Origin of the sequence: Geothrix sp., assembly GCF_030219325.1 — a bacterium.
GTDB lineage: Bacteria > Acidobacteriota > Holophagae > Holophagales > Holophagaceae > Geothrix.
The window spans coordinates 1,238,184-1,350,693 of record NZ_CP126625.1; the positions used below are offsets into that span (position 1 = coordinate 1,238,184).

99 protein-coding genes, 2 tRNA genes and 3 rRNA genes (2 of these 104 only partly in view) are annotated in these 112,510 nt (G+C 67.0%); 67 read left to right on the forward strand and 37 right to left on the reverse strand.

What is annotated here, in order from left to right:
* The 4 genes from QOZ81_RS05535 to QOZ81_RS05550 all read right to left on the reverse strand — a co-directional run.
* Positions 1-571: the start of a DUF4139 domain-containing protein gene (locus QOZ81_RS05535; RefSeq protein ID WP_291200371.1), read on the reverse strand. The gene continues 863 nt to the left of window position 1, outside the view; 571 of the gene's 1,434 nt are visible here — the first part of the coding sequence; its start codon is at positions 569-571; the stop codon falls past the left edge of the window.
* A gap of 218 nt (positions 572-789) precedes the next feature.
* The gene (locus QOZ81_RS05540; RefSeq protein WP_291200369.1) at positions 790-1,215 is read right to left on the reverse strand and encodes a hypothetical protein; all 426 of its coding nucleotides are present in this window, start codon (positions 1,213-1,215) and stop codon (positions 790-792) included.
* An 85-nt stretch (positions 1,216-1,300) separates the two neighbouring features.
* Positions 1,301-1,966 (reverse strand): YggS family pyridoxal phosphate-dependent enzyme, encoded by a 666-nt coding sequence (locus QOZ81_RS05545; RefSeq protein ID WP_291200366.1) that lies wholly within the window; start codon positions 1,964-1,966, stop codon positions 1,301-1,303.
* The gene (locus tag QOZ81_RS05550) at positions 1,963-2,661 is read right to left on the reverse strand and encodes a zinc ribbon domain-containing protein (protein ID WP_291200363.1); all 699 of its coding nucleotides are present in this window, start codon (positions 2,659-2,661) and stop codon (positions 1,963-1,965) included. The genes QOZ81_RS05545 and QOZ81_RS05550 overlap by 4 nt, the downstream gene beginning before the upstream one ends.
* Positions 2,662-2,873: 212 nt before the next feature.
* On the opposite strand from QOZ81_RS05550, the gene QOZ81_RS05555 reads away from it, so the two are divergent.
* From QOZ81_RS05555 to QOZ81_RS05580, 6 genes are all read left to right on the forward strand, one after another.
* Positions 2,874-3,161, forward strand: coding sequence for a co-chaperone GroES (locus QOZ81_RS05555; protein ID WP_291200360.1), 288 nt, complete (start codon positions 2,874-2,876; stop codon positions 3,159-3,161).
* 27 nt (positions 3,162-3,188) lie between these two features.
* On the forward strand, positions 3,189-4,817 hold the full coding sequence (gene groL / locus QOZ81_RS05560) for a chaperonin GroEL (protein WP_291200357.1): 1,629 nt from the start codon (positions 3,189-3,191) through the stop codon (positions 4,815-4,817).
* Positions 4,818-5,276: 459 nt separating this feature from the next.
* A complete protein-coding gene (locus tag QOZ81_RS05565) occupies positions 5,277-6,029 on the forward strand; it encodes a 4Fe-4S dicluster domain-containing protein (RefSeq protein WP_291200354.1) in 753 nt (250 codons plus the stop codon).
* Positions 6,026-7,192 carry an NrfD/PsrC family molybdoenzyme membrane anchor subunit gene (gene nrfD / locus QOZ81_RS05570; RefSeq protein WP_291200351.1) on the forward strand — a complete coding sequence of 389 codons (1,167 nt, stop codon included), beginning with the start codon at positions 6,026-6,028 and terminating at the stop codon, positions 7,190-7,192. Before QOZ81_RS05565 ends, nrfD begins: the two co-directional genes overlap by 4 nt.
* A 3-nt stretch (positions 7,193-7,195) precedes the next feature.
* Positions 7,196-8,722: a sensor histidine kinase gene (locus QOZ81_RS05575; RefSeq protein WP_291200348.1), complete on the forward strand. Its 1,527-nt coding sequence runs from the start codon at positions 7,196-7,198 to the stop codon at positions 8,720-8,722.
* 9 nt (positions 8,723-8,731) lie between these two features.
* Positions 8,732-9,853 carry a response regulator gene (locus tag QOZ81_RS05580; protein WP_291200345.1) on the forward strand — a complete coding sequence of 374 codons (1,122 nt, stop codon included), beginning with the start codon at positions 8,732-8,734 and terminating at the stop codon, positions 9,851-9,853.
* Positions 9,854-9,863: 10 nt separating this feature from the next.
* Here the strand turns inward: QOZ81_RS05580 and lipA are convergent, their stop codons facing one another.
* Positions 9,864-10,769 carry a lipoyl synthase gene (lipA, locus tag QOZ81_RS05585; protein WP_291200342.1) on the reverse strand — a complete coding sequence of 302 codons (906 nt, stop codon included), beginning with the start codon at positions 10,767-10,769 and terminating at the stop codon, positions 9,864-9,866.
* Between the two features lie 120 nt (positions 10,770-10,889).
* Between lipA and QOZ81_RS05590 the strand changes: the two genes are divergently transcribed.
* From QOZ81_RS05590 to QOZ81_RS05600, 3 genes are read left to right on the forward strand one after another with little or no spacing between them, the layout of a single operon-like run.
* Positions 10,890-11,705, forward strand: coding sequence for a segregation and condensation protein A (locus tag QOZ81_RS05590; protein ID WP_291200340.1), 816 nt, complete (start codon positions 10,890-10,892; stop codon positions 11,703-11,705).
* On the forward strand, positions 11,702-12,157 hold the full coding sequence (locus QOZ81_RS05595) for a hypothetical protein (RefSeq protein ID WP_291200337.1): 456 nt from the start codon (positions 11,702-11,704) through the stop codon (positions 12,155-12,157). The genes QOZ81_RS05590 and QOZ81_RS05595 overlap by 4 nt, the downstream gene beginning before the upstream one ends.
* Positions 12,158-12,199: 42 nt before the next feature.
* A complete protein-coding gene (locus tag QOZ81_RS05600; protein ID WP_291200334.1) occupies positions 12,200-12,853 on the forward strand; it encodes a tetratricopeptide repeat protein in 654 nt (217 codons plus the stop codon).
* Here QOZ81_RS05600 and uvrC read toward each other — a convergent pair whose 3' ends face one another.
* Both uvrC and QOZ81_RS05610 read right to left on the reverse strand, forming a co-directional pair.
* Positions 12,854-14,695 carry an excinuclease ABC subunit UvrC gene (gene uvrC, locus QOZ81_RS05605; protein WP_291200331.1) on the reverse strand — a complete coding sequence of 614 codons (1,842 nt, stop codon included), beginning with the start codon at positions 14,693-14,695 and terminating at the stop codon, positions 12,854-12,856. It lies immediately after the preceding gene.
* Positions 14,696-14,800: 105 nt separating this feature from the next.
* Positions 14,801-15,448, reverse strand: a complete 648-nt coding sequence (locus QOZ81_RS05610) for a DUF5808 domain-containing protein (RefSeq protein WP_291200329.1) — start codon at positions 15,446-15,448, stop codon at positions 14,801-14,803.
* A 37-nt stretch (positions 15,449-15,485) separates the two neighbouring features.
* On the opposite strand from QOZ81_RS05610, the gene QOZ81_RS05615 reads away from it, so the two are divergent.
* Complete coding sequence (locus QOZ81_RS05615; RefSeq protein ID WP_291200326.1) at positions 15,486-16,109, forward strand: MBL fold metallo-hydrolase; 624 nt, start codon at positions 15,486-15,488, stop codon at positions 16,107-16,109.
* A 1-nt stretch (position 16,110) separates the two neighbouring features.
* On the opposite strand, the gene QOZ81_RS05620 is transcribed toward QOZ81_RS05615, so the two are convergent.
* Positions 16,111-16,710, reverse strand: a complete 600-nt coding sequence (locus tag QOZ81_RS05620) for a hypothetical protein (protein ID WP_291200323.1) — start codon at positions 16,708-16,710, stop codon at positions 16,111-16,113.
* Between the two features lie 98 nt (positions 16,711-16,808).
* Here QOZ81_RS05620 and QOZ81_RS05625 point away from each other — a divergent pair, with 98 nt between their 5' ends.
* Positions 16,809-17,579, forward strand: coding sequence for a slipin family protein (locus QOZ81_RS05625; RefSeq protein WP_291200320.1), 771 nt, complete (start codon positions 16,809-16,811; stop codon positions 17,577-17,579).
* Here the strand turns inward: QOZ81_RS05625 and QOZ81_RS05630 are convergent.
* Positions 17,566-19,533, reverse strand: a complete 1,968-nt coding sequence (locus QOZ81_RS05630; RefSeq protein WP_291200316.1) for a transglutaminase family protein — start codon at positions 19,531-19,533, stop codon at positions 17,566-17,568. The genes QOZ81_RS05625 and QOZ81_RS05630 overlap by 14 nt on opposite strands.
* The gene (locus QOZ81_RS05635) at positions 19,524-20,645 is read right to left on the reverse strand and encodes an anhydro-N-acetylmuramic acid kinase (RefSeq protein ID WP_291200313.1); all 1,122 of its coding nucleotides are present in this window, start codon (positions 20,643-20,645) and stop codon (positions 19,524-19,526) included. Before QOZ81_RS05635 ends, QOZ81_RS05630 begins: the two co-directional genes overlap by 10 nt.
* Positions 20,646-20,805: 160 nt before the next feature.
* On the opposite strand from QOZ81_RS05635, the gene QOZ81_RS05640 reads away from it, so the two are divergent.
* Positions 20,806-21,399: a hypothetical protein gene (locus QOZ81_RS05640; protein WP_291200310.1), complete on the forward strand. Its 594-nt coding sequence runs from the start codon at positions 20,806-20,808 to the stop codon at positions 21,397-21,399.
* Between the two features lie 195 nt (positions 21,400-21,594).
* On the forward strand, positions 21,595-24,345 hold the full coding sequence (locus QOZ81_RS05645; protein WP_291200307.1) for a TonB-dependent receptor: 2,751 nt from the start codon (positions 21,595-21,597) through the stop codon (positions 24,343-24,345).
* 57 nt (positions 24,346-24,402) lie between these two features.
* On the opposite strand, the gene gatC is transcribed toward QOZ81_RS05645, so the two are convergent.
* Positions 24,403-24,687, reverse strand: coding sequence for an Asp-tRNA(Asn)/Glu-tRNA(Gln) amidotransferase subunit GatC (gene gatC, locus QOZ81_RS05650; RefSeq protein ID WP_291200304.1), 285 nt, complete (start codon positions 24,685-24,687; stop codon positions 24,403-24,405).
* Position 24,688: 1 nt separating this feature from the next.
* Positions 24,689-25,711, reverse strand: coding sequence for a tRNA (adenosine(37)-N6)-threonylcarbamoyltransferase complex transferase subunit TsaD (tsaD, locus tag QOZ81_RS05655; protein ID WP_291200301.1), 1,023 nt, complete (start codon positions 25,709-25,711; stop codon positions 24,689-24,691).
* A 26-nt stretch (positions 25,712-25,737) separates the two neighbouring features.
* Here tsaD and priA point away from each other — a divergent pair, with 26 nt between their 5' ends.
* The 8 genes from priA to QOZ81_RS05695 all read left to right on the forward strand — a co-directional run bounded on the left by priA (position 25,738) and on the right by QOZ81_RS05695 (position 38,027).
* Complete coding sequence (priA, locus tag QOZ81_RS05660) at positions 25,738-28,008, forward strand: replication restart helicase PriA (RefSeq protein WP_291200298.1); 2,271 nt, start codon at positions 25,738-25,740, stop codon at positions 28,006-28,008.
* 145 nt (positions 28,009-28,153) lie between these two features.
* Entirely contained in the window at positions 28,154-28,822 is a 669-nt protein-coding gene (locus QOZ81_RS05665) for a prepilin-type N-terminal cleavage/methylation domain-containing protein (protein ID WP_291200295.1), read from the forward strand.
* 9 nt (positions 28,823-28,831) lie between these two features.
* Positions 28,832-29,353 (forward strand): type IV pilus modification PilV family protein, encoded by a 522-nt coding sequence (locus tag QOZ81_RS05670; RefSeq protein ID WP_300715359.1) that lies wholly within the window; start codon positions 28,832-28,834, stop codon positions 29,351-29,353.
* Positions 29,354-29,363: 10 nt separating this feature from the next.
* Positions 29,364-30,527, forward strand: a complete 1,164-nt coding sequence (locus tag QOZ81_RS05675) for a PilW family protein (RefSeq protein WP_291200289.1) — start codon at positions 29,364-29,366, stop codon at positions 30,525-30,527.
* Between the two features lie 57 nt (positions 30,528-30,584).
* Positions 30,585-31,157 (forward strand): hypothetical protein, encoded by a 573-nt coding sequence (locus tag QOZ81_RS05680; protein WP_291200286.1) that lies wholly within the window; start codon positions 30,585-30,587, stop codon positions 31,155-31,157.
* A gap of 53 nt (positions 31,158-31,210) precedes the next feature.
* Positions 31,211-35,422, forward strand: a complete 4,212-nt coding sequence (locus QOZ81_RS05685; protein ID WP_291200283.1) for a PilC/PilY family type IV pilus protein — start codon at positions 31,211-31,213, stop codon at positions 35,420-35,422.
* Between the two features lie 65 nt (positions 35,423-35,487).
* Positions 35,488-36,321, forward strand: coding sequence for a 16S rRNA (adenine(1518)-N(6)/adenine(1519)-N(6))-dimethyltransferase RsmA (rsmA, locus tag QOZ81_RS05690; RefSeq protein WP_291200280.1), 834 nt, complete (start codon positions 35,488-35,490; stop codon positions 36,319-36,321).
* Positions 36,312-38,027, forward strand: a complete 1,716-nt coding sequence (locus QOZ81_RS05695) for a ribonuclease J (protein ID WP_291200277.1) — start codon at positions 36,312-36,314, stop codon at positions 38,025-38,027. The genes rsmA and QOZ81_RS05695 overlap by 10 nt, the downstream gene beginning before the upstream one ends.
* Here the strand turns inward: QOZ81_RS05695 and QOZ81_RS05700 are convergent.
* The 4 genes from QOZ81_RS05700 to QOZ81_RS05715 form a co-directional block, all read right to left on the reverse strand.
* A complete protein-coding gene (locus QOZ81_RS05700) occupies positions 38,024-39,010 on the reverse strand; it encodes a hypothetical protein (protein ID WP_291200273.1) in 987 nt (328 codons plus the stop codon). The genes QOZ81_RS05695 and QOZ81_RS05700 overlap by 4 nt on opposite strands.
* 89 nt (positions 39,011-39,099) lie before the next feature.
* Complete coding sequence (locus QOZ81_RS05705) at positions 39,100-39,612, reverse strand: hypothetical protein (RefSeq protein ID WP_291200270.1); 513 nt, start codon at positions 39,610-39,612, stop codon at positions 39,100-39,102.
* A gap of 24 nt (positions 39,613-39,636) precedes the next feature.
* Positions 39,637-40,146 carry a hypothetical protein gene (locus QOZ81_RS05710; RefSeq protein WP_291200267.1) on the reverse strand — a complete coding sequence of 170 codons (510 nt, stop codon included), beginning with the start codon at positions 40,144-40,146 and terminating at the stop codon, positions 39,637-39,639.
* Positions 40,147-40,163: 17 nt separating this feature from the next.
* Positions 40,164-40,868 (reverse strand): RNA polymerase sigma factor, encoded by a 705-nt coding sequence (locus QOZ81_RS05715; protein WP_291200264.1) that lies wholly within the window; start codon positions 40,866-40,868, stop codon positions 40,164-40,166.
* A 125-nt stretch (positions 40,869-40,993) separates the two neighbouring features.
* On the opposite strand from QOZ81_RS05715, the gene hpt reads away from it, so the two are divergent.
* The 3 genes from hpt to holA are packed head-to-tail and all read left to right on the forward strand — an operon-like array spanning position 40,994 to position 43,094.
* Positions 40,994-41,515: a hypoxanthine phosphoribosyltransferase gene (gene hpt, locus QOZ81_RS05720; RefSeq protein ID WP_291200261.1), complete on the forward strand. Its 522-nt coding sequence runs from the start codon at positions 40,994-40,996 to the stop codon at positions 41,513-41,515.
* On the forward strand, positions 41,512-42,072 hold the full coding sequence (gene lptE, locus QOZ81_RS05725; RefSeq protein WP_291200258.1) for an LPS assembly lipoprotein LptE: 561 nt from the start codon (positions 41,512-41,514) through the stop codon (positions 42,070-42,072). Before hpt ends, lptE begins: the two co-directional genes overlap by 4 nt.
* The gene (holA, locus tag QOZ81_RS05730) at positions 42,072-43,094 is read left to right on the forward strand and encodes a DNA polymerase III subunit delta (protein ID WP_291200255.1); all 1,023 of its coding nucleotides are present in this window, start codon (positions 42,072-42,074) and stop codon (positions 43,092-43,094) included. The genes lptE and holA overlap by 1 nt, the downstream gene beginning before the upstream one ends.
* 13 nt (positions 43,095-43,107) lie before the next feature.
* On the opposite strand, the gene QOZ81_RS05735 is transcribed toward holA, so the two are convergent.
* Complete coding sequence (locus QOZ81_RS05735; RefSeq protein WP_291200252.1) at positions 43,108-43,527, reverse strand: hypothetical protein; 420 nt, start codon at positions 43,525-43,527, stop codon at positions 43,108-43,110.
* Between the two features lie 205 nt (positions 43,528-43,732).
* Here QOZ81_RS05735 and QOZ81_RS05740 point away from each other — a divergent pair, with 205 nt between their 5' ends.
* The 11 genes from QOZ81_RS05740 to QOZ81_RS05790 are packed head-to-tail and all read left to right on the forward strand — an operon-like array spanning position 43,733 to position 51,808.
* Positions 43,733-44,716 carry a fumarate hydratase gene (locus QOZ81_RS05740; RefSeq protein ID WP_291200250.1) on the forward strand — a complete coding sequence of 328 codons (984 nt, stop codon included), beginning with the start codon at positions 43,733-43,735 and terminating at the stop codon, positions 44,714-44,716.
* Between the two features lie 7 nt (positions 44,717-44,723).
* A complete protein-coding gene (locus QOZ81_RS05745; RefSeq protein ID WP_291200247.1) occupies positions 44,724-45,302 on the forward strand; it encodes a FumA C-terminus/TtdB family hydratase beta subunit in 579 nt (192 codons plus the stop codon).
* 44 nt (positions 45,303-45,346) lie between these two features.
* Positions 45,347-46,177 carry a peptide chain release factor N(5)-glutamine methyltransferase gene (prmC, locus tag QOZ81_RS05750; protein ID WP_291200244.1) on the forward strand — a complete coding sequence of 277 codons (831 nt, stop codon included), beginning with the start codon at positions 45,347-45,349 and terminating at the stop codon, positions 46,175-46,177.
* A gap of 44 nt (positions 46,178-46,221) precedes the next feature.
* Positions 46,222-46,893 carry a flagellar basal body L-ring protein FlgH gene (locus QOZ81_RS05755; RefSeq protein ID WP_291200241.1) on the forward strand — a complete coding sequence of 224 codons (672 nt, stop codon included), beginning with the start codon at positions 46,222-46,224 and terminating at the stop codon, positions 46,891-46,893.
* A gap of 9 nt (positions 46,894-46,902) precedes the next feature.
* Positions 46,903-48,012 (forward strand): flagellar basal body P-ring protein FlgI, encoded by a 1,110-nt coding sequence (locus QOZ81_RS05760; RefSeq protein ID WP_291200238.1) that lies wholly within the window; start codon positions 46,903-46,905, stop codon positions 48,010-48,012.
* Positions 48,009-48,344 (forward strand): rod-binding protein, encoded by a 336-nt coding sequence (locus tag QOZ81_RS05765; RefSeq protein WP_291200235.1) that lies wholly within the window; start codon positions 48,009-48,011, stop codon positions 48,342-48,344. The genes QOZ81_RS05760 and QOZ81_RS05765 overlap by 4 nt, the downstream gene beginning before the upstream one ends.
* Before the next feature lie 42 nt (positions 48,345-48,386).
* Positions 48,387-48,689, forward strand: coding sequence for a flagellar biosynthesis anti-sigma factor FlgM (gene flgM, locus QOZ81_RS05770; RefSeq protein WP_291200232.1), 303 nt, complete (start codon positions 48,387-48,389; stop codon positions 48,687-48,689).
* A 24-nt stretch (positions 48,690-48,713) separates the two neighbouring features.
* Complete coding sequence (locus tag QOZ81_RS05775; protein ID WP_291200229.1) at positions 48,714-49,028, forward strand: hypothetical protein; 315 nt, start codon at positions 48,714-48,716, stop codon at positions 49,026-49,028.
* Positions 49,029-49,060: 32 nt separating this feature from the next.
* Positions 49,061-49,357 carry a hypothetical protein gene (locus QOZ81_RS05780; RefSeq protein ID WP_291200226.1) on the forward strand — a complete coding sequence of 99 codons (297 nt, stop codon included), beginning with the start codon at positions 49,061-49,063 and terminating at the stop codon, positions 49,355-49,357.
* Between the two features lie 2 nt (positions 49,358-49,359).
* Positions 49,360-50,880: a flagellar hook-associated protein FlgK gene (gene flgK, locus QOZ81_RS05785; RefSeq protein ID WP_291200223.1), complete on the forward strand. Its 1,521-nt coding sequence runs from the start codon at positions 49,360-49,362 to the stop codon at positions 50,878-50,880.
* Between the two features lie 19 nt (positions 50,881-50,899).
* The gene (locus tag QOZ81_RS05790; RefSeq protein ID WP_291200220.1) at positions 50,900-51,808 is read left to right on the forward strand and encodes a flagellin N-terminal helical domain-containing protein; all 909 of its coding nucleotides are present in this window, start codon (positions 50,900-50,902) and stop codon (positions 51,806-51,808) included.
* Here the strand turns inward: QOZ81_RS05790 and trmFO are convergent.
* Positions 51,796-53,142, reverse strand: a complete 1,347-nt coding sequence (gene trmFO, locus QOZ81_RS05795; RefSeq protein WP_291200217.1) for a methylenetetrahydrofolate--tRNA-(uracil(54)-C(5))-methyltransferase (FADH(2)-oxidizing) TrmFO — start codon at positions 53,140-53,142, stop codon at positions 51,796-51,798. The genes QOZ81_RS05790 and trmFO overlap by 13 nt on opposite strands.
* Positions 53,143-53,529: 387 nt before the next feature.
* Here trmFO and QOZ81_RS05800 point away from each other — a divergent pair.
* The 10 genes from QOZ81_RS05800 to QOZ81_RS05845 all read left to right on the forward strand — a co-directional run bounded on the left by QOZ81_RS05800 (position 53,530) and on the right by QOZ81_RS05845 (position 65,353).
* A 16S ribosomal RNA gene (locus QOZ81_RS05800) occupies positions 53,530-55,069 on the forward strand.
* 117 nt (positions 55,070-55,186) lie between these two features.
* Positions 55,187-55,262 (forward strand) — tRNA-Ala (locus tag QOZ81_RS05805).
* A gap of 23 nt (positions 55,263-55,285) precedes the next feature.
* Positions 55,286-55,363, forward strand: a tRNA-Ile gene (locus tag QOZ81_RS05810).
* A 216-nt stretch (positions 55,364-55,579) separates the two neighbouring features.
* Positions 55,580-58,516, forward strand: a 23S ribosomal RNA gene (locus QOZ81_RS05815).
* Positions 58,517-58,595: 79 nt separating this feature from the next.
* Positions 58,596-58,711, forward strand: a 5S ribosomal RNA gene (rrf, locus tag QOZ81_RS05820).
* The 16S, 23S and 5S rRNA genes sit together here with 2 tRNA genes alongside, the layout of an rRNA operon.
* 115 nt (positions 58,712-58,826) lie before the next feature.
* Positions 58,827-61,544, forward strand: coding sequence for a pyruvate, phosphate dikinase (gene ppdK / locus QOZ81_RS05825; RefSeq protein WP_291200214.1), 2,718 nt, complete (start codon positions 58,827-58,829; stop codon positions 61,542-61,544).
* Positions 61,545-61,605: 61 nt separating this feature from the next.
* The gene (gene ettA / locus QOZ81_RS05830; RefSeq protein ID WP_291200211.1) at positions 61,606-63,291 is read left to right on the forward strand and encodes an energy-dependent translational throttle protein EttA; all 1,686 of its coding nucleotides are present in this window, start codon (positions 61,606-61,608) and stop codon (positions 63,289-63,291) included.
* Positions 63,288-63,905 (forward strand): hypothetical protein, encoded by a 618-nt coding sequence (locus QOZ81_RS05835; RefSeq protein ID WP_291200208.1) that lies wholly within the window; start codon positions 63,288-63,290, stop codon positions 63,903-63,905. Before ettA ends, QOZ81_RS05835 begins: the two co-directional genes overlap by 4 nt.
* Positions 63,905-64,762, forward strand: a complete 858-nt coding sequence (locus QOZ81_RS05840; RefSeq protein WP_291200206.1) for a DNA cytosine methyltransferase — start codon at positions 63,905-63,907, stop codon at positions 64,760-64,762. The genes QOZ81_RS05835 and QOZ81_RS05840 overlap by 1 nt, the downstream gene beginning before the upstream one ends.
* Before the next feature lie 9 nt (positions 64,763-64,771).
* A complete protein-coding gene (locus QOZ81_RS05845; RefSeq protein WP_291200204.1) occupies positions 64,772-65,353 on the forward strand; it encodes a phosphorylase family protein in 582 nt (193 codons plus the stop codon).
* On the opposite strand, the gene QOZ81_RS05850 is transcribed toward QOZ81_RS05845, so the two are convergent.
* Positions 65,328-67,568, reverse strand: coding sequence for a ComEC/Rec2 family competence protein (locus tag QOZ81_RS05850; protein ID WP_291200201.1), 2,241 nt, complete (start codon positions 67,566-67,568; stop codon positions 65,328-65,330). The two genes, QOZ81_RS05845 and QOZ81_RS05850, sit on opposite strands and share 26 nt — an antisense overlap.
* 149 nt (positions 67,569-67,717) lie before the next feature.
* Here QOZ81_RS05850 and QOZ81_RS05855 point away from each other — a divergent pair, with 149 nt between their 5' ends.
* The 3 genes from QOZ81_RS05855 (at position 67,718) to QOZ81_RS05865 (ending at position 71,686) form a co-directional block, all read left to right on the forward strand.
* A complete protein-coding gene (locus tag QOZ81_RS05855) occupies positions 67,718-69,130 on the forward strand; it encodes a sigma-54-dependent transcriptional regulator (protein WP_291200198.1) in 1,413 nt (470 codons plus the stop codon).
* Entirely contained in the window at positions 69,127-69,798 is a 672-nt protein-coding gene (locus QOZ81_RS05860; RefSeq protein WP_291200195.1) for a hypothetical protein, read from the forward strand. Before QOZ81_RS05855 ends, QOZ81_RS05860 begins: the two co-directional genes overlap by 4 nt.
* A gap of 88 nt (positions 69,799-69,886) precedes the next feature.
* Positions 69,887-71,686 (forward strand): energy transducer TonB, encoded by a 1,800-nt coding sequence (locus QOZ81_RS05865; protein WP_291200193.1) that lies wholly within the window; start codon positions 69,887-69,889, stop codon positions 71,684-71,686.
* Positions 71,687-71,732: 46 nt separating this feature from the next.
* On the opposite strand, the gene rnhA is transcribed toward QOZ81_RS05865, so the two are convergent.
* Positions 71,733-72,173 (reverse strand): ribonuclease HI, encoded by a 441-nt coding sequence (gene rnhA, locus QOZ81_RS05870; protein WP_291200190.1) that lies wholly within the window; start codon positions 72,171-72,173, stop codon positions 71,733-71,735.
* On the reverse strand, positions 72,170-73,510 hold the full coding sequence (gene lat, locus QOZ81_RS05875; RefSeq protein WP_291200187.1) for an L-lysine 6-transaminase: 1,341 nt from the start codon (positions 73,508-73,510) through the stop codon (positions 72,170-72,172). The genes rnhA and lat overlap by 4 nt, the downstream gene beginning before the upstream one ends.
* 54 nt (positions 73,511-73,564) lie before the next feature.
* Here lat and QOZ81_RS05880 point away from each other — a divergent pair, with 54 nt between their 5' ends.
* On the forward strand, positions 73,565-73,999 hold the full coding sequence (locus QOZ81_RS05880) for a molybdenum cofactor biosynthesis protein MoaE (RefSeq protein WP_291200184.1): 435 nt from the start codon (positions 73,565-73,567) through the stop codon (positions 73,997-73,999).
* Between the two features lie 214 nt (positions 74,000-74,213).
* Here QOZ81_RS05880 and QOZ81_RS05885 read toward each other — a convergent pair whose 3' ends face one another.
* From QOZ81_RS05885 to QOZ81_RS05895, 3 genes are all read right to left on the reverse strand, one after another.
* Positions 74,214-74,795: a hypothetical protein gene (locus QOZ81_RS05885; protein WP_291200182.1), complete on the reverse strand. Its 582-nt coding sequence runs from the start codon at positions 74,793-74,795 to the stop codon at positions 74,214-74,216.
* Positions 74,796-74,863: 68 nt separating this feature from the next.
* A complete protein-coding gene (locus tag QOZ81_RS05890; RefSeq protein WP_291200179.1) occupies positions 74,864-75,589 on the reverse strand; it encodes an anti-sigma factor family protein in 726 nt (241 codons plus the stop codon).
* Between the two features lie 2 nt (positions 75,590-75,591).
* The gene (locus QOZ81_RS05895) at positions 75,592-76,146 is read right to left on the reverse strand and encodes an RNA polymerase sigma factor (RefSeq protein WP_291200176.1); all 555 of its coding nucleotides are present in this window, start codon (positions 76,144-76,146) and stop codon (positions 75,592-75,594) included.
* Positions 76,147-76,258: 112 nt separating this feature from the next.
* Between QOZ81_RS05895 and QOZ81_RS05900 the strand changes: the two genes are divergently transcribed.
* From QOZ81_RS05900 to QOZ81_RS05920, 5 genes are all read left to right on the forward strand, one after another.
* Positions 76,259-76,447: a hypothetical protein gene (locus tag QOZ81_RS05900; RefSeq protein ID WP_291200173.1), complete on the forward strand. Its 189-nt coding sequence runs from the start codon at positions 76,259-76,261 to the stop codon at positions 76,445-76,447.
* A 75-nt stretch (positions 76,448-76,522) separates the two neighbouring features.
* A complete protein-coding gene (locus QOZ81_RS05905; RefSeq protein ID WP_291200170.1) occupies positions 76,523-77,704 on the forward strand; it encodes a Y-family DNA polymerase in 1,182 nt (393 codons plus the stop codon).
* Entirely contained in the window at positions 77,701-77,943 is a 243-nt protein-coding gene (locus QOZ81_RS05910; protein WP_291200168.1) for a DUF4160 domain-containing protein, read from the forward strand. Before QOZ81_RS05905 ends, QOZ81_RS05910 begins: the two co-directional genes overlap by 4 nt.
* On the forward strand, positions 77,921-78,376 hold the full coding sequence (locus QOZ81_RS05915; protein WP_291200166.1) for a DUF2442 domain-containing protein: 456 nt from the start codon (positions 77,921-77,923) through the stop codon (positions 78,374-78,376). The genes QOZ81_RS05910 and QOZ81_RS05915 overlap by 23 nt, the downstream gene beginning before the upstream one ends.
* A gap of 151 nt (positions 78,377-78,527) precedes the next feature.
* On the forward strand, positions 78,528-81,464 hold the full coding sequence (locus tag QOZ81_RS05920; RefSeq protein ID WP_291200163.1) for a helix-hairpin-helix domain-containing protein: 2,937 nt from the start codon (positions 78,528-78,530) through the stop codon (positions 81,462-81,464).
* 2 nt (positions 81,465-81,466) lie between these two features.
* Here QOZ81_RS05920 and QOZ81_RS05925 read toward each other — a convergent pair whose 3' ends face one another.
* Genes QOZ81_RS05925 through QOZ81_RS05935 form a run of 3 tightly spaced genes read right to left on the reverse strand, consistent with a single transcriptional unit; the run spans position 81,467 to position 83,462 of the window.
* Positions 81,467-81,994, reverse strand: a complete 528-nt coding sequence (locus QOZ81_RS05925) for a M48 metallopeptidase family protein (protein WP_291200160.1) — start codon at positions 81,992-81,994, stop codon at positions 81,467-81,469.
* On the reverse strand, positions 81,991-82,839 hold the full coding sequence (locus tag QOZ81_RS05930; RefSeq protein ID WP_291200157.1) for a CvfB family protein: 849 nt from the start codon (positions 82,837-82,839) through the stop codon (positions 81,991-81,993). The genes QOZ81_RS05925 and QOZ81_RS05930 overlap by 4 nt, the downstream gene beginning before the upstream one ends.
* A gap of 23 nt (positions 82,840-82,862) precedes the next feature.
* Entirely contained in the window at positions 82,863-83,462 is a 600-nt protein-coding gene (locus tag QOZ81_RS05935) for a HutD/Ves family protein (protein ID WP_291200155.1), read from the reverse strand.
* Between the two features lie 60 nt (positions 83,463-83,522).
* Here QOZ81_RS05935 and QOZ81_RS05940 point away from each other — a divergent pair, with 60 nt between their 5' ends.
* The gene (locus QOZ81_RS05940) at positions 83,523-86,084 is read left to right on the forward strand and encodes a DEAD/DEAH box helicase (RefSeq protein WP_291200152.1); all 2,562 of its coding nucleotides are present in this window, start codon (positions 83,523-83,525) and stop codon (positions 86,082-86,084) included.
* Positions 86,085-86,189: 105 nt separating this feature from the next.
* Positions 86,190-87,218, forward strand: a complete 1,029-nt coding sequence (locus QOZ81_RS05945; RefSeq protein WP_291200149.1) for a DUF2911 domain-containing protein — start codon at positions 86,190-86,192, stop codon at positions 87,216-87,218.
* 3 nt (positions 87,219-87,221) lie between these two features.
* On the opposite strand, the gene QOZ81_RS05950 is transcribed toward QOZ81_RS05945, so the two are convergent.
* The 7 genes from QOZ81_RS05950 to QOZ81_RS05980 all read right to left on the reverse strand — a co-directional run bounded on the left by QOZ81_RS05950 (position 87,222) and on the right by QOZ81_RS05980 (position 97,321).
* Entirely contained in the window at positions 87,222-87,731 is a 510-nt protein-coding gene (locus QOZ81_RS05950) for a hypothetical protein (protein WP_291200146.1), read from the reverse strand.
* Positions 87,732-87,808: 77 nt separating this feature from the next.
* Positions 87,809-90,286, reverse strand: a complete 2,478-nt coding sequence (locus QOZ81_RS05955) for a M4 family metallopeptidase (RefSeq protein WP_291200143.1) — start codon at positions 90,284-90,286, stop codon at positions 87,809-87,811.
* A 27-nt stretch (positions 90,287-90,313) separates the two neighbouring features.
* Positions 90,314-90,976 carry a hypothetical protein gene (locus QOZ81_RS05960; protein ID WP_291200140.1) on the reverse strand — a complete coding sequence of 221 codons (663 nt, stop codon included), beginning with the start codon at positions 90,974-90,976 and terminating at the stop codon, positions 90,314-90,316.
* A gap of 8 nt (positions 90,977-90,984) precedes the next feature.
* Positions 90,985-93,351, reverse strand: a complete 2,367-nt coding sequence (locus tag QOZ81_RS05965; protein WP_291200137.1) for a M4 family metallopeptidase — start codon at positions 93,349-93,351, stop codon at positions 90,985-90,987.
* Between the two features lie 34 nt (positions 93,352-93,385).
* Complete coding sequence (locus QOZ81_RS05970; RefSeq protein ID WP_291200134.1) at positions 93,386-94,057, reverse strand: hypothetical protein; 672 nt, start codon at positions 94,055-94,057, stop codon at positions 93,386-93,388.
* Positions 94,058-94,139: 82 nt separating this feature from the next.
* Positions 94,140-94,496, reverse strand: a complete 357-nt coding sequence (locus QOZ81_RS05975; RefSeq protein ID WP_291200131.1) for an antibiotic biosynthesis monooxygenase family protein — start codon at positions 94,494-94,496, stop codon at positions 94,140-94,142.
* 245 nt (positions 94,497-94,741) lie between these two features.
* Positions 94,742-97,321, reverse strand: coding sequence for a sigma 54-interacting transcriptional regulator (locus tag QOZ81_RS05980; RefSeq protein WP_291200128.1), 2,580 nt, complete (start codon positions 97,319-97,321; stop codon positions 94,742-94,744).
* A 199-nt stretch (positions 97,322-97,520) separates the two neighbouring features.
* On the opposite strand from QOZ81_RS05980, the gene QOZ81_RS05985 reads away from it, so the two are divergent.
* From QOZ81_RS05985 to QOZ81_RS06015, 7 genes are all read left to right on the forward strand, one after another.
* Positions 97,521-98,207, forward strand: coding sequence for a C40 family peptidase (locus tag QOZ81_RS05985; RefSeq protein ID WP_291200125.1), 687 nt, complete (start codon positions 97,521-97,523; stop codon positions 98,205-98,207).
* A gap of 100 nt (positions 98,208-98,307) precedes the next feature.
* Entirely contained in the window at positions 98,308-99,234 is a 927-nt protein-coding gene (locus QOZ81_RS05990) for a diiron oxygenase (protein ID WP_291200123.1), read from the forward strand.
* Positions 99,235-99,416: 182 nt separating this feature from the next.
* Positions 99,417-99,620 (forward strand): cold-shock protein, encoded by a 204-nt coding sequence (locus tag QOZ81_RS05995; RefSeq protein WP_285576980.1) that lies wholly within the window; start codon positions 99,417-99,419, stop codon positions 99,618-99,620.
* Between the two features lie 107 nt (positions 99,621-99,727).
* Positions 99,728-100,471 carry a flagellar hook-basal body protein gene (locus QOZ81_RS06000; protein WP_291200116.1) on the forward strand — a complete coding sequence of 248 codons (744 nt, stop codon included), beginning with the start codon at positions 99,728-99,730 and terminating at the stop codon, positions 100,469-100,471.
* 43 nt (positions 100,472-100,514) lie between these two features.
* Positions 100,515-101,303: a flagellar basal-body rod protein FlgG gene (gene flgG / locus QOZ81_RS06005; RefSeq protein WP_291200113.1), complete on the forward strand. Its 789-nt coding sequence runs from the start codon at positions 100,515-100,517 to the stop codon at positions 101,301-101,303.
* Positions 101,304-101,307: 4 nt separating this feature from the next.
* A complete protein-coding gene (gene flgA, locus QOZ81_RS06010) occupies positions 101,308-101,985 on the forward strand; it encodes a flagellar basal body P-ring formation chaperone FlgA (RefSeq protein WP_291200111.1) in 678 nt (225 codons plus the stop codon).
* A gap of 77 nt (positions 101,986-102,062) precedes the next feature.
* Positions 102,063-102,410, forward strand: coding sequence for a DUF1292 domain-containing protein (locus QOZ81_RS06015; protein WP_291200108.1), 348 nt, complete (start codon positions 102,063-102,065; stop codon positions 102,408-102,410).
* Between the two features lie 62 nt (positions 102,411-102,472).
* Here the strand turns inward: QOZ81_RS06015 and QOZ81_RS06020 are convergent, their stop codons facing one another.
* Complete coding sequence (locus tag QOZ81_RS06020; protein WP_291200105.1) at positions 102,473-103,264, reverse strand: VOC family protein; 792 nt, start codon at positions 103,262-103,264, stop codon at positions 102,473-102,475.
* A 49-nt stretch (positions 103,265-103,313) separates the two neighbouring features.
* Positions 103,314-104,972: a hypothetical protein gene (locus QOZ81_RS06025; RefSeq protein WP_300715360.1), complete on the reverse strand. Its 1,659-nt coding sequence runs from the start codon at positions 104,970-104,972 to the stop codon at positions 103,314-103,316.
* A 102-nt stretch (positions 104,973-105,074) separates the two neighbouring features.
* On the opposite strand from QOZ81_RS06025, the gene QOZ81_RS06030 reads away from it, so the two are divergent.
* The 3 genes from QOZ81_RS06030 to mazG all read left to right on the forward strand — a co-directional run bounded on the left by QOZ81_RS06030 (position 105,075) and on the right by mazG (position 109,989).
* Positions 105,075-107,021 carry an aconitase family protein gene (locus QOZ81_RS06030; protein ID WP_291200098.1) on the forward strand — a complete coding sequence of 649 codons (1,947 nt, stop codon included), beginning with the start codon at positions 105,075-105,077 and terminating at the stop codon, positions 107,019-107,021.
* Positions 107,022-107,193: 172 nt separating this feature from the next.
* A complete protein-coding gene (locus QOZ81_RS06035) occupies positions 107,194-109,131 on the forward strand; it encodes a glutamate ligase domain-containing protein (RefSeq protein ID WP_291200096.1) in 1,938 nt (645 codons plus the stop codon).
* 69 nt (positions 109,132-109,200) lie between these two features.
* Positions 109,201-109,989 carry a nucleoside triphosphate pyrophosphohydrolase gene (gene mazG, locus QOZ81_RS06040; protein ID WP_291200093.1) on the forward strand — a complete coding sequence of 263 codons (789 nt, stop codon included), beginning with the start codon at positions 109,201-109,203 and terminating at the stop codon, positions 109,987-109,989.
* On the opposite strand, the gene QOZ81_RS06045 is transcribed toward mazG, so the two are convergent.
* Positions 109,986-111,041, reverse strand: coding sequence for a tartrate dehydrogenase (locus QOZ81_RS06045; RefSeq protein WP_291200090.1), 1,056 nt, complete (start codon positions 111,039-111,041; stop codon positions 109,986-109,988). The two genes, mazG and QOZ81_RS06045, sit on opposite strands and share 4 nt — an antisense overlap.
* A gap of 138 nt (positions 111,042-111,179) precedes the next feature.
* Between QOZ81_RS06045 and QOZ81_RS06050 the strand changes: the two genes are divergently transcribed.
* Positions 111,180-112,510, forward strand: the 5' portion of a protein-coding gene (locus QOZ81_RS06050) for an anion permease (protein ID WP_291200087.1). Its footprint extends 421 nt past the window's final position; 1,331 of the gene's 1,752 nt are visible here — the first part of the coding sequence; the start codon lies at positions 111,180-111,182; the stop codon falls past the right edge of the window.

A 112,510-nucleotide genomic window follows, 5' to 3' on the forward strand; every position in this document is an offset into this window, starting at 1 on the left:
GGCCGCCCGTGAGGTAGCTCAACTCCAGCTGCTGGGCCTTGTCGGCGCCGCTGTTCAGGCTGATCACCAGCGTGGGCCGAGCCCGCAGGTTGCCGGGCACCTTGGGATAGACGATGCGGCCGGGGATGCTGGTCTCAATGCGGTCGGCGAACTGCAGCACCGTGCCGTTGTTGGTGGCCAGCACCGTGGCCTCCTCGCGGACCTCCTTCGAGCCCGCGCCATCGGCGTTGGGCACGCTGCGCACCACGGTGACCTTCTCACCCACATACTTCTCCAGCAGCTTCTGGGGCGTGAGCAGGTCGAAGTCGAAGTTCTGCTCCGCCACCCAGAAGTCCTTCGCGTGGGTGAGATTGCGCAGCAGGGCCGTCTCGGGCCGGATCTGCGCCGACACCTCCTGGAAGGCCAGCCGTGCCTCGCCCCTGAGCAGTCGAACCTCGCGCGTGTCCTTCACCAGGGCCAGGTTGTCGTTGTAGATCGTCACCGCCAGGGCCTTCTGGTCCTTCAGCGTGGTGGGCGTCTCCTGCGCGACGAGCAGCGCAGGCAGGGCGGCGAGGAGCAGGGTGGGGCGCATGGGACCTCCGGGGTGGGTGTCGGGCAGGAAGAGTGGCCCGATACCTGGACATGTCACGAGGAAGGGCATCCTTTCAGGAAAAAGCAACGGAATGGAAATAAGCGGAGGACAGCGGAGGGGCTGAGGAAAGCGGAGAAAAGATAAATGGGCATCCATCCTCCGCTTCTTCCGCTCCTCCGTTTTCCTCCGCTTTCAAGATTCCTTTGGCTTTTCTCCGCTCAGGCCAGCCCACCGTTCGCCGCCAGCTCCTGGATCCGCGCCAGCGCCGTGTCCAGCTGGCCTTGCAGCAGCTTCTCAGCGCCCATCATCTGCATCATCATCGGGATGTCGGCCTCGTCCACCAGGCGCAGGGTGCTGCCTGCGCCAGCGGCGGCGATCTCGAAGCGCAGCTCGTGGTCGAACATCTTCTTGGCGCCGGGCACCAGGCTCACCAGCTGGCCGGGGGTGCGGGTCTTGGCGACCAGCTCCTGGGGCATCTTCATGCCCATGACCTCGATGACGTAGCTGTGTGCGTCTGCCGTGCCCTGGAAGCTCATGGCGGCGGGTTCCAGGAAAGCGCGGTGCTTCGACAGGTCGGCGAGGAATGTGTAAAGCGCTTCTGCGGAAATGGGCAGCGATGCCGTGGCGGTCTTGATCGAGGTCATGAAGGCTCCAGGGGCTGAAGAAGCATCGAACCATGAAGGCGCAGGGGCGGCGAGGCCCTACCGCAGGGCAAGGCGGGATCCCGCCTCAGCGGGTGCGTTCCCCGAAGAACGCGGTGCCGATGCGGATCTGATCGGTGCCCGCGGCGATGGCGGCCTCGAGGTCATCGCTCATGCCCATGCTCAACCGCAGGGGACGGCCCAGGTCCTGCTGCAGACGGTCGCGCAGGGCGGCCATCTGGACGAAGGCGGCCTCGTCCTCGGGCGGGGGGATGGCCATGAGGCCGCGCAGGGGCAGCCGCGCATCGTCGCCCAGGGCTTCGAGCAGCTCCGGAAGATCGGCCCCGGTACAGCCACCCAGCTTGGTGGCCTCGTCCCAGAGGTCCACCTGGATCCAGACGGGCCGCACCACACCCAGTTCCTCGGCCAGGCGGCGCAGGCGCTCGGCCAGCTCCGGACGGTCGAGGCTCTGGATCTCGGCGAAGTGCCGGAGGGCGGCCTTGGCCTTGTTGCGCTGGAGGGGGCCCAGCAGCACGAAGCTCAGCTCTGGCAGGGCGGCGGCCTTGTCGGCGCCCTCCTGCACGTAGTTCTCGCCGAAGCGCGTGAAGCCCTGGGCGGCGGCTTCACGAATGAGGGATAGCGGCTGCTTCTTGGAAACGGGCAGCAGTTCGATGGTGGCGGGATTCCGCCCGGCAGCCTCGCAGGCGCGCTGGATGCGGGCCCGCAGGCCCTCGATGCGCTGCGGCAGGCTCACGGCAGGAAGAGGGTCCGCTGGCAGGATTCGCAGGTGACGATGGTCTTGCCTTCCTTCAGCTGGAAGAGCATCGGGCCACGGAGCTTCACGTTGCAGCCTGAACAGGCGCCGTTCTCCACGATCACCACCGCGCGGCCTTGGCGGGCGCCGGCCAGGCGGTGGAAGCGTGCCACTTCGGGCGGGGGTAGCTTGGACTCCAGCTTGGCCTTCTTGGCCAGGAGCTGCTTCCGGCCCTCCACCTGGTTGGCGTGTTCATCCAGGAAGACCGCATGCAGCTCGTCAAACTGGGCCTGGGCGGCCGCGCGCTCGGTTTCCAGGGCACCGAGGGCCTGTTCCAGGGTCTGGACGGTGATCTCGAGGGCCTTGAGGGGCTTGGAGACAGCCGCCTTGAGGCGTTCCTTCTCATCCAGCTCGCGGATGGCGGCGGTGTACTGCAACTTCTGGCTGGTGGTCTTCACGGCCGCGCGGGCCCGGTCCTCATCCTTCTGGGCCTGGATGAACTCCTTCGACTTCACCGCGATCTGGGCCTTGGCGGTGTCGAGGGCCTTGGTCTTTTCGGCGATCTGCTTCTCGGTGGCCTTGACCCTGGCATCGAGGGCGGCCAGGTCCGGAGGAAGGGCCGACAACTCCCGCTGGATGGTGGCCAGGTAGTCCAGAGTGGCTTGCAGGTCGCGCAGGGTGGTGAGTTGTTCCATGAATTGAGGCTACACCCCTATGAGGCCTCTGCAGGGGCTTTAAGCTGGAAGTGAATAACGAAGAAAATCTTCGTTAAATTAATCACATTTTGCTTCCGATCGAGCAAACGGGCTTGACTCGCCCTGATCCGGATGGGAGACTTGGCACTCGCTGTTGGTGAGTGCTAACAGCCTCGATCGTTCCCAACCTCAATCCTTCTCAAGGAGGTCCCATGGCCATCCAGCCCCTGTCTGATCGCGTGGTCCTGAAGCGCGTCGACGCAGCCGAAACCGTCAAGGGCGGCATCATCATCCCCGACACCGCCAAAGAGAAGCCCATGGAGGCCGAGGTGGTGGCCGTCGGCGAAGGCAAGATCAACGAGAACGGCACCCGCAATCCCATGTCCGTGAAGGCCGGCCAGAAGGTGCTGATCGGCAAGTACAGCGGCACGGAAGTGAAGATCGACGGCATCGACCACGTCATCGTGCGCGAAGACGAAATCCTCGCGATCGTCGGCTAAGACACCCCAGAGACCAAGGAGACACACATGGCCAAGTCCATCATCTATGCCGAAGATGCCCGTCAGGCGATCCTGCGCGGCGTGAACAAGCTCGCCGACGCGGTGCAGGTCACCCTCGGCCCCAAGGGCCGCAACGTCCTCATCGAGAAGAAGTTCGGTTCCCCGCTCATGACCAAGGACGGCGTCACCGTCGCCAAGGAGATCGAGCTCAAGGACAAGCACGAGAACATGGGCGCCCAGCTCGTGCGTGAGGTCGCCTCCAAGACCTCCGACATCGCCGGCGACGGCACCACCACCGCCACCGTGCTGGCCCGCGCCATCTACCGCGAGGGCATCAAGGCCGTCGTGAGCGGCGCCAACACCATGGAGATCAAGAAGGGCATCGACCTCGCCGTCGACACCGTCGTGGCCGCCATCGACGAGATCAAGAAGCCCGTCGAAGGCAACGCCATCGCCCAGGTCGGCACCATCTCCGCCAACGGCGATGCCGAGATCGGCAAGATCATCGCCGAGGCCATGGCCAAGGTGGGCAAGGACGGCGTCATCACGGTGGAAGAGGCCAAGGGCCGCGACACCGAGCTGAACGTGGTCGAGGGCATGCAGTTCGACCGCGGCTACCTCAGCCCCTACTTCGTGACCAACCCCGACCAGATGAAGGTCGAGCTGGAGAACCCCTACATCCTCGCCTACGAGAAGAAGGTCTCCAACATGCGCGACCTCCTGCCCCTTCTGGAGCAGGTCGTCAACAGCCGCCGCCCCCTGCTGATCATCGCCGAGGACGTGGACGGCGAGGCGCTGGCCACCCTCGTGGTGAACAAGATCCGCGGCACCCTGAACGTGGCTGCCGTGAAGGCCCCCGGCTTCGGTGACCGCCGCAAGGCCATGCTGGAGGACATCGCCGTCCTGACCGGGGGCAAGGCCATCAGCGAGGACCTGGGCCTCAAGCTCGAGAACCTCACGCTGGCCGACCTCGGCAGCGCCAAGAAGATCGTCATCGACAAGGAGAACACCACCATCGTCGAGGGCGCCGGCGCCAGCGAGGCCATTCAGGGCCGCGTGAAGCAGATCCGCGCCCAGGTCGAGGTCTCCACCAGCGACTACGACAAGGAGAAGCTGCAGGAGCGCCTGGCCAAGCTCGTGGGCGGCGTCGCCGTCATCAAGGTGGGCGCGGCTTCCGAGACCGAGATGAAGGAGAAGAAGGCCCGCGTGGAAGACGCCATGCACGCCACCAAGGCCGCCGTCGAGGACGGCATCGTGGCCGGCGGCGGCGTCGCGCTGCTCCGCAGCCTGACCAAGCTCGCCACCCTGAAGCTCACCGGCGACCAGGCCACCGGCGTGGACATCGTCCGCAAGTCCCTGGAGGAGCCCCTCCGCCAGATCGCCAACAACGCCGGCGTCGAAGGCTCCGTGGTCGTCAACGCCGTCCGCGAGGGCAAGGATAACTACGGCTACAACGCCGCCACCAACGAGTACGGCGACATGGTCAAGTTCGGCGTGGTGGATCCCGCCAAGGTGACCAAGTCCGCCCTGCGCAACGCGGCTTCCGTCGCCTCGATGATGCTGACCACCGAAGCCATCATCACCGAGATCCCCGAGCCCAAGTCCGCGCCTGCCGGCGGCCCCGGTGGCATGGGCGGCATGGAAGACATGTACTAAGCAGCAGCAATCTTGGTTAGAGGAAGGGCCCCGCGTGAGCGGGGCCCTTTCATGTTTGTCGGCGCCAATGCCAGTCCGGTCGTGCGTTGTCATGTTGGAAACAACTCGGGACCCGCGGAACCTCGGTGCTTTTGAGATCGGTGAATCGGAATTTCCGCCTGCGATCCATGAACCACCATGGATGAAGAGGTCATGTGAGTTTGAAATTCGTTGATCTCAAACGCCTCGACCTGCGTGTATCAGAGCAGACAAAAGGACCTTCGAGGGGGCTATTCCAGAATTATTGAAAACACCTTCGAGTCCAGTATCCGCCAGGCCGCCACGGCGCGATTCTTACTAATGACAACGATGTCATTTTTAATTACTACCAGAGGGTTGACTATAGAAAAACCAAGGCGCATGCTTCCAGCCGAACCCCCGGAAATCCCTTCCGGGTCGATTGACAAGGCAGGAGCACCCATGGGCATGGGCCTTCTCATTGACGCCACGCGCTGTATCGGTTGCGGCGCTTGCAGCTCCGCATGCAAGGAGCAGAACAAGCTACCGGCCAAGGTAGAGGAGGTATTGACGGCCTACACCTGGACCACGGTCCAGGAGCGAGAGGGCCTCAACGTCCGCCGCCTCTGCATGCACTGCGAAGTGCCGACCTGCGCTTCCGTGTGTCCGGTGGCGGCGCTGAAGAAGACGCCCGAAGGCCCGGTGGTGTATGACAGCGAGCGTTGCATGGGCTGCCGCTACTGCATGATGGCGTGCCCCTATGAGATCCCGAAGTACCAGTGGGACCGTCCCGTGCCCGTCATCGGCAAGTGCATCATGTGCGCCGGCCGGGTCAAGGATGGGCAGCCCACGGCCTGCGCAGCGGCCTGCCCGGCGGAAGCCACCACCTTCGGCAAGAAGGAGGATCTGATCTGGGAGGCGCGGACCCGAATCCGGTCGAAGCCCGGTGCCTACGTGGATCACATCTATGGCCTCGCAGAAACGGGCGGGACCTCGGTGCTGATGATCTCCAACGTCCCCTTCGAGAAACTGGGGATGAAGACCAACCTCCCGTCGGATCCACCGGCCCAGCGGACCTGGCAGGTGCTCTCCAACATTCCCAATTTCGTAGGCGTCTGGGGCGCGTTCCTCTTCGGCGTCCATTGGATCACCGCCCGCCGCGACGACGTGGCCAAGGCTGAACACCATACCAACGGACGGGGAGACCGGTCATGAACAGCACCGCCACGCTTGCTTCCCGCCGGTTCCGGCCCGGATTCTGGACGGCCGTCTTCGTCGTGACCTTCCTGGCCTTCGCCATCGTCACGGTGCTGCGCTTCACCAAGGGGCTCGGGGCCGTGACCAACCTGAGCGACCAGTTCCCCTGGGGGCTCTGGATCGGCTTCGATCTGCTCTGCGGCGTGGGACTGGCCGCGGGGGCCTTCACCCTCACTGCCATCGTCCACCTGTTCAACCTCAAGCGCTTCGAGCCCATCGTCCGCCCCACGCTGCTCACGGGCTTCCTCGGCTACGGCTTCGTGATCGTGGCCCTGCTGCTGGATCTTGGGCAGCCCTGGCGCATCTGGCACGCCATGGTCTATTGGAACCCCCACTCCGTCATGTTCGAAGTGGCCTGGTGCGTCATGCTCTACACGACGGTGCTGGCGCTGGAGTTCTCGCCCATCGTCTTTGAACGCTTTGGCCTCCATGCCCCGGCACGGCTCATCCACAAGTTCATCACGCCCCTGGTGGTTCTCGGCGTGATCCTGTCGACCCTGCACCAGTCCTCCCTGGGCACGGTCTACCTGATCGTCCCGAGCAAGCTGCACTCCCTCTGGTACTCCCCACTGCTGCCGCTGCACTTCTACATCTCGGCCATCGGCGCGGGCATCGGCATGGTGATCCTGGAGTCCTACCTCAGCAAGCGGGCCTTTGGCCGACACCTGGAAATGGACCTGCTGGAGCCCCTGGCCCGCGGCATGGTGGTGGCCCTGGGCATCTATGGACTCATGCGGATCCAGGCCATCTACCGGAATCACGCATTCGGCACCCTTCTCGATTTCGGGTATGAAGGCCGGATGTTCCTCCTCGAGTTCGTCATGGGCGTGATCCTCCCGGTGGTGCTGATGTCCTTCCGCCGGCTGCGGAGCAACCCTGATTGGCTGGTGGGCGGGGCCTTCCTGGCGGTGATGGGCTTCGTCATGAACCGTCTGAACGTCAGCATCACGGGCATGGAAGCCGCCTCGGGGATCCGCTACATCCCCTCGGCCATGGAGATCATCGTCTCCGTGGGCCTAGTGGCCACGGGCATGGCGGTATTCGCCTTCGCCGTGCGCAACCTGCGCATCTTCCCAGAGGGTCCCGTGACGGAATCCCAAGTTCCGGAAGAGGGAGCCTGAGCCATGCGTACCCGCATCGGCACCCGTCTGATCCTCGGCGCCGGCCTCGCGACGGCGCTGGTGATCGGGGGCATGTCCGTGACCGTCCTCCGATCCCACACAGCCCAGTTGCTCGCGGAACGGACCCGGAGCGCCGATCAGCTGAGCGAAACGATCAAGAGCGCCACCCACTTCGACATGCTGGAGAACCGGCGGGAGAACCTGCACCGCCAGATCCGGGGCGTGGGTGGCCTGCAGGATGAGGGCATCCGCAAGGTCCGCGTCTTCAACAAGGAGGGGCGGATCATGTTCTCCTCGGCCAGCGAGGAGATCGGCACCAGCCTGGATCCCAGGGGCGAGGCCTGCTACGCCTGCCATGCGGAGGGGCGTCCCCTTGAGCGCCTGGACATCCAGGCCCGGGCCCGGACCTTCCGGGCCGCGGATGGGACCCGCGTCCTCGGCGTCATCAACCCCATCCCCAATGAGGCATCCTGTTCCACGGCGGCCTGCCACGCCCACAACGCCAAGCAGAGCCTCCTTGGCGTGCTGGACGTGAACGTTTCCCTGGCGGAGGTGGATCGGGAGATCGCCCACAGCCGCCTCGTGATCACGGCCTCCGCCGTCCTGGCCATCCTGGCCGGCAGTTCCATGCTCTGGTGGCTCAACCGCCGCCTGGTGGTCCGTCCGGTGGCGGCCCTGGTCGAGGGCACCCGCCGCGTCATGGAGGGCGATCTGGGCGTCACCATCCCCGTCAGCGGACGGCACGAGCTGGGAGTTCTCGCCCGGGCCTTCAACGAGATGACCCAGACGCTGGCGGATACCCAGCGCCAGCTGACCCAGGCCGACAAGCTCGCCTCCGTCGGCCGGCTGGCCGCCGGCGTGGCCCATGAGATCAACAACCCGCTGACCGGCGTGCTGAGCTATGCCTCCCTGCTGCGCAAGCGCATGGAGCATGACGTGCCGGCCTGCGAGGACCTGGACGTGATCGTGCGGGAGACGGTTCGCTGCCGCGGCATCATCCGCGAGCTCCTGGACTTCGCCCGGCCGGCTGCGCCAGCCCGGAAACCCATGGACCTCAACGAGGTGGTGCGGAGATCGGTATCGGTGGTGATGACCCAGCTGAGCCTGAACCAGGTGAACCTGTCCCTGGATCTGACGGCCGATCTGCCCCAGGTCCAGGCGGACCCGAACCAGATCCAGCAGGTGGTCGTGAACCTGCTGCTGAACGCGGCGGACGCCATCGGAGCCGACGGCGGCCAGATCCGGGCCATCACGCGGTCTGGGGCCTCCAACGCCATCGAATTCCTGCTGGAGGACAGTGGGCGGGGGATCTCCGCCGAGGACCTGCCCAGGATCTTCGAACCCTTCTTCACCACCAAGGGCAACCACGGCACGGGTCTGGGGTTGGCGGTCAGCTGGGGCATCGTGGAGGCCCACGGTGGCTCGCTGGAAGTCCAGAGCCAGCCCGGTCAGGGCACCTGCTTCACCCTTCGCCTGCCGACGGTCATCGGGACCGACGGCGGAACACCGAACATTCCCACCCTCACCTAGGAGGTCGCCATGACCGCTGTATTGATCCTTCTCATGTTTGTGGCCTTTGTGGGCATCGACTTCGTGGTGCGCACCTCGCTCCGGCGAATGCGGGAGGGCCGGGAACGCCAGGCGCGCGAAGCCGTCCTCAACACGGCCATCCGCCTGGACTTCACCCATGAGGCCAAGAGCCTCAAGCGGGTCGCGGTCCCCAATCCCAAGGCCCGCATCCTGGCCGTGGATGACGAGTCCGTAGTGCTGGACTCCTTCCGGCGCATCCTGGTCCTCGAGGGCTTCAGCGTGGACACGGTCGAGCACGGTCCCGAGGCTCTGGGGCTGGTGCAGCGCAACGACTACGACTTCGTCTTCACCGACCTCAAGATGCCGGACATGGACGGCGTGGAGGTGGTGAAGGCGGTGAAGCACCTCCGTCCCGACGTGGACGTGGTCGTCATCACCGGCTACGGCAGCATCGAGACCGCGGTCCAGACGTTGCAGCATGGTGCCTGCGAGTACGTGCAGAAGCCCTTCACGGCCGATGAGCTCGGCGACTTCGCGAAGAAGCTCCTGATCAAGCGCGAAGCCAGGCTCGAGGCGGCCCGCCGTCCGAACGTCCGCATGGTCTCGCCCGAGATGGCCGAAGTGGTGCCCGCCACCGAGTTCTGCGTGCCAGGCGGCGCCTTCCTGTCTCCTGGCCACGCCTGGGTGCGCATCGAGCCCGAGGGACAGGTCCGCATCGGCATCGACGACTTCATCCGGAAGGCCCTGGGTACGGTCAAGGAGATCGAGCTGCCTGAGCGCGGCAAGACCGTGAAGGTGGGTGAGACCCTGTTCACCCTGAAGGGGGCGACCGGCACGGTCCACGTGGCCGCGCCGCTGTCGGGCCGCATCGAGCATGACAACGCCGGCCTCAAGACCGATCCCGGCGAGCTCATCCGCAGCCCCTATGATCGCGGCTGGGTCTGCCTGCTGACCCCCAGCGACCTCGCCTCGGAACTGTCGGCCCTCAAGATCGGCAAGCCCGTCATCGACTGGTACCAGGAGGAGATCACCCGCCTCCGGGCGGCGAACGGCCCCCAGGGCGCCGGTCCGCTGGACTGGACGGTCTTCGAACAGCAGTTCCTCGGCGCGGACGAGCACGCCAAAGCCTAGGTCGATCAGGTCACTCCGCTACGGGGGCCTCCGGGCCCCCGTAGCTGTCTCCAGCGTGATAGCTGGAGCGCACCAGGGGCCCGGATTCCACGCGCTGGAAGCCCATCTCCAGGCCCTTTCGCCGGTAGAGATCGAACTCGGCCGGCTCCACGAACCGGTGCAGGGGAAGGTGGTGCTCGGAAGGCGGGAGGTACTGGCCGATGGTGGCCACGTCCACGCGGCTTTCCCGCCAGTCGGCCATCAGCTCCAGCACCTGCTCGGCCGTCTCCCCCAGACCCACCATGATGCCGCTCTTCACGCGCAGGGTGGGAGCATGCTGGTCCCGCCACGTGGCCGTCCGACGCAGCAGCTCCAGGCTCTGTCCGTAGTCGGCGTCCGGGCGCACCCGCTTGTAGAGATGGGGTACGGTCTCCACATTGTGGTTGAGCACGTCCGGCCGGGCCTCCAGCACGGTTCGCAGCGCCGCCTCGCTGCCCCGGAAATCCGGGATGAGCACCTCGATGCCGCTATGGGGGGTGAGGCTGCGGATCCACTGGATGGTCTGCGCGAAGTGGGTCGAACCTCCGTCCGAAAGGTCGTCCCGGTTCACCGAGGTGACCACGGCGAACCGCAGGCCCAGGCGCGCCACGGCTTCGGCCACCCGCTGGGGTTCCTGGGGATCCAGCTCGCCAGGGCGCCCCTTGCCCACGTTGCAGAACCCGCAGTGGCGGGTGCAGATGTCACCCATGAGCATGAAGGTGGCGGTGCGGTGGATGCCCCAGCACTCATGCAGGTTGGGGCAGCGGGCCTCCTCGCAGACCGTCACCAGCCGCTGCTCCCGGATGAGTCCCTCGACCTCGGCCACCACTTCCGGGGCCGGAATGCGGATCTTCAGCCAGTCGGGACGGGGGCCGGGGAGGACGGGGGGGCGGGCCATAGGTTTCCATTGTCTCTCATTGGCGGCAGAATCCATTCCCGGCTTCATCCGTGTCCAGTTGTGGCCGAACAGGCCTTTCCTTCACGGCACTGGGACGCCTCGCCCGGCTAGAATGGATTCATGACCGACACCCCGCAGGAAGTCCCAGAATCCGTGGCTGAAGCCCTGCCCGCGCCGGAGGCCCCCAGGACCTTCGAGTCCCCCAAGGGCTTCGAGACGAAGTTCCGGGGATTGGCCCTGCACCTCACCGCCTTCGAAGGGCCCCTGGACCTGCTGATGCACCTCATCCAGGAGCAGAAGCTGGACATCCTGAACCTCCCCATGGCCCAGGTCACCCAGCAGTACATGGACTACCTGCGGCTTATGGAGGAGCTGAACCTGGAGATCGCGGCGGAGTTCGTGGCCATGGCCGCGCAGCTGCTCCAGATCAAGTCGCGGCTGATGCTGCCCCGCCCGCCAGAGGCCTGCGGTGAGGAGGATCCCCGCGAGGCCCTGGTGCAGCGCCTGCTGGACTACCAGCAGGTGAAGGCCGCCGCCGCCCAGCTATCGGACCGCGAGTCCGACTGGCAGAAGATCGCCTTTGCGCCGGGAATCGACCTGGAGGACCACAAGCGCGTGGAGGACGAGCCCATCCGCGCCACCCTCTTCGATCTGCTGGGCGCCTACCGCGAGGCCCTGAAGCGGCTGATGCCGCCGCCGCCCGTGGAGGTCCGCACCCAACCCAAGTCCCTCGAACAGCGGGTGATGGAGGTGATGCGGGACCTGCAGGATGGCCTCTGGAAGCCCTTCCAGGGACTGCTGGGCCAGGCGCGCACCCGCGACGAGCTGGTGCTCACCTTCCTCGCGCTCCTGGAGCTGGTCCGCACGGGCCGCATCGCCCTGGTCCAGGGCGAGACTTTCGGCGAGATCCGGGTCAAGGCCGCCGAGGCCGCGTGAACAGCGGGACGGAAGCCCTCCGGTCGGCCCATCGCCTGGGCCGCCTGCTCGGCATGGCCCTCTGCTTCGGCACGCCAACCCTGGTCGCGGCGCTCGTCCTTTCCGGAACCGTGCCCCCGGGCCGGGAGTCGCCGGGGGGGATCTACCAGCAGGTCGGTTACCTCCTCACGGGCCTGGTGTTCCTGTCCGCAGCCTGGGTCTGGTGGCGCAGCGGGAGGGCCCTGGGCGCGTTCCGGCGACTGCCTGAGGCCGAGCGGCCCTCCACGGTGCTCCGGGAGAGCCTTCTCTATGCCGCGGCCTTCGAGATCAGCAGCCTCTGCGGCCTGGCCTACTGGGTGCTCGTGGGCGCCCAGGCGACCCGCCATGTCTGGGGATTCATCCTGCTGACCCCGGTGCTGTTCCTGGCCCTCGTGCCTGGGTACGACCGGTGGGCGGAGCAGCTGAAGGGCTGAGCTGTCCAGGTATGCTGGAAAGGCATCCTCTGAGGAAGGTCCATGCGCGACCCCGAGCCTGTCGATCCCTCCGCGCCGTCACCCGATGACACGGTTCGTCTGTCCGCCGGGGCGCCGGCCGATCCCTATGCCACCCAGCGGCTCAACCTGTCGAATGACTTGGGGATCGACGCCAGCCAAAAGCTCCCGGCGGGGAAGTCGATGGCAGCCTCCGATCAGACCCTGAAGATGACTCGCCCCAAGATGGGCGAACCTCCCCTCCGCGTGCAGCGGGTGGATCAACCGACCGGAGCGGAAGGGCAGACGCAGGATCAGCCGCTTCGCCCCGCGGCCCCGGCCCCCTTCGGTTGGAGGTGGTCCCTCGGTCTTGGCGCCCTGGTGGTGTTGGGAGCGGCAGGCTTCCTGGTGTTCTCCAAGGGACCGGTCCCTCCCCCCACGCGCCCCACGGCCGGGCCTGACGTCGGCGCGCGGGAGACGACCGGCACGGCCGGGGCCCTGCCACCGGACGTCCAGGCCTACCTGGAGCAGGCCAAGGCCGGAGACACCCACGCCATGCGCATGCTCGGCGCCATGTACCTGCAGGGCCTCAACGTCCCCAAGGATCGCGAGAAGGGGCTCTACTGGTACCGGAAGGCCGCGGAAATGGGCAGCGACGCGGCCCGGTCGGAACTGAACCAGATCGAGGGCGGCCGCTGATCACTTGGCCCCGTCCACCGGGGTCTCACGCCAGGCCAGCACCTTCCGTGAAGCCGCGACCCCGATGGCATCCGCCAGCTCGGACGGAGAGGCCTCCCGGACCTTGGTGGCACTGCCGAAGGTCTGCAGCAGCTTCTTCGCCGTGACTTGGCCGATGCCTGGGATCTGCGTCAGCTCGGTCTGGAGGGTGCGCTTGGCCCGCAGGGCCCGGTGGTAGGTGATGGCGAAGCGGTGGGCCTCGTCGCGGATGCGCTGCAGCAGCTGCAGCACGGGTGAGGATTTCGGGATTTTCAGCGGTTCGCTGGAACCGGGCCGGAAGACCAGCTCCTCCTTCTTGGCGAGGCTGGCCAATTCCAGGTGTTCAAGGCCGAGCTCTCTCAGCGCGGCCTCGGCAGCGTGCAGCTGGCCCAGTCCGCCATCGATGAGCACCAGGTTGGGGAACTCCTGGCCTTCGTCTTTCATCCGCCGGTAGCGGCGCGTCACGGCCTCCTGCATGTTGGCGAAGTCGTCGTTCTGTTCGTTGGTCATCTTGAAGCGGCGGTAGCGGGCCTTGTCGGGCACGCCATCGCTGAAGACCACACAGCTGGCCACGACCTCGCGACCCTGGCCGTGGCTGATGTCGAAGCACTCCAGGCGGCGGGGCAGGTGGCTCAGGCCCAGGAAGGCCTGCAGGCCCTCCAGCACCGCCTCGTTCAGGCGGGCCGGCTCGAACTTGCGCTCCAGGGCCAGGCGGGCGTTCTCCTGGGCCATGGTGAGCAGCTCGACCTTCTCCCCCTTCTGTGGGACGTGGATGCGGGTCTTGGTCCCCCGCATGGAGGCCAGCCACTCGCCCAGCAGCTCAGCATCCTCGGGCTGCACCTCCGCCAGGATCCGGGCGGGCACGGGATCGGCACTGTAGACCCGCTGGAGCACCTGGGCCAGCACGGCGCCATCGAAGGTTTCGACATCGTCCAGCAAGTATTCCTGGCGGCCCACCATGCGGCCCTCCCGCAACATCAGCCGATGGACGCAGGCCCGGCCGTCGAGCACCGCGGAGCCGTAGACATCCGTGTCGTCCAGGTCCGCGCTGGCGGCCTTCTGGCGGGTGAACCAGGCATCCACTTGCTGCAGGGCATCGCGGTGCTGGGCCGCCTGCTCGAAGGCGGCGGCCTCCGCGGCCTTCCACATGGCCGCCTCCAGCCGGGCCTTCAGCTCGTCGCGTTTGCCCTCCAGGAACAGCCGCGCCTCCCTGGCCTGCTCGCGGTAGGCTTCCTGCCCCACGGCGGCAATGCAGGGGGCCGTGCAGCGGTGCAGCTGGTATTTGAGGCAGGCCCGGCCCCGCTTGCCATCGATGTCGATGTCGCAGTCCCGGATCTGGAAGAAGCGGTACACCAGCTCCGCCGTTCGGTAGGCGGTGCTGGCGGGAAAGAAGGGGCCGAAGTAGAGGCTGCCGTCCTTGCGCACCTTGCGCGTGACGAAGACCTTGGGGAAGGCCTCCTTCCACGTGAGCTTCACGTAGGGGTAGCTCTTGTCGTCCTTGAGCAGGATGTTGAAGGGCGGCAGGTGCTCCTTGATGAGGTTGTTCTCGAGGACAAGGGCCTCGAGTTCCGTTTCGCAGACGATGAGCTCGATGTCCCAGATCCGCGCCACCAGGCGCCGCGTCTTGGCGTCCAGCCGCTTCTGCTGGAAGTAGGATTTCACGCGGTTGCGCAGCACCTTGGCTTTGCCCACGTAGAGGAGGTTTCCGCCCTCGTCGCGGTAGAGATAGCAGCCGGGACGCAGGGGCAGATCCCCCAGCTTCCGTTTCAGGAAAGGAGACTTCTCGAGGTTGGTGCGGACGGCGGCCACGGGGATCCGGCTCAAGCCTCAGGGGGCGGAGTGGGCTTGTTCAGGAGGCGCATGAGCAGCCAGATGCCAACGGGACCGATGACCAGGAGGGCGATGACGAGAAAATCGGGCATGAAGGCCTCAGTGGGGCCGCGCGAAGGCGATGAGGAGGAGGACGGGGAGCAGCAGCAGGGTCAGGATGGCCCAGCTGAGGCCGTGGGCGAAATTGAGGGTCCAGCCCAGCCCGAGCCGCTTGGGCACCCAGATGGCCGGGTCCCCGGCGTTCACGTAGAAGACGCCCCAGCGGTAGTACTCGCTCCGTTCGTCCTCCTGCAGCGTCTGCTTCATCTGCCGCACCATGAGCAGGATGCCGAGGATGGTCAGGGCCAGGAAGCCGCCGATCATCCAGGCGATCACGCCCTGGCCGTGGCGCGGGATCAGGAGGCCACCCGCCATCATCCCCAGCAGGCCCACGGTGACCAGGCTCCGAAGCGGGGCCAGGGCCGCGCATTTACGGCCTTCCGGATCCTGGTTCGAGCCCACGAAGGCCCGGCCCGTGAGCCACAGCACGGCCCAGATCGCCGCAGGCAGGCCGAAGGCCAGCCAGGGATAGCCGGCCTGGGGAGTCCACCCGTTGGGAACGCCCCGGGCGTCGAAGTGCGTGGGGATGGGATCCGGCAGGCCGGCCATCAGCCTGGGAAGGGCGAGGGCGAGGGACAGCGCGCTCAGCAGAGGGAGCAGGTCCCAGGGGGAGAACCAGGGTATTGGGGAAGGATCGTCGGGTTCCATGGCCCCAATCTACCGCCGGGTTTGCCACACTGGAACCATGCTGAACCTCGAGACCTTCCCCGTGGGCCCCCTGGGCTGCAACTGCTCGCTGCTGTGGGAGCCGGACACGGGCGTCGGGGTGGTGGTGGATCCCGGCGGGGATGGCGCGAAGATCCGCAAGCGGGTGGAGGCCCTTGGCTTCAAGGTCACGGCCCTGCTCCACACCCACGCCCACTTCGACCACGTGGGGGCCACCCGGGAGCTGCAGGACCTGTGGCAGTGTCCGGCCCACCTGCACGGCGACGACACCTTCCTCATCGAGGCCCTGCCCCAGCAGACGGGGATGTTCGGCATGCCCGCCATTCCCCAACCCGAGATGACGGGGCTTGGCGCCGGCGATCAGCACCTGGATCTGACGACGCTGCACACCCCGGGCCACACGCCGGGTTCCTGCTGCTTCCATGGGGCCTTCGCGAAGGGGCAGGTGCTCCTGGCGGGCGACACGCTGTTCCGCGGCGGCGTGGGCCGCACGGACCTCTGGGGCGGCAGCTGGGAGCTGCTGGAGCAGAGCATCCGGCGGGAGCTCTACGCCCTGGACGGCGCGACGCTGGTCATTCCGGGCCACGGCCCCGCCACCACCCTGGGGGTGGAGGCGGAGACCAATCCCTTCGTGCGGAAGTAGCCTAGCGACCGAAGCGGAAGACCGCACTGACGGTCACCCAGGTGAGGGAGTCCATGCCAAGCCCGTCTGCGCCGTTCTTGTCCACCGACACGCTGTTGGCGTGGCCCTCGAGGCTGAACACTCTGTTGAAGTTATAGCCGCCGCCAATGCGGAAGCCGAGCTTCCCGGACTGGTTCGCCTCGAAGTCCGGCACGCCGGTCAGTTCGTACTTGGCCTTCACCTTGTTGATGTTCAGGCCCACCAGGAAGTAGCCGCCGCGGTTGGGGGAGGTGGCGTTGAAAACATAGTCGACCCCGAACTGGGTGATGCCGAAGCTGTTCTGATTCTTGTCGCCGTAGATCGTCTGTTCCTTGCTGGCGAAGCCATTCACGTTCAGGATGAGACGCATCTGGTGGTGAGGCGTGAAATTGAAGTCCATGTGGCCACCGAAGTGAATGCCAAGGCCATCATTGGCCCCCAGGTAGTAGCCATTGAATTTCTTGTCGGCGAAGTCTCCCGTGGGCAGGCTGAGGCCGGTCTGCAGGCCACCGTTGATGGTGGTGGTCTGGGCAGCCAGGGATGAACCGGCCACCAGGGCTAGGGCGAGAAGGGTGTGGCGCATGAGGCCTCCTGTAAAAAGACGGCTCCAGCATAGCCGAGAAATGGGTTGTCTTTAAGCTGGCCGATCCTGGCATGATGGGGGCCTCTCGAGGAGCCACCATGGACGCCCTGCTCGCTTCGTTCGGATTGCTAGGCCCTCTCGTCATCTTCGCCGTGATCTGGGCCCTCAGCTGCCTCAAGGTCATCAACGAGTACGAGCGGGCTGTGGTCTTCACCCTCGGCAAGGTGAGCAACACCCCCAAGGGACCCGGCCTCGTCTTCATCTGGCGGCCCTTCCAGAAGGCGGTGATCGTGTCGCTGCGCACCACGGTGCTGGAGGTGCCCAGCCAGGACATCATCACCCGCGACAACGTGAGCCTGAAGGTGAGCGCCGTCGTCTACTCCAAGGTGCTGGATCCCAAGCAGGCCATCGTCGGCGTGGAGAACTACTACTACGCCACCAGCCAGATCGCCCAGACGACCCTGCGCTCCATCCTGGGCGAAGTGAGCCTGGACGAGCTACTGGCGGATCGCGAGAAGCTCAGCATGCGCCTGCGGGAGATCATCGACCGCTCCACGGAGCCCTGGGGCGTGGAGGTCAACAGCGTCGAGCTCAAGAGCGTGGACCTGCCCGAGCAGATCCAGCGGGCCATGGGCAAGCAGGCCGAGGCCGAACGCGAGAAGCGGGCCAAGGTCATCGCCGCCGAAGGCGAACTGATGGCCTCGACGCAGCTACTGGAGGCCGCCAACAAGATCAGCCAGAACCCCACCGCCATCCAGATGCGCTACCTGCAGACCCTCACGGAGATCGCCGTGGAGAAGAACAGCACCATCGTCTTCCCGCTGCCCATGGAGCTCATGAAGGCCTTCGAGAAGTTCACGAAGGAGTAGGCCTCCAGCCCCGCCACGCCGCGGCCTCCGCCTTTGCCAGGGCGGAGGCCGCGGTGTTTCCGGAGCCATAGGCCAGCGCGTCCACGGCATCCGCGAGGATGAGCAGGGCCTCCAGCCGCTCCGGTCGCAGCGCAGCCAGGCGCTGGAGCCAGGAGCGGGCCGTGTCACCGGGGCGGGGCGGGGACCAGGCCCGGGTGGCGCCCAGGAGGGGGCGCAGGGCGCGGATCCGGCCCGGGCCCGCCGGGGCGGGTTGCCAGCGGCTGCGGCTGCGCCACAGCATCCAGAACAGGGCCAGGACCCCGAGGCTCCAGAGGACCGGAGTTGGCGGGCTCTTCCATCGCCATCGCCAGCCCTGGATCCACTCCTGGAGCCACGACAGGCCCGCTTGCTGGTCCTGATCCGAGAATCGCACCACATGGCGTTCCCAGCGGTAGCGGAGGGCATCGAGCCAGCGCGCCATGACACTGAGTTCACCCGCTCCTGAGGCGGTGGCAGCTGGTCCCTGGGGCGTGGGGTCCGCAGTCCACCAGCGGCCTTCGTGCCAGTACTCCACCCAGCTGTGGGCCTCGTTCTGGCTCACCCGGAAATAGCCCCCCTCCGGAATCCAGGGCCCCAGCCGGTAGCCGTTCACCACCCGGGCCGGCACGCCCCGGGCGCGCAGCATGAGGGCCATGGCGGAGGCGAAGTACTCGCAGTGCCCCGCCTGGGTCCGTTCAAGGAAATCCTGAAGGGGGTTGGCGGCCTTCCCGGAGGGATTGTCCAGGGTGTAGGCGAAGCGGCGGAGGCTCGATTCCAGGGCCTGGGCCAGCTGCGGGGTGGGGAGGATCCCCGGGGCGATGCGGAGGCTGGCGCGCCGGACCGCTTCGTGTCCGGGCTCCATGCGGGTCAGCAGATCCAGGCGGCGGGGGGAGAGGTAGGCCTCCCGGGCCTCAGGCTGCTCCGGGTTCCACCTCACGGTCACGGGGGCCGTGCGGGCCCTCAGGAACCGCCACCGGATGCTGGCCCCGGAGCTCCGCGCATTTAGCAGGTCAGTGGGTTCCAGGCGGGTCAATCCGGCGGGAAGGGTGAGGATGCCATGGGGGGTGGGTGTGTAGAGGAACTCGGCCTGGGAATCCGGCCTGCTTCCCGATGATGCGAAGGGAATGGGGGGCGTGAGGTCGGCGGGCTCCCACCGGGCGCCCTGGATGGCCTCCAGCGTGACCCCGCGAAGCAGCTCCAGTCCCCGCAGCCACTGGGGATTCGTGACCGGATCCGTGCCGGCGGGTGGCAGGATCCTCACCGCCACCTCCGGGTTGGGCTCGATGGGGCCGCCGCCCGACAGATCGAGGCGATCCCCCAGGCCCGCCTGGCCGAAGCTGCGGGACACGCCGAGGAAGAGGCCCGGGCGGAGGCCCAGGCTCAGGCGGGGCATGATCACGAAGAAGCCGGCGCTCAGGAGCAGGGCCGCACCCACCCAGAGGGGAACGCGGACATACGGGGGACGGGACAGGGTGCCCCGGCGGAGGGCGGCCGAGGGCTCCCAGCTCTGCTGCAGCAGGGCCAGAGTGGCCGCCACGGACCAGGCCAGGGTCCAGACCAGGAAGAGGACGTCCGTGGTGCCGATGGCGGTGGTGAGGAACAGCAGGAAGCCCATCAGCAGCAGCTGGCGCTGGTGGGAGGGTTCCCGGGGCAGGATGAGCCGCACCCCGGCCAGGACGAACAGGGTGTGGATGGCCACGATAAAGAGGCCGCGCCCCCTGGTCAGGTCCCCCAGGAAGAAGAGCAGGGCTCCCACCTCCAGCCAGCGGTGATGCCGGCTGAAGTCCCAGCGGAAGGCTTCGACGATGCCGGCCATCACCAGCGGGATCGCCATGACGAGCAGCTCGGCAGGTTCGTAGATGCCCGTGGACACCGTGGCACCCAGAGCCACCCACAGGGGCAGGTGGTCGATCCAGCGGCCCCACCTCACGGCCACACCCAGCTCCCCAACACCCGCGATCGTGAGGCACCCGTGACTTCGGGGAGATGGCCGGGCAGGCCCATGGCCGAGGCCGCCCCCAGCAGGGCCCAGCTCACGGCCTCCCGGGCCCCGGAAGGGAAGGCGAGGTCGTCCCCCAGAGTCAGCTGCAGACGCCCGTCCAGCTCCGCGCGCAGCCGCCGGTGCCGGGCTCCCCCGCCACTGACCAGCCCCCGCATCCCTGCCGGCCAGGGTCTGCTGCGGGTGGCCTCGACTGCGATGGTGGCGGCCGAGAAGGCTGCCAGGGTCGCCAGCCGGTCCGACAGGGGCAGGGGTTCGAGGAGGTGGCGCTCAGCCTCGAACCAGGCCGCACCGAACACTTCGCGACCGGTGGATTTGGGCGGCGCAGCCTGGAAATAGGGGTGGGCCAGCCAACGGGACAGGAGGGGCATGGCGACGGTCCCGGTGGCGTGGATGCCGTCAGGGTCGAAGGGGAGGTCCAGCCACAGCTTGGCCGCCAGATCCAGCAGGGACATCCCGGGTCCCGTGTCCCAGGCGCGGGTGGATTTTCCATCCCACACCGTCAGGTTGGCGATGCCGCCCAGGTTGAGGGCCAGCCAGGGCCCGGGGCCGTGCAACCAGCGTTCAGGCAGGGGGACCAGCGGCGCGCCCTGGCCGCCCACGGCGAGGTCGCGCCGCCGGAGGTCCCACACCACTGGGCAGCCCAGAGCCTCGACCAGCACGTAGGGATCCGCCAGCTGCAGGCTCGCGCCATGCTCCGGGTGGTGCTGCACCGTCTGTCCGTGGAGCGAGGCAAGGTCCGGGTGGATACCCAAGGTGCCGCACAACTGCCCCGCCGCTTTGGCGTGGTGGTCGCCCAGGCGGCGCTGGAGGATGCAGAGGCCTGCCGGATCCAGGCGATTGGAGGCGGCGTCCAGCACCTCCTCGTGGAGTTCCCGGGAATAGGGCAGCGCCATGTGACCGAGCAGACGGCGGAACGGGCGCCCCGCTTCGAACGCCCCGGGATCCACCTCGATGGCCACGGCGTCCACCCCGTCCGCGCTGGTGCCCGACATCAGGCCCAGCACGCGCCAGGGCCGGTCGGCCGGGATCGGGATGCGTGGCTGCATGGGGGTGATGATGCCAGCAACGAATGCCGTCCGGGGGACTCGCGCTCGCAGCCCCGGACGATCGCTGCCCGGCCTGGAACAGCCGTTGGCCGATCTTCAACGGCCGGCGCCTACTCCTTGCCGCAGGTTCCGGAGTAGCCTGAATGCCTCGGAGGTTCCCATGACGATGCTCTTCGTCCTTCTCATCATTGGCGTCGTGATCTATCTGGCGATGCGTGGCAGGCAGGACCGTCCCGAGCAGCTGGGCGCCTCGCGCCGCGGCCTTCCCACAGGTCCCCTGGAACCCCACACCTTCCCCTGCCCCTATCCCAAATGCCCCACCTGCGGCGCCTCCGGGGACCGGATGAAGCAGGAATGGGACGGCCTGCGGTCGGTGAAGTGGACCTGCGGCTACTGCGGCGCCCTGGCTGGCCTGCAGTCCCTCAAGGATGAAGAGCTCCCACCCTCGGCCCGTCGCCAGCTGGGGCTGGATGGCCCCATGCAAGGTTCCCTCCCCATGCAGCAGGGCGGTTACGGCCAGCCCGGCGGCGGGATGGGCGGGCTGCTCACCGGCATGATGCTCGGCAGCATGATGGGCGGCGGCCACCAGCACCACGATCGTCCGGGCGACGGCGACGGTTGGACCGGTGGCTCCTCCGATGGCTCGTCCAGCGATTGGGGTGAATCCAACTCCGGGTCCAGCGACTGGGGCGACTCCGGAGGAGATTTCGGCGGTGGCGATTCCGGTGGCGGGGACTCGGGCGGGGACTGGTAGATTCCAGGGCCTGCCGGCCCCGAAGTGAGGGCAGACCACGACCCATCCGGGAGGGGGCGGGAATAATGGCGATCTTGATATCGCCATTAACGGCCAGGAATTTTTGATTGATTCATCTGGCTGGATGCCCATGATGAGTCCACTTCTTTCCATGGTCGGCCATCCGATGATGGTCTTTTTCGGGGAGCGGCCAACATGAGCCGTCGCTTGCGGTATCTATCCTTGCTTCTCGCTTCCGGGGCCATGCTCTCGGCTCAGACCACCGGGGCCCTCCAGGGCCGCGTGCTCGACCCCAAGGGGCGGCCGGTGGCTGGAGCCAAGGTGACCCTGAGCGGGCCATCCATCCAGGGCGGCCGGAACGCCGTCACCGACGACTCCGGCAACTACCGGATCGGACTGCTGCCGCCCGGCCCCTGCACCATCACGGCCACCAAGGAGGGCCTGAACACCGCCAAGTCCCAGGTTCAGCTGGGGCTGGACCGGACGGCGACCGTGGACCTCACCATGAATGCCGTGGCTGCGGCCGTCGTCGAAGTGACCGAGGCCAGCTCGGCCGTGGATCTCAAGGCCACCACCTCCGGCGCCAACTTCAGCAGCGAGGCGATCCTGAACCTCCCCACCGCTCGGGACTATTCCAGCATCGCCCTGCTCTCGCCCGGCGTGACACAGGACAATTCGGGGTTCAAGGTCTACGGCTCCTCCGGCGCGGAGAACAACTTCGTGGTGGACGGCATCAACACCACCAACGTGGAATTCGGCACCCAGGGCAAGACCATCCCCCAGGAGTTCATCCAGGAGTTCCAGGTCAAGACCGGCGGCTACGAGGCAGAGTACGGGAAGGCCACCGGCGGCATCATCAACGTCATCACCAAGTCGGGTGGCAACGAGTTCTCGGGCGATGCCTTCGCCTACTCCGAGGGTCGCTACTTCAAGAGCGGGAACCAGCACGCCAACGACGAGAACCTGAAGTTCAAGCCCCTGCTGCTGGAGAACCGCAAGTCGGAGTTCGGCTTCGATGTCGGAGGACCGATCATCAAGGACAAGCTGTGGTTCTTCACGGCCTACAGCCGGAGCACTCAGAACCAGGAATCCCAGGTGCGCGTGCCGGGGCCGGATCTCGGGCTCAAGGCGCCCACGGATTCGACCCGCGACCTCTACGCCATGAAGCTGACCTGGAAGCTCGCGGAAAACCAGACCCTCATCGCCTCGGTGCTGGGCGACCCCCAGAAGGTGACCGGAGATGTGCGGAATTCGGCCCAGGGGCCCTCCGCCACCTGGGATGGCGTGCACAAGGTCGGCGGCACGGACCTGAGCCTGCGCTACGAGCTGACCGGCCAGTCCTGGTTCGTCCAGGTGCAGGCGAGCCAGCATGAGGAGAAGAACTCCATCCTTCCCGGCGCCGCCGGCGCTTCCATCGTCCAGACCGTCGACAACACCACAGGACGGAACACGGGCGGGTTCGGGCGCTTCGATGACAAGGACTTCACCCGCACCAACCTGACCGGCTCGGCCACCTGGTACCTGGGGCCCCATGAGCTCAAGGGCGGCTTCGATCTGCAGACGGACAAGGCCACCATCCAGCGCGGGTACTCCGGTGGGCAGCAGGTGACCTACCTTGGGCCTTACACTGGATCCGATCCGCTGTACCAAGGATCTTCGGTTTACTCCCACTACTACTGGACCGTGGCCGGTTCGGACGTGAACAACGCTCCGAGCATCATCTTCAACGCCTCCCCCAAGCACGAGAGCGCGGGCTACTTCGTCCAGGACAAGTGGACGGTCATCCCAGCCCTGACGCTCAACCTGGGCGTCCGGTTGGACACCACCAAGATCAAGGATCAGCACGGCGTCACCAAGATCGAGCTGAAGGACCAGTGGGCACCCCGCCTCGGGCTGGTCTGGGATTGGGCCGGGAAGGGGCAGGACAAGATCTACCTGAGCCTCTCGCGCTTCTACGAGCAGGTGCCCCTGGATCTGGTCATCCGCTCCTTCAGCGACGAGAGCAATCCCACCATCTTCAACTTCAGCCCCACGAGCACCACCCCCAACCCGGCGGCTGGAACCAGCGCCATCGTGGGTTCGTACATCGAGCCCGTGGATCCCGACCTGAAGGGCCAGTACTCGGACGAACTCATCCTGGGCGCCGAGACCACCGTGGCCTCCAACTACATCCTGGGCGCCAAGTACATCCGGCGTTATGTCGGGCGGGCCATCGAGGATTCCCTCGACGTGAACAGCCCGCTCGGCGACTACTTCATCATGAACCCCGGCTTCAGCCAGACCGGCAAGCAGTACCCGCGCGCCGTGCGGGACTACAAGGGCTTCGAGGTCAGCGTCCAGAAGAAGTTCGCCGACCACTACACCTGGCAGGCCTCATACCTCTGGAGCAAGCTCGACGGCAACTACGAAGGCGCCTACCAGGGTGTGGGTGGGGCCGACGGCACTGGCCAGCTGGACCCGAACATCAACTCAGCCTTCGACGAGCCGGCCTTCATGGTCAACAGCTACGGCCGGCTCAGCGGGGATCGCACGCATCAGCTGAAGGCCAACGGGTATTACGAGTGGGATTTCGGATTCACCCTGGGGGCCTCCTTCACGTACGCCACGGGCACCCCGGTCAACCGGCTTGGCTATGCCGACCAGGTGCAGCCCTTCCCGTACACGCGCTACGAACTCTTCCTTGCGCCGCGGGGTTCCGAGGGCCGGACGCCGGACACCACGCGGCTGGATGTGAACGCTAGCTACACCCTCCGCTTCAGCGGAAAGCTGGGCCTCCGGTTCATGCTCGACATCACCAACCTGCTCAACAGCCAATCCGCCACGGCCCTGGATCAGCGCTACAACTTCAGCGGTCTCGACGTGGGACAGACGAACCCCTACTTCAAGTCCCCCACCACGTTCCAGAGTCCGCGGTCCATCCGGATGGGCATCCGATTCAGCTTCTGATTTCACCCACACAGATGGCGAGGGCGGCCCGGCTCCGGGCCGCCCTCCCTGTACGGCCTAGAGCACCTTCGGCACCACGAAGTAGCCCCGATCCTGCTCCGGGGCATTGGCCAGGGCCTCGGCCTGTGTGAAGCTCTCCCGCGGTTCATCCTCGCGGCGGGGCAGAGGCCGCCCATGGCCCAGGAGAAGTGGCTCGACCTCATCGAGGGGCAGCTCATCCAGGCTGGTGGCGTGGGTGAGCATCTTCGCCATGGCCAGGCGCATGGGCTCGATCTCCTCCTCCCGGAGGCTCAGGTGGGCCAGCGCGGCGCACCTCAGGACATCTTCGCGCGTGACTTCCATGTCAGGCTCCCAACTTCAGGTCAGCATCGGCATTCTGGCTCCAGGGCTCCGGATCGGGGGCCAGCAGGGCCCCCGCGGCGGCGATCATGGCCCCGTTGTCCGTGCACAGGCGCGGCTCCGGGATCGCGAGCCTCAGACCCGTGCGGGTGGCCAGGGTTGCCGCCTCGGCCCGCAGTCTGGAGTTGCAGGCGACGCCACCGCTGATGACCAGGCTGTGGGCGCCATGTTCCTGCGCCAGGTGGGGGATGGGCTTCAGCAGCCAGGCTGCGATGGCCTCCTGGAGGCTGCGACAGAGGCCCTGCACTTCGGGGTCCGCGGCTCCGGCTTCGGCCAGGCGGGGATTCCGCTCCACCCGCAGCTTCACGCCGGTCTTGAGCCCGGAGAAACTCCAGGAGGCCCTGCCATCCCGGAATTTCGGCGGCGTGAAAGAATCCCCGGCCCGGGCGGCCGCCTGGGCGCAGGCATCCACCAGGGGCCCCCCGGGATAGCCCAGGTTCAGCATCCGCGCGGTCTTGTCGAAGGCCTCGCCCGCTGCGTCATCGCGCGTCTTCTGAAGCAGGTGGAGCGAAGTCCAGTCCTTGGCGAGGTACAGGTGGGTATGGCCGCCGGAGACGAGGAGCACCAGGGCGGGGAAGGCCAGGTCGGGGGCGGCGAAGCGGGCGGCGTTGAGGTGCCCCAGCAGGTGGTGGACGCCCACCCAGGGGACCCCGTGGCGCCAGGCCACGGCCTTGCTGGCGCTGAAGGTGGCCAGCAGGCTGCCGACCAGTCCCGGCCCCCGGGTCACTGCGATGCGATCCAGGTCCGGGAGGCCCAGGCCAGCCTGTGCGAGAGCCCCCGCGATCACCGACCGCACCTGGAGCAGATGCTCCCGGGCGGCAAGCTCGGGGACCACGCCCCCGAAGGGGCCATGGATGGCATCCTGGCTTTCCCGCACCAGGGACCGGAGCACCGGACCGGCAGCCGTCTCCTCCACCACGGCGGCGGAGCAGTCGTCGCAAGAGGACTCGAGACCAAGGATCAGCATCTGCCTGAGTGTATCCTGGCCTACCCATGAACTCGGTCCCCACGCGCATCCAGCTGAACCGGCCCCTGCCACCCCTGACCTATCTGGCGCCCCAGGGCCTGCCCGAGGGCGTGCGGGTGCAGGTGAAGGTGCGCAACAGCCTGGCCGTGGGTCTGGCCATGGGGCCGGACCCGTCGCCCCCCGCGGCGAAGCTGCGGCCCATCGAGGCCGTGCTGGATCCCTTTCCCCTGCTGCCCGCGAAGTTGCGGGAGCTCCAGTCCTTCGCCGCCCGCTACTACGGCTGCCTCGAGGCTCACCTGCTGCCCCTGAGCCTGCCCTCCTCCATGCTTCCCAACTGGGAAGCCGACGAGGATGGACAGCGACTGTCGATCCAACGGGAGCGCGGGGCATGGGCTGCGTTGGCCGAGCTCGGAGAGGCCTGGCAACGCGATCCCTCCATCCTTCCGACGCTGTTGCACCGCTCCGCACTACGCGGTTCGGGATTCACGGAGGTGCGCCTCACGGGGGCTCCCCACCCCCCCCGGGTGACACCCTCCCAGGCCAAAGTGCTGCTGACCCTGGAGGACGCGGGTGGCGCCCTGATGGAACCAGAGCTGCTGGCGTCGACAGGGGTTGGCGCCTCGGTCCTGGGCACGCTGGAGAAGCGTGGTCTCATCCAGCGCCTGAAGCGGGTGGACCTGCTCGGCCAGCGCCGGGAGGCCGGAGTGGACCGGACGGTGACGCTGAATGCCGAGCAGCAGGCAGCTCTCGACGCGGTGGCGACGGGCACCTTCGGCGTCCATCTTCTCCAGGGCGTTACGGGGTCGGGCAAGACCGAGGTCTACCTGGCCCTGGCCGAGCGGGTGCTGGCCGCAGGGCGCCGAGTGCTGTGGCTGGTGCCGGAGATCGGGCTCACCACACGGTTGCTGGACCGCCTGGAGGCGCGGTTCCCCGGCCGGGTCGCGGTGGGCCATGCGGGTCTCAATGCCGGCGAGCGGCATGGCGACGTGGTGCGCCTGCTCTTCAACGGGGCCGACCTCTTCGTGGGGGTGCGCAACGCAGTGCTGGCACCCCTGCGGGACATCGGCCTCATCGTGGTGGACGAGGAACACGAGGGTTCGTACAAGTCCGAGGAACATCCGCGCATCCACGCCCGGGATCTGGCCATCAAGCGGGCCCAGCTCGAAGGCTGCCCTATCGTGCTGGGCAGCGCCACGCCCAGCCTCGAGAGCTGGCAGGCCGCGCGGAGCGGCCGATACGGATTGCTGCGTTTGCGAGAGCGGCCTGCGGGCATCACGCTGCCGACCGTCGAGATCGTGGACCTCCGCGACGCCTACCGGCAGGTGCGGCGCAAGGTCATCCTGGCTCCGCCGCTCATGCAGGCCATCACGGGCACCTTGGCAAAGGGTGAGCAGGTCCTGCTGCTCCTGAACCGCCGGGGCTACGAGAACTTCTGGATGTGCCGGGCCTGCGGCAGGACGCTGGGCTGCCCGCACTGTGCCATTTCGCTCACCTACCATCGCGGTGACTTCCGCCTGCGCTGCCACCTCTGCGGCCACGAAACGGTGCCGCCGGAGGCCTGCCCGGACTGCGGCGCCGACCACCTGCGCGGTGTCGGGGAGGGCACCGAGCAGGTGGAGGAACACCTGAACCAGCTCTTCCCCGCGGCCCGGATCCTGCGCCTGGATCGGGACACCACGCGCCGCCGCGGTTCCTTCGAGGCCGGACTGCTGGCCGCGGAAGCCGGCCAGGTGGACATCCTGGTGGGCACCCAGATGCTGGCCAAGGGCCACACCTTTCCCGGGCTCACGCTGGTGGGCGTGCTCAACGCGGACCAGGGGTTGAAGGTCGCGGGTTTCAGGGCCTCGGAGCGGACCTTCCAGCTGCTCACCCAGGTGGCCGGCCGGGCGGGACGGGCCGAGCTGCCCGGTCGCGTGATCCTCCAGACCTATTCGCCCGAGCACCCGGCCATCACCTTCGCCCTGGCCCAGGATTTCGAGGGGTTCGCCGCCTCGGAGCTGCCCTTCCGTGAAGGCCTGGGCTATCCGCCCTTCACGGCCCTCTCCCTCTACCGCGCCGAGGCCGACACGCCGCGGGAGGCGCGGGAGGCCCTGGATGTATTTCGACAGCGGTTGTCCGTTCCAGGCCTGCGGGTGCTGGGCCCCCTGGAAGCGCCGGTCCCAAGGATCCGCGATCGCTGGCGCATGCATCTGCTGCTGAAGGGAGGGCGGGGCGCCCTGGGCGAGGTGCTGGCCAGGCACCCCCTGGACCCGACCGGCCCCATCAGCCTGGATCGGGATCCCATCCAGTTTGGATGATGTATAAAAAATATACATTCATCGAGCAAAATGAGGACAAGCTGGTGCTCGTGTGTTTCAAGGCATTAAATATCAATGTTTAAATTCAACCAATCAATCCTGCCCATGGGCCGATGCTTGGGGCATCCACTGTGAGGGGTCTGAAATGCGTCGATCCGCCCGAGGTTTTTCGATTCTCGAACTGCTCGTCGTGGTGGTGATCATCGGCATCGTGGCCGTCGTGACGGGCACCTGGTACGGCGCGACGCAGCCGGCAGCCGTAAAGGGAACAGTCAACTCCCTGGTGGGCGCCCTGTCCGATGCCCGCACCGTGGCTCAATCGACTGGAAGAACGGTGACCCTCACGACCACGGGGGCGCAATCGACCTTGACCATCACGTTCCCGGCTCAGGGGGATGTGGTGCCCGCTCCCGCCAACCAGGTCCTCACCACCTGGCGCCGGGACGCCGCCGGCCGGGACGCGACCCGCTATTCCGGCATCGACACCAGCTCCACCTGGCCCATCTACACACAGGCGGCACCGAATCCCGATCCGCTGACTGGTGGTGTCGCCGCCATCTCCAGCCTCTTCACCAACGGCGTCAATCCGGGCACCTCGGCCAAGCTGTTCACGGGGGCCACCAACACCACGTTCTCATTCGATTCCACGGGGCACGCGAGTGCCGATTTCTATGTCTACGTCGGGGGCATGCGGAACGGCGCCTCCTACCGGAGCGCGCCGGTGGGTCTGGTCCTGGTGACCCGGGCGAACGGCATCCACGCCTTCTACAAACCCAATGCGGGCGATCCGGCCTCGCCCTGGCAGCGACTCTAGGAGTTCCTCATGACGTCCCGGGCCTCCCGCCAGTCTGGATTCACCTTGGTCGAGCTGTTGATGACTGCGCTCATCTTCGGCATCGGCCTGCTCGGCCTCGCCGCGCTGCAGGTCTCCACCCTGCGCAGCAACTCCGGCGGCCGGAACCGCTTCACGGCCACGGCCCTCGCCGAGGGGTGCCTCAGCGCCATCCAATCGGAAGGCAACAACTCCTGGATCTACTCCGCGGGCATCAAGGGTACCGGGGTGGCCTATCCGCTCGCCCGGGTCTACACCGGGGGGAACGCGACCGGGCCCTTCGGCTCCTTCGACATCAACGGGCTTCCCGTGGCCGTGGGCGACCCCACCACCGTCTTCACGGTCCAGTGGTCCAGGAACAATGCCAATGCCGCCACGCCCAAGGCTCCCATCATGGGCATGGACATGCGGGAATTCGTCGTCACGGTGACTTGGCGGGATCAGGCCGTCGATGCCTCAGGCAGCGCCATGCCGGCCAGCACCCTGTCCATGAGCCGATTGATCCGGTACTAGGAGTCCAGCCATGACGCTTCGTTCCTTCCGGCGCTTCCGTCCCCTCCAGCAGGGATTCTCGTTGATCGAGATGCTGGTGGCAGTGATGTTCATCGGCTTCCTGACCGCGGGCATGTTGCGCGTCTACTCCACGAACCTGGCCGGGTTCCAGCGGGTGAACGACACCATCGCCAGCCAGCGCCGGGGTCGCTGGGCTCTGGCCTCGCTCCAGGATGATGTCGCTTCGATCGGTTTCTTCGGCTATGTCGGATTCAACAGTCCCAGCGAGGGGAAATACTCGGTGGTCAGTGGGACCCAGGAACCCTTCATGATCCTGCCGAGCCCCAGCGCGGTGATCGTGACCGGGCCCAACCCGGCGAGCCCCGGCACCCTGGTGACCGGCCCCCTGGTCCCCAACCCCGACGAACTGCAGTATGTCAGCGATATCGCCCTGCCCATCCAGGCCGACCTGTCCACCATCAACAGCGTTGGACTTACCCTGAGCCTGAAGAGCGGCAGCCTCTCGGACCTGCGTTCCGGGGACATCGTCGCCGTCCTCGACTCGAACTTCGAACAATTCATCATCTCCGGGCCATCCAACACCAACGCGGTGACGGCGGATCTGCCGGCCACGACACAACACCAGAGCATGGGTGGGGCCTACTCGGTGATTCCGCCAGGCAGCAAGACTCACATTGGCGGGGTACCCCTGGCGTTCTACCGGCCCAGCGTGGTCACCCGCTATTCCATCCAGGCCCGCTCCTGGGATCCCTCCAACCCTGCGATCACCATCCCGTGTCTGGTCCGTCAGCAGAAGGCCTATCCCGCCGACGGTTCGCTCATCGCCTGGGCCGCCGTGCCCGTCGAAGTCATCGCCGAGAACATCGAGGGCTTCCGCGTCGACTTCAGCTTCGACGGCGGCACGACCTGGGTGCGATCCGGGGCCGCCAACTGGGATGCCATCGTGGGCAAGATCACCACTGCGCTGGCCCCCCTCGGCGCCACGGGCGTGCCCGCCCGGAACGCGGCAGATCCCCTCTGGTTCCGCAACTACCCCTTCCTCATCCGCATGGACGTGGTCTCCCGGTCCGCGGCACCCAGGGCCGAGAACAGTGATGTGACCGGCCAGGCCGCCTACGTGCGTCGCACCCAGACGCTCATGGTCTCGCCCCGCAACTTCGGTCTTCCCCTCTAGAGGTCCTCCATGTCCACGGCAACCATCGCAATCTTCAATCGGAAACAGCAGGGTGGAATGACCATCATCATGGCCCTGGTCCTCGTCGCCGTGCTGGGTGCCGCCACGTTCAGCCTGAGCCGCAACGTGGTCCGGGAACTCTCCATGGCCGGCACGGTCGTCCAGGGCGAGAAGGCCGCCGCCGCCGCAGATGCCGGGCTCGACTGGGTGATCACCTGGGGCCAGGGGCACGTGAGTGATGCCGACTACACTGCGGCCAGCCCCACCACCGGGCAGAAGGCGCTGGTCGATGGCATCAACAACCAGATGCTGGGGATCAACACGGGGGCGCCCATCACCATCTATGGCGTCTCTGATACGGCGATGAACATGAACAACGGCGGAGCAGCCGTCGCCAAGCAGTCATTCGACGTGGAGCTCCGCTACCTTGGCAAGGGGTGGGGGAATGCGCCCATCGTGGGCGGTGGGGGCAGCTCGGACAACAGTGCCGCCTCCAACGACACGAAGGGAAATCTGAGCTCGATCACCCCCAAGGGCTGGCGTGCACTCGTCACCGGCTACGCCACGCCCAACTCGACTTCCCAGACCTACCAGTCCCAGCGGGAAGTCGTCGCCACCTTCCCGAACTGAACGAGTAAAGACGCACCGCCTTCTCCAAGTTCATTCCCTCACTGGAGGACCCCATGGCTTCCCTTCGCCTAAGCCCCCTCAAGACCCTGATCCTCGGCTTCGTCCTGAGCCTGGGCCTTCAGGCCCAGGTCGGCACCTCTCTTGCCCCCGTCACGGATCTGCTCGACGTCTACAAGAGCGGCGGCGTGAAGCCGGAGATGCTCACCATGATCGACATGTCGGGCTCCATGACGGCGGTCTTCTGGCATCGTAAATTCTGGACAAACAAGAGCTATGGGACGCACATCGGCGGAACCCCCGGGGACGACGGCATCCAGTTCACCGTCAGCACGACCTTGGACAATTTGACGAACAACACGCTCACCATGGCCATGAACGGGAAGGGGCCGAACTCCACGAACAAATGGACGACAGACCTCACCGGGTTCCTGGTCGATGCCAGCGGCAACCGCATCAGCGGGGTGCTCACCATGGCCCTGGTCAAGACCGCCACCCACGCCCGCATGACGGGCAGCCGGAAGATCAATGGCACCACCTACACCCGCACGGTGGACATGCCCTTCCCCTGGTCCCTGCTCAAGTCGCCCCTCGTGGCGCCCCTGACCACAGCACCGCTGTCGACCTGGATCGATGGCGTGGCGGACCCTGACGTCACCGGCAACAACTACATCGCCTACGACACCGTGTACACCACCGCGTCCCAGGTCACCAACCCCACCGGCAGCAACGGTCTGGACAGCTGGTTCTCCTTCAACACCGACTACGTGGACTGGATGTTCTTCGGCCAGGATACGAAGGGCTCCAGCGGCAGCGACAACTATGGAGCTACGGGAACCTTCAAGGACGACAATGGGACTGCGCCCGCCGCCAGCGGAACGGTCGGTACGACTGCCGCCACCGGGGGCTTCGTGATTGGCGGCGCCACCGTCAACGCGGGCAACCGCCCCGGCTTCCTCAACGGCCTGCCCGTGGGCACCCGCTGTCAGTACGTGAAGCGGGCCGTGCTGACCGCCTGGTTTGCCAACCGCGACCGCGTCTGGTGGGCCTACCGGTTCCTGGATCAGAGTTCCAACGAGGAAGGCCTCACAACCATCAATTCCTCCAATTTCACCACCCGGGGCACCCGCTCCAAGGAGCGGGACCTGATCCTCCTGCAGAAATCCACGTCAGGTTCCACTCATGCCTCGGTGACGGCCATCCAGGCCAAGACACCCACCTCGGTCACGCCGCTCACCTATGCCCTGGCGAACTGCCTCGCCCAGCTCACGGTGGATGACGGCCATCCAAGCGTCTTCGACCTGGCGGGGACCGGGGAGATCCCGCCCCCCTGCCGGACTTCATACGTGATCCTCTTCACGGACGGCAACGCCAATGACAGCCTGACAGCCGGGAGCACCAGCGGGAACGCCATCGGCGCCGGAGGCGGTACGTGGACTTCCGAGGCCCAGATCCAGACCGGCGGAACCGCCGTCAGCTACGCCAACCTGACCCCCGGTTCGTCCAACTTCAACCTCTGGAGCCTGGCGGCCGTGGCGGCCCACGGCCTGCCCAACGCCTCCCAGGTCTACTGGGGCGCTTCGGCCCCCAGTGCCTACGCACCCTTCATCATCAAGTCCCGGGGATCGGCCGGGACCAGCGGCCGTCGGATCACGATCATGACCGTGGGCCTCTGCCTGTCGGGCACGAATTCGGATACCGGCGGCGGCAAGGGGCCGCTCCTCAAGGCGGCCCTGTTCGGCGATCCCAAGACGGCCGGCTTCGACGTCACCACGGCGGTTCCCTATGGCACCACGGGAGGTGCTCAGACCAACTTCTTCGATGCGACGGATCCGGTCTACCTCGCCAACAGCCTGAACGCCATCATGCGCCGGGTGGTCAGCGCCAACACAGGCATCACAGCCCCCTCGGCCCCGCTGGTGGGTCTCAACCTTGGCAACCGCGCCTACCTGGGCCGCTTCGAGGCCAACAATGATGGCCAAGGTTCCATCTGGAAGGGCGACCTGCTGATGACGGGCATCGGCCTCCAGTCGGACGGCACCGTCGGGTTGAAGGCGGCCGACGGCACCTTCCAGTCGGATATCAATGCGTCCAATGCGGTGGCTTCGGCTGCGGTGATGCTCTACGCCAAGACCTGGAAGAACCGGAAGATCTACACCGTGATTCCGGGAACCGCCATTCCCGCAGGGGGACTGCCCCTGACCGCGGCGGCTCAGGCCTTCAGTGACACGAACGCGGCTCTGCGGGATCCCGTGGTCATGGGCACCGCCGATGCCACGAGCGCCGTGGCCCTGATCCGGTTCATCATGGGTGCCAACTCGACCGACCAGGCCAAGGTGGCCATTCCCACCACCGGCACGGTCAACACCCGGACCGACATCATGGGTGACGTGGTCAACAGCTCGCCTGCGGCCATCGAGTTCGACCCGGCGCTCATTCCCGCCTACAGCAACCTCTCGACCCTGTGGGGAAGCACCTACTCCACGATGAAGGACGCCCGGTTCCAGCTCATCTTCGCGGGCGACAACCAGGGGCACTTCCACTGCTTCGGGGAGGTCAGCGGCTTCGACACCGCAGGCCGGCTCTTCGCCACCCTGGATGAGCTCTGGAGCTTCGTGCCGTCGGAATTCCTGAATAAGCCCGGCGGGGCCAATGTCAACAAGCTTGGGCAGTTGATGACCGGCGACCCCAGTACTCACCTCTATGCCGTGGATGGCACGCCCATCATCTACTTCAACGACGCGCCAGTCAGCGGCAGCACCATCGGCAACTTCAAGGTCGACAGCGCCGATACCGTCCGCGTCATCTTCGGCCTCCGCAAGGGGGGGCGCAGCTACTACGCCATCGACATCAAGAACCCGGCGGCCCCGGTTCTGTCCTGGATGGTGGATCCGAACAATGGGATCGTCCTGGGTTCTGGGACTCCTTCCTCCTATACCGATCCGGCCATCAAGACCATGGGCTTGGCCACTTCCACCATCGGTCTGGCCGCGGTGGATCCGGGGCCGAACGCGACCACTCCCAGGTACATCGCCATTCTGGGTGGCGGCTACAGCAACAACGAACTGGATGGGTTGACGGTCCCGCCCAACGCGGGTGCCGCCAAGCTTGGCCGCTCCCTGCTCGCCCTGGACGTGGAGACGGGTGCGCCTGTCAAGATCTACGACTTCGTGAACAATGCCGCATTGGCGTCCTCCTTCCCGAACATGGGGGCCATTGCGGCCGGAGGCTTCCCCTTCCAGTTCCTCCTGGGCTCCGGCCGTGCCCAGCGTGTCTACTTCGGAGACCAGTCGGGGGGTGTCTATGCCCTGGGGTCCATGGAGAAGCTGACATCCGGGGCCCCCAACTGGCGCCTGGACCACTCGAACATCGACCAGTGGACCACCGATGGAACCGCGAATTCCAGCATCACGCCTGGAAACGCGGGGGTCCGGTGGATCTATAAAGGACAGACCACCCTGTCGGCAGGCCTGGTGACGGCTGCCTCACCCGTGACCTCCATTCCCGTGGCTTTCCGGGTGCCCAGGGCCATCCCGCAGTTCCTGCGGCCTGCCGGCAGCACCTATGCTGCCAACATGATCCCGCCGGCTGTGGGCGTGACCTTCGGGACGGGCGATCGCAATGACCCCATGGACAAGGATCCCATCAATCCTGTCTCGAGCCGGGTGAACCGTCAGGTCATGGTCTTCGACCGGCAGGACAGCGCCGATCTGCCGACGGTGGGCGGCCTGCCGAGCAATGTGGACATCAGCCCCGTCACCGACTCCCAGCTGGCCGACCTGACCAGCGTCACGACCCCGGGAGACACCAGCTACCTCGGCAACAACCAGCTGCTGGGCTATTACCTCCGCTTCCATGCGCCCATCGTGGATCCCAACGATGCCACGCACTATCTCTACGAGAAGGCCTACCTGACGCCGCTGGTCATCAACGGCGCTCTGGTGTTCTCCACCTTCCGCCCCGCCTCCACCGGCAGTTCCACCACCTGCCAGGGCGCGGGCACCACCTACACCTACCGCATGGGCAACGCCCTCTCACCGGCTTTCGCCAATGGGGACGTGTCCACGGCAGCTGCGGGTGGTGGCGACGGCTATGTCTTCACCTGGGCCAACCTGGCCGGCGACCTGACCTCGGTCGGCAGCCGCCTCGTGTTGCAGAGCGGCCAGGACGCCACGAGCGCCACCAGCAACAGTGTGAAGATCCAGAGTTTTGCCGCGGGGGGGGGCACCATCGCCTTCGCTCCGAGGACCTGGCGCATCGTCCGATAGCTGTTTCACCCATGGAGTTGTCCAAGGGGCCCGGAAGGGCCCCTTTTCTTGGTGGATGGGCCGAGGTGGTACGCTGGGGTGTGCCGGATCCTTCGCCCATCGCCCGCCTTCGACCCAAAAAGGCCTTCGGCCAGAACTTCCTGGTGAACGACGGTGCCATTGCCACCATCGTGGGGGCGGCGGTCGCGTCGGATGCCCCGCGCCTGCTGGAGATCGGTCCCGGCCCGGGGGTGCTGACGGAGCGCCTGCTGGCGGATGGGCGGCCCCTGTGGGCCGTGGACCTGGACCCCGAGGCCTGTGAGCTGCTCCAGACGCGTTTCGGAGGCTGCCCGCAGTTCCACCTGCTGCAGGGCGATGCGGTCCGGATCCCGCTTCCGGAGGGCGGACCCTGGTCCGTGATCGGCAACCTGCCCTACAACGCCGCCACGCCCATCCTGGCCCGCCTGCTGACCGAGGGCGTCGCCTGGGAGCGCATGGTGCTCATGTTCCAGCTGGAGGTGGCCCAGAAGCTCATGGGCATCCCCGGCACCAAAGCCTACGGTCCCCTGTCCGTGCTGGCCCAGCTCTGCGCCCGGCTGACCCGGCTCGTGAAGCTGGGGCCGGGCTCCTTCCGCCCGGCGCCCAAGGTGGACTCGGCCGTCGTGCTGTTCGAGCCCCGCCAAGATGCCCCCTTGCTTCAGGAACGCAGGGCCCTGCTGCAGGTGCTCCACCGCTCCTTCGCCCACCGCCGGAAGACCCTGGCGAACAACTGGCAGGGCGTCCTGTCGGCTGAGGCCCTGTCAAAGGCCGGCATCACTTCGGCGCTGCGCGCCGAAGTGATCGCGCCTTCGGCGTGGCTCTTGGCGACCCGTGAATTGTTGAATCATCATCCCGAGGTGTTCCCATCGTCATGCCCGTAGCGCCTGAATTCGAAACCTGGGCCGAGGCCCCCGCCGCCGACGAGCTGCGCCTGATCCCCATCGGCGGACTTGGCGAGTTCGGCATGAACGCGCTGGTGGTGCACAGCGCCCGCAGCCTCTTCCTGGTGGACTGCGGCCAGCTGTTCCCCTCCGATGACCAGCCGGGCATCGATTCCATCGTGCCGGACTTCGCCTACCTGGAGCCCTTCGCGGACCGGCTCCAGGCCGTGCTGCTCACCCATGGCCACGAGGATCATCTCGGCGCGCTGCCGTATTTCCTCCGGCGCTGGCCGGTCCCGGTCTATGGTACGGCCTTCACGCTGGGCCTGCTGGAAGGCAAGCTCCGCGAACACGGCCTGGACACGGGATTGCTGCATGTGGTGCGGGATTATGGCCGCGTGAAAGTGGGCGATGGCGAGATCGAGGCCGAGTGGATCCCCGTGACCCACAGCATCCCGGATGCCTGCGCCCTGGCGCTGCACACGCCCCAGGGCGTGCTGGTCCACTCGGGCGACTTCAAGCTCGATCCCGAGCCTCTGGATGGTCGCCACACGGGCCTGGAGCGCCTGAAGGCCCTGGGGGATGCCGGCGTACGCCTGCTGATGGCCGATTCCACCAACGTGGGCCGGCCGGGGCGCTCCCCCTCGGAGGCCGTGTGCCGCGAAGGGCTGGAGGCCGCCTTCGAGCAGACCAAAGGGCGGCTCTTCGTCACCACGTTCAGCTCCAACATCCACCGCCTCCAGACGGTGGTGGACCTGGCCTACGAGTTCCGCCGCCAGGTGGTGCTCCTGGGCCGCAGCCTGGATCGGAACCTGGCCCTGGCGCGCTCTCTCAAGCGGCTGGACCTGCCGGACGACATCCTGGTGGACGTCAAGGACGCCCACCTCTTCCGCAAGGGTGAGCTGGTGGTGCTCTGCACCGGCAGCCAGGGCGAGCCCATGAGCGGGCTGGCGCGACTGCTCCGCCGGGAGGTGAAGGGCCTGCCCATGGAGCCCGGTGACCGGCTGGTGGTGAGCGCCCGGGCCATTCCCGGCAACGAGGTGGCCATCTCGCGCATGCTTGATGCGGCGGAACGCCTGGGCGCCGAGACTTCCAATGATGGCCTGGGTCCCGTCCATGCCTCCGGTCATGGCAGCCGTGAGGAACTGGCCGACCTGATCCGCGCCGTCCGGCCCACGCAGATGGTGCCCGTCCATGGCACCTACCGGAACCTGCGGGCCCACAGCGCCCTGGCGGCTTCCTTGGGCTGGCCGCCCGAGCGGATCTCCCTGCTCGATGGTGGCCTCTGCCTGCGCCTGTTCCTGGATGGCCGGGTGGACATGCCGGGCGCGGTGCCCGTGGGCAAGTGCTTCGTGCATGAGGGCGTGGACCACATGGTGGATGCCCGGGTGGTGCAGGACCGCCTCATCCTCCAGGAGGACGGCGTCGTCTTCGCCACCCTGCTGGTGGATCCGCAGACGGGGGAACTGGCGGCGACGCCCACCATCCTCAGCCGGGGTTTCGTGATGCTGTCCGACGATGAAGCCTATGCCGAGCTGCTCGCGGGCGTGGCGCGGAAGGCCTACGAGGAGGCGCCCGCCGAGGTCCGCGGGAACGGTGAGGCCATCCGGGATACGCTGCGCCTGGCTCTGCGCCGGATCATCCGGAAGACCACGCAGACCCGGCCCCTGGTGATCCCGGTGATCCTGGAGGCGCCGGGATCCTAGAATCCCGGTCGGGTGCGGATGGTGAAGCTCAGGCCCGCGAAGCGGTCCGTTCCGAAGGCCTCGGACCGCGTGGCCCCCAGCTGGAATTCCAGGAGAAACCTGGAGGAGACCTTCCAGGCGGCCGTTCCCGTCACGGTGTCCGATCTCTCTCCAGTCATGTGATCCACGTCTCTGGTTGCCTCCAGCCCCCAGCGGGTGCGCTTCAGGTCGGCTTCCAGGCCCATCGTCGCTGTCCAGTCGAGGAGGGAGGCCTTGCCGCCCACCCTGGAGGCGGACATCCTCTCGAGCCGACTCACCAGCCTGCCGGCGAGGGCCTGGAAGACCTCGGGACTCACGCCTCCGGCGCTGTTCCGGATACGGCTGACATCGGTCTCGCCGTGCAGAGACCCATAGTCGTAGTAGATGTACGAGCAGTACGGACGCCAGACCTCGCCGAGATAGTCGAGGTTGGCCCCGAGGCCCGTATCGGTGACCCTCAGGTCGGCGTACCCCGTCACGTAGACGATGCCGGTGGGCGTGTTGATGGGTCGGCTGGTGAAGCGGAGGCGATCGAACTCGGTGGTCCGCCTGGATAGCTCGAAGCCGAGCCGCCAGGCGCCGATATCGAAGGCAGGCAGGAAGACGTAGCGGTCATAGGCCAGCAGGTCGGACATGTCCGTCCGGTCGTACCGCAGGCCGAGGTCGAACACGCCGAAGGAACGGTCGCCGCCAAGGCTCGTGGTGGTCGTGGTCGTCGTGGTCCCGGCGGGACTGGGGGCCTGGGTCGTGGAGGCGAGGTTGGATTTGACGCCCGAGAGGAACAAGGTGAGGGCTCCGCTCGCACTCCAGGTGAGCTTGCCGTGGAGGTCATGGCCCTCGCTGCTGTCGGCCAGCCCGCCCAGCTTGAGCGTGAGGTTCGGAGGCGGTGGAGGGGTGATAGCCAACTCGGCACTCGACTGGGCCAGGGCCGGCAGCGAGGCTGCTGCCAGGACGATCCATTTCACGGGTCACCTGCTTGGGAAGGGGTGAAGGGTGGGAGGGGACAAACGAAAGGAGAGGGGACCGCCCCTCTCCTTTCGGCAGGAACGCACGGCTATTTATCCTTCCGCTGTTCCTGGATGGCTTCCTGGATGGATTTCTGGAACTCGTCCACCAGCAGGATGAAGCGGCCCTGCTGGGCCGGCGTGAGGGAACCCCGGATGTCCTCCTCGAAGCGCTTCCGGGAGGCCTCCTGCTGCTGCCGGAGCGCGGCGAGCTCCTCCACCACGGGCTGCAGCTTCCGATTCTTCTCATCCTCGCTGCCGGGGCCCATCAGGGTGGCATTCATCTGGTGGCGCAACTGGCCCATCAATAGCCGACGTGAGGAGGATTCCTCGTCGAAAAGGGCCCAGCGATCCGCAATGGCGTTGGCCTTCTCCTCGGACAGGCCGAGGGCCTTCTGGAGCTTCTTCGACCTGAGCTCGTGGAGCATCGCCACGATCCGCTCCCGGCGCGGTGCGGCCCGGCGCTCCGGGGGGTCCCTGAAGGCCCGCTCGGGGCGGACCCGACCCTGGGCGCTCAGGGCGAGGCCGGTCAAGACAAGGATCAGGAGGGTGCGGATGGACATGGAAGACTCCACGGGGAGCTGCGATCACTTCTTTGCGGGTGGCTGGGCCTGCCGGTCGCTGAGGATCCTGAGGACGGCATCCGCCTCCTGCTGGGAGAGGGCCGTCAGCTGGGACACGGCGTCCTCCGGATCCTGGAAGGGGGTCTCGGGAAGGACCTCCTGGACTTCGGAGGGCGTCCGGGGCAGGGTGGCTTCCACGAGGGGGGTGCGGTTGGCCCGTCCGGCCCAGAAGGCGCCAGCCCCCACGGCCATCAGCAGGGCCGCAGCCGCGCCCCAGGCGAAGGGACCCACGCGCAGGTGGAGGCGGGGGCGGGCAGGCAGCTTCCGGAGGATGCGCTCGGGGAGCCGCTCGAAGTAGCCAGCGGGCGCCAGGGCCTCCGGGCTCTCCTCCTGGGCGAGGTAGGCCACCCGGACCTCCGAGCAGGCCCGGCAGATCTTCAGGTGGGCTTCCGCCTCAGGGCCCGGGTCGACGGGGTCCACCAGGACGGACTCCATGGTGGGAACGCAGGCGGGGGGAATGGGGATCTCGCGCATGGTGTGTTGGCCTCCTCTCACTCGGCCCATCCTGGGCCTCGCCCGCTGGGCGGTCGCTTCGCGTCCGTGGGCCTGCGCTCCTGCTGCGGCCTCACATGGCGGGTCAGGTTCTGGATGGCATGGAAGATGTGGGCCTTCACGCTGCCCACCGAGGTGCCCATCTCCTGGGCGATCCGTTCATATTTCCAATCGTGCTGGAGCTTGAGCGTCAGTGCCTGCTTCTGGCGCTTGGGCAGCTTGGGCAGGGCTTCCTGGAGCAGACGGCGGGCCTCCTGGTCCATGAGCGAGGAGATCTGAGTCTCCTCCACGCGGAGGGCCGGATGTTCGAGCGTGCCCTCCGGGCCGTCGAGGCTCTCGTGTTCCTTGGCGACGCGCTCCCGGTAGTTCAGGGCCTGGCGGGTGGCGATGGTGATGAGCCAGGTCCGAAAGGAGGATTCGAAGCGGAAGCCCGGCAGGGAGCGGAAGACCCGGATGAAGGTCTCCTGCACCACGTCATCCGCGTCCTGGTGGTTCTTCAGGATGGAGAAGGCCTTGCCGTAGACATCCCGGGAGAAGAGCCGAACCAGGGAGCCGAAGGCGGTCTGATCGCCCTGCTGCGCCTCCTCCACCCAGGCCAGGACCTCCGGGGTGTGGTACGGCGAGCCCGGATCGGGGGTCCGATCGGCGGTCGGGTTGGCCGTCTGGATCATCAGGGGCTCGCTCAAGGTGGCTATTGCCATCATGTTAGACTCCGACAGCAGGAATCAAGGAGAAACCGCCGTCACCGGATGGACCCGGCGTGGCCTCATGAGGTTGAATGGACATGGATTTAGGGCACGACTTTCAGGTCCCAATTTCAGGAGTCTTCATGCGAACGCGCATCACCCCCCTCGTGTCCGAGGCTCAGATCCGGGCCCGGGTCCAGGAGCTGGGGGCCCAGCTCTCGAAGGATTATGCGGGGAAGGACCTGGTGGTCATCGGCCTCCTGAACGGCGTGTTCCCCTTCTTCGCGGATCTCGTCCGCACCATGGATCTGGACATCGACGTGAGCTTCATGCAGGTGGCCAGCTACGGTGGCGGCATGGAAAGCACCGGCGAGGTGCACATCCTCAAGGACCTCGATCGCAGCATCCAGGGGCGCCACGCCCTAGTCGTGGAGGACATCGTGGATACGGGCCTCACGCTGTTCAAGGTCCGGAACCTGCTCACCGACCGCGAACCCCTCAGCCTGAAGATCTGCACCCTGCTGGACAAGCCCAGCCGCCGGAAGATCGAGGTCCCGGTGGACTACATCGGCTTCACCATCGAGGATCATTTCGTCGTGGGCTACGGCCTCGACCTCGACGGGAAGCTCCGCAACCTGCCCTACGTCGGCGTGTACCACCCGTGACGATTCCTCTGCCTGGAGCCTCCCTTCTGCTGGTCGCGTGCCTGTCGGCGACCGGGTGCGGCTATCACCGTCTGGACCGCCAGCAGCGGTCCGCGCCCTGGGCGAAGCAGGGGGAGACCATCCGCCTGGCTCGGTTCCGCAACCTCACGCCGCGGCTGGGGCTGGAGGACCGCTTCACCAAGGCCCTGGAGAACCGCGTGGTGGCGGCCAGCCCTTGGCGGTTGGTGGCGCAGGGGGAACCCTCCCGTTGGGTGCTTCAGGGGACTCTGGAAAGCTATGTGTCCCGCCCCATCGGCCTCACCCTCGGCAACGACAAGGCCAAGGCCAGCGCAGGATCAGCCTCCCGCGTCGAGGTGGCCGTGGTGGCCAGCGTGGACCTGCTCGACGGGCAGACGGGCGTGGTGGTGCTCTCCCGCCGTGGCCTGACCTTCTCGAACCAGTACCGGGTGGACCAGAACTTCGCCAGCTTCGACAGCCGTGAGCTGCAGGTGCTGGAAAGCCTAGCTGACGACTTCGCCGAGAGCTTCCTCACGCAGCTGTTGGAAGGCATCGACTGATGGCCGTGCCCGCCGCCTGGCTGAATCACGACTTCGCCCTGCTGCATGGTGAGGATGGCGACGGCCGCCGCGAGGCCCTGGAGGCCTGGAAGCAGAAGCACGTGGATCCCGAGTGGGCGGACTTCTCGCTCACGGTCTGTTCCGAAGGCTGCCCCTGGCCCGAGGTCACGGCCGCCCTGCAGGAAGCGGCGCCTCTGGGCGCAGAAACCCGCACCGTCATCGTGCCCGCCGCCGACAACCTGTTCACCCGCGCCAAGGAACTGCCGGCCGTGGTCAAGGCGATCCTCGAGAAGCCTCCGGCTGGCGTGAACCTGCTGCTGGTGGCCTGGACGACCCTTCCAGCCTCCCCGGGGAAAGCCCTGGGCGCCAAGCCCTGGACAGACTGGACCAAGGCCGGAAGGATCCTGAAGGTCGGCGCCCTTGATGCGATGGAGATCCCGGGGTACATCGAGGCTGAGGCGCGGCGGCTGGGCCTGTCGCTTCAGGGGGCCGCCGCGGCCATGCTGGCCCAGCGTCAGGGTGGCCACCCGGGCCTGCTCAAGCGCGCCCTCGAAGTGCTGGACTTGCTCGCCGAGGACCGGCGGGTGACCGAGGCCATGGTGGACCAGGTCACCTTCAGGCTCGCCGATCAGAAGGCCTTCGCCTGGTCCGGCGCCTGGCAGAAGGGAGATGCCGCCGGGGCGCTACGGGCCCTGCGCACGGCCCTGGAGGATGGGGACGAACCCCTGATGATGCTGGGCCAGGTCCGCCGTGAGGTGGACCGGCTGCTGCGACTGGCGGAAGCCGAGGCGGCGGGATTGAAGGGGACCGAACTGCTCAGTGCCCTCGGGATGTCACCCAAGCAGGCCTTCCTGCTGGACGGGTACCGGGGTGCCCTGGCCAAGCTCAAGGCCCGAGGGGTCAAGGCCCTCCTGGGGCGGGTCAATCAGTGTGAGCGGGATCTCAAGGGCATGGCCCTGTCCCGGAGCGAGGCGCCCCTCCTGGATCTCACCCTGGCCCTTTGCCGGGCCTGGGGTCGTTGAGGCTCCCCCGGGCCTACTGATTGGTCAGGTGGAACGTGGCCTGGTAGCTCGTGCTCCAAGCAAGGACGGTGTAGCTGCCCGCGATGGCATTTGCCGTGAGCACGGGAGCCACCGCATTACCCCCATCATCCGTGATCACGGTCGCGTTGGTGGAGCCACCCGGGAAGGTGCCGCCAGCGCCTGATTCGGGCGCCGAGAACGTCACGGGGTGCCCCCCCAGGGACATGCCGTTCTTGTGGAAATGCACCTTCATGGCCGTGGGGAATGCCGAGTTCACCGGCGCGCTCTGGTTGTCCCCGGCAAGGATGTCCAGCCTTGGGGTCAACTCTTCGGGAGTCTGGGTATAACCCGCGGCGTTGGAGCAGCCCGGGGTACAGAGGATGCCGGCGACGACGGCCAAGCCCCCGATCAGGTCCATCGACCTCAGCTTCATGGAATCTGCTCCTGCAAAGGAATATGTGATGCCCCATATTGAACGAGACTGGAACCCGAAGGTAGGGGGCAAGGCGACGCGGTGGCCGGCTGGGACCCCGGATGGTGGGGCTGGCCCGCCTCCTGCCGCCGGGTGAACCGGACATTGATCACTTGAGCGTGAGCTTCGCCGGGCGGATCATGGGGGTCTGCATCCCGGAGGGCCCATGTCTGAGTGCGTCATTCCCACCCTGACCTCCCCAGAGGTGGTGGCGTCCAAGTCCGTCCTGCCCGAGGGCTGGAAAGCAGACCTTGCCAACTTGAAGACCCTGGACCTCACCCAGCCGGTGACGGAACTGCTGCGGCGCACCACCAGCCGCCTGCCCCAGGACGTGATCGAGGCCATCGTGAAGGGCCGCGACGCCGAGGAGGAGGGCAGCCGCGCCTTCAACACCCTGAACGACATGGTGCGCAACATCAACCTGGCGGATGGCCAGGTGACGCCGCTCTGCCAGGACACGGGCTCGGTGATCTTCTGGGTGCGCCATCCCTTCGGCCTCAGTCAGCGCGCCGCCAAGGCGCAAATCCGCGCCGCCGTCGTCGAGGCGACCAAGCGTTCATGGTTGCGTCCCAACTGCGTGGAATCGCTGAGCGGCAAGAACAGCGGCACCAACATGGATCCTTTCCACGAGCACCACCCGGCCATCCACTTCGAGGAGTGGGACAGGCCGGAGATCGAGATCTCGGTCATGCAGAAGGGCGGGGGCTGCGAAAACGTGGGTGCCCAGTACCGTCTGCCCGACGCCGCGCTGGGCGCGGGCCGCGACATCAAGGGTGTGCGCAAGTGCATCATCGATGCCGTGGTGAAGGCCCAGGGTCAGGGCTGCAGCCCCGGCATCCTCGGCGTGGCCATCGGCGGTGATCGCGTCACCGGCTATGAGAAGAGCAAGGAACTCATCCTCCGCAAGCTGGGCACGGCCAATGCGGATCCCAAGATGGATGCCTTCGAGAAGGAGGTCACCAGGGACCTCAACACGCTGGGCATCGGGCCCATGGGCTACGGCGGCGTCACCACCGCCCTCGGCATCCACGTCGAGGAGATGTACCGCCATCCGGCCAGCTTCTACGTGAGCATCAGCTACATGTGCTGGAGCAGCCGACGCGGAACGGTCACCTTCCCGGCCAGCGGCCAGCCTTCCTTTGATCTGTGAGGCTCCCATGATCCGACTCACCACCCCCATCACCGAAGATCAGATCCGCGAACTCAAGGTCGGCGACGAAGTGCTGCTGAATGGCCGCGTCGTCCTCAGCCGCGACATGGGCCACAAGTTCATGAAGGAGCAGAAGCCCGAGTGGCTGAAGCCCATCCTCGAGAACATGGTCATCTACCACTGCGGCCCGGTCGTGAAGAAGAACGAGGACGGCACCTGGTCCTTCGTGGCCGCTGGTCCCACCACCAGCATCCGCGAAGAACCCTACCAGGCCGACGTCATCGAGACCTACAAGGTGCGAGGCGTCATCGGCAAGGGCGGCATGGGCAAGAAGACCAGCGAAGGCCTGCAGAAGACCGGCGCGGTCTACCTCCACGCCACGGGCGGCGCGGGCAGCCTGCTGGCCGAGCGCGTGAAGCGCGTGGTGGACGTGAAGATGCTCGAGGAATTCGGCAGCCCCGAGGCCTTCTGGATCATCGAGGTGGAGGACTTCCCCCTGGTGGTCACCATGGACAGTCACGGCGGCAGCCTCCACGAGATCGTAGCCCAGCAGAGCCAGGAGCGCGCCAAGGCGCTGATGGCGTGAATCCGGGCGTTTTGGATCGATTCCTCCCGCGCTAGGCTGGAGGGATGGCCCAGACCTACCACCAGCTCCGCCTCGACCTGGCCGCGGCCCTGGCCGTGTTTCTCGATCCGGACGAGGCCCACGCGGAGTGCATCCGCTGGTTCGAGGAGGGCCTGGACCTGTCGCGCACCTGGATGGCGGCCCACGGCAGCGACCAGGTGCCCGCCGAGGTCCGTCGGCGGGTGAGCGCCTGGGTGCGTCGCCGACGCAAGGGCGAGCCCTGGGCCTACATCCTGGGCTGGACCTTCTTCCGCGACCGGCGCTTCAAGGTCAGTTCCGACACGCTCATCCCGCGCCCCGAGACCGAACTGCTGGTGGAGGCAGCCCTGGACGTGGGCAGACGCTTGAAGGTGGATCGCTGCGTGGATGTGGGGACGGGCAGCGGCATCATCGCCGTGAGCTTGGCCCTGGAAACGGGCTGGCAGGTCACCGCCTCGGATCTGAGCCCCGGTGCCCTGGCCGTGGCCGCGGAGAATGCCCAGATACTCGGGGCCCAGGTGTCCTTCCTGGAGGGCAGCCTTCTGGAACCCCTGCCGGATCCCGTGGGATTGGTGGTGGCGAACCTGCCCTATGTGGATCCCGCCGACCAGCCAACCCTCCAGCGGGAACTGACATTCGAGCCAGCTTCCGCCCTCTTCGCCCCAGATCGGGGCCTGGCCCTGTCCGAGACCCTGCTGCGGCAGGCCCGGGAGCGGCAGGCGTCGGCCTGCCTGCTGGAGATCGGAGCCGGTCAGGGGGGCGAGTTGTGCCGCCGCGGCATGGGCATCGGCTGGAGCAAGGTCATGATTCATCAAGATCTTGCGGGTCATGACCGCATTCTGGTCGCTCTCGCCTGAAGGTTTGGCACTGTCCTCGCCCCAAGAAGGCTTGGAGGTGCGTCATGAGGAAAATGCTGCCTATCGTCCTGCTCTTCGTGGGATTCGGCTGCTCCATTCCCAAGCGTCACGATGCCAACCTGGCCAAGAAGCCCGCCATCCCCTATGTGGACGAGGCGCCGCCGATGCAACCCCTGAGCGAGGGGAGCCTCTGGCGGGACCGCCCGATGATCGCGGACCTGCGGGCCTTCCGCGTCAATGACCTGGTGACCCTGAAGATCAGCGAGAGCACCAATGCCATCAGCAAGGCGGATGTCACGACCAGCCGCGTGGGCAGCAACAAGCTCAGCAGCCCCAATCTCTTCAGCGCACTGGCCGGGTTCGGGATCGGGAGCAGCACCGCCGACAAGACCACGGGCAATACCAACAAGTACGCCGGGACAGGAACCACCGGGCGCAGCGCCACCTTCACCACCACGGTTACGGCGCGGGTCGTCAAGGTCGTGGGCAACGGGAACCTGATCTTCGAGGGCTATCGGGACATCCAGCTGAACAACGAGACCCAGCGCCTCTATGTGGCCGGCATGCTTGATCCCCACATGCTGGATGCCACCAACGCCATCACCTCCGGGCAGGTGGCCGAACTGCGCGTCGGGTACGGAGGCCAGGGCGTGGTCGACGAAACGCTGAAGCCGGGCTACATCAGCCGCCTGCTTGCCTACATCTGGCCGTTCTAGGGAGCTTCCATGCGCATCGTCGTCCTCTTCCTCGCATGCCTGGCCCTCTTCGGGGCGGATGTCGCCAAGACCGAAAAGAAGGTCGAGTCCAAGCTCCGGGACGTGGCCCGGCTCCAGGGCGTCCGGGGCAACCAGCTCCTGGGCTACGGCATGGTCGTGGGCCTGGATGGCACTGGCGACAAGGACCAGACCAAGTTCACGGTCCAGTCCCTGGCCAACCTCATGTCCCGCCAGGGACTGACGGTCAATCCGACCACGATCAAGGTGAAGAATGTGGCGGCGGTCATGGTGACGGCGGAACTGCCCCCCTTCGCCCGGTCCGGGTCGCGTCTGGATGTGACGGTTTCGAGCACCGGTGACGCCAAGTCGTTGGCTGGTGGGACCCTGCTGATGACCGCCATGCAGGGGCCCGATGGGCAGACCTACGCCGTGGCGCAGGGTCCCCTGCTGGTGGGCGGCTTCAGCGCCTCGGCCGGGGGAGCCTCGGTCACCAAGAACCACCCCACCGTGGGCCGCGTACCGGACGGGGGCATCATCGAGCGCGAAGTGGGGGGTGACTTCAACGCACGCCCCACGCTGCGGTACAGCCTCGTGGAAGAGGACTTCACCACCGCCATCCGTGTGGTGCATGCCATCAACGAGGAGTTGGGGGAGAAGCTCGCCCAGCCGCTCGATGCCCGCACGGTGGAATTGAAGATCCCGAAGGAGTTCCAGGGGCGCGCCGTGGAGCTGGTGGCTAGGCTCGAGAACCTGAACATCCAGCTGCAGCCCAAGGCGCGGGTGGTGGTGAACGAGCGCACGGGCACCGTGATCCTCGGTTCGGAAGTGCGGATCGGGGCCGTGAGCATCGTGCAGGGTGGCCTGAGCATCGTGGTGTCTTCGACGCCGCTGGTGAGCCAGCCGGCCCCCTTCAGCCAGGGCAAGACCGTCCAGGCCACCAAGAAGGACGTGACGGCCGTGGAGGAAAAGCCCAAGACAGTGACCGTCGAACCGGGCGTCAGCGTGGGCAAGCTGGCCGAGATGCTGAACGGCATGGGCGTGAGTCCCCGGGACATGGTGGCCATCCTCCAGGCGATCAAGGAGGCGGGCGCCCTCCAGGCCGAACTGAGGGTGCTGTGATCGTCCAGGGCCTGCCATCCATCGATTCGGTTACCCAGGCCCAGGGCGCCAAGGCCCTGCCTGACCAGACCGAGCGCACGGACAAGGCGGCCCGCCAGTTCGAGGGACTGCTGATGAGCCTCCTCTTCCAGACCATGCGGAAGACGGTGCAGCCCTCGGGGCTGTTCGGGGAATCCGGGCAGTCGCGGTCCACCTACGAGTACCTGATGGACCAGGCGGTGGTGGACCAGGCCGTGTCCACGGGCCATGGGTGGGGTCTGGCCGAGCGGTTGAAGGCCAGCTGGACCCGGCAAGAAAAAACCGCGCATGAAAAAGAACTCCCAGTGGATTGAAGGTTCTTGGCAAACTGCCGATAGAACCTTGTCGAGGTAATCATGCGCATCAGTGGCAAACCGAGCGGTGTCGGAAGCACCCAGAGCGCGACCGGACCCAAGACGTCCGGCGCCCCTGCTTCAGCTCCCGTCACTTCGGTTTCTGGTTCGGATGCCGTCCAAGTGTCTTCAGAGGCTCGGCTTGTGGCCGTGGCCCAGGAGGCCTTGGCCGTCGTCCCCGACATCCGGATGGAGAAGGTGGAAGCCATCAAGGTCCGGTTGGATGCCGATGCCTACAACCCCGATGGAGAGGCCGTGGCCGAGGGGCTCATCAAGGAGCACATGGCGAAAGGACGCCAGTCCTGACCCCCAGGCCCTTGTCGTGAGGGCATGATCAGTCCACTTGGACAGCGCCAGATCCTCCAGACCGCCGCGGTCGAGACGGTCCGGCAGGCCATGGAGGGCGGACTCCAGGTGCAGCGGGAGCAGGCTCGCCGTCAGGCCTTCGACGCCAAGCTTGCCGAGGCCATGCTCGATGTGTCGGACGTGGCGGAGACAGATGTCCTGAAGCTGACAGAACAGGGCGCCCAGGAGCGGAACGGGGGGCGGGGGCACGCCACCGGGGCCACGGAGGAACTCCCGGAGGAGGGTGGCGGAGATCTCCCGGCAGAGGGTGCCGGGCCACATGTGGACCTCTTGGCCTGAGGCTTGCCGGAAGAGGGCTACGGAGGTCTTCCATGCTGCATGCCGTGCCCGAACTCCTGGACGCGCTCGAGACACGATTGATCGAGGGTGAGGATCCGGCCGCCCTCCTGTCCGGAATCCGCTGGTCGGAACTGGTGGGATGGCCCGAGGACGCCATGGCCGCCCGCACCCTGAAGCAGCGGATCATCGCCATCCAGACCTTGATCATGGGGCTCCAGTCTCCTCTGCGGGCGGCCTTCTCCGAGATGTCCGACGCGCCCGTGTACGGACGGGGGGGATTCCCCGCGGAGGCCCCGGTCCGCGTCCAGCGGTTGCACGGAAAGGTCTAGCCATGCCCGGATTGAATGCCAGCCTCTACCTTGGGCTTTCCGGCCTCCAGGCCCAGCAGGCCGCGCTGGGCGTCGTCGGCCAGAACATCGCGAACGTGAACACTCCCGGGTACACCCGGCAGCGGGCCGATCTTTCCTCCAACCTCTCGCTCACCGAAGGGCAGCTCTATTTCGGCACCGGGGTCTCCCTGACTTCGATTCAGGGCGTTCGCGATCGGTTCCTGGACCTCCAGATCTATCGGGAAACCGCCAAACAATCCGGTGCCTCCGAGCGGTTCGCGGGCCTGAACGCGATCTCCACCAGCCTCGTCGATACCGGCACCTCCGGGATCGGGGCCCAGGTTCAGGCCTTCTTCCAGGGATTCCAGGACCTGTCGGCCCAGCCGGAGAGCGCTGCCCTCCGGACCAATCTGGTCAACAAGGCGCAGGGGCTGGTTTCCGCCTTGAAGACCCGGTACCAGCTGCTGGAGGACCAGCGGAACAATGCCGATCAGGCCGTGGGAAGCCTGGTGACCGAAGTGAACACGCTGACCGATCAGATCGCCAGCTTGAACCAGCGCATCATGACCGAGACCGTTCCGGGCGCCAACAACGATGCGCGGGACCAAAGGAAGGCCCTGACGGACAAGCTTTCGGCGCTGGTCGGCATCAATGTCTTCGAGGGTGCCAAGGGGGAATACCAGATCACCCTGGATTCCGGTACGGGTGTGCTGGTCAGCGGGACGAGTTCGTACCAGCTAAAGACCGCCCCCGGTGGAGCCCTGGACGGAAAATCGAGTGTCTTGCTGGATGTGGGAGTCCCCCCTCTGGATGTCACCTCAGGCATCAAGGATGGCCAGCTGGGGGCGAAGCTCGACCTGCGCGACAACCTCCTGCCTGGCTTCCAGCGGCAGCTGGATCAGCTGGCCGCGGGCATCGTGCAGGGCGTGAACCAGCTGCACCGGACCGGTTACGCCGCGGACGGCGTCACCAACGCGGCTTCGGCGCCACCCCACCCGCCGCTGGCCTTCAACAACTATTTCTTCGTCGGCAATCCCGCCAACGCCAACAATCCGGGGCTTCCCACGGGGGTCGACTTCACCGGCAACTACAAGGGCATGGTGAGCAACCTCGCCATCGATCCGAACATCGTGATGGATTCCTCGCTGATTGCCGCGGCCGGCGCGGGCGGGGCGAAGGGCGACAACGCCAACGCCCTGGCCATGGCCGCCCTGCAGACGGCAGCGGGCACGGTCGACCTGGATGGCAATGGAGTCGGGGACTCGGGTACCACCTACAGCAACGTGGTCGGGAACCTGATCAGCGACGTGGGAAACAAGGTCCAGCTCTACGACACTCAGACCACGGCTCAGCAGAACCTGCTGACGGCTCTCCAGAATCAGCGTGACAGCCTCTCGGGGGTGAACCTCGACGAAGAGGCTTCGAGCATGATGACGCTCCAGAGGGGCTACCAGGCCTCGGCGCGCTTCATCAGCGTCATCAACCAGCTCACGGATCAATTGGTGAACCAGTTCGGCCGATAACCCAGGAAGCAGGTGACCCATGTCCTTCCGAACCGCCAGTACAACCCAGCAGCGTCAGAGCCTGATGGACCTCCAGCGCACCCAGGAGCGGCTGGCTCAGAATCAGACCCGGATCACCACCGGTAGCCGCATCACCGGCCCCGGCGACGATCCCACCGCCTCCGCCGCGATCCTGGACTTCAACAACTCCATCCAGGTGAATACCCAGTTCATCAAACAGGCCGATGCGGCGCTCTCCTACCTGACGCCATCCGAGAACAACGTGGCATCGGCCATCGAAGCGACCATGAGGCTTCAGGAACTGGCGGTCGGTGGGTCGACGGCGTCGATCTCGGAGTTGGATGCCATCCGCTCCAACCTGCTCTCCATGGCGAATGCCCAATCCCAGGGGAAGTACCTGTTCGCCGGCACTGCGACGGACACCAAGCCCTTCGTGCTGGCCAACCCCAACGACCCCACCTCACAGATCACCTACCAGGGGAATTCCGGCCAGATCAAGGTGAACTTGGATGCGAATGCCACCAATCCCAACCAGGTCAGCACGAACATCCCGGGTGACTCTGTCTTCTTCGGTGCAGGGGGCCTGGGTTCCAGCACAGACATCTTCCAGGCCATCACCGACCTCAAGGCTGCCTTCACTGCCAACAATCCGGCTGCGGTGAAGACGGTTTCCGCAAACCTGAACCTCATTCTCGCCAACCTGAACAAGGCGCAGGCCGATCTCGGGGGCCGTCAGGCGGGGCTTACGAATCTCAAGGATACGTATGCCAATTTCAACGCCACCCTCGAGGGTCTGCAGTCCGCCCAGGAGGCGACCGACTATCCGAAGGTGATGACCGAAGTCACGGCTGATGAGACGATGCAGTCGGCGACCTTGAGCACCATGGCCAAAGCGAACAAGGTGAACCTCTTCGATTACCTGACCTGACCCAGGCTGCCGAGGTGCCTCTCCAGGGAGGTGAGGGCCCTCTTGCGATGGACCTCGCCTTTGGCGGCCTTGACGGCCCGGAGTCCGCCCGCCCGTTTCAGGCCGCGCACGTCCAAGGCATCCTCTGGAATGGCCGGCAGCAACCCCAGCATCGCGTTGGTCGGGCCGAAATCCTTGCTGGAGGAATGGGCCAGGTAGTGAAGGAGGCTGCCCAGGACCGTGTCACGGGGGAAGGGCAGAGGTGCCTCGCCGCGGGTCGCGCGATCCACGAAGTGGGCGGCGGCCAGCCCGGCCGCCGCGGATTCCAGGTAGCCCTCCACGCCGGCGAGCTGCCCCGCCACCCACAGGTTTGGAACCGGCTTGACAGCGAGTGTCGCATCCAGAAGGGATGGCGCCTGGAGGTAGGTATTGCGGTGGATGCTGCCGAAGCGCGCGAACTCCGCATGGGCCAGTCCCGGAATGAGCCTGAAGACCTCCTTCTGCGCGCCCCACTTCAGACGGGTCTGGAATCCGACCAGGTTGAAGTGCTCTCCGGCCAGCGTGTCCTGCCGCAATTGGACGATGGCATGGGGCCAGCGCCCGGTCCTCGGGTTGTCCAGACCCACGGGTTTCATGGGGCCGTGGCGGAGGGTCTCCCGCCCGCGGTCCGCCATGACCTCGATGGGCAGGCAGGCCTCGAAGTAGGGCGTATCCACCTCGTGCAGGGGAACCCGTTCAGCTGAGAGCAGGGCATCCAGGAAGGCATCGTACTGCAGCTGATCAAGGGGACAATTGATGAAGTCAGCACCACCCTTGTCATACCGGGAGGCCTTCCAGGCGATCTCCATGTCGATGCTGTCCCGTTCGACGATGGGGGCGATGGCATCGTAGAAATGCAGGCATCCGCTTCCGGTGATCCTGGCGAGCCATTCAGCCAAGGGGTCTGAGGTCAGGGGGCCGGTGGCGAGGATGGTCGGATGACGAAGGTTGGGAACCGAGACCTGAGCCTCCACCCACGCGATGTTCGGATGATTCTTCAGCGTCTCGGTCACTGCGGAGGAGAACAGATCCCGATCCACGGCGAGGCTGTTGCCGGCCGGCACGCGCGTGGCTTCGGCGCAGCGCAGGATCAGGGAATCCATCCGATGCATCTCCGCCTTCAGAATTCCGGTGGCGGAGTTCGGATCGTCGCTCTTGAACGAGTTCGAGCAGACCATCTCCGCTGCCCGATCGGTCGTGTGTGCCGGCGTGGTCCATTGCGGCCGCATTTCCGTGATCTGAACGGAATGACCGCGGGAAGCCAGTTGCCAGGCGGCCTCGGACCCAGCCAATCCTGCACCGATGATGTGGATCAAGGCTTCCCCCCAGGCGGCTGATTCTACGGCATGTGCCGAGTTCCCCGGCGGACCGTGCCTCCGCTGACCTTGGCGGGCCCTAAGCCAAGCCTGCATAGGCCATTCCGCTGGGGCGGGAGCACTGCGGAGTAAATTTTCTCTTGAACTAGGGGCGGTTGGTGTTAGTCTGAATGTCCTGCGCAGTTGAGGCTGTGGGGTGCGAGGATGGCTGAGAGGCTGTTCCGAGTCATGCGGAGAGCATGGCGAGCGTCTTTGAAAACCGGATAGAAGATAGGAAGCCTTTGAGGGTTTTGGTTGGCGTCTAAGGATGTCGATCAGAATTCAGAACAATTTTTCGACCAGAGCATTTTTTCCAAGTCTAAGGATTTGGGATGAGAGTTCAGAATGAAACTTGAGAGTTTGATCCTGGCTCAGAATGAACGCTGGCGGCGTGCCTAACACATGCAAGTCGGATGTGCCGCAAGGTGCATGGCAGACGGGTGAGTAACGCGTGGGGAATCTACCTCTTTGTGGGGAATAACGCTCCGAAAGGAGTGGTAATACCGCATGAGACCGTGGTCTGGGATGACCATGGTGAAACCTGGGGACCGAAAGGCCTGGGGCAAGGAGAGGATCCTGCGTCTGATTAGCTAGTTGGCGGGGTAATGGCCCACCAAGGCGACGATCAGTAGCCGGCCTGAGAGGGTGATCGGCCACACTGGAACTGAGACACGGTCCAGACTCCTACGGGAGGCAGCAGTGGGGAATTTTGCGCAATGGACGAAAGTCTGACGCAGCAACGCCGCGTGGGTGATGAAGGTCTTCGGACTGTAAAACCCTGTCGTCAGGGACGAAGGTGGGGGCGTTAATAGCGCTTTCATTTGACGGTACCTGGAGAGGAAGCCCCGGCTAACTCTGTGCCAGCAGCCGCGGTAATACAGAGGGGGCAAGCGTTATTCGGAATTATTGGGCGTAAAGGGCGCGTAGGCGGTTTTTTAAGTCAGATGTGTAATCCCCGAGCTTAACTTGGGAACTGCATCTGAGACTGGAAGGCTAGAGTACTGGAGAGGGTGGTGGAATTCCTCGTGTAGCGGTGAAATGCGTAGAGATGAGGAGGAACACCAGTGGCGAAGGCGGCCACCTGGACAGTAACTGACGCTGAGGCGCGAAAGTGTGGGTAGCAAACAGGATTAGATACCCTGGTAGTCCACGCTGTAAACGATGAACACTTGGTGTGGAGGGAGTTGACCCCTTCCGTGCCGGAGCTAACGCGTTAAGTGTTCCGCCTGGGGAGTACGGTCGCAAGGCTGAAACTCAAAGGAATTGACGGGGGCCCGCACAAGCGGTGGAGCATGTGGTTTAATTCGACGCAACGCGAAGAACCTTACCTGGGCTTGAACTGCAGTGGACCGGTGCAGAGATGTGCCTTTTCGCAAGAACTGCTGCAGAGGTGCTGCATGGCTGTCGTCAGCTCGTGTCGTGAGATGTTGGGTTAAGTCCCGCAACGAGCGCAACCCTTACCCGTAGTTGCCAGCGCGTCATGGCGGGAACTCTACGGGGACTGCCCGGGTTAACCGGGAGGAAGGTGGGGATGATGTCAAGTCCTCATGGCCCTTATGTCCAGGGCTACACACGTGCTACAATGGGCGATACAAACCGTTGCAAAGTCGCGAGATGGAGCTAATCGGAGAAAGTCGTCCTCAGTTCGGATTGTAGTCTGCAACTCGACTACATGAAGGTGGAATCGCTAGTAATCGTGTATCAGAATGATACGGTGAATACGTTCCCGGGCCTTGTACACACCGCCCGTCACATCACGAAAGCCGGGAGCACTTGAAGAGGCTGTGGTAACCCGCAAGGGGGCTAGGTCTCAATGGTGAACTTGGTGATTGGGGTGAAGTCGTAACAAGGTAGCTGTAGGAGAACCTGTGGCTGGATCACCTCCTTTCTAAGGAGAGTCGTCTCAATGAGATGACGATAGGTCAACGCTTCCGATCGCAATATCTATCCGGTTTTTAAAGACGCTCGTGCAATCTTTGACGAGCGTGTTTGGGCGTCTGTAACTGGGCCCGTAGCTCAGCTGGGAGAGCGCCTGGTTTGCATCCAGGAGGTCGTCGGTTCGAACCCGGTCGGGTCCACCAGCGCCGAATGGAGCAAGGAACACGGGCCTATAGCTCAGTCTGGTTAGAGCGCACGCCTGATAAGCGTGAGGTCGGTGGTTCGAATCCACCTAGGCCCACCAATTTGAGTTGAGTTGAGACCTTTCGAGGTTTGAATCCAGCTCAAGACCGATTCAAGGGTCGGTGGCCGAAAGGCAGAGTTGTTTGACATTTAAATAGAAGGAATAGAGAAGGGTGATCCATGGCGTTGAAGTGACGCTGTGGGCTTAAGGCGAGGCAAGTTTAGCGAAATCGAAATACTCTCGTGGGTCTGAAGTCAATGTTATTCATTGATGGAAGGCCAAGTTACAAAGGGTTGACGGTGGATGCCTTGGCAGATGACAGCGATGAAGGACGTGGTAAGCTGCGAAAAGTCTCGGGGAGTTGCACGCGAACGGTGATCCGGGAATGTCCGAATGGGGAAACCCGTCTGGGTGAAAGCTCAGTCATCCCGAAGCTGAATTCATAGGCTTCGGGAAGCGAACGTGGGGAAGTGAACCATCTCAGTACCCACAGGAACAGAAAACAACAGTGATTCCGGTAGTAGCGGCGAGCGAAACCGGAAGAGCCCAAACCTCATACGTGTAAGCGGCAGGCGTTGCGTATGGGGGGTCGTGGGACCTACAGGTCAGGGCTGCCCCCTGGCACAGAGTTACAAAACCTCTAGTTAGCGGAACGGCATGGAAAGGCCGGCGATACAGGGTGATAGCCCCTTATGCGAAAGCTACGAGGACTCTGAGTGGTGTTCCCAAGTATGTCGGGGCACGAGAAACCTTGACAGAATTTGCCGCGACCATGCGGTAAGGCTAAATATGTTCATCTGACCGATAGTGAACCAGTACCGTGAGGGAAAGGCGAAAAGAACCCCGATGAGGGGAGTGAAATAGAACCTGAAACCGTCAATCTACAAGCAGTGGAACCCCTATGGTTTACCAGGGGAACCGCGTGCCTTTTGCATAATGAGCCGGCTAGTTATTTTCAGTGGCGAGGCGAAGCCGATGAGGCGGTGCCGTAGGGAAACCGAGTCTGAATAGGGCGACCAGTCGCTGGAAATAGACGCGAAACGGGATGATCTATCCTTGACCAGGATGAAGGTAGGGTGAAACCTATTGGAGGTCCGAACCAGTGTGGGTTGAAAACCGCTTGGATGAGTTGAGGATAGGGGTGAAAGGCCAATCAAATTCCGTGATAGCTCGTTCTCCCCGAAATAGCTTTAGGGCTAGCGTCGGATGTTTCGTCGTGCAGGTAGAGACCTGAATGGACTAGGGGGCTTACCAGCTTACTGAATCCAACCAATCTTCGAATGGCACGCCGTGAAGTCCGGCAGTCAGACTGCGGGTGATAAGATCCGTAGTCGAGAGGGAAAGAACCCAGATCGCCAGCTAAGGTCCCAAAATACATGCTAAGTGGAAAAGGATGTGGATGTGCTTAGACAGCCAGGAGGTTAGCTTAGAAGCAGCTATCCTTTAAAGAAAGCGTAATAGCTCACTGGTCAAGCGGGTCTGTGCCGACAATTCAACGGGGCTAAAGCATGTTACCGAAGCTGCGAACGTAAGTGGTAGGGGAGCATTCCCTACGTCTGTGAAGGTTGACCGTAAGGACAGCTGGAGACATGGGAAGAGACTCTGTCGGCATAAGTAGCGTAAAGACGGGCGAGAACCCCGTCCGCCGTAAGACTAAGGTTTCCAACGCAAGGTCAATCCGCGTTGGGTTAGTCGGACCCTAAGCCGAGGCCGAAAGGCGTAGGCGATGGAAGGCTGGTTAATATTCCAGCACCATGAGCATCTCGTTTGTACGATGCAGGGACGCAGGAAGGTAGGGACGCAGAGCTATGGAATGTTCTGCGAAAGGATCCAAGGGTGGTGCTTAGGGAAGTCCGGGCGCCATGAGCTCAAGGTTTCTGACGAAAAGTCCTGATCCTACACTGCCGAGAAAAGCTGCTAAGGAGAGGTGCTTGTGTCCGTACCGCAAACCGACACAGGTAGTCGAGGAGAGAATCCTCAGGCGTTTGAGAGAACTCTGCTGAAGGAACTCGGCAAATTAACCCCGTAACTTCGGGAGAAGGGGTACCACGGTAGGGTTCATAGCCCGAGGTGGTGGCACATAAATGTTCCAGGCGACTGTTTAACAAAAACACAGGTCTCTGCAAACTCCAAAGAGGAGGTATAGGGGCTGACGCCTGCCCGGTGCCGGAAGGTCAAGAGGAGTGGTCAGCGCAAGCGAAGCTACGAATTTAAGCCCCGGTGAACGGCGGCCGTAACTATAACGGTCCTAAGGTAGCGAAATTCCTTGTCGGGTAAGTTCCGACCTGCACGAATGGCGTAACGATCTGGAAACTGTCTCCAGCAGAGACTCAGCGAACTTGTAGCACCGGTGAAGATGCCGGTTACCCGCACTTAGACGGAAAGACCCCGTGCACCTTTACTACACCTTGACATTGAGGTTGGCGTTGGACTGTGCAGGATAGGTGGGAGACTATGAAACTGGCTCGTTAGGGTCGGTGGAGTCACCCTTGAGATACCACCCTGTTTAACGCTGATCTCTAACTCGCACCCGTGATCCGGGTGGAAGACAATGTCAGGCGGGTAGTTTGACTGGGGCGGTCGCCTCCTAAAGCGTAACGGAGGCGTACGAAGGTTCCCTCAGGCTGTTTGGAAATCAGCCGCAGAGCGCAATAGTATAAGGGAGCTTGACTGCGAGTCAGACACGACGAGCAGGTGCGAAAGCAGGTTATAGTGATCCGGTGGTCCCGAATGGAAGGGCCATCGCTCAACGGATAAAAGGTACGCCGGGGATAACAGGCTGATCTTGCCCAAGAGTTCATATCGACGGCAAGGTTTGGCACCTCGATGTCGACTCATCACATCCTGGGGCTGAAGCAGGTCCCAAGGGTTCGGCTGTTCGCCGATCAATAGTGGTACGTGAGTTGGGTTCAGAACGTCGCGAGACAGTTCGGTCCCTATCTAGTGTGGGCGCAGGAGATTTGAGAGGACCTGTCCTTAGTACGAGAGGACCGGGATGGACTGACCTCTGGTGTTCCAGTTGTGCCTCCAGGTGCAATGCTGGGTAGCTATGTCGGGAAGTGAGAAGCGCTGAAAGCATCTAAGCGCGAAACACCCCTCAAGATGAGATCTCCCTATGAGACCCGTGGAAGACCACCACGTTGATAGGTCGCATGTGTAAGGCCGGTAACGGCTTAAGCTGAGCGATACTAATCGGTCCACTGACTTGACCTTTCATCAATCAATAACATTCGACATACCCACGAACGCTCTACAGAGCTTCGCCTTAAACCCTTCTCGCCTTCTAACCCTTCGTCGTGGCTTTTCCCCAGGGGTCACACCCGTTCCCATCCCGAACACGGCCGTTAAGACCTGGAGGGCCGATGATACTGCGCATCACATGCGTGGAAAAGTAGGTCGCTGCGACGTTAAAACGAACGGGTCACCCCACAAGGTGACCCGTTTTTGCGTACCGAACCCCCGCATCTGCGGGGTTTTTTGCGTTTCCCGCCGGATACACTGGAGCTACCGCATGGAGGCATGAATGGGCAAGGGTGTTTACACCTTCGGGGGTAACCGCAACGAGGGAAGCGCATCCATGCGCAACCTGCTCGGCGGGAAAGGCTGCAACCTGGCCGAGATGGCCGGCCTCGGCATCCCCGTCCCGCCAGGATTCACGCTGACCACGGAGCAGTGCAACGCCTACTACACCAATGGCCGGCAGCTGGTGGATGGCCTGAAGGCGGAAGTCATGGACGCCCTGCGCTGGCTGGAAGGTGTGCGAGGGTGTGGTTTCGGGTCCACCGAGAACCCGCTGCTGCTCTCCGTGCGCTCCGGAGCGCGCGTGTCGATGCCCGGCATGATGGACACCGTCCTGAACCTCGGACTCAACGACAAAACCGTGCTGGCCCTCGAGAAGGCCAGTGGCAACCCGCGCTTCGCCTGGGATTCCTACCGCCGCTTCATCACGATGTACAGCAACGTGGTGCTTGGGGTCGAGCATGCGCTCTTCGAAGCGGAACTGGAGCGCGCCAAGGAGCGGCTCGACAAGCACCTGGACACGGATCTGGGCGCGGAGGACTGGAAGGGGCTCGTTTCCGCCTTCAAGGACATCGTTTTCGAGGAGACGGGCCATCCGTTTCCACAGGAACCCATGGACCAGCTTTGGGGCGCCATCCGCGCCGTCTTCGAGAGCTGGAACACCGGACGCGCCATCACCTACCGCCGCCTCCATCGGATCCCCGATGACTGGGGAACCGGCGTCAACGTCCAGAGCATGGTCTTCGGGAACATGGGGGAGGACTGCGGAACGGGCGTCGCCTTCACCCGTGACCCCTCCACCGGTGAGCGGCTGTTCTACGGCGAGTATCTCATCAACGCCCAGGGAGAGGACGTGGTGGCGGGCATCCGCACGCCCCAGCCCATCACGCGATCCCAGGCCGAGGGCACGGGCCTGAAGAGCCTGGAGGAGGTCATGCCGGTCTCCTTCAAAGAGCTGGATGCCACCTGCCAGCGCCTGGAGACCCACTTCAAGGACATGCAGGACATCGAGTTCACCATCGAGCGCGGCAAGCTCTTTCTGCTCCAGACCCGCAACGGCAAGCGCACCGCCATGGCGGGCATCCGCATTGCCATCGACCTGGTGGACGAGGGGCTCATCGACAGCCAGACCGCCCTCAAGCGCATCGATGCCGACAGCCTCTCCCAACTGCTCGCCCCGGTCTTCGATCCCCGGGAGAAGGACCGCCTGCGCAAGGAGGGGAAGCTGCTCACCAAGGGGCTGAATGCCGGACCGGGCGCGGCCACCGGCCTCATCGCGCTGACCGCCGAGCAGGCCGAGAAGATGGCCCAGGAAGGCCCCGTGGTGCTGGTGCGCGTGGAGACGAGCCCCGAGGACATCTCGGGCATGGTGGCCTCCCAGGGGATCCTCACCGCTCGTGGCGGCATGACCAGCCACGCCGCCGTCGTGGCCCGTGGCATGGGCAAGCCCTGCGTCTGCGGCGCTTCTGCCGTCCAGATCGATCTGGCCCGGGGCGTCGTGAAAGTCGGCGACAAGGAGCTGAAGGCAGGTCAGGACTGGATCTCCATGGACGGCTCCACCGGCGAGGTGTTCGTCGGCAAGCTCAGCGCCCATCCCTCGGAGGTCAACCAGGTCCTGGTCGATGGCCGCCTGAAGGCCGAGGACAGCGAGCTCTACCAGCGCTTCGCCAAGATCATGGCCTGGAGCCACGCGGCCAAGCGCCTGAAGGTGCGCACCAACGCGGACACGCCCCACGATGCGGCGGTGGCCCGCGCCTTCGGGGCCGAGGGCATCGGCCTGTGCCGGACCGAGCACATGTTCTTCGAAGGGGACCGCATCATCGCGGTGCGGGAGATGATCCTCGCCCACGACATCGAAGGGCGCCGGCGTGCCCTCGCCAAGCTGCTGCCCATGCAGCGCGAGGACTTTGAGGGCATCTTCACGGCCATGAACGGCCTGCCCGTGAACATCCGCCTGCTGGATCCGCCCCTCCACGAGTTCCTGCCCCAGGACGAGCCGGGCCAGAAGGAGATGGCCGAGGTGCTGGGCGTGGATCTCGGCACCGTGGAACGCCGCGTGGCGCAGCTGCACGAGTTCAACCCCATGATGGGCCACCGGGGCTGCCGTCTGGGCATCACCTTCCCCGAGATCATTCGCATGCAGGTGCGGGCCATCGCCGAGGCGGCGCTGAACGTGGCCGCCAAGGGGGTCACGGCCGTGCCTGAGATCATGGTGCCCCTCATCGGCACCGTGCGGGAGCTGGCCTACACCAAGACCGAGATGCTGGATGAGATCGCCCAGGTGAACAAGGAGCGCGGCACCCAGTTCGCCTGTCCCATCGGCACCATGATCGAGATCCCCCGGGCGGCCATCACCTCGGACAAGATCGCCGCGGAGGCCGAGTTCTTCAGCTTCGGCACCAACGATCTCACCCAGATGGGCTTTGGGTTCAGCCGAGACGACGCAGGCAGCTTCCTTCCGGAATACGTCGGGAAGAAGATCCTGGAGGATGATCCCTTCCAGAGCCTGGATCAGGAAGGCATCGGCGAGCTGGTCCGCATCTCCTGCGAGAAGGGCCGCGCCACCCGTCCCGGCATCAAGCTGGGTGTCTGCGGCGAGCACGGGGGCGATCCCCGCAGCGTGGGCTTCTTCCATCGCGTGGGCCTCGATTACGTGAGCTGCAGTCCCTATCGCGTGCCCATCGCCACTTTGGCGGCGGCCCAGGCGGCCCTGGAGCAATAGGGCATCCGATCGGCTATTCTGGAAAGGCCGCGCCCCGCGCGGCCTTTTTGTCGGATGCCCCATGGCCAAGACCGTCAGCGACCAGCCCGAGATCATCTATTCGATGATGCGGGTCAGCAAGATCTACAACAACAAGCCCGTCATCAAGGACATCTCCCTCAGTTATTTCTACGGCGCCAAGATCGGCGTGCTGGGCCTCAACGGATCCGGCAAGAGCACCGTGCTGCGCATCATGGCGGGCGTGGACCACGACTTCAACGGCGAGGCGGTGCTCAGCAAGGGCTACACCACCGGGATCCTGGACCAGGAACCTCAGCTCGATCCCGGCAAGACCGTGCGCGAGATCGTGGAGGAAGGTGCCGCTGAGCAGGTGGGCTGGCTGAAGGACTACAACGCCATCAGCGACCAGTTCGCTGATCCTGACGCCGACATGGACGTGCTGCTGGCCAAGCAGGGCGAGCTGCAGGAGAAGATCGACGCCCACGACTGCTGGGATCTCGACTCCCGGCTGGAGCAGGCCATGGACGCCCTGCGCTGCCCCGATCCCGACACCAAGATCAGCGTACTGTCCGGCGGCGAGAGCCGCCGTGTGGCGCTATGCCGCCTGCTGCTGCAGAAGCCCGACATCCTGCTGCTGGACGAGCCCACCAACCACCTCGATGCCGAGACCGTGGCCTGGCTGGAGAAGCACCTGCAGGACTATGCGGGCACGGTCATCGCCGTCACGCATGACCGCTACTTCCTGGACCACGTGGCCGAATGGATCCTCGAACTCGACCGCGGTGAGGGCATCCCCTGGAAGGGCAACTACTCCAGCTGGCTCGAGCAGAAGCAGGGCCGCTTGGCCCGCGAGGAGAAGTCCGACCAGAAGCGCCAGAAGACCCTGGAGCGCGAGCTGGAGTGGATCCGCATGTCGCCCAAGGGCCAGCATGCCAAGAGCAAGGACCGCATCGCCAACTACGAGCGCCTCGCCGGCGAGGAAGGCCGCCAGAAGGAGCAGGAGTTGGAGATCTACATCCCCAGCGGCCCGCGCCTGGGCGATCTCGTGGCTGAGCTGAATGGCGTCTCCAAGGCCTATGGCGACAAGGTGCTCTTCGAGAACCTGAGCTTCGCCATTCCGCGCGCCGGCATCCTGGGCGTCATCGGCCCCAATGGCGCCGGCAAGTCCACGCTGCTGCGTCTGCTGACGGGCCAGGAGCAGCCCGATGCGGGCGCCATCCGCCTCGGCGAGACCGTGCGCATGGCCTACGTGGACCAGCTGCGCGCCAACCTCAACCCCGACAAGAACGTGTTCGAGGCGGTCTCGGGCGGCTACGAGCAGATCGAGCTGGGCGGCAAGCTCATCAACGCCCGGGCCTGGCTGAGCCGCTTCGGCTTCAGCGGCGATTCCCAGCAGAAAAAGATCTCCGAACTGAGTGGCGGCCAGCAGAATCGCCTCAACCTCGCGCTCACCCTGAAGAGCGAAGCCAACCTGCTGTTCTTTGACGAACCCACCAACGACCTGGATGTGAACACCATGCGGGCCCTGGAGGAGGCCATCGAATCCTTCGCGGGCAGCGCGGTGCTGGTGAGCCATGACCGTTGGTTCCTGGATCGCCTGGCCACCCACATCCTGGCCTTAGAGGGCGATTCCCAGGTGCAGTTCTTCGACGGCAACTACAGCCAGTACGAGGAGTACCGCAAGGACGTGCTGGGCCTGAAGCCCTTCGACCCGCACCGCATCAAGTACCGCAAGCTGACGCGATGACGGCTTCCGCTTCCAGGGCCTCTGGGCTCACGCTCCTGACGGCCCTGGGCGGCTTCATCCTGGGGTGTGCCGCTGCGTGGCTGGGCGTGGCCGAAGGCTCCGTGGCGCTCTGGGGTTTCGGCGCCGCCTGCCTCCTGCAGGTGCCGCCAGCCCTGAGCCTGCGCCAGCGCGTCCGGGCTGGCCTCGGGAACAGCGGGTTGGAACGGGAGCGCCTCACGCTCAAGAGCGTCAGCTTCCTCCTGCGCCTCCTGGCCCTGGGGATGGGCATGGCCTCCATCTCGGCGCTGCTGGGCGAGCGCGCACCCCAGGCTGGCGTGCTGCCCCTGGGCCTGGCGATCCTGGCCGTGGGCTGTCTGGCTTTCCTGTGGCGTTCGAAGATTCCTCTAGCGGGTCTCCACCCGGCCCTGGCCCTGGACGCCGATCGGGCCCGCACCCTGTCCGCGCTGGCGGCCCTGCTACTGGCGGCCAGCCTCCTGGGTCGTTGGTTCCCCTGGGCCGATGCCTCGGTCGGCCTGGTGATGGCGGTGGGGCTGTTCCTGGAGGGGCGCACCATGGGCAAGGGCACCACCCTGGCATCGGCCGCCTGCGGAGGGGGCTGCGGCGGCTGCGGGTGATGCGCGCCCTGGAGCTGTTCTCGGGCCTGGGGGGCTGGCGCTGCGCCCTCGGGGATCAGGGCGGGATCCTGGCGGCCTACGATGTCAGCGAGGCGGCCAACGCCACCTATGCGCTCAACCATGGGGATGCCCCGAAGGCCCGTGAACTGGCCACCGTACCCCTGGCGGAGGTGGCGGACCACCGCGCGGACACCTGGCTCATGAGCCCGCCCTGCCAGCCCTTCTGCCGCATGGGCAACCACCGGGGCTTGGAGGATCGACGCTCCGGAGCCTTCCTCCACCTCATGGAGATCTACCGCCAGGCACCACCTGAGCGCCTGGTGCTCGAAAACGTGGAGGGCTTCCTGGGCTCGGATGCCCACGCACTGCTGTCTGAGCGCATCCACTCGCATGGCATGCATCAGCTGGATCTGCTGGCCTGTCCCAGCCGCTTTGGTCTGCCCAACCAGCGGCCCCGCGCGTTCATCGTGGCCTCGCGGAAGCCCTTGAAGGCGCTGCCGCAACCGCAGCTCCAGCCCCGCCCCATCGCGGAGTTCCTGGATGCGGTAGAGGACGAGGGGCTGTACCTCCGCGCCTCGACGGATACCCGGCACCACCAGGGACTGGATCTGGTCGAGGCGAGCGACCTGCGCAGCGCCTGCTTCATCGGGGGCTATGGACGACGCTTCGTGGGCAGCGGCTCCTTCCTGAAGACGGAGCGTGGCGTGCGCCGCTTCTCCCCCTCGGAGGTGGCGCGATTGCTGGGCCTGCCGGAGGGGTTCCGGTTCCCCGAGGCGCTCTCCCTCGAGGCCCACTACCGGCTGCTGGGCAACAGCCTTTCGATCCCCGTGGCAGCCTGGGCCTTGGATCATCTGTAGAATCAGGCCATGCGCCTCCTGCTGTCCGCCTTCGCTCCGGAACTGGGCCCCCTCGCGGAAGCCACGCCGCCCGGTTGGGAGGTGGCCACGGTGGGCGTCGGCGCGGTCAGCGCGGCGGCGGCGACTTCGGCCCTGGTGCTGGACCGCTGGCCCGAGGCGGTGGTCTTTCTGGGCACCTGCGGTCGCTATGATTCGCGGCTGCCCCTCTTCGAGTGCCTGTGGGCCACGGAGGCCATCGCCACCTCCCTGGAGGAGCTCCGCGGAGGGGCCTACCGGCCGGGCATCGAGCGGCGCCGATGGGCGGCCTCCCTTTCTGGTGCCTTGCCCGGACATGCCGTCGTGGTGCCTCCGGCCATCACCTGCACCGCGGAGGGCGCCGCCCAGCTCGCCTCGCTGGGCCCCGTGGAACATCTGGAACTCACGGGGGTGTTCGAGGCCTGCCGGCTGGCGGGGGTGCCCTGTGGCGCGGCCCTGGTGGTGGTGAACGACGTGGGCCCCGAGGCCCAGGCCCAGTGGACGGCCAACCATGCGGAAGGCAGCCGCCGGTTGGTGGAGCGGCTCAAGGCTACGGGTTTTTTCGAAGAGACGTGAAGGCCTGGAGGCCCTCGCCGGTCTCGATGCGCCAGCCCCCATCCACCGCCGCGACGCGGACGCCGCAGACAGGCCCCGTCACCCAGGGGGTCAGGCCCTGCCGCCGGATTGTCTCCAGCGTTTCGGGATGCGGATGCTCGAAGCGGTTGCGGAGCCCGGCCGGAATGATGACCACTTCCGGTTTCAGGGCCGCCACCCAGGCCGGATCCGTGGCGTTGCGGCTGCCGTGGTGGCCGGCTTTCAGCAGGCGGTGGGCGAAGGGACCTGGATCAGCGAGATCCAGCAGGTCGCGCTCCTGGACAGCCAGGGCATCGCCCATGAGCCACAGCTCACGGTCGCGCCAAGTCACGCGCAGCACGGCGGAGACCATGTTGGCATCCGGCAGGGCGAAGGCGCCGATGGGCCAGCGCACGCTGAAGGCCGCCGCCCCCCGGGTCCAGGCATCGCCCCGCAGCAGCCCGGTGGGGTTCACCGCCGCGGAGGGGACATAGACCGTCCAGGGATCCTCCTCCCCGGAGGTGACGGGCACCGAGGTGGTGGCGATGGGCCAGAGTCGCGCCAGGGTGGCCCAGCCGCCGGCATGATCACCGTGGGCGTGGGTGAGCACCAGGTGCAGGGGCTCGCGCACGCCGCGCCGGCTCAGCACGCGCGCCAGGCGGCGCCCGGTCCAGGGGCCCGGCCCCGTGTCAATGAGGGTCGCCTCGCCGCCGGGGACGCGGAGCAGCAGGGCATCACCCTGGCCGATGTCCACGGATTCCAGCGAGAGCGTGTCCGGGGCGCGCCCCGTCCCGCGGAAGGCCAGGAGTCCTGCAGAGAGCCCGACGAGTCCGAGGGTCAGGGCGCGGGTGCGCTTGAGCCGACCCTGGAGGTGGGCCAGGGCCAGCCAGCCCAGGGTCAGCAGCAGCCAGGGCCAGAGGATGCCCGTGGCCAGGGGCGCGATGCCGGTGAGGGCGGGCACGAGGCGATCGCCCATCCAGGTCAGCACCGCCCCCGCACCCTCCGTGAGGCCGGGCAGGGGCACCAGGATCAGCGCCAGGCAGACCGGCGTGAGGAAGGCCACCAGGGGCAGCACCAGCAGGTTGGCAAGGATGCCCCACCAGGGCGCGCCGCCATGGAGCAGCGCCAGCAGGGGCATCGTGGACAGCCAGGGCGCCGCCAGCCGGGCGAAGGGCAGGGCCAGCCGGCCCAGCAGCGGCGACAACAGGCCCGCCAGGGGCTCCGCCCCCCAGAGCAGGCCCAGCAGGGCCCACCAGGCCAGGAGGAAGCCAGGCTCCGCCCCCGCGGCGGGATGTCCCAGCAGCCAGAGCAGGAGGGCGCCGTGCAGGCCGGCCACGGGGGGCAGCTTCCAGCCGCTGCTGCGGCCGATGGCCCAGGCCACGCCCATGAAGAGGCCGCGCCACACCGGGGCCGAGAAGCCCACCAGCGCCGAATACAGCAACCCTGCCGCGATGGCCCCTGCACCGGCGCCCCGCAGCCGCAGCCGGCACAGCAGGGCCTCGATGGCGGCCATGACCAGGGTCACCTGCAGGCCCGAGACCACCAGGATGTGGATGGTGCCGCTTTCGGCGAAGACACTGAAATGGGCCTCCTCCGCCGGCGGGATGCCCAGGGCGAGGGCGCCCCAGAGGTCCTTGGCCGTGGGGCCGAGGGGCAGGGCCTCGAAGCGGCGGAGGGCGAAGACCTGCAGCCGCAGGAGCAGGGAGGGCCGGGCGGGCCCGGTGGTCTCCATCAGCTGCGAGGAAGCCAGGTGGATGCGGCGGGGCGAGGCGTCGCTGCGGGCCCGCCAGAGGGGCCGTTCAGCCAGGAAGACCGGTGCTGGCTGCACGGGTCGGACTTCGGCCCGGAGCCGCACGGGCGTGCCGGGGTCGGGGGGAGCCTGCTCGCCCTCGCCCGGGATCGTCAAGGGCACGCTGAGGCCACTCATGGACTCCGGGGCAGTCAGGTCGATCTGGCTGCGCAGCCGCTCGCCCTGGAGGGTCCAGGGGGCGGAGATGCGCCCTTCCAGAGCCTGGAAGCCCACCGGCAGCGCGGTCTCCCACCGGGCTTTGCGGGCCAGGCCCAGGCCCGTGAATCCAGCCAATCCCAGGGCCAGGGGGACCACCACCCAGCGGCGGGTCCGGGCCAGGGGCAGGGAGGCCAGCCAGATCAATGCGCCAGCCACGAGCCAGCCGGTGGGTACTCGGCCATCCCACCGTTCCGGGAGCAGCCAGGGCATGGTGCAGGCCGCTGCCAAGGCCCAGGCCAGGGGCCAGAGCGAGGCTCCGGACAATCGCTGCCATAAGCCGGATCTGGAAAGCATGCGGACAGTCTAACGAGCCTGTCCAAACCTTGACAGGGGCCCTTGGCCTGGGGACTCTGAAGGCTATGAACCCCGCCCGGGCCCTGCTGGTGGACGATGATCCGACCATCCTCGAGGTGGTGGGCACGCTGTTGTCCCGGCATGGCCACGAGGTGGTGGGCACCGGCTCCGGCCTGCGCGGCGCGCAGTTCTTGCGGGGCGAGCACTTCGACCTGGCCGTGGTGGATCTCATGCTGCCGGACCTCAGCGGCCTCGAGCTGGCCCGCCAGGCCGTGGCCAAGCCGGACACGGTGGTGGTGGTGCTGTCGGGCTCCACCTCCGTGGAGACGGCCCTCCAGGCCGTGAAGATGGGCATCTACGACTACGTGCCCAAACCCTTCCGGGCCGAGGAACTGGAGCACACCCTGCTCCGCGCCATCGAGAAATCGCAGCTCAACCAGGAGAACAAGCGCCTGCGGGAGCAGATCCACGGGCAGGTGCCCGGCCCCCAGATGGTGGGCCGCTCGGATGTCTGGCAGAACCTCCAGACGCTCCTGCGGCGCGTGGCGCCTTCGCCGTCCACGGTCCTCATCACAGGCCCGTCAGGGACCGGCAAGGAACTGGCCGCCAAGGCCATCCACCAGTGGAGCCCCCGGGCGAACGGGCCCTTCGTCCCCATCCACTGCGGCGCCATCCCGGAGAACCTGCTCGAGGACGAGCTGTTCGGCCACGTGCGTGGCGCCTACACGGACGCCCGCACGGACCGGCCCGGCCGGTTCCAGCAGGCAGAGGGTGGCACCCTCTTCCTCGACGAGATCGGCACCATGCCCATGAGCCTCCAGGTGAAGCTGCTGCGGGTCATCCAGGAGCGGGAGTTCACGCCCCTGGGCTCCACCCGCACCCAGAAGTCGGACTTCCGGCTGCTGGCGGCCACCAACGAGGACCTGGGCAGCCTGGTGGAGCAGAAGCGCTTCCGCGAGGACCTGTTCTACCGGCTGAACGTGATCCCCATCCACCTGCATCCGCTGCGGGAGCATCCCCAGGACATCCCCGTCCTGGTGGCCCACTTCGCGCGGAAGTTCTCGAAGGAGCTGGGCCTGCCCCTGAAGCAGGTGGAACCGGCGGCCCTCCAGGCGCTGGAGGCCTACGGTTGGCCCGGCAACGTCCGCGAGCTGGAGAATGCCGTGGAGCGGGCCATGGCGCTGGGTTCTGATCCCGAGCGGCTGCTGCTGCAGGACCTGCCCGCCTCCATCGCCGGCGTGCTACCCTCCGTGGCCTTCCCGAGGCTGCCCCAGAACCAGGACCTGGGCCGCTTCCTGGAGGATCTCGAGCGGCACCTGATCCTGGAATCGCTCCAGGCCACCGGCTGGAACAAGAGTGAGACCGCCCGCCGCCTGGGCATGCGCCGGACCACCCTCCTGCACCGCCTGCGGGCCCTGGGCATCCCCATGGATCCCATGGGCGAGGCGGAGTCCGCCCTGGCCCGGGAGACCCCGTGAGGCATCGATCCCTTCCACTGCTCTGCGCCTGGCTGCTGGGCTGCGGTCCACTGTGGTCCTGGTCCCCCAAGGTCCACGAGGCCCAGACGGCCAAAGCCATCCGGCTGGTGCCGCACCGCATGGCGGTCCTGCTGCGGGCCCACCCCCAGGCTCTGCTGGAGGGCGCCCGCGGGGTGGCGAACGACCAGCCCCCCACGGTGGAGCAGGTGGAGGCCCAGTTCCGCACCATCCTGCGCCTGAGCGAGGAGCACCGCCGCCCCGAGGAGATCGTCCGCGACCTGGGCGTCCTGGCCCACCAGGTCCAGCTGCTCACGGATCCTTCCGCCGTGGTGGGGATGAGCCCACTCCGGGAGAGCTTCGAGGCCTATGCGGATGAGCACCAGGCCCACCTGCTGGTGACCCAGGAACCCTACTGGGCGGCCAAGGGCAGCCTGGAGCCCGGCCCGGCCCTGCGCCGGCTGCTGGACACCAAGCTGGAACGGAACCGGCGCCTGCGGGACCACTTCGACGAAGGCTCGGGCCGGCGCATCGGGCCCTGGGATGACCTGTCCCTCCCCTTCGCCCAGATGCAGCTGGCTTTCTCCAATGGGGTCCATGCCACCGCCAACCTCTGGATCCTGATCTGGCGGGCGGCGGGGGATCAGTGGGAGATCCCGGCCGGACCCTGATCACAAGTCCCCCTGGCCCAAGGGGGCAAGGCGCTAGGCGAAACACGACTTTCGAGCTATCTTTCCAAGCATTCCTTTGGAGATGGATATGGGTACCTACACCCGCCTCGGGTCCTACCTGCTGGCATCGGAGCTGGCCTCCGATCCCCTCGGTTCCATCCACCGGGCGGTCGTCATCGCCGGCAACGGCTTCGACCGCCACGTGCTGGTCCGGACCTTCTCGGAGGAACTGTTCCAGGCCGGCATGAACACCCGCCTGGCGGAAGCGGGCCGGGTGGTTCCCCTTCTTGGCGGAGCCCGGATCTTCGGCCTGGGCTACCGGATCGAGAGTGGCAAGACGCCGCACGTGGCCTGGGACTACGTGCCGGGCCGGAGCCTCGCCCAGCTCATCGACAAGGCCAGGCAGGAGCAGATCCCCTTCGGCGTGGATCACGCCCTGACCGTGATCCAGGGCGTGGCCCAGGGCATCGTGCAGATGCAGGCCAAGGGCGTCAGCCATGGGGTCCTCAGCCCCCACAGCGTGTGGGTGAGCTTCGAGGGCGCCACGCAGCTCGTGGATGCGCCCTACGCCGCCCTGACCCGGAGCCTGCTGGCCAAGGCCCCCGCCGCCAAGCACAAGCTCGGCACCTACCTTCAGGGGCCGGAGAACGATGTACTGCAGCAGGATCTCTTCGCCCTGGGCGCGGTGCTCTATGAGCTGCTGACCTTCGAGCGCCTTCCCGTGGGCGGGGACCTCCAAAGCGTGCTGGACCAGGCCACCCTCAAGGCCGCCCAGGAAGATGCTCCCCTGCCGGCGGAGATCCGCGCCTTCCTCGGGCGGCTGTTGCTGGGCCGCCAGCCCTTCGCCACGGTGGAGGCCTTCAGCGTGGAGCTGGAGCGGGTCCTCTACGACGGCGAGTACAGCCCGACCACCTTCAACATGGCCTTCTTCATGCACACGCTGTTCCGGGAGGAGAACGACCGGGACGCCACGGCCATGAAGGTGGAGAAGACCGACAACTACCTGGCCTACACCGCGGCCGGCGAGACGCTGCGGAGCGGCGCCACCCGGGTGGAGCACATCGACGGCCACGACGAGGCCAAGGTCAGTCAGAAGAACTCCACCCTGCTCATCGGCGGGGGACTCGCGGCCGTGGTGATCCTGGGGCTGGGCTACATCTTCTTCGGCCGGCCCAAGGTGGATCCGGCCATGCAGAAGCAGCTGGCCGAACTGCAGCTGCTCAAGGTGCAGATCGAGCAGCAGAAGTCCGACCTCGATGCCAAGGCCAAGGCCGAGACCGACAAGACCGTCCAGCTCCAGAAGCAGCTGACGGAGACCAAGTCCGTCGAGGACAAGGCCCGGATCCAGAAGCAGCTGGAGGAGGCGCAGGAGCGCAAGCTCGAGCTGGAACGCCAGCAGAAGGCGGCTGAGCAGAGGCTGGCCGAGCAGAAGCAGAACGAACTGAGGCTGGCCGAGCAGAAGAGGGCCTCGGAAGCCAAGCCCGCCCTTCCGCCCCCGCCGGCCCCTGAGATCCCCAAGCCCCAGCCCATGCAGGAAGCACCGAAATCGTCCGTTCCCACGCCGGCCACTGCGCAGGCCGCCCCGGCTGCGGCTCCCGTCAACGAGCCGGCCCGCGTGATCACCCAGGGCCCCCTGGTCTTCCCGCTCCGTGCGGTCCAGATGGGCAAGGCCAATGAGGACCGGACGGTCCGGCTGAAGGTCTTCGTGGGTGAGCAGGGCCAGCCCCTCAAGGTCTCCGTGGTCGAGGGCGTGGCTGGTGCCTGGGGTTACGACGAGGCCGCCATCGATGCCGCCAACAAGTCCACCTACAGCCCGGCGACCCGGGATGGCAAGCCGGTCAAGGGCTGGACTCCGGAGATCGCCTACAAGTTCCAAAAGCGCCGCTGAGCCAGGGCACTGTACCTGACGACGGGCCCCTGCGATGGGGCCCGTCTTATGCCCACTGGGCCGCCTCGTTCGCCAGCCGATCCACGCGCTCGTTCTCCGCGTGGCCGGCATGTCCCTTCACCCAGCGTGCTTCCACGTGATGCCGGGCCAGCTGTGCGTCCAGGGCCTGCCAGAGGTCTGCGTTCAGCACGGGTTTGCCGTCCGCCTTCTTCCAGCCGCGGCGCTTCCAGTCCTTCAGCCAGGAGGTGATGCCCTTCACCACGTACTGGCTGTCGCTCTGCAGCAGCACCTGGCAGGGCTTCGTGAGCGCCTCCAGGCCCTTGATGGCGGCCATGAGCTCCATGCGGTTGTTGGTGGTGTCGGCCTCGGGACCCGAGCCTTCCTTTTCCTGGGTGCCCGTGGCGAGGTGCACCCGCAGCAGGTACCCCCATCCACCCGGACCGGGGTTCCCTAGACACGCGCCATCGCAGTAGAGCTCGATCTTCATCCCACCAGAGTAGGAGAAGCGGCCGCCACTTGTGCCACGGCCTTGCGGAGCAGCTCCACGCCCAGGTCCAGATCCTCGGTGGTGAGGTTCATGGCGGGGCGGAAGCGCAGGCCGTTCACGCCGGTGGAGAGGATCATCATGCCCAGGTCGTGGCCCTTGGCCACTACGGCGTTGCGGAGCTCCGGCGTGGCGATGTCCATGGCGCAGAAGAGGCCGCGGCCGCGGGGGTTCGACGTGAACTCGGGAAAGTCGCGGTGGATCTCCTGCAGGCCCTTGAGCAGGCGCTCGCCCTGTTTCACGCCGTGGTCCAGCAGGTTCTCCTCGCGGATGACGTCGATGATGCGCGTGCCGCGCACCATGTCCACCAGGTTGCCACCCCAGGTGCTGTTGATGCGGCTGGGCACCTTGAAGACGCAGTCCACCTCGTCGAGGCGCCGGCCCGCGGCGATGCCGCAGGTCTGGCTCTTCTTGCCGAAGGCGATGATGTCGGGCTGCACATCGAACCACTGGTGCGCCCACCACTTGCCCGTGGCGCCGAAGCCGGTTTGCACTTCGTCGAAGATCAGAAGGAATTCATGACGGTCCGCCAGGACGCGCAGCTTGCGCAGGAATTCGCCCCGGAAGTGGTTGTCGCCGCCCTCGCCCTGGATGGGCTCCACGATGAGGCAGGCGATGTCGTCGGGGTTCTGGGCCACGGCCGCTTCGATGGCGGCCACGGCTTCGGCTTCCGCCGCCTCGATCTTCGCCAGATCCATGGGGAAGGTCAGCTTGGGGTTCGGCACGCGGGGCCAGGAGAACTTGGGGAAGTACTGGTATTTGCGGGGATCGGCGGTGTTCGTGAGGCTCAGCGTGTAGCCGCTGCGCCCGTGGAAGGCCTCGCGGAAGTGGATCACCTGAGTGCCCTTCTCGCCCTTGCCCGCCGCCAGGTTCTTGCGCACCTTCCAGTCGAAGGCCGCCTTCAGGGCGTTTTCCACCGCCAGGGAGCCGCCGTCGATCCAGAACAGGTGGGGCAGGTAGTCCGGCGCCGCGTGGGTGCCGAAGGCCTCCACCCACTCCGCGAAGGCCGTGGTGTAGATGTCCGAGTTGGCCGGCTTGTTGACCGCGATCTCGCCCAGCTGCTGGACGAAGGCCGACTCCCGCAGGCGCGGGTGGTTGTGCCCCAGGGGCGTGGTGGCGAAGAAGGTATAGAAATCCAGGTACTTGCGGCCATCCCGGGCATCCACGATCCAGGAGCCGTGGGACTTCTCCAGGTCCATCACCAGGTGGAACCCGTCCACCAGCATGTGGCGGCCGAGGGTGTCGAAGACGGCGTTGGGATGGATGGGCTGGCTGGACATGGCGAACCTCTGGATACGGTTCAGTGTATGTTTGGGCCTGAAGCGGAGACACGCATGATTCCCTGGATAGCGGTTCAGGAAGCGCCTCTGGACGCGATGGCTTTACGAAGTGTCATGGAAGATCCCCATGCCGGGGCCCTGGTTCTGTTCGAAGGCCGGGCTCGGGATCACCACGAAGGCCGTGCGGTGCTGGAACTGGCGTACGAGGCCTACGCGTCCATGGCCGAGAAGGAACTGGGCCTGCTGCGTGAGAAGGCCATCGAGCGCTACGGCCTCACCCGCTGCGCCGTCCACCACCGCATCGGCGTGGTGCCCCTCACCGAGGCCGCCGTGATCGTGGCCACCAGCAGCGCCCACCGCGCCGAGAGCTTCCAGGCCGCCGCCTGGATCATGGACGAGATCAAGCAGCGCGTCCCCATCTGGAAGCGGGAGCGCTACAAGGATGGGAGCGAGAGCTGGGTCGAGTGCACCCACCGCTTCCAGATGTGAGCGCAGGACCTGCCTCTGGCCGCCCGCGAACGGACGCGGCCCCGCCGCGTCCTCCTGCGCCCCGCTGCGCGGGATCGCAGAGCGGGACCCCCGGGTGGAGTGCACGCACCGGTTCCAGATGTAAAACCGGGCCTCGTCGGGATGACCCAGAAGCCTTCCGCCCCCCGATCCCTGGGTGAGGGCGTCGGGGGACGGAAGGCTTCCAAAACAGCGCTCAGGCCTGCGGCAATTCCTGCGAGGCGGCACGATCCCTGAGTGCCCGGGCCACCAGGTAGATCCCCAGCAGCACCAGCGCCGCCGGCCACCACCGCTCCAGCCAGACCAGGGAGAGCCCGAACCGGAGGTTGAGCAGGGTGAGCAGGCCGACCAGGATGAGGCCTACCCCCAGGGCCAGGCGGCCGCCCAGGGACACCGTGCCGAAGCCGTCCGGCAGCGTCGGCTTTTCCAGCTGCGCCAGACTCTCGTTCAGCAGGAGGGCCCGGCGGTGGGCATCCACCAGGTTGTAGAGGAAGAAGAACGCCATGGAGATGCCCACGAAGGGCTCCAGTCGCCCCAGCTGGTTGCTGCTCAGGAGGGCGATGAGGGACGCGAAGACCGCGGCGTGGATGAAGCCCAGCTGGGTGTAGCCCAGGTACACCTGGCCCAGGCCCGGCATGAGGGACAGCACGGTGGTCAAGACGGGGGACTTGGCCCGCGGATCCCGGTAGTAGTCGGGACGGGTCCCTGGCGGCAGCAGGTAGGGCGCCGGTTTCGGCATCGCTTCGGGAGTGGCTTCGAGGTCCGGGTGGGGGGTCATGCATGCTCCAGGTGGGGGATGGGGTTTGCAGATTCAGGCGCCTAGGAGGTAAAGACGCAACCCTGCCCTCAGGGGTTCGCCGAGGGGGGCATTTTGGCTTCCGGGCTGGGCGGGGGTGGCGGGGTTCTCCGGAAAACCTGAAGCCGGGTCCTGATCCAGGAGGACAGCCGCTGCCAGAGGCTTCCCCTCGGCCGCGGAGCCGGCCGGGGGCTGACGATGGGGCGGAGGCTCCGCTGCAGCGAGGCGGACGTGCGGCGTTCCGCCTGGGCCACCTGGCCCGCCACCCTCAGGGCGGAGTCGCCGAGGGGCTGCACCAGGGCCGGCACCCTGGGAGCGAGGGCGGGCAGGGGCAGGTAGGTCCCCATCAGGCCCGCGGCCGCGCCCAGGTAGGCCGTCTCCAGGGAGATGCGGGGACGGTGCATGAGGCGCCACCAGAGGCCGCGCAGGTCGGCGCTCCGCCGGATGGGCTGGTGCCGGGTGGCCCGCAGCACCGCCTGGGTGAACCAGGGACCGGGGTCCACCTCGGTCATGGCGGGCAGATCCGTCCGCAGACTGGTCAGCGCTTCCACCAGGGCCGAACAGGCCTCGCAGTGCCCGAGGTGGAGGCGGACCAGACTGGCCTGTCCGGCCTCCAGGGTGCCATCCACGAAATCACAGGCCAGGCTCTGCAGGCGATGGCAGGGATCCCCGGAGGTGCGGGCCAGGATGGCCCGGGTCAGCTCCGGGGAGGCCCCGGGGTCCAGGGGGGCAGCCTCGGGGTCGGGGGACAGGGGCTGCATGGAGGTCTCGTCCATGGTCAGGCCCCCATGCCCACGGCCACCAGCCTTTGGGCCAGTTCCACCCGGGCGCGGTGCGAGCGCGACTTCACCGTGCCCACGGGAACCCCGAGGATGGCGGCGATCTCCTCCAGTCCCAGGCCCTGGATCTCCTTGAGCAGGATGATTTCCCGGTTGAGGTCGGTGAGCTCCTGGAGGGCGCGGTGCACCATGGTCTTCCGGACCGCTTCGAGGTGGGCCTCCTCGGGACTCCGGTCCGTGGACCGCAGGTTGAACATCTCGTCGGCGGGCAGATCCCAGAGCGGCGGGCGGGCCTTCCGGCGCCTCAGGTGGTCGATGCAGGCGTTGCGGGTGATGCGGATGATCCAGGGCAGGCAGCCGTCCTCGCCCGGAACCCCGGCAAGGTGCTGGTAGATGCGGATGAAGACCTCCTGGGCCAGATCCCGCGCATCCTCGGCGTGGGCGGTGTAGTGGTACGCCAGCCCGAACACGCGGGACTGGAACCGTCGGACGAAGGCCTCCCAGGCCAGCTCGTCGCCGCGTCGAACCAGATCCAGCAGCTGGGGGAGTTCCATTCGGGTTTCATGCTCCGGGGCAGGGGGCCTCTGGATCATTAACGCAGGAGGATCGGAAAGGTTCGGTGGACCCATTCGCGGCTGGCTTTCCTGACAGGTCCTAGAATGAGGCATGGCCAAACCCATCGTCCCCCCGGCACTCCTCAAGGCCATCGCGGCAGTCGGCGCCACCACGAAGGAGCCCATCCCCGGGGCCAAGCACCCGGAAGCCAGCCCCATCGCGCGCCTCACGGAACGACAGAGCATCCGCCCCGCCCGCACTGCCATCGCCCACCAGCGAGGGGGAAACAAGGGGAAGTAGGGAGCGCGGCGCGATCTTTTGAGAAAAACCTGGCACCTTGTTTTTCGCTAAAATTTCGCCATACTTGGATCCCCCTTGGAGGTTCCGGTGCTGGCGATGTGGGTTCCCGAACTGCCGTTCCAGCTGGCCTGTGGCCGGGACGGGGCGTTGCGGGACCGGCCCCTGGCCTTCCTGAACCCCGAGAGCCCCCGCTCGCCCAGCCTCTGGTTCGTCAACCGCCTGGGCCGGGCCGAGGGGCTGGCCCCGGGCCTGCCCCTGGATCAGGCCCTGCGGGTGGCGCCGGGTCTGAAGGTGCTGGATCCGGCCCCCCAGGTCTGGTGGGAGGCCCAGGGCAGCCTGGGGGACTTCCTGCAGCACTGGACGCCCCAGGGCCAGCTGGGGCGCCTGGGCGAGGCCCTGGTGGAGCTCCAGGGCACCCAGCGCATCTTCGGTCCTCTGGCGGACACGGCCCAGCGCATGCGCCGGGAGCTGACCGAGCGGCACGGCTGGGCCAGCCACGGGGGCCTGTCCCTGAGCGCCACTGCCGCGCAGCTCGCCGCCCGCATCGAGCACCAGCTGGAGCTGGTGGCGGACGGCGCCGAGAGCGCCTTCCTGGCCCCCCAGCCCCTGCGTCGCCTGCCCGATCTGGCCCCCCGCACCCGGGAGCGCTTCCACCGCCTGGGCCTGCGGTCTTTCGGCGACCTGCAGCCCGTGCCCCTGCCGGTGCTGGCGGAGCTGACCCATCCCAAGGTGGCGCCGGACCTCCAGGCCCGGGTGCGGGGCGAGGACCGGCCCAAGCTGCCCCTGCTCACGGAGCGCCCCGGCCACGCCCGCCATGGCTGGCGCCTCCAGCCCCCCTGCCTGCCCGAGGAGGTGGCCCTGGCCGCCCGCTGCCTGGACTGGCTCTGGTCCGATGCCCGCCATCCCCGCCACCTGGTGCTGCGCTGGTGGGATGTGGATGGCGAACCCCACGCCTGGCACGCCGCGCCGGAGGATCTGACGGCCCCGCCCCTGATCCTGGCCCGACGCCTCCAGCAGGCTTTTCTCGCGGGCGCCCCCCGGCGCCTCCTGGTGCGCGAGGTGGAGCTGCGCCTGGCCTGGGGCCTGGGCCGCGAGCGCAGCCTCTTCCAGGACCCGCTCCAGCAGCGCTTCGAGCGCCTCGAACCCGCCCTCGCCCGCCTGCGCCATCGCTTCCCGGACCGGGCCGTGCTGCCGGGGTGGGTCGGAGGGGTCTTGAAACAAGCCAATAATAGCCTAATATTGATGGAGGCCCGATGACCCCCACCCCCCACCGGGAAGGGCCCTTCCGGTTCTTCTTCTACAGTCATGAACCCCGCGAGCCACCCCATGTCCACATCGAACGCGACGATGCCATTGCCAAGATCTGGCTGCATGATGGCGCCATCGCGGACGCCGGAGGCCTCACACCCCGGGATCTCCAGCGGGTGGTGGCCATCGTGATGACCCATCGAGACAGCTTCATCGAGGCCTGGCATGAGCACTTTGGCGAACCCTGAGCCTCCCCGCGCCACGCATCTCTGGTTCGAACGGGGCCGGCTGGTCGTCCAGCTCCAGGACGGTCGGGAGTTGGCCTGCCCGCTGGCCTTCTTCCCACGGCTGGCGGCGGCTCCCGCCGGGGATCTGGCGGACTGGCGATTCACGGGCCGTGGCACAGGCATCCACTGGCTTCGCCTGGACGAGGATCTTTCCATCGAGGGACTGCTGGAGGGCCGCCGCGCCCCCGAGGTGGATGCCCGGGCGAAGGCCCTGGCTCCGCGACTGCGGGCCGCCCGCCGCCAAGCCGGCCTCACCCAGGCGCAGCTGGCCGAGCGGATGGGCCGCTCCCAGGCCCTGGTGAGCCTCGCCGAGCGGGGCGCCCTGCGCATCGGAACCCCCTACCTCCATGCCGTCCTCGAAGCCTGCGGCCTGCCCATGGATTGGCAGCCCTGACGGGAACGAGCCGACAGACAACCCATCTGGAAAAGAGCATTGCAAAGGTGCGAAGGCGCCAAGGAAGACCTTATCTTTGCGTCTTTGCGTCTTTGCGTCTTTGCGTCTTTGCGTTGAGAGCTTTTTCTCTTCTTTCGTGTGATCGAGCCCCATGTTCGCCCTCGGCATCTCCGATTTCTCCATTGGTGAAGGCGTCTACCCGGCGAAGCAGCTCCTGTCGCTGGCGCGACGCTTCGGCTACCGCGACCTGGTCTGCTGGGACCAGGGCATGGCGGGCTATCCGAAGCTGCGCGACACGCTGGAGTGGATCCACAAGTCCCGCGAACTCGAAGGTCTGCCACCGGATCCCCAGTGGACGGGCTTCCGCCTGCACCTGGGCTGCCGCTTCACCTGGCGGGGCCATGGGTACGGGGCACTGCCCTTCAGCGATGCCGGCTACGCCGCGCTCAACCGCCTGCTCACGGCCCAGACCCATGATGCGGCGCCAGGTCCCGCCATCCCGGGCCTGGGCGCGCCGGAACCGCCCCGCGACTGCGTGCTGCTGGCCGACGACCTCGCGGGCCTGGATGCCCTGCTGCGTGAAGGCTTTGACGCGGCCCTGCTGGCCCATCCCTGCCGTGTGCAGGAGGCCCGGAAGGCCCTGGCCGCGGGCCTAGAGGTGGTGGCGCCCCAGGCGCTGCGCTTCCGCACCGCCGAGGGCCTGGAGATGCACCGGCTCAAGCGGGCCATCGACCAGCAGGCCACCTTCCTCCGTACCGAAGCCCTGTGGCAGCCCGCCGAGGCCGCCGTGCCTCGCGGCGAATGGGAGGCGCGCTTCCCGTTTGCCGAACCCGCCGTGGAAAGGGCCACGGCCGCGGTGCTGGAGCGGATCTCGGGCTGGCAGATCCACTGGGGGAAATGGGAGGTGTCGAAACCGCTGGACCAGGAGGCCGCGGACCTCGACGCCCTCCTGCGGGAGCGCGTGCGGAGGGGCGTGACGGAGAAGTACGCCGAGTCGTCCGAAGACCTGCGCGGCCGGGCCCTCGTACGCATGGAGCAGGAGCTGGACCTCATCACCGCCATGAATTTCGCCCGCTACTTCCTGCTGGTGCAGGACATCGTGCTGGCGCTGAAGCACAAGGGCCTGCCCACCCGCATCTGCGGGCGCGGCAGTGGCGCGGCCTCGCTGGTGGGCTACGCCCTGGACCTCAGCAACGTGGATCCCGTGGCCACCAACCTGATGTTCGAGCGCTTCCTCACGAAGGAGCGCAAGGATCCGCCGGACATGGACATCGACTTCGCCTGGGATGAGCGCGACCAGGTGATCCAGGCCGTGTTCGAGCGCTACGGCCGCGGCCGCGTGGCCGTGGTTTCCAACCACGCCTTCTTCAAGGCCAAGGGCGCCCTGCGGGCCGTGGCCCAGGCCCACGGGCGACCCGACAGTGAACTCAAGCAGCTGGCCCGCTATGTGCGCGGCTGGGAAGGCGGGCTGGAACGCGCGTCGGAGAATCCCGCCTGGGATACGATCCTGCGCCAGGCCCGCATGCTGAAAGGCCACTTCCACCAGTTCTCCGTGCACCCCGGCGGCACCATCGTCACGCCCGGGCCCCTGTGGGAGCACGCCGCGTTCCAGCCCGCGCCCGCGAAGGTGGGCGTCTCCACCACCACCTGGGACAAGGACGGCGTGGAGAACTACGGTCTGGTGAAGATCGACCTGCTGGGCAACCGCAGCCTCGCCGTCATCCGCGATGCCTACGAGGTGCTGGGGGACCGCGTGCCGAAGGATCCCGGCACCCATTCCCGGGGGGATGCCGATACCCAGGCCCTGCTGGGGCGGGGCGACAGCATCGGCGTGTTCTACGTCGAAAGCCCCGCCACGCGCCAGCTCCAGCAGCGGGTGGGAAAGGGCGACTTCGAGACCCTGGTGATCCACAGCAGCCTCATCCGCCCCGCCGCCTACCGCTGGGTGGACCGCTACGTGAAGCGCAGCCGCGGCGAGGAGGTCTGGGAGCCCAGCGATCCGGTCTTCAACGAGCTGCTCTCCGAGAGCTTCGGCGTGCTGGTCTACCAGGAGGATGTCATCAAGGTCTGCGTGGCGCTGGCGGGCTGGAGCCACCACGAGGCCGACCAGCTCCGCAAGCTGCTGGGCAAGCCCGACTGCGAGGCGAAGCTGCCCTTCTTCGAGGCGCGGTTCCGGCGGGGCTGCGCCGAACGTGGCGTGCGGCCTGCCACGGTGGACGAATCCTGGGACATGATCCGCACCTTCCAGGGCTACTCCTTCTGCAAGCCGCACTCCGCCAGCTACGCCCAGGTGAGCTTCGAAAGCGCCTGGATCAAGACCCACCACCCGGCGGTGTTCTTCGCATCCGTCATCACCAACCAGGGCGGCTACTACCCCGCCATCGCCTACCTGGGCGATGCGCGCCGCCATCGCCTGGTGGTGCGCGGGCCCGACGCGAATGCCAGCGCCTGGCCCTTCACGGCCGAGGGCGAGCAGGCCCTGCGCGTGGGTCTCATGCAGGTGCATGGCGCCCAGGAACCTGAGGTGCGCCGGCTGCTGGAGGAGCGCGACAAGAAAGGCCCCTTCGAGCACCTGGATGACCTGCTGGGCCGGGTGAAGCCCAGCGTCACCACGGCGGAGGCGCTTTGCGCCGCCGGGGCCTTCGACCTCTGGGCCCCGGATGGTGATCGCACGCGGCTCATGTGGGCCCGGCTGGGCGGCGTGCCCCCGGGCGTGCGCCCGCGCCCCACGGACCTCTTCGACCGCGCCGACCTGGAGATGGCGACCATGACCCTCACGCTGGAGCTGCACCCCGCGGCACTCGCCCGTGTGCGGAAGGGTGGGGGGTCCAGTCGGGCCGCCGAGGTGGTGAAGCCGAATCAGCGGTTGAGGTTTTGGGCTCTGGTCGTGGCGGACAAGGAAGTGGCCACCGAAAAGAACGAGCGCATGCAGTTCGTCACCTTCGAAGACGAGACCGGCCTCTGCGAAGCCGTCGCCTTCCCCGACGCCATCCGTAAAAGGCAGCGCCCCTTCCGCGTGGGTGAGATCGTCTGCGTCAGCGGCCGGTCCACCGAGCAGGATGGGTTGGCGGTGCTGGAGGTGGACTGAGCCTACCCTCCCGTCGCAACCCCCGCCGCCGCGCTGGCCTCCCGGTGGGTCAGGTAGAGGCGCAGGTCGAATTCCAGCTGGAAGTAGTCCGGCTCCATGTGGGTGCAGAGCTGGTAGAAGGCCTTGTTGTGCTCGCGTTCCTTCAGGTGGGCCAGCTCGTGCACCAGGATCATCTTCAGGAAGGCGGCCGGGGCGTCGCGGAACACCGAGGCCACGCGGATCTCGCGGCTGGCCTTGAGGCGGCTGCCCTGCACCCTGGATACCGCCGTGAGCGTGCCCAGGGCGTGGCTCAGCAGCTGGAGCTTGCTGTCGTACAGCACCTTGTTGAGCGGCGCCGTGTTCCGCATGAAGCGGTCCTTCAGCTCCACGGCGGCCAGGAACAGGGCCTTGTCGTTGCGCACCTTGTGCGCTTCCCCGTAGCGGCTGGCGAGGTAGGGCCCCAGCTGATCCTGGGCCAGCAGCTCGCGCACCCGGGCCTGCACGGCGGGGCTGTAGCCCTCCAGGTAGGGCAGGGGCGGGGCGGAGGTCATGGCGTCTTGAGCAGCCGGATGCCGTCGGCGTCGATGGAGATGCGCCGGGCCTTGTAGAGGGTGCCGAGGGCCTGCTTGAACACCTTCTTGCTGAGGCCGAACAGGGCGTGGATCTGCTCGGGGGCGCTCTTGTCCGTCACGGGCAGGAAGCCGCCGCGGCGGATCAACGTGTCGAGCAGGGCCTGGGCCACGGTGCCCACCTTGGCGTAGCCCGGCGCGCTGAGTGCAAGGCTCAACTTGCGGTCGGCGCGGGGCGCCTTAACCCAGCCCTCCTTCGTTTCGCCGCGGCTCACGTTGCAGAACAGGTCGCTGTCGTGGACCATGCCCCAGTAGCGGTGGTTGACGATGACGCGCACGCCCAGATCGGTGCGGTCCCCGATCACCAGACTGACCTTGTCGCCCTCCTTGAATTCATCGGCCTCGTCCACCAGGAAGTCCGCCAGGCGGGTGGAGGCGGCCAGGTGGCCCGCCTCGTCGGAGAAGAGGAACACCAGCACCTTGTTCCCGGGCTTCACCAGGCGCCGCGCCTCGTGCTTCACCTCTTTCCAGGGCATGAACAGAGGCCTGGGCAGGCCCCAGTCCAGGTAGGCCCCGGCGGGGTTCACGGACACCACCTTCAGGAAGGCCACCTCGCCCCCCAGGGCCAGGGGCGGGCGCAGATACGCCACCAGGCGGCCTTCGTCCTCCCGGTAGGCGAAGACCCGCAGAGCCTGGCCCAGTTCGAGGGCCGGGGGCACCTGCTCCAGGGGCAACAGGATCGGCCCCTCGGGACCGCCATCCAGGAACGCGCCCTCCGGCCCCAGGCGCAGGACCTTCAGATCGTTCAGGGTGCCGAGGGTGGCCATCAGGTCGTCCGGAGAAAAAAGGGTCAGATGGGCCAGATGGACACGAGCACCAGGGGCGTGGTGCCCGTGGCCGCCCGGACACCCAGTTTCGCACCGGGGGCCTCGGTGGCGGCGGGGGCATTCCCGAGCCGGAGGCAGTCCCTGGGTGCGAGCTCCACCCCGAGGGGGTCCACCCGGACGGGCCCCCAGGGCGTGAAGAGCAGGGTGGTGGGGGCCACGGTGATGACGGTGGCCTCCGTGTCCAGGTTGAGCCACTCGAGGGTGACCTTCACCTGGCTGGGATCGCTGATGACCCCGAAATCCACGCAGGGTCCCTGGATGAGCGTGGCGTGAACGCTCGCATCACCGGCAAAGGCCACCACCTGCCCCGGGAACTTCAGCCGCTGGCGGCCCTGGTCCTCGATGTCCAGGATGAGCCCCGACCCTTCCAGCAGGGTCAGCAGCCGCGCCCGGCCCGGGAAATGTGAAAAGGGCCCCGAGGCCTCCACCCGCGCCGAGCTCACCCGCCACAGGAACGGCTCCGCAAGGCTCGCCCCCGCCGGTTCGATGGCGATTTCAGTCGTGCTGCCACCTCCATCCTTCCAGGGCATGACGCGGTAGTCGGAGGGGCGGAGATGCAGCATGAAGACAGCTTCTCATGGGGCGGCGCGCTTCCCCTGAGATGATGGGAACGGAGTCCGTACATGCCGCTGTCCCTGTTCGACCACCTGCCACCCCACGGGGACACCTCGCCTGACGCCCTGCTGGGGGCGTTCCTGGCTTATGCGGAGTCCAAGGGGCTGGGCCTCTATCCCGCCCAGGAGGAGGCCATCCTGGAGCTGTTCGAGGGGAAGAACGTCATCCTCAACACGCCCACGGGGTCGGGGAAGTCGCTGGTGGCTTCGGCCCTGCACTTCGGGGCCCTGGCTGCAGGGCGGCGCTCGGTCTACACCTGCCCCATCAAGGCCCTGGTCAACGAGAAGTGGATGGCTCTCTGCCAGGAGTTCGGGCCCGAGAACGTGGGCCTCTCCACGGGGGATGCCACGGTGAACCGCGACGCGCCCATCCTCTGCTGCACGGCGGAGATCCTGGCCAACATGGCCCTCTGCGAAGGGGCCGAGGCCAACGTGCTGGATGTGGTCATGGACGAGTTCCACTACTATGCGGACCGCGAGCGGGGCTTCGCCTGGCAGGTGCCCCTGCTGGCCATGCCCCAGACGCGCTTCCTGCTCATGAGCGCGACGCTGGGCGACACCAGCTTCTTCGAGACCGAGCTGACCCGACTCAACGCCCGGCCCACGGTCACGGTGAAGGGCACGGACCGGCCCGTGCCGCTCAGCTTCACCTACGCAGAGCTTCCCCTCAGCAGCACCCTGGAGCACCTGCTGGAGGAGGGCAAGGCGCCCATCTACCTGGTGCACTTCACGCAGGCCGAGGCGGCCACCAGCGCCCAGGACTTCACCAGCCTTGCTGTCACGTCCCGCGAGGAGAAGACGGCCCTCGCCGCGGAGATCGGCGACTTCAAGTTCAACAGCCCCTACGGCCCCGACCTCAAGCGCTGGCTGCGCATGGGCATCGGCCTGCACCACGCGGGCCTGCTGCCCAAGTACCGCATCCTCATGGAGCGCCTGGCGCAGAAGGGCCTGCTCAAGGTCATCTGCGGCACGGACACGCTGGGCGTGGGCATCAACGTGCCCATCCGCACAGTGCTCTTCACCAAGCTCTGCAAGTACGGCGGCCAGAAGACGAGCATCCTCAGCGCCCGGGACTTCCACCAGATCTCGGGCCGCGCGGGCCGCAAGGGCTTCGACACCGTGGGCTACGTGGTGGCCCAGGCCCCGGAGCACGTCATCGAGAACTTCCGCCTGTCGCAGAAGCCCGGGAAGAAGTTCGTGAAGCGCCCCGCCCCCGAGCGGAACTACGCCCACTGGGACAAGTCCACCTTCGAGAAGCTGCAGGCCGCCGCGCCCGAGCGCCTGGTGAGCCGCTTCCAGGTGAACCACGGCATGCTGCTGAACGTGCTGAGTCGCAGGGGCGACGGCTGCCAGGCCATGCGCCACCTCATCCACGACTGCCACGAGACCGAGCATCAGAAGGCCGCCCACTTCCGCCGGGGCTGGCAGCTCTTCAAGACGCTGGTGGTGCGGGGCATCGTCGAGTTCCAGCCGCCCGATGAATTCGGTCGCAAGCTGCGCGTGAACGCCGACCTGCAGGCGGACTTCGGCATGGACGAAACGCTGAGCCTCTACCTGCTGGACACGCTGCCCCTGCTGGAGGTGGACTCTCCCACCTACGCGCTCGACCTCATCACGCTGGTGGAAAGCATCCTGGAGGACCCGGACTTCATCCTGCGCAGCCAGCTGCACAAGCTGAAGGGCCAGGCCGTGGCCGAGATGAAGCTGGCGGGCATCGAGTACGAGCAGCGCATGGCGGAGCTGGAGAAGCTGGAATACCCCAAGCCCCTGCGCGACTTCATCTACACCACCTTCAACGAGTTCGCCGACAAGCATCCCTGGGTGGGTCAGGAGAACATCCGCCCCAAGTCCATCGTGCGGGAGATGTTCGAAAGCTACCTGAGCTTCGCCGACTACGTGCGCACCTACGAGCTGCAGCGGGGGGAGGGCCTGCTGCTCCGCCACATCAACAGCGCCTTCAAGGTGCTGTCGAAGACCGTGCCCGACGCCTTCAAGACCGACGAGGTGCGCGAGATGGAGGCCTATCTCTCGGCCATGCTCAAACAGGTGGATTCCAGCCTGCTGGATGCCTGGGAGCGCATGCAGAACCCCGACTTCATCCGCGCCGAAACCGCCCTGGCCATCCCCGGCGCCGAGGAAGCCGCCAAGGACATCACCCGTGACCGCAAGGCCTTCATGGCGGCCATCCGCGCCCGTCTCTTCGCCCTCCTCCACGCCTGCGCCACCGAGGACTGGGAGGAGGCCGAGGCCGTGCTGGGAGAAGCTGCTGGCGAAGGCGTCACGCCCGAAGACGGCGAGGGCGAGCCCTGGACGGCGGAGCGTCTCAAGGCCACCTTCAGCGCCTACACCGCCACGCATCAGGGCCCGCGCCTCGATCCCGAAGGCCGCAACCAGCGCCACACCTACGTGCAGCCCAAGGCCGGCGACCCGCGCTTCCTCGTGGTGCAGCAGATGCTCGTGGACACCGGGGAACTCAACGACTGGGCCCTCGAACTGGAAGTGGATCTGGCGGCCAGCCGTGAGGCGGGGCAGGCGGTGCTGCAGCTGGTGAGGTGCGGGGAGTTCCGGTAGGGCCGGGGTTGGCCCGCAGGATCCGCCCCCGAAATCCCACCGGTCGCCCCACTTGCCGCCCCGCCGAGGCGCCATCGGGTCCAGGATGCTCCCCGGAGGTGTCCCATGACCCGCATCGCTGTGGCCCTGTTCGCAACCGCGCCCTTCCTCTTCGCCCAGGCGCCGCCCCTGGTCCTGCCGGTGGCCAGCCCCCGGGCCCAGGTGCAGCAGCGGGTGGGGCTGACGGACATCGAGGTGACCTACCACCGCCCGGCCGTGAAGGGCCGCAAGGTGTGGGGCGGGCTGGTGCCCTACGGCAAGGTCTGGCGGGCCGGGGCTGACGAGAACACTGTCATCGCCTTCGACACGCCCATCCGCGTGGGCGGCACCACGCTGCCCGCGGGGCGCTACGGCCTCCACATGCTGCCCACGGCCACCACCTGGACTGTGATGTTCAGCAGCCAGTCCCAGGGCTGGGGCAGCTACAGCTACGACGCGAAGGAGGACGTGGCCAAGGTGACGGTGACGCCCGTGCCCGCCGAAGCCACGGAGCGGCTGGCCTATACCTTCGACGATCCCTCCGACAAGGGCGTCACCCTTTCCCTGCGCTGGGAGCAGCTGCGGGTGCCCATCCCCATCGAGGTGGATACGAAGGCGGTGGTGGTGGCCAGCCTGCGGAACCAGGTGCGGGGCCTGGGGCAGTTCTTCCCCGAGACCTGGAGTGCCGCCGCGGGCTGGTGCGCTCGCAACGACACGAACCTGGACGAGGCCCTGGCCTGGGTGGACCGCTCCCTGGCCATGAAGGAGACCTACGCTGGTCTGCGCACCAAGGCCGCCCTGCTGGAGAAGAAGGGCGACGCCAAGGGCGCCGAGACGCTGCGGGCCAGGGCCCTGACCGTGGCCACCGAGGTCGAGGTCAACCAGGCGGGCTACGGGCTGCTGGGCCAGAACAAGATCGATGAGGCCATCGTCCTCTTCCAGCGCAACGTGAAGGAGCACCCGGATTCCTGGAACACCTACGACAGCCTGGCCGAGGCGTACGGTCTCAAGGGTGACAAGGCCCAGGCCGCAGCCAATTACAGGAAGGCCCTCGACAAGGTGAAGGCCGAGGACCAGCGCGCCCGCATTCAGGAGGAGCTGGCCAAGCTGAAGTAGGGTTCAGGCGCTTGGCACCAGGCGATCGAGGCGCAGGGCCACGACCTCGCCGGCCCGCAGGGAGGTGATGAGGTGCCCGGCGAAGAGACCTGGCGGATCACTGTCCTCCCTCACGGCGGCCAGGGCAGTGGCGCCGCTGGTACCCAGCAGGAAGGTGCGGTCCACCAGGCTGTGGACCGCGCACCGGGACTCGCCGCCCCGGAGGGCATGGCTCGCTTCGCAGCCGAGGACTTCGCAGAGGGGCCTGCCCAGGAGGGCCACCCAATCCGTGTGGAGGAGGTCGCAGGCGGGCTGGTTGGCCGCCCGGATGCGAACCTCCTGATCCACCACCACCGCCGGGTGGGACACTTCTTCAATCCAGGCCAGGACCTCGGTGCCCTGCTGGCGCTCGAAGGCCAGGAGGCAAGTGGGGCACAGCCCGTGGGTGGCTGCGGCCTCGACCCCACCCAGGGGGATGGGCGCAGGCAGCTGGCACCAGGCACACAAATGCGTCATGCGGAACCTTTCGGGCACGGGAAGGGAGCTCCACCCGAAGCGAAGGCGCCACCGGAAAACCCGGGGGCGCCTTCGCGCGGGGATGGGGCTGCGGGCTACTTCACCGGGAAGGCGTTGGCGAAGGCCTGGGTGAAGAAGACGACGTCCCAGTCGCCGCCGCCGGCCACGCGGGCGAAGGGGTTGGGCGTGTCGAAGTAGGCGCCCTCCTTGTACCAGCTCATGGCGGTAGCGCCGAGATCGACGGCATCCATGTCCCCGTCGGTGTCGCAGTCCAGATCCATCAGCAGCATCTGGGCCCTGGCGAACTGGCTGGGATCGACCTGGCTGGTGGCCTTCACGCTCAGGAGTTCAAAGTAGTAGGTCCAGTCCGGCGTGGTCCAGGTGCCATCAGCCTTGATGGTGCCGGCCGGGGCGTAGCCCTCCCACTTCGGGGTGGTGAAGGTCAGGGCCTTGTTGGCAGTGTTCACCACGTTGGCCACGATCTGCACGTTGGTGCGGGTGGGGAAGACCTGGACCTTCTTCAGGACGCCGGAGGGGGAGGCATTGGCATCGAGCCAGCTCCCTGCGCCGTTGACCACGGGGAAGGACACACCCACGCGGGGAGCCTGACCGGGGGCCAGGCCCACGTTCACGGCGGACCAGGCCTTGGTCACGGCCAGGGACTCGGGGCAGTCGGCGCCATTACCGTAGAGCTCCTTGGCGGAGAGGATCGAGGCATCCCGGGCCGCCATGAAGTCGGCATCGGGGACCAGGTGCTCGGTGAGCGTCTTGTACCAGATGCGGGCGGCCTTGTCGTTGCCGATGCCCGCGAGCCCCGGCGGGTAGTAGGGGCTGTAGGTGGTGCTGGCCGGTGTGCTGGAGGCGCCGCAGCTGAGGAAGTAGAAGAACCGGTTCAGGGGGCCGCTGCTGTAGTGGACGTCGATGAGTTCGATGCCGTCGAACCAGCAGTCGGCGCTGGCGCCATCCAGACTGGGGCGGTACATGTAGCGCAGGGGCTCGGCGGTGCTCGGTCCCGAGTTGCGGCCCACCTCCCACTTGGTCAGGTCGCCTGTTGGGAAGTCGGGAATGGTGGCGCCCGCCGCCCCGCCGTCCGCATAGGCCTGCACCATCTTGCCGAAGATGTCCGAGTTGCCTTCGTTCAGGCCGCCGGACTCGCCGTCGTAGATGAGGTTGGCCGAGTATTCCGTGACGCCGTGGCTCAGCTCATGGCCGGTGATGTCGAGCTCGGTGAGGGCCTTGAAGCCCACATAAGGGGCTCCTGGAGCACCGTAGCTGCCATCGCCGAAGACCATGCCGAAGTACCAGGGGGCCCAGTAGGCGTTGTCGGAGTAGGGCACGACGCCGGCGCTTCCGTAGCTCATGTTGTGGACGGCGCCGAAGGTCGAGGAGCCCAGGTCGTCGATGCCGTTCCGGCCGAAGACATTCTTGTAGAAGTCCCAGGTGGTGCTCAGGCCGTAGTGGGCATCCACCGCGGTGGTCTCCCCATCGGGGGAGAGGGTGCCCTGGAGCCAGGCCGACATGCCGTCCGGACTGTATTCGATGAGGGAGCCGGCCCACCAGTGCGACCAGTCCCACCAGTCCCAGGTGGCGTTGAAGTCGTAGGGGAAGGGCATGAGCTGGCCGCTGCCCCACTGGTTGGTGGCATGGCCGGTGTAGGGATTGATGTTGAAGTTGCCGGTGTTCAGGTCGATGGAGCCGTAGGCGAGGGTGAGGCCGGTCCAGTTGACGCCCTGCGCCATGGCGAAGGGATTGGGCAGGCTGCCGCGGTCCTTGGCGATGAGGGCGTAGGTGCCGTCCCCGGCCTGGGTGGTGGAGAGGGGCACCGTGCCGCGGTAGTAGCTGGCGCCGGTTCCCTGGGCCGGGGCATCTCCCTGGAGGGCGTTCCACTTGCGCAGGATGGCGCCGGTGCCGGCGTCGATGATGTAGCACATCTCCTGGTGGCCGTCCTGCTTATTGGTCAGGAGGGTGCGCACTTCGTAGGCCAGCACATAGGCATCGGCGGGCGCCTTGGTCCAGATGCTCATCTGCTTGTCCCAGACCTCCTGGTGCCGGATGGGGTCCATCCGGGTGGCCAGGCCGCCGGTGAACCGGGTGGGGAAGACCACCTGCTCCACCTTGGGGGACTGGGGCATGGCGCCCTTGGGGGCGAGGTTCTTCAGGGCGATGGCCTTCGCCTCGTCCGCGCTCAGGCGGGCGGTGGCGCTGGCGAGGGCCACCTGGGGCTTGAGGCCCTGGGTGAGCGTCCGCACCTGGCCGTCGGGCTCTACGTGGGCGATGGCCTCGCCGGCCCACACGCGATGGCCTTCATGGGTCTGGTGGAAGCGGACGATGGTGCGGCCCTGGGCGTTGGTGGAGGCATGGTGGGGCTGGAAGCCGGCCGAGGGGCCGAGGTTGAGCTGGCCGGCCAGCTGGGTGAGACTGGCCTGGGCCAGGGCGGTCCGGGTGGGCTGCTGGGCCTTGGCCGCCGCGAGCTGGGCGGGCGTGAGGGTCGGGCTGGCCGCGCCCAGGGGCGCGGCGCCGGCGGCCAGGGCGAGCACCAGGGCCGGCACCGGACGCATGAAGGATCGAAGCATGGGAACTCCTTGGGTCTCGGGAAGCGGTCAGTGGGCGGTCAGGGTGCCGACGGCGATGGAGATGTCCGTCATGCGCATCTTCTTGTCGAGGGTCCAGGCGTCGTCGGTGACGGCGCCGATGTCCTCGGGGATGACCTTGGCCTTGGGGATGCTGAGGCTGAGAGTGGTCCCCGTGCTCAGGGCCGCCGTGGCGTCGAACTGCAGGGCGATCTGGCAGAGGGTGGCGCCGGAATCCTGGGCGGGCTGGTCGCGATCCTTCTGGTAGATGCCGACGGACAGCAGGTTGCCCTTCTTGACGCCACCAGTGATGGCGAGGGGCTCGCTGGGGTCGGTGGAGCCCGCCGCCGTCAGCTGGTAGACGCCGGAATCCAGGATGGGAAGCCCGTTGCTGAAGGCCGCGAACTTCACGCCGGCCGGGGCCTGGAGGTTGAAGCCCACACCGCGGGTCTTGAGTCCGGCGGGGCCCACGAGGTTCAGCACGATCTTCGTCGTGGTGGAGGAGGCGTCCTTGACCAGGCGCCAGCCGGTGCCGGCCGGGTCGGTGTAGACCAGGCCGGAGGCGGCAGGAGCCGGGGCGGGGGCGGGAGCCGGGGCGGCCGTGTGGGAACCGCCGCCGCAGGCGAGGCCGAGGGCGAGCGCGAGGCCAGGGACGAGGGCAGCGGAGAACAGGGAAAGGGATCGGGTTCGCATGGGATTCCTCACTTGACCCACCAGGTGGCTCGCATGGCGTCGGCGAAGGCGGCGATGTCGCCATCGTCGATCAGGGTGGCTTCGAACATGGAATGGGACGGGTTCAGGACCTTGCCCAGGTACCAGGAGAAGGCGATGGGACCCAGGTCCAGGGCGTCCTGTTCGCCGTCCTGGTCAGTGTCCATGTGGATGAGGAAGGCCTTGCCTTCGGCGAACTGGTTGGGATCCGCCTTGCTGGTGGCCGTGATGTGGTACCAGCCCAGCTCGTAGGGCGTGGTCCAGCTGCCGTCGGCGTTGATCACACCGCCCTTGGCATGGCTGGACCCGTTGTAGAGGGAGGGGCCGCCCAGGCTCCAGGTGACCGCCGTGTTCGCGTTGTTCAGCACGGTGATCCGGGGGACGACCCGCTCCCCGACGGGCAGGAACTGGGACCGGTTCCACCCGGTGTCCACGAAGTGGGTGCGGGAGATGTAGTCGTTGTTCCGCCAGTCGGCGAAGAGCACCTGGGTGCGGGAGGTCTCGGCGTAGTTGAGGCCCACGTTGGCCGCGCCGAAGGCGTTCTCCACCGCGTGGGAAACGAGGCTGTTCATGCCCCAGCCGCCGGCCCATTCGCCGTAGAGCTGGAGCGCAGCCTCGATGGCCGCCTTGCGGGCATCCATGAAGGTGACGGAGCCCGTGCCGCCGCTGTAGAGCAGCTCCGTGACGGCCTTGAACCAGATGCGGGCAGTCTTCTCGTTGCCGATGCCCTTCATGCCCTGGGGCAGGTAGGGGCTGTAGTCAGGGTCGCCGGGGGTGGCGGAGGCGCCGTGGGCCAGAAAGTAGAGGGCCCGGTTCAGCACGCCGGCGGAGTAGTGGCCGTCCATGTAGTGGACGCCGTCGTACCAGCCGTCGACGCTGCGCTGGTCCAGGCTGGGCTTGTCCAGGTAGCGGATCGGGGTGCCGTGACCCACCCCGGCACCGATCTTCCAATCCGTGCCCGAGTCGGGGATGGTGCTTCCCCCGTCTCCGGTGACGTAGGCTTTGGCCATCTGGGAGAAGAAGTCGGAGGTGGCCTCGTTCAGGCCCGCCTCCTCGTACCCGGCCGAGTTCACGAACTTGACCGTGTGGGAGGTGACTCCGTGGGTCATTTCGTGGGCGATCACGTCGAACTCGGTGAAGGCCCCGAAACCCGTGGGGGTGCCGGTGCCCAGGTTGATGGACATGTTGGAGGGATCCCAGTAGGCGTTGTTCCGGTACCAGTCGCCGGTCATGCCCACCTTGGCGTAGACGGTGGTCCCCTTTCCGTCCATGCCGTTCAGGGAGAACACGTTGTTGTAGAAGTCCCAGGTCCGGGTCAGGGCATACATGGCATCCACGCCCATGCTCTGGCCGTTGGCGCCGCCCTCCTGGCCGTACGCGGTGAACGGCAGGCCGTCGCCCCAGTTGTTCGTCAGGTTCCCCTGGAAGAGGAAGGAGGACCAGGTGTTGTTGCCAGCGGCGTCGTTCTGCTGGTACCAGACCTGCAACCCGGTGGGACTCCAGCCTGAGCCGTCGTCCGCATACCATTGCAGCTCGGGGTTGGGCAGGGCGCCCCGGGTGGGGTCGAACAGGGCGTAGGTGCCGTCCAGCATCTGGCTGGTGGGGATGGAGACCGTGCCGTTGTACTGGCCCTTGCCGGTACCGGTACTGGGTGCCACGGCCTGCCGTTCGAGCTGGTCGTTGATGCGGAGGATCTTCCCGGTGCGTGCATCGATGAAGTAGGTCAGCTGCTTGGGGCCGTCCTCAGGGTTGTCAAGGCGGGTCTGCACCTCGTAGGCCCAGACGTAGGGGGAGGCGAGCCTGGCGTGGACCGAGTGCTTGCGGTCCAGCAGCGTCTTCCCGGTCTCGGAATCCACGGTGGTCGCGAGGCCCCCGAGGAACTTCGCGGGGAAGAGCACGCGCTCGACCCGGGGGACCCCCTTCATGGGGCCCTTGGCGTCCAGGTGCCGGAGAGCGATGGCGGTGGCGGTGCGCTCGGAGAGCGTGGGCTCGCCGGCCACCTGGATGCCCGAAAGGACCTTCCCAGTGTGGACCTGGACGGCACCGCCCAGGGGCACCTTGGCGATGGCCTGGCTGCCCAGCACGCGATGGCCCTCGAAGGTGTGGTCAAGGCGGACGACGGTCTCGCCCTCGGCGTTGGTGAACGTGTGGACCGGGGTGAAGGCTTCCCGTTCGCCGAGGCCGAGGCTGGTCCGCTGGGCCATGAGGTGGTCCTGGGCCAGCGCCGCGCGCCTGGGCTGCTGCGCCAGGTGGTAGGTCCGCGCGGAGGGGGACATGGGCTGGGCGCCAGCCAGGGACGCGCCCACGGCCAGGGTGAAGACCAGCGCCGTCAGCGGGCGTCGGAACGAGCCGGGCATGGAGACTCCTTTGAGGGATGGAAGGGTTGGACGCTCAGTTGCCACGCAGCACCCCCACGGCGATGGTCATGTCCTGCATCACGGATTTCTGGACCATCTCCAGGGTCGGGTCACCGTTGAAGGCGCCGATGTCCCCGGGGATGTGCTTGGCCTTGGTGATGGCGAGGGCGATGACGTCGCCCACCTTCAGGGCCGCCGAGGCGTCGTACTCCAGGGCGATCTGGCAGAGCGGGTGTCCGGAATCCTTGGCCGTGGCCCGGCGGTCCTTCTGGAAGATGCCCACCGTGAGCACGTTGCCGGCCTTGACGCCGCCGGCCAGGAGCCGCGGCTCCAGGGGATCCGACCCCACGGCCACGGACCCGTCATAGGGGTAGGGATCCGTGTTCCAGAGGTTGTAGACGCCCAGGTCCTTGATGGGGAAGGTGGTCTCGGTGAAGTCGCCGAACTTGATGGCAGCCGGGGCCTTCAGGTTGAAGCCGGCCCCGCGGGTCAGCAGGCCGGAGGGACCCACCAGGTTCAGCAGCAGGCGGGTGGGTGTGGAGGCGGGATCCTTGACCAGGCGCCAGCCGGTGCCGGCGGGATCGGTGTAGGCCAGTCCCGTGGCCGCAGCCGGCGGGGTGGGCGCAGGGGTCGTGTGGCTCGCCCCGCCACAAGCCAAGGCGAGGCTGAGCAGCAACCCCGGGATCAGAAAGCCGAGCTTTCGCATGATGGTCCTCTTGGAAGGGGCCCCGGCGGATTCAGACGATCCAGGGGCGAAGGGTGAAGTTGGGGAAGGACGGGGGGGGGATCTAGCTCACGGCCCGGCGATTCCGACCCAGGAAGCCCTGGGGGGAGAAAGCCGAGTCCGCCGCGATGAAGCGGAAGCCTGCGGGGGCGGTGAGGACGCTGGTGGCCCCCAGGAGGATGCGGAAGGCCTCGGAGTCCAGGTGGGCTTCCAGGTGGGCCAGGTCCTTCCAGACCACAAAGATGAAGAATTCCGGGCCGCCCGAGGCCTCCTGGCCGATGGTGCACTCCAGGCAGCCGGATTGCTGCTGGATGTCGTGCTTCAGGCTCTGGAGCGTCTGCAGGAATTCCTCCTGCTTCTCGGGGCGGGCGGTCAGAAGGGCGCTCATGACCTTCACGCTGGACTTGGGGCTGGGTCTCATGGGCCGGGTTTTCCTCTCGGTGGGTCCTTTCTCAGCGCAAGGCTGGTGCCAGGGGGACCCCGGGCGATGACCGGATTCCAATTCTTCTTTTGATTGGTGTTCGAAGCATGGAATGAGCGGCATCGGCCCGGCTCAAGGCTCGAAAGGCCCACGGAATTCCGTGGGCCACGGCATATCGTGGTGAAACCGGCCCACGAAACGGCCCCCACGATGCTCGGTCCGGAGCGTTCCGGGGATCGGGGCGTTCAGTCCTCTCGGCGCTCGATCCCGAGCTTCTGCATCCGGGACCTCAGGGTGCTGGGAGCCAGTCCCAGGATGTCCGCCGCGCCCTTGGCACCCTCCACCTTCCAGCTGGTGGCGTCCAGGACCTTGATGATGTGATCCCGCTCCACCTCGACCAAGCCGGGGAGGAGGCCGGACCCCACCGGGCCGGAGGGGGCGGGCCCCAGGCGGTCCGGCAGGCGCAGCATGGGCCCCTCGGAGACCAGCACTGCCTGCTCGATGAGGTTCTGGAGCTCGCGGACGTTGCCGGGCCAGCCGTAGGCCTGGAGGGCCTGGACCACGGAGCGGGGCAGGTCCAGGGGGCTGCGGCCCAGCTTCTGGCAGAACCGGTCCAGGAAGAACTGGGCCAGCATGGGGATGTCCTCCTTGCGCTGGCGGAGGGGGGGCACCGAGATGGGGAAGACATTGAGGCGGTACCAGAGGTCTTCGCGGAAGCGGCCCTTGGCCACCTCCTTGGCCAGGTCCCGGTTGGTGGCCGCCACCACCCGCACGTCGGCCTGCAGGGTGCGCGTGCCACCCACCCGCTGGTACTGGCCGTCCTGGAGCACCCGGAGCAGCTTGGCCTGCACATCCGGGGAGAGCTCGCCCACTTCATCCAGGAAGAGGGTGGCCCCGTCCGCCAGCTCGAAGCGGCCCTTCCGCAGGGCCTGGGCCCCGGTGAAGGCCCCCCGCTCGTGACCGAACAGCTCACTTTCGGCCAGGCCCGGGGGCAGGGCGGCGCAGTTGACCTTGACCAGGGCGCGGTCCTTGCGCGGACCGAGGTTGTGGATGGCCTCGGCCACCAGTTCCTTGCCCGTGCCCGTCTCGCCCTGGATGAGCACGGTGGTTTCCGAAGGCGCCACCTGCCGGATGCGAAAGAGCAGGTACTTCATGGGGTCGCTCTGGCCCACCAGCTCACTGGAGCCCTCCACGGCCTGGATCTTCTCCCGGTAGTAGGTGTTCTCCGCCTCGAGCTGGTCCTTGAGGACCCCGATCTCCTGGTAGGCCTGCTTCAGCTCCAGCTCGCCCTGCTTGCGGCCCGTGATGTCGCGGATGCTGCCCCGGGTGCCGGCGGAGTGCCCGCCTTCCAGGCGCACGGGGTTGTTGGTCTGCTCCACCCAGCGGATCTCGCCGGCCTGGTTCCGGATCCGGTATTCGAGGGAGGCGGGTTCCTTGGCGGCCAGGGCCTCGGCCTGGTGCGCGTTCCAGACCGGGCGGTCCTCCTCCAGCACCAGCTCGGCGAGAAGGGATGGATCAGCCCGGAAGGCTTCCGGCGCGAAGCCGCTCACCCGGGCGCAGGCCGGAGACAGATAGTCGAAGCCGCCGTCGGGTCGCTGCCAGAACTCCCAGTCGTGGGTGAAGTCCGCCACGGTGCGGTAGCGCGTTTCCGCATCGGCCAGCTCCCGCTCGATGCGCTTCCTCCGCCGCAGCTGGATGACCAGCAGGGTCACCAGCAGGGTCTCGACGAGGATGATGCCCAGGCCCAGGCTGATCTCCTTCCAGTAGGCATCCCACAGGCTCGGCTTTCGGAACCGGAAGATGCTCCCCTGCGGCAGGTGGCGTTCCCTGACGTGCCAGCGCTCCACCTGCCGCCAGTCGAACATCGGGACCATGCCCGCGTCGGCCAGGACGGGGATGCTGGCGGCGGATTCCCCGCCCAGGACTCGCAGGCCGAGCTCCGAGGAGATCTTCCCGGAGAGCTCCATGCTCAGGAGGATGCCGCCGAGGATTCCGTCCCCGAGGTCCTCCGAGATCAGGCCGAACACCGGGCGCCGGCTGGCCGCGCTGATACGCCGGAGGGGATCGTTGGTGGAGAAATCCCTGCCCGCCGTATCCCGCAGCAGGCTGGCGAACAGCACGAGCTCATCGGGAGGGAGCTGGCTGACCTTGGCCTCGATCTGCTCCAGGGAGAGGTCGTTGGTGTAGAGGAACTCAAGGCGGCCCGCGAAGCGCGGGAACACGATCTGCTGGCCCAGCTCGGCCTGGTCCCGCTCGTATTCGCTGGCGCCCAGGATGACGTGGACCCGGCGCGTCTGAGGGTACAGGGAGAGCATCAGGTCCACGGTCTTCGGCGCGTTGTTCGCGGTCAGGACGCCCGTGAGGTTCGGGCGCTCGGCCCGGGCGGATTCCACGCGCCGCCTGCCCACGTAGCAGGTGACGATCGGCACCTCCGGGAGAAACTTGCGGGTCATCACGAAGTCCAGGGCCGTGGAGCCGACCACGATCAGGAGGTCCACCTTCCGGCGGCCGTATTTCTCGTGGTACAGGGTCAGCAGGCTGTTCTCGTAGGCCGGCCCGGAGAAGCGGTCGAGTCCCGTGTACTCGCTGTAGACGTCCACGGGCACGGGCGAGCCCTTCACCAGGCCCTCCGTGATGGCCACGCTCAGCTCATGGGCGCCCGGCAGGTCCTGGGGGATGGCGTACAGGGCCACCACGGTCTTCCGGGGCCCCTTGACCGCATCCTTCCGCTCCGGCGCAGCGCCGGCCGGAAGCAGGATCAGCGCGACCAGGGCAAGCCGGCGCGCCCAGCCGGCGAGGCGTGAGGGACAGCATGAGGAGGGCATGGCTCGATGGTAGCCGAGGCTTTCCCGGGGAATGGAAGGGCCGGGAGCGGCAGGCCCTGTTTCTGGGGCGGCTTGCTAGGATGCCTGCATGCCCTCCATGGACTCGAGGCCGCGCCCAAGGCTGACGACTGCGTTGGCGGCAGCGGTGTTCCTGATCTCCGGGTGCGCGCGTCCCCCGCGGCCCCTGCCGGAGCGCCCGGTGGCGAGACCGCCGGTCCAGAAGGCCCTGCCGCGCCTCGGCTTCACCCTGCAGGCGGGGGCCTTCGCCAAGGTGGAGAACGCGGCGCGCTTCTCGGAATCGCTCCAGGCCCAGGGGCTGGAGGCGGCCTACTACGCCTCGGGCGATGGCCTCTACCGGGTGCGCTTCGGTGACTTTGCCACCCGAGAGAAGGCCCGGTCCCGGGGCGAGGCCCTGAAGGCCGCCGGCGTCATCGAGGCCTTCTGGGTGGTGGCTCCGGACGGTTCGGCGCCGGGGGCCGGCGGTCCGGTCCGCCTCCGCCCGCCGGATGAGCGGGGCCTCCGGGCCAGCCTGGTGGAATCCGCCCGGGGCTACCTGGGCGTGCCCTATCTCTTTGGTGGCACCACCGAGCGGGGCTTCGACTGCAGCGGCCTCACCGGCGCCGTCTATCGCCTGAATGGCCTGCGCCTGCCGCGCTCCTCCCAGGCCCAGTTCGACGCGGGCAGCCCCGTGGACCTTGACTCGGCCCGGCCGGGGGATCTCCTTTTCTTCGCCACGGCGGGTGGTAGCCAGGTGAGCCACGTGGGGATGTACCTGGGGCAGGGGGCCTTCATCCACGCGGCCCGCTCGGGGCAGGGCATCCGCCAGGACGACCTGTCGGACCGGTACTACCGCAAGACCTTCCTGGGGGCCCGGAGCTACTTCTAGGCCCAAACCAGATGGCGCCGTTGACGCGTAGTGAAACGAGACTCATATTCAGTTTCTTGTTCCGCGCCCACAGCAGGAATCAGGCACCGGGAGGTGTTCCATGGCCACCTATTCCTATGTGGAATGCCTTGAGCGGTCCTACAAGGTCAACTGGAAAATCAAGGATGTGCTGGGGAACCTGGATTTCGACCTGGGCCGCCCTTGGCTTCCCGCGGGGCTTTCCGGGGCCGGGGACATTTTCTGCCTGGATGCGGAGGAGAAACGGAAGCTGACCCACGTGGAAATGGGGGCCTACGCCCACCTGTTCGGCTTTGTGGAAGCCTTCATCGCACCCCAGATGCTGAACCTGGCACGGAGTTCGAGCCGCGAGAATGTGGGGGCCTTCGAGGCGCTCACCAACTTCGCCTCGGAGGAGGTCAAACACATGCACCTCTTCCGGGAGATCCGGCGGAGGGTGGACGAGAAGCTGGGCTTTCCGCTTGAGCTGCTGGAAGGGCAGAACGAAGTCGCCGCCAATGTCCTCAGCAAGCACAAGGGCGCCGTGCTGCTCCTGACGAGCGCCATCGAATGGCTCACCCAGCGTCACTACATCAGTGCCATGCGGGATTCCGACGAGCTGGACCCCCTGACCAAGGAGGTCTTCCGCAGCCACTGGATGGAGGAGGCCCAGCATGCCCAGCTGGATCACCTGGAGGCCGTGGGGCTCTTCAAGTCGATGGAGGATGCGGAGCGTGACACGGTCATTGAGGATCTGATCTGGCTCCTGGCCGCGGTTGACGGGTTGCTCCAGCAACAGGTGGGTCATGACGTGGTCAACGTGGCGAGGTACCTCGGCCGGGTCTTCACTCCGGCCGAACGGCAGGAGGTACGCCAGGGTCTGCTGAGGGCGAAGCGCCACTGCTTCATCGAAAGCGGGGTCACGCATCCCAACTTCCTGGAACTCTTCCTTTCGGTGACCACCCCCGATCAGCAGGCCCGGGTGCAAGGGGCCCTGGGGCTCGTCCTGCGGAAGCATGTGGGTCATTGAATCGAGGGCTCTTGGCCCATTGAGGAACTTTTTGCGATGAAACCGTGATTTTTAAAAATATATTTTAAGAAAGACCCTACACTGTGAGTTGCCCGTCTGTTGTACGGGCAGAAAAAAGCGCTGCTGCCTCGCCTGGAAGGGACATCGCATTCATATCCAGGACGAAGAAAGCAGGAAAAATCATGGCTCAAGGCACCGTCAAGTGGTTCAACGCCGAAAAGGGTTTCGGCTTCATCACCCCCGATGAGGGTGGTGCGGACCTGTTCGTGCATCACTCCGCGATCGAGACCACGGGTTTCCGTACCCTGGACGAGAATCAGCGCGTCAGCTTCAACGTGGGACAGGGCCAGAAGGGCCCCCAGGCGACCAACGTCACCAAGATCTAGTCCCTACCGTTCAACTAAAAACGGCCTCCTTCGGGAGGCCGTTTTTTTTGGCATCCCTTTGGCGGTAGTCCCCTTGTCCCGGCCGCTGGCTGGGCGAGAGGTGCCCAATGGACCCTGGATACTATGTCGCCGCTGGCAGCCTGAAGGCCCGTGCCTTCCAGCTGGAAGTGGTGGCCAACAACCTGGCGAACGCGGCCACGGTGGGCTACAAGCCCGACCAGGCCTTCTTCGCCGTGTTCAACAAGGCGGCCGGTAGCGGACGGAAGCTGCCCCTGAGCGGCTACCTCAATGATGGTGTGGTCTTCGCCGAGACCGGCGTGATCACCGAGCAGGGCAACCTGCGGGCCACGGGGCGACCCCTGGACCTGGCCATCGAAGGCAATGCCTTCCTGACCGTCCAGACCCCCGCCGGCATCCGGGTCACCCGGGATGGCCGCGTGCAGATGGGTCAGGACGGACAGCTGCAGGCAGCCGATGGCAGTCCCTTACTCGGCAAAAATGGCCAACCCATCAGGGTGGACCCCAAGAACGGCATCATCTCGGTGACGGTGGACGGGACGGTCTCCCAGAAGGAACAGGTGCTGGGCCAGCTGGACCTGAAGGCCTACGAGAAGCCCGGGGCCCTGAAGCGGGCCGGGGCCCTGCGGTTCGATCCCACGGGCGCCACCGAGGCGCCGGTGAAGGGGACCGTGACCCAGGGCCACCTCGAGCAGAGCGCCGTGGACTCGGCCTCCACCATGGTCGAGATGATCCGTCTGAACCGGCTCTACGAGATGAGCCTGAAGGTGGCTTCGACCCTCACGAATGATCTGGATTCCCGTTCCATCAACGACGTGGCCATCAGCCGCTAGCCCTCAATCCTCAGTCTTCAGTGCATTTGATCCGGAGGTTCCCATGATGCGTGCAATGTGGTCGGCAGCGGCGGGCATGAATGTCCAGCAGTTCAACATGGACACCATCTCCAACAACCTGGCGAACGTGAACACCACGGGCTTCAAGAAGGCCCGGGCCGAGTTCCAGGATCTGCTCTACCAGACGGTGAACCTGGCCGGCTCCAGCTCCAGCACCAGCACCACCATCCCCGCGGGCATCCAGCTGGGCCATGGCGCCAAGCTGCAGAGCCTCATGCGGCAGTACAGCACCGGCAACATGCGGCAGACCACCAACCGCTTCGACATGGCCATCGAGGGCGACGGCTTCTTCCGCGTGACGACGCCGGACGGCACCCTCGCCTACACCCGTGACGGCAGCTTCACCACGGATCAGAACGGCGCCCTGGTGAACTCGGCGGGCTACCTGCTGGATCCCCAGATCACCATCCCCCAGGACACCCTGAGCGTGACCATCGCGCCGGACGGCACCGTCAGCGTCACCCAGACCGGCCAGACCCAGCCGCAGCAGGTGGGCCAGATCACCATCTCGCACTTCGTGAACCCCACGGGCCTGAACCAGCTGGGCCGCAACCTGATGCAGCCCACCCTGGCCAGCGGTGAGGCCATCGACGGCACGCCCGGCACGGATGGCCTGGGCACCATCAACCAGGGCTTCCTGGAAGTCTCCAACGTGGACGTGGCCGAGGAGATGGTGAACATGATCATCGGCCAGCGGGCCTACGAGGCGAACTCGAAGACCATCCAGACCGTGGACAACATGCTCAGCCTCGTGAACAACCTCAAGCGGTAGCCCGATGCGCGCCGCCTGGCTGTTCCTCCTCCCGCTGGCCCTCTCCGCCCAGGCCCCCCTGCCGCCCGCCGAGCGGCTGGCCGACGCGGCCCTGGCCTTCGCCAAGGTCGAGGCCGCCAAGCTGGGTGGCGAGCACAGCTTCAAGGTGGCCCAGCCGCCCCGCGTGCCGACGACCCGGCCCGGCAACCTCAGCTTCGAAGCCTCCCACCTGAGCAAGCGGGAGCCCGTGGGCCACTTCTTCGTGGTGGTGGCGATCAAGGTGGATGGCGACCGGGTGGGCATGACCCGGGTGGACCTGGATGGCAGCTGGGTGGGGTCGGTCCTGCGCGCCAAGGGCGACCTGGCCCGGCAGACCGAGCTGACCGCAGAGCAGGTTGAGCCCAGCCCCTTCGAGGGCGTGCCGCCCGAAGGCGCCCTCACGGAGATCCCCGAGGGCCAGCGCCTCATGCGCTCGGTGCCGTCGGGCAGGATCCTGACCCGGGGTGACCTCGAGGCCATTCCCCTGGTCCAGTCCGGGGACAAGGTCCGTCTGACCGCGACCCACGAGACCCTGACCATCTGCCTGGACACCACGGCCCGCAGCCGGGCCGGCCGGGGCGACCGCGTGCGCCTCGAGGCCCCGGGTGCCCGCCGCCAGGTGACGGCCGTGGTCACCGGGCCCGGCGAGGCGCGGCTGCAATAGCGACGCTTCTCACAGGATCTTCCCTTGGCCGGACAGGGATTCGGCCGTATTCTGGTCCCTTGCGCAAGGAGGAGCCCATGGCTCACGAGGGTCACGAACACGGACCGGACTGCAACCACGATCACGACGATTCCTTCGAAATCGAAGTCGTTGAGCTCGAAGACGAGAACGGCGAGAAAGAGGAATTCGCGATCCTGGAGGAGCTCGAGTTCGAGGGCCGCAACTTCGCCATTCTCGCGCCCCTGGCCGAGCTGCAGGCCCAGGAAGAGGGCACCGCAGATCCCGAGGAGGGCCTGAGCCTGGAGATCTTCGAGGTCAAGGACGACATGTTCACGCCCCTCGACGACGAGGAGCTGGCCGAGCGCCTCATGAAGCACCTCGACGAGCAGGAAGCCAAGCTCAAGGCCGAGGAAGAGAAGGACTGAGCCCTTTTCCCCGTGCTGAAGAAGGCCCCCGGACGGGGGCCTTCATTTTGTCGGTGCCGGCTTCAGAGCCTGCCCTGGAAGAGGGAGAAGACGGCGCCTTGGGGGTCCACCAGGACGGCGAAGCGCCCCACGTCGGGGATGTCCCGCGGGGGCACCCGGATGGTGGCGCCCAGGGCCTGGGCCCGCGCGGTCCGCTCATCGACGTCCTTGACCATGAAGTAGACCATCCAGTGCGAGGGGATCTCCTTCCAGCCAGGGCCCCAGTGCTCGTTGATCTCCATCATGCCGCCGAAGTGGGAGCCCTCGAGCACCCACTCGTAGTAGGGCATGGCGGGATCGGAGGGGGGCTGGGCGGTCCAGCCGAAGAGGCGCGTGTAGAAGGACTGGGCCGCCTTCGCGTCCTTGGTGGCCAGCTCGGTCCAGCAGAGGGCGCCGGGTTCCCCGTAAACGGAGGCGCCCTTGTGATTCTTCGGCTGCCAGAGCGCGAAGACCGCCCCCGCGGGATCCTGGAGCATGGCCATCCGGCCCTCCTCCATCACGTCGAAGGGGCCCACGAGGACCTGGGCGCCGAGCTCCTTCGCCCTGGCGGCGCTGGCGTCGACGCTGGTGACGGAGACGTAGGACAGCCAGTTGGGGGGGACGCCATGCTTGCGCTGCTCCTCGCCCTGGGCGCACAGGCCCGCAGCCTGGCGCTCGCCTGAGGTGAAGATGGCGTAGGTGCCCATGGAGGTGGGGACTTCCTGGACGCGCCAGTCGAGCAGGTCCCCGTAGAAGGCCTGGGCGGCCTTGAGATCGGTGGTCGACAGTTCGGGCCAGCAGAACGTTCCAATCGCGGGAAGGGTGGCTTGGGCCATGGTGACCTCCGGAAGTGGACCGGCAGATTAAAAGATCGAATCATGAGTATCAATCAATATTATTTACAATTTGAGGACCCTGGGCCGCCGGCCTTCCGCCCTTCTCCAGCAGCCATGGCACCAGGTCCTGGGCCAGCCACTTCAGGCTCTTGTAGGGGATCCCGTCGGAGGCCGCCTGGAAGCTGACCAGTGTCTGCTCGACCAGGGCCAGGGTCTCCCCGGTGGCTGCGTCCAGCACGCGGAGCTGGAGGACGCCCTCGGATCTCGTGGCCAGGCCCAGGGTCATCGCCCCGGCCATGGCGGTGCCGAACTTTCTCGGGTCGGTCTGGTAGAGGCGGACCACCCGGCCCTCCAGGCGGAGACCGCCGACCTGCCGGCTGATCCCGAACCCACGGTCCCCGTGCCAGGCCAGGGCGCCGAAGAGCCAGGCCGGGGCCCGCAGACCGATGAAGGAGGCGAGCATCCGGTCGTGTCCGTCGGCCCCGGCACCGAGGTCCGCCGCGTCCCAGTCGGCCACGTGCAGGGTGCGTCCGGCCAGACTGAGTCTGGGGCTCACCCAGGCCTTGTCCACGGCTCCTGCGACGGATTGGAGCCGGTCCAGGCCCTCCCAGGCCACGCCTGGCTGCACCGGAGGAACGGGTACCGGCGCGGTGGGGGGCGCCGCCATCAGGGCCTGCAGGTGGTTGCCAAGGCGCTCGGCCACGGCACCGGCGGGGTTCGTGCTGAGGGGAGGCAGAAACTCATAGCGGGCCACCACCCGGCCCGTGGCCGCCTCGGTCACCCAGGCCCGGTATCGGGGTTTCAGGAACCGTGGGGCCGTGAAGACCTGGCCGTCGAGCAGGTGGGTGGGATCTCCGCCATCCAGCCGGGCCAGGCCCCCGCGGGTCAGCCGGTCCAGGATGGCTTGCCCCGTCTGGGTGGCCAGGCTGGCCCCGAGGCCGCCCGTCCAGACCTTCCACAGGCCCCCGGTGTCCGTGTCCGCCGTCCAGCCGCGGACCACCAGGCCTCCCGGGGGCAGCTGCAAGCCGGGTGTGGTCCAGATCCGGCTCCGGTCCTCCAGGACCTGGCTGTCCGGAGGCATGTCCCAGGCCTGGGGCGGCGGCAGCCCGGCCATCTCCCGGAGCGGCCGCTCCAGGGCCGTGAACCAGGTGGCGGCGCTGCCGCCGACCGAGCGGTGGTGCGAGGCCAGCAGGGTCTGGCCCGTGCGCACATCCACCACCTTGAAGTCCCAGGTCTGGGTGGGCAGGCCTGCCATGGGTCCCAGCGTGGCCGAGCTGCCCTGCCGAATGTGCCGCGCCTCCACCAGGCGCCCCACGGCGTGGTACGGGGTCTCCTGCGGGGTGGCGGCCAGCCGCAGGTCCCCCATGGCTTTCAGGCGGGTCCGGATGAGTCCCTGGATCGCCTCGGCAACTTCACCGCCCCGGGCGTAGTCCAGGACGTCCCCGGTGGACAGGAACCGCGGTTCCTCCCAGGGGACGAGGTACAGCATGGGCGCCTCCCAGCGGACCCCGGTCCGAGCCCAGAGGAAGTCCGCCCGCCAGTCGTGCGTCCAGGGCGGGCCCTGGCCGAACCAGGCCGGATCCAACAACCCGTGGTCCAGGCGGTCCCCGGTTCCGGGCCCCGGCTGCGTCGCTGGGGAAAACACCTGCGCGGGGCAGGGGAGCACCGACATCCACACGCAGCCGAGGACCAGGAGCCATCTGCGCATCCGGCATCTCCCATGAGGGGTGGCCAATGACTCCATGATAGGCCCCCCGGGCTTTGCGCAGGGTGGCGGACCGGAGCCCGGCCCATGGCGTACCCTGGGAGGATGCAGCCTGATCCCGTCCGCATCCATGGTCGAATCCTGTTCCTCACGGAGGATCCGGAGGCGCTGCGCCGCCAGCTGCGCGGCGACGACCTGGAGCCCGCCGAGGCCGGCCACCTGCGGGACCAGATCAGCACGGACGAGATCACGCCGGCCTTCATCTGCTACCACTTCGACGGGAAGCTGGGCGACTTCCCCTACCTGGGCCTGAAGTGCGGCGAGGCCTTCCCGGTGAAGGAGGGCGCCGTCCGCGCCGGGGGCTTCGCGGTGAGCGTGGCCGGGAAGCGCCGGGGCAAGGGCAGCAGCCGCGAGGCCAGCCCCTACGCGGAGCAGTGCGCGGGCATCCGCCTGGTGCTTGCCGAGAGCTTCGAGCGCATCTACCGCCAGAACGCCCAGAACCTCGGCCTGCTCACCAGCACGGACTTCGGCCTGATCCCGCGGCTCCGCCGGGGCGAGGCCATTCCTCTGGCCGAGTTCACCGCTGGGCTGGACCCCGTCACCGCGGAGATCGTGCGTCGGGGCGGCCTCTTCGCCTACAACGCCGCCCGGATGGCGGGCGAGGTGGTGCCGCCTCTGCCAGCGCACGGACCGCGGCCCATGACCTACGCCGAGAAGCTGCTGGCGCGGCATGCCGTGGTGGACGCCGCCGCGGGGCACGTGGGGCTGCCCGCGGTGCGGCCCGGCGACGGCCTCTTCGTGCAGGCCGACTGGCGCTTCAGCCACGAATACGTGACGCCCATGGCCGCCAGCTTCCTGGAGCAGGCCCTGGGACCGGAGGTCGCGCTGCGGGATCCTGACCGCATCCTGGCCTTCCGCGACCACCTGACCTTCCTGCACCACAGCATGAAGGCCGAGCACCGGGCCATGGGCCTGCTCACGGTGGCCGAGCGCCTGAAACCCGCCCAGGAGGCCTTCTGCGCGCGGCATGGCATCCGGCTCCACGGCGAGCTGCCGGACGGCTCGGGCAGCGAGGGCATCTGCCACTCGATCATGGCGGAACGCTACGCGCTGCCCGGCCAGCTGGTGGTGGGCACGGACTCGCACACGCCCCACGCGGGGGCCCTGGGCTGCCTCGCCTTCGGCGTGGGCACCACGGACATCGCCTGCGCCTGGGTCACGGGGGACGTGCGCGTCACCGTGCCGCCCACCCTGCAGGTGCGGCTGAACGGCCGCCTGCGTCCAGGCGTGTCCGCCAAGGACGTGGTCCTGCACCTGCTGGCCCAGCCGCTCATCCGCGAGGGCGGCGCCATCGGCCATGTCATCGAGTACACGGGCGAGGCTCTGTTGGACCTCGACACCGACGAGCGCGCCACCCTCACCAACATGGCCGCGGAGATCGGCGGCTTCACGGGGCTCATCGCCCCGGATGGGGAGACGGTCCGTTTCATCCGTGAGCGCCGCGGCGTGGACCTGGCGCTGGAATCCTGGATGCGCGGCGACGAGGGCGCCGAATTCGCCCACACCCTCGAGGTGGACTGCGCGGCCCTGGGCCCCATGCTGGCCCGTCCCGGGGATCCCGGGAACGGCATCGCCCTGGCCGCCCTCGACGGGGCCATTCCCATCCACATCGCCTACCTGGGCAGCTGCACCGGCGGCAAGCGCGAGGACCTCCGCCGGGCCTACGAGGTGGTGCGGAAAGCCGCGGCCGAGGGACGCCGGGTGCCCGAGGGCCTGCAGTTCTTCGTGCAGTGCGGCAGCGAGGACGTGCGGCGGCACGCCGTGGCCCAGGGCTGGATGGCGGCCTTCGAGGCCGTGGGGGCGGTGGTTCTGGGCAGCTCCTGTGGCGCCTGCATCAACGCCGGCCCCGGCGTCTCCACCCGCCCCGACCAGGTGACCATCAGTGCCATCAATCGCAACTTCCCCGGCCGCAGCGGCCCCGGCCAGATGTGGCTGGCCAGCCCCGCCACCGTGGCCGCCAGCGCCCTGGCGGGACGCATCGTGGGCGCCTGATTGTCTCAAGGAAAACAGGAAAGACATGGAACCGCAGATGACGCAGATGGGCGCAGATGAAAGAACCTGGCCCACCGCCCGATGGTCGGGGTGAACCTGTCGCCAGGCCCTTATCTGCGCAATCTGCGACATCTGTGGTTAAACATCCTGCATTTCCCTTCGGACCATCCCCATGCCTGATCCCGTGAACGCCGCCCGCTACCGCGCCCTCGTCCTGGCCGATCAGGCCCGCCAAGGTGCGCCCGCCCTGGATCCCAGCTCGAAAGTACTGGTGGTGGACACCGCCCGCCAGTGCCTCGGCCTCCTGGAGGGCGGCCGCCTGGTCTTCGAGGCGGTCATCTCCACGGCGAAGAACGGCCTGGGCTGTGAGCAGGACTCGTACCGCACCCCCACGGGCTGGCACCGCATCCACGCGCGCATCGGCGCCGGGGCCGAAGCCGGCAGCGTGTTCCGCAGCCGCGTGGCCACGGGTCAGGTCTGGCGGGGCGAGGCGCTGGACGAGGACCTCATCCTCACCCGGGTGCTGACGCTGGATGGCCTGGAGGAGGGCTGGAACCGTGGTCCCGGCCACGATTCCCTGGCGCGCTTCATCTACCTGCATGGCACCAACCAGGAGGGGCAGCTGGGTACGCCGGTCTCCCACGGCTGCGTGCGCCTGGCCAATGCCGCCGTGACCGAGCTCTTCGACCTCGTGGCCGAGGGCGACCCCCTGCTCATCGCCGGGGATTTGCCCGGTGATGGTTTCGGCCTGGGCCGCCTCCACTTCGCGGGCGTGGCTGGCAGCGGCATGAGCGCCCTGGCCCAGTTCGTGGCCATGAAGGGGGGCCGGGCCAGCGGCAGCGACCGCAGCTTCGATCGCGGCCAGCGGCCCGGGGCCCGGGCCCTGCTCGATGCTCTGGGCGTGGCCATCACGCCGCAGGACGGCTCGGGCCTGGAGGGCGACTGCGCGGCCCTGGTGGTGTCCACGGCCGTGGAGGAGGAGGTGCCCGATGTCGCGGCGGCGTGGCGCCTGGGCGTGCCCGTGTTGCACCGCTCCGAGCTGCTGGCGCACCTGGTGGCGCGGTACCGCACCGTGGCCGTCACGGGCACCAGCGGCAAGTCCACCACCGTGGCCATGATCTTCGAGATCCTGCGGGGGGCGGGGCGCGATCCCTCCGTCATCACCGGCGGCGAGCTGGTGGCCCTGCAGCGCGAGGGCCGCTGGGGCAACGCCTGGGCGGGCGCGTCGGACCTGCTGGTCATCGAGGCCGACGAGAGCGACGGCTCCGTGGTGCGCTACCACCCGGCCCTGGGCGTGCTCCTCAACCTGCAGCGGGACCACAAGGAGATGGAGGCCGTGGCGGAGATGTTCCGCGCCTTCCGCTCCCAGCTGCGTGAGGGTGCCGTGGTGGGTGAGGCCGAGAACCTGCGGGAGTTCGCCGGGGATGCTTTGGTATTCGGCCTCGGTGAAGGGGCCGACCTGCGCGCGGAGAATCTGGCGCTCGACGGGGAGGGCTCTCGCTTCACCGTGCGTGACGTGACCTTCCGCCTGCCGGTGCCTGGCCGGCACAACGTTGAGAACGCCCTGGCGGCCATCGCGGCTTGCGGGGCCCTGGGCGTGTCTCCGGCGGCCATGGCGGAGCCCCTGGCGGCTTTCCAGGGCGTGGCGCGCCGCTTCCAGGTGCTGGGCAGCGCCCGCGGCATCACCGTGGTGGACGACTTCGGCCACAACCCCGCCAAGGTGGCCGCTTCGATCCGGGCTGCGCATCTCCGCGTGGGCGCCGGGGGGCGGGTGCTGGCCGTGTTCCAGCCCCATGGTTTCGGTCCGCTGAAATTCCTCCGTGTAGATTTCGTGGAGAGCTTCGCCACGGAGCTGCGAGGGCAGGATCGCCTCTGGTTCCTGGAGGTGTTCTACGCCGGCGGCACCGCCGCCCGGGACATCAGCTCCGCAGATGTGATCGGTGACCTCCAGGCCCGCGGCCTTGCCGCCGAGTTCGCGCCCACGCGGGAGTGGCTGGTGGCGCGGCTGGCCGCCGAGGCGAAACCCGGCGATCTCATCCTGGTGATGGGCGCGCGGGATCCCTCCCTCACAGACTTCGCCCAGGCGGTTCTTCGAGGACTCTCTTCCTGAAGGTAGGACTGATTGTCTAACCGCTTCTGCGGTTAAACCAAAACCCTCGGCCTCGCGGTACCCTGAGGCATGGAACCGACCACCCTCCGCGCCGTCATGGCCGCGCTCCGCAAGCCGGAGTCGGGCTGCCCCTGGGACCTGAAGCAGGACCACCAGACCCTGGCCCGCTACCTGCGCGAGGAGGCGGCCGAGGTGCTGGAGGCCCTGGCGGCCCACCAGCCCTTCGACGAGGCCACCGAGGCCCACCTCTGCGAGGAGCTGGGTGACCTCTGGCTGCAGATCGCCTTCCACGCCCAGCTGGCGGCGGATCGAGGCGCCTGGGACATCCACGAGGTGGAGCGGGCGGTGGTGGAGAAGCTGGTGCGGCGGCACCCCCACGTTTTCGCCGAAGTGGCGGTGGACGGGGCCGACGCGGTGCTCACGAACTGGGCCGCCATCAAGCTCGAGGAGAAGGGCCTGACGCCGGAGACGGAGCCGCGCCTGCTGGAGGGCATCCCCGCCACCCTGTCGCCCATGGATGAGGCCCTGGAGATTGGCCGCCGCTGCGCCAAGGTGGGCTTCGAGTGGCCGGACATGGAGGGCGTCCTCGACAAGGTGAAGGAGGAGATCGCGGAGCTGCAGGCCGAGTCCGATCCCGTGCGGGTGGATGAGGAGTTCGGCGACGTGCTGTTCAGCCTCATGCAGTGGGCCCGCAAAAAGGGTGTGGACCCCGACGCCGCCCTGCGGCGCCAGATGCTCCGCTTCAAGGGCCGCTTCACGGCCGTGGAGGATGATGCCCGGGCCGCCGGTGGCTGGGAGAAACGCAATCTCGACCAGATGGAAGCCGCCTGGCAGGCCGCGAAGAAGCGGAAGGCCTAGACCGCGTCGGCGATGGCCCGGCCCAGGTCCGTGGTGCTGGCCTTGCCGCCCATGTCCGGGGTGCGCAGGCCGCTGGCCAGCACCTTCTCGATGGCGGCCATGACGGAAGCGCCGGCCTCGGGGCAGCCCAGGTGGTCCAGCATCATGGCCCCGGCCCAGATGGCGCCGATGGGGTTGGCGATGCCCTGGCCGTAGATGTCGGGCGCGGAGCCGTGGACGGGTTCGAACATGGAGGGGAACTCACGCTCGGGGTTCAGGTTCGCGCTGGGGGCGATGGCGATGGTGCCGGTGCAGGCGGGGCCCAGGTCCGAGAGGATGTCGCCGAAGAGGTTGGAGCCCACCACCACGTCGAACCAATGGGGGTTGCGCACGAACTGGGCGCAGAGGATGTCGATGTGGAACTGGTCCACCTTCACTTCGGGGTAGCTCGCCGACATGGCCTTCACCCGCTCGTCCCAGTAGGGCATGGTGATGGCGATGCCGTTGGATTTCGTGGCCGAGGTGAGGTGCTTCCTGGGCCGCGACTGGGCGATGTCGAAGGCGATCTTCAGGATGCGGTCCACGCCCTGGCGGGTGAACACCGTCTGCTGAGTGGCCATCTCCTGGTCGGTGCCCTCGTAGAGGCGGCCGCCGATGCTGGAATACTCGCCTTCGTTGTTCTCGCGCACCACCACCATGTCGATGTCGCCCACCTGGCGGCCAGCCAGAGGGCAGGGCACGCCGGGCATGAGCTTCACGGGGCGGATGTTGGCGTACTGCTTGAAGCCGCGGCGGATGGGGATGAGCAGGCCCCAGAGAGAGATGTGGTCGGGCACGCCGGGGAAGCCCACGGCGCCGAGGTAGATGGAATCGTGGTGGCGGATCTGGTCGAGGCCATCCTCGGGCATCATGCGGCCGGTCTGGAGGAAGGTCTCGCAGCTCCAGGGGAACTCGTCCCAGTGGAAGCGCAGGTCGTGCTTGGTTGCGGCCGCCTCCAGCACGCGGATGCCCTCCGGCACCACCTCCTTGCCGATGCCGTCGCCCGGGATGACTGCGATCCGGAAGTCGCGCATGGGGATCTCCTCAGAAGAAACCTGCAAATGCCGCTGAAGGGCAATGAATGGCGCCGAAAAGACGCGGTGTTTCGGCCCTTCACAATATCCGACTGACGAGTAGACTTCGCAGCGAAATCCCCACCATGGAGGCTCCCCATGAGCCAGGCATCCGTTTCCGGAACGGCCGCGGCCGCAGATCCGTCCGGCTGGCAGGGCGCGCGGCCCGGCCCCGCCCTGGGCACCTTGATCCTCGGTCTGCTGCTGTATGTGGGACTGCCGAAGCTGGTCCCGGTGCCCGACGCCAAGCTCTTCGCGGGGCAGCCCGTGGCGGCCAGACCCGCGCCACCCGCCAAGCCGGCGCCAAAGCCCGAAGCCAAGCCCGCCGCGCCGGTGGCGACGCCAGCGACGACGCCGGCGAAGCCCCTCACTAAGGTCCAGCTGGAGGTCAAGGCGAAGGCCGAAGCGGAAGCCAGGGCCAAGGCCGAAGCCGATGTGAAAGCCAAGGCGGAGGCTGAAGCCAAGGTGAAAGCCGAGGCCGATGCCAAGGCCAAGGTGGAGGCCGAGGCCAGGCGGAAGGCCGACTGGGAGAAGGGACTGCACCTCTTCGCCATCTTCGTCACCACCATCGTGGGCATCATCCTGAAGGCCCTGCCCATGGGTGCCGTGGCCATGATCGGCATCGCGGTCACGGCCCTCAGCGGCACCCTCAGCATCGCGGATTCCATGAGCGGGTTCTCCGACGTGGTGATCTGGCTCATCGTCCTGGCCTTCTTCATCTCCCGGGGGTTCATCAAGACCGGCCTCGGCGCCCGCATCGCCTACACCTTCATGGCGCTGCTGGGCAGGCGGACCCTGGGCCTCAGCTACGGCCTGGCGGCTACGGACCTCGTGCTGTCACCCGCCATCCCCAGCAACACGGCCCGCGGCGGCGGCATCGTCATGCCGATCATGGCCTCGCTGGCCCGGGCCTACGGCAGCCACCCTGGCGACGCCAGTGCCCGCAAGATGGGCTCCTTCCTCACGCTGACGGCCTACCAGGTGAACTGCGTCACCAGCGCCATGTTCCTCACGGCCATGGCGGCCAACCCCCTGGCGCAGAAGCTGGCGGGCGACCTCAAGGTGACCATCTCCTGGGGCGGCTGGGCCCTGGCCGCCCTGGTGCCGGGCCTGGTGGCGCTGCTCGTGGTGCCGTTCCTCCTCTACAAACTGCATCGGCCCGAGATCACCGAAACCCCGGAGGCGGTGGTGATGGCCAAGGGCCACCTGCGGGACCTGGGGCCCATCAAGCGGCAGGAGTGGGCCATGCTGGGCGTCTTCGTGCTGCTGCTGGTGCTCTGGATCTTCGCCAAGCAGCTGGGCGACCTGAACCCCACCACCTCGGCGCTGGCGGGCCTGGCCGTGCTGCTGCTGACGGGCGTGCTGAACTGGGAAGACATCAAGGCCGAGACCGGCGCCTGGGACACCCTCGTGTGGTTCGCGGCCCTGGT

What these genes read in the sequence shown, in the direction of transcription:
- QOZ81_RS05915 (WP_291200166.1), top strand. Translation starts at nt 77,921, where the DNA reads ATGAGCACTTTGGCGAACCCTGAGCCTCCCCGCGCCACGCATCTCTGG.
- QOZ81_RS05865 (WP_291200193.1), top strand. Translation starts at nt 69,887, where the DNA reads ATGGGTACCTACACCCGCCTCGGGTCCTACCTGCTGGCATCGGAGCTG.
- QOZ81_RS05565 (WP_291200354.1), top strand. Translation starts at nt 5,277, where the DNA reads ATGGGCATGGGCCTTCTCATTGACGCCACGCGCTGTATCGGTTGCGGC.
- QOZ81_RS05640 (WP_291200310.1), top strand. Translation starts at nt 20,806, where the DNA reads ATGACGATGCTCTTCGTCCTTCTCATCATTGGCGTCGTGATCTATCTG.
- QOZ81_RS05620 (WP_291200323.1), bottom strand. Translation starts at nt 16,710, where the DNA reads ATGCGCCACACCCTTCTCGCCCTAGCCCTGGTGGCCGGTTCATCCCTG.
- ppdK (WP_291200214.1), top strand. Translation starts at nt 58,827, where the DNA reads ATGGGCAAGGGTGTTTACACCTTCGGGGGTAACCGCAACGAGGGAAGC.
- QOZ81_RS05910 (WP_291200168.1), top strand. Translation starts at nt 77,701, where the DNA reads ATGACCCCCACCCCCCACCGGGAAGGGCCCTTCCGGTTCTTCTTCTAC.
- QOZ81_RS05760 (WP_291200238.1), top strand. Translation starts at nt 46,903, where the DNA reads ATGCGCATCGTCGTCCTCTTCCTCGCATGCCTGGCCCTCTTCGGGGCG.
- QOZ81_RS05540 (WP_291200369.1), bottom strand. Translation starts at nt 1,215, where the DNA reads ATGACCTCGATCAAGACCGCCACGGCATCGCTGCCCATTTCCGCAGAA.
- QOZ81_RS05880 (WP_291200184.1), top strand. Translation starts at nt 73,565, where the DNA reads ATGATTCCCTGGATAGCGGTTCAGGAAGCGCCTCTGGACGCGATGGCT.
- QOZ81_RS05670 (WP_300715359.1), top strand. Translation starts at nt 28,832, where the DNA reads ATGACGTCCCGGGCCTCCCGCCAGTCTGGATTCACCTTGGTCGAGCTG.
- QOZ81_RS05780 (WP_291200226.1), top strand. Translation starts at nt 49,061, where the DNA reads ATGCTGCATGCCGTGCCCGAACTCCTGGACGCGCTCGAGACACGATTG.
- QOZ81_RS05715 (WP_291200264.1), bottom strand. Translation starts at nt 40,868, where the DNA reads ATGATGGCAATAGCCACCTTGAGCGAGCCCCTGATGATCCAGACGGCC.
- QOZ81_RS05695 (WP_291200277.1), top strand. Translation starts at nt 36,312, where the DNA reads ATGCCCGTAGCGCCTGAATTCGAAACCTGGGCCGAGGCCCCCGCCGCC.
- mazG (WP_291200093.1), top strand. Translation starts at nt 109,201, where the DNA reads ATGGAACCGACCACCCTCCGCGCCGTCATGGCCGCGCTCCGCAAGCCG.
- QOZ81_RS05745 (WP_291200247.1), top strand. Translation starts at nt 44,724, where the DNA reads ATGATCCGACTCACCACCCCCATCACCGAAGATCAGATCCGCGAACTC.
- QOZ81_RS05740 (WP_291200250.1), top strand. Translation starts at nt 43,733, where the DNA reads ATGTCTGAGTGCGTCATTCCCACCCTGACCTCCCCAGAGGTGGTGGCG.
- QOZ81_RS06015 (WP_291200108.1), top strand. Translation starts at nt 102,063, where the DNA reads ATGGCTCACGAGGGTCACGAACACGGACCGGACTGCAACCACGATCAC.
- QOZ81_RS05840 (WP_291200206.1), top strand. Translation starts at nt 63,905, where the DNA reads ATGCGCGCCCTGGAGCTGTTCTCGGGCCTGGGGGGCTGGCGCTGCGCC.
- QOZ81_RS05885 (WP_291200182.1), bottom strand. Translation starts at nt 74,795, where the DNA reads ATGACCCCCCACCCGGACCTCGAAGCCACTCCCGAAGCGATGCCGAAA.
- groL (WP_291200357.1), top strand. Translation starts at nt 3,189, where the DNA reads ATGGCCAAGTCCATCATCTATGCCGAAGATGCCCGTCAGGCGATCCTG.
- QOZ81_RS05635 (WP_291200313.1), bottom strand. Translation starts at nt 20,645, where the DNA reads ATGCAGCCACGCATCCCGATCCCGGCCGACCGGCCCTGGCGCGTGCTG.
- QOZ81_RS05575 (WP_291200348.1), top strand. Translation starts at nt 7,196, where the DNA reads ATGCGTACCCGCATCGGCACCCGTCTGATCCTCGGCGCCGGCCTCGCG.
- QOZ81_RS05925 (WP_291200160.1), bottom strand. Translation starts at nt 81,994, where the DNA reads ATGACCTCCGCCCCGCCCCTGCCCTACCTGGAGGGCTACAGCCCCGCC.
- hpt (WP_291200261.1), top strand. Translation starts at nt 40,994, where the DNA reads ATGCGAACGCGCATCACCCCCCTCGTGTCCGAGGCTCAGATCCGGGCC.
- holA (WP_291200255.1), top strand. Translation starts at nt 42,072, where the DNA reads ATGGCCGTGCCCGCCGCCTGGCTGAATCACGACTTCGCCCTGCTGCAT.
- QOZ81_RS05555 (WP_291200360.1), top strand. Translation starts at nt 2,874, where the DNA reads ATGGCCATCCAGCCCCTGTCTGATCGCGTGGTCCTGAAGCGCGTCGAC.
- ettA (WP_291200211.1), top strand. Translation starts at nt 61,606, where the DNA reads ATGGCCAAGACCGTCAGCGACCAGCCCGAGATCATCTATTCGATGATG.
- QOZ81_RS05940 (WP_291200152.1), top strand. Translation starts at nt 83,523, where the DNA reads ATGCCGCTGTCCCTGTTCGACCACCTGCCACCCCACGGGGACACCTCG.
- QOZ81_RS05835 (WP_291200208.1), top strand. Translation starts at nt 63,288, where the DNA reads ATGACGGCTTCCGCTTCCAGGGCCTCTGGGCTCACGCTCCTGACGGCC.
- QOZ81_RS06030 (WP_291200098.1), top strand. Translation starts at nt 105,075, where the DNA reads ATGCAGCCTGATCCCGTCCGCATCCATGGTCGAATCCTGTTCCTCACG.
- QOZ81_RS05845 (WP_291200204.1), top strand. Translation starts at nt 64,772, where the DNA reads ATGCGCCTCCTGCTGTCCGCCTTCGCTCCGGAACTGGGCCCCCTCGCG.
- QOZ81_RS06000 (WP_291200116.1), top strand. Translation starts at nt 99,728, where the DNA reads ATGGACCCTGGATACTATGTCGCCGCTGGCAGCCTGAAGGCCCGTGCC.
- QOZ81_RS05945 (WP_291200149.1), top strand. Translation starts at nt 86,190, where the DNA reads ATGACCCGCATCGCTGTGGCCCTGTTCGCAACCGCGCCCTTCCTCTTC.
- QOZ81_RS05965 (WP_291200137.1), bottom strand. Translation starts at nt 93,351, where the DNA reads ATGCCCGGCTCGTTCCGACGCCCGCTGACGGCGCTGGTCTTCACCCTG.
- QOZ81_RS05705 (WP_291200270.1), bottom strand. Translation starts at nt 39,612, where the DNA reads ATGTCCATCCGCACCCTCCTGATCCTTGTCTTGACCGGCCTCGCCCTG.
- flgM (WP_291200232.1), top strand. Translation starts at nt 48,387, where the DNA reads ATGCGCATCAGTGGCAAACCGAGCGGTGTCGGAAGCACCCAGAGCGCG.
- QOZ81_RS05645 (WP_291200307.1), top strand. Translation starts at nt 21,595, where the DNA reads ATGAGCCGTCGCTTGCGGTATCTATCCTTGCTTCTCGCTTCCGGGGCC.
- QOZ81_RS06025 (WP_300715360.1), bottom strand. Translation starts at nt 104,972, where the DNA reads ATGCGCAGATGGCTCCTGGTCCTCGGCTGCGTGTGGATGTCGGTGCTC.
- QOZ81_RS05980 (WP_291200128.1), bottom strand. Translation starts at nt 97,321, where the DNA reads ATGCCCTCCTCATGCTGTCCCTCACGCCTCGCCGGCTGGGCGCGCCGG.
- QOZ81_RS05685 (WP_291200283.1), top strand. Translation starts at nt 31,211, where the DNA reads ATGGCTTCCCTTCGCCTAAGCCCCCTCAAGACCCTGATCCTCGGCTTC.
- QOZ81_RS05590 (WP_291200340.1), top strand. Translation starts at nt 10,890, where the DNA reads ATGACCGACACCCCGCAGGAAGTCCCAGAATCCGTGGCTGAAGCCCTG.
- QOZ81_RS05625 (WP_291200320.1), top strand. Translation starts at nt 16,809, where the DNA reads ATGGACGCCCTGCTCGCTTCGTTCGGATTGCTAGGCCCTCTCGTCATC.
- QOZ81_RS05615 (WP_291200326.1), top strand. Translation starts at nt 15,486, where the DNA reads ATGCTGAACCTCGAGACCTTCCCCGTGGGCCCCCTGGGCTGCAACTGC.
- rnhA (WP_291200190.1), bottom strand. Translation starts at nt 72,173, where the DNA reads ATGAAGATCGAGCTCTACTGCGATGGCGCGTGTCTAGGGAACCCCGGT.
- tsaD (WP_291200301.1), bottom strand. Translation starts at nt 25,711, where the DNA reads ATGCTGATCCTTGGTCTCGAGTCCTCTTGCGACGACTGCTCCGCCGCC.
- QOZ81_RS05995 (WP_285576980.1), top strand. Translation starts at nt 99,417, where the DNA reads ATGGCTCAAGGCACCGTCAAGTGGTTCAACGCCGAAAAGGGTTTCGGC.
- QOZ81_RS05710 (WP_291200267.1), bottom strand. Translation starts at nt 40,146, where the DNA reads ATGCGCGAGATCCCCATTCCCCCCGCCTGCGTTCCCACCATGGAGTCC.
- prmC (WP_291200244.1), top strand. Translation starts at nt 45,347, where the DNA reads ATGGCCCAGACCTACCACCAGCTCCGCCTCGACCTGGCCGCGGCCCTG.
- QOZ81_RS05855 (WP_291200198.1), top strand. Translation starts at nt 67,718, where the DNA reads ATGAACCCCGCCCGGGCCCTGCTGGTGGACGATGATCCGACCATCCTC.
- QOZ81_RS05895 (WP_291200176.1), bottom strand. Translation starts at nt 76,146, where the DNA reads ATGGAACTCCCCCAGCTGCTGGATCTGGTTCGACGCGGCGACGAGCTG.
- priA (WP_291200298.1), top strand. Translation starts at nt 25,738, where the DNA reads ATGAACTCGGTCCCCACGCGCATCCAGCTGAACCGGCCCCTGCCACCC.
- gatC (WP_291200304.1), bottom strand. Translation starts at nt 24,687, where the DNA reads ATGGAAGTCACGCGCGAAGATGTCCTGAGGTGCGCCGCGCTGGCCCAC.
- QOZ81_RS05890 (WP_291200179.1), bottom strand. Translation starts at nt 75,589, where the DNA reads ATGGACGAGACCTCCATGCAGCCCCTGTCCCCCGACCCCGAGGCTGCC.
- QOZ81_RS06045 (WP_291200090.1), bottom strand. Translation starts at nt 111,041, where the DNA reads ATGCGCGACTTCCGGATCGCAGTCATCCCGGGCGACGGCATCGGCAAG.
- QOZ81_RS06035 (WP_291200096.1), top strand. Translation starts at nt 107,194, where the DNA reads ATGCCTGATCCCGTGAACGCCGCCCGCTACCGCGCCCTCGTCCTGGCC.
- QOZ81_RS05755 (WP_291200241.1), top strand. Translation starts at nt 46,222, where the DNA reads ATGAGGAAAATGCTGCCTATCGTCCTGCTCTTCGTGGGATTCGGCTGC.
- QOZ81_RS05930 (WP_291200157.1), bottom strand. Translation starts at nt 82,839, where the DNA reads ATGGCCACCCTCGGCACCCTGAACGATCTGAAGGTCCTGCGCCTGGGG.
- QOZ81_RS05680 (WP_291200286.1), top strand. Translation starts at nt 30,585, where the DNA reads ATGACCATCATCATGGCCCTGGTCCTCGTCGCCGTGCTGGGTGCCGCC.
- QOZ81_RS05675 (WP_291200289.1), top strand. Translation starts at nt 29,364, where the DNA reads ATGACGCTTCGTTCCTTCCGGCGCTTCCGTCCCCTCCAGCAGGGATTC.
- QOZ81_RS05900 (WP_291200173.1), top strand. Translation starts at nt 76,259, where the DNA reads ATGGCCAAACCCATCGTCCCCCCGGCACTCCTCAAGGCCATCGCGGCA.
- QOZ81_RS05580 (WP_291200345.1), top strand. Translation starts at nt 8,732, where the DNA reads ATGACCGCTGTATTGATCCTTCTCATGTTTGTGGCCTTTGTGGGCATC.
- lat (WP_291200187.1), bottom strand. Translation starts at nt 73,510, where the DNA reads ATGTCCAGCCAGCCCATCCATCCCAACGCCGTCTTCGACACCCTCGGC.
- flgA (WP_291200111.1), top strand. Translation starts at nt 101,308, where the DNA reads ATGCGCGCCGCCTGGCTGTTCCTCCTCCCGCTGGCCCTCTCCGCCCAG.
- QOZ81_RS05735 (WP_291200252.1), bottom strand. Translation starts at nt 43,527, where the DNA reads ATGAAGCTGAGGTCGATGGACCTGATCGGGGGCTTGGCCGTCGTCGCC.
- QOZ81_RS05955 (WP_291200143.1), bottom strand. Translation starts at nt 90,286, where the DNA reads ATGCTTCGATCCTTCATGCGTCCGGTGCCGGCCCTGGTGCTCGCCCTG.
- QOZ81_RS05975 (WP_291200131.1), bottom strand. Translation starts at nt 94,496, where the DNA reads ATGAGACCCAGCCCCAAGTCCAGCGTGAAGGTCATGAGCGCCCTTCTG.
- nrfD (WP_291200351.1), top strand. Translation starts at nt 6,026, where the DNA reads ATGAACAGCACCGCCACGCTTGCTTCCCGCCGGTTCCGGCCCGGATTC.
- flgG (WP_291200113.1), top strand. Translation starts at nt 100,515, where the DNA reads ATGATGCGTGCAATGTGGTCGGCAGCGGCGGGCATGAATGTCCAGCAG.
- QOZ81_RS05790 (WP_291200220.1), top strand. Translation starts at nt 50,900, where the DNA reads ATGTCCTTCCGAACCGCCAGTACAACCCAGCAGCGTCAGAGCCTGATG.
- lipA (WP_291200342.1), bottom strand. Translation starts at nt 10,769, where the DNA reads ATGGCCCGCCCCCCCGTCCTCCCCGGCCCCCGTCCCGACTGGCTGAAG.
- QOZ81_RS05550 (WP_291200363.1), bottom strand. Translation starts at nt 2,661, where the DNA reads ATGGAACAACTCACCACCCTGCGCGACCTGCAAGCCACTCTGGACTAC.
- QOZ81_RS05610 (WP_291200329.1), bottom strand. Translation starts at nt 15,448, where the DNA reads ATGGAACCCGACGATCCTTCCCCAATACCCTGGTTCTCCCCCTGGGAC.
- QOZ81_RS05665 (WP_291200295.1), top strand. Translation starts at nt 28,154, where the DNA reads ATGCGTCGATCCGCCCGAGGTTTTTCGATTCTCGAACTGCTCGTCGTG.
- flgK (WP_291200223.1), top strand. Translation starts at nt 49,360, where the DNA reads ATGCCCGGATTGAATGCCAGCCTCTACCTTGGGCTTTCCGGCCTCCAG.
- QOZ81_RS05850 (WP_291200201.1), bottom strand. Translation starts at nt 67,568, where the DNA reads ATGCCCTGGCTGCTCCCGGAACGGTGGGATGGCCGAGTACCCACCGGC.
- QOZ81_RS05960 (WP_291200140.1), bottom strand. Translation starts at nt 90,976, where the DNA reads ATGCGAACCCGATCCCTTTCCCTGTTCTCCGCTGCCCTCGTCCCTGGC.
- QOZ81_RS05600 (WP_291200334.1), top strand. Translation starts at nt 12,200, where the DNA reads ATGCGCGACCCCGAGCCTGTCGATCCCTCCGCGCCGTCACCCGATGAC.
- QOZ81_RS05935 (WP_291200155.1), bottom strand. Translation starts at nt 83,462, where the DNA reads ATGCTGCATCTCCGCCCCTCCGACTACCGCGTCATGCCCTGGAAGGAT.
- QOZ81_RS05990 (WP_291200123.1), top strand. Translation starts at nt 98,308, where the DNA reads ATGGCCACCTATTCCTATGTGGAATGCCTTGAGCGGTCCTACAAGGTC.
- QOZ81_RS06020 (WP_291200105.1), bottom strand. Translation starts at nt 103,264, where the DNA reads ATGGCCCAAGCCACCCTTCCCGCGATTGGAACGTTCTGCTGGCCCGAA.
- QOZ81_RS05970 (WP_291200134.1), bottom strand. Translation starts at nt 94,057, where the DNA reads ATGCGAAAGCTCGGCTTTCTGATCCCGGGGTTGCTGCTCAGCCTCGCC.
- QOZ81_RS05920 (WP_291200163.1), top strand. Translation starts at nt 78,528, where the DNA reads ATGTTCGCCCTCGGCATCTCCGATTTCTCCATTGGTGAAGGCGTCTAC.
- QOZ81_RS05775 (WP_291200229.1), top strand. Translation starts at nt 48,714, where the DNA reads ATGATCAGTCCACTTGGACAGCGCCAGATCCTCCAGACCGCCGCGGTC.